We start from the raw sequence: 115,343 nt of genomic DNA on the forward strand, positions 1-115,343 counted from the left end.
TTCAGATCGACGGCGCGATTGTGCTCGCCGAAGATCATGCCTTCGTACACCGGCTCGCCGGGTCGCACGAACATCTGCCCCCGCGGCTCCAGATTGAACAGGGCATAGGCCACGGCCGCGCCCTGGCGGTCGGAAACGATGGAACCGGTGAAGCGGCCGGGAATATCGCCGCGGAAGGTATCGTAGCCGGCGAAGATGGTGTTGAGCAAGCCGGTGCCCTTGGTGTCGGTGAGAAATTCATCCCGGTAACCGATCAAGCCCCTGGCGGGGATGGTGAACTCGATGCGCACGCGCCCGCTGCCGTGGTTGATCAGGTTGGTCATCTGCCCTTTGCGCAGGGACAGCTTTTCTGTCACGGCACCCAGGAAGCCCTCATCGCAATCGACGAAGAGTCGCTCCATCGGCTCCAGGCGCACGCCGTCACGCTCTTTGTAAATCACCTCCGGGCGGCCCACGGCCAGCTCGAACCCTTCCCTGCGCATGGTCTCGATGAAGATGGCCAGCTGAAACTCACCCCGGCCCTTGACCAGAAACACCTCCCGGTTGTCGGTCTCCTCCACCTGGAGGGCCACGTTGCGCAGGGTCTCCTTGAACAACCGTTCACGCAGATGGCGCGATTGCGAGTACCGCCCTTCCCGTCCGGCGAAGGGTGACGTGTTGATGGTGAAACGCATGGCCACGGTCGGCTCGTCCACCCGGATGCGGGGCAGTGCTTTGTGACCACCGGCGGTGCCGATGGTATCGCCGATGCGCACTTCTTCGATGCCCGCCAGCACCACGATGTCGCCCGGATCGGCATCGGCCGTTTCCACCAAGGCGGTCCCCTGGTAGGTTTGCAGGCAGGCCACTTTCAGCGGACGCGCGACACCGTCGGCGCCGATGCACACCAGGTTTTCTTTGATACGCGCCCGGCCATTGGCCACGCGCCCCACCGCCAAGCGCCCCAGGTATTCCGAATAGCCCAAATCGGACACCAGCATCTGAAACGGCGCGTCCGGCCGGTGGGTGGGGGGCGGAATCTTTTCCAGAATTTGATCCAACAGCGGATCGAGGTTGTCGTTGTCATCGTCGGCATGCAAACGGGCGATGCCGTCACGGCCGATGGCGTAAAGGAAGGGGAAATCGAGCTGCACATCGTCGGCATCCAGATCGATGAACAGATCGTACACCTGATCCAACACCACCGCGGCACGGGCGTCCTTGCGGTCGATTTTGTTGATCACCACGATCACCGGCAACCCGGCCGCCAGGGTTTTCTCCAAAACGAAGCGGGTCTGGGGCAAAGGCCCTTCGGACGCGTCCACCAGCAACAAAGCGCCGTCGGCCATGGAGAGGGCCCGTTCCACCTCTCCGCCGAAATCGGCATGGCCCGGCGTGTCGATGATGTTGATCTTGACCCCCCGCCACTGCACCGAGCAGTTTTTGGCGGCGATGGTGATGCCCCGCTCCCGCTCCAGATCCATGTTGTCCATGAGCCGCTCATCGACGGCCTGGCCTTCCCGGAACACGCCGCTGCGGCGGAACATGGCATCCACCAGGGTGGTCTTGCCGTGATCCACATGGGCGATGATGGCCACATTACGGATCTTATCGTTGGCGATGGTTGCAAGCGGCATGGCGACAGGAACTCCTCGTTCCCCCGAAAGGGAATTGATGAATGAACGCAAGATGCATGTTTCAGGGAAATGGTTGTGCGGCTTTCAGAAAAAACGAAAGGGGCTGGTCACACTCCGAGCATGCTGATCCGGTTACCCGACCCCCGAACGGGGTCGAAAGCCAGATCTTGTACGCCATCCCCGCCCAAAAGTCCAATCAATTCCAACCAACACCATCAATCCAACCAACCCAAAAAGTGGATCGGGTCCTATTGGGCACGGCGTGCCGTGCCCCTACGGGTTGGTGCGTGGAAGGACGCATCCGCTCGTCCACCCCCACCCCCATACAATCGACAGAATACCTTAACTAGAAACACGCTTAACACTATCTTTTTACAGCGGCCAAAACACGGGAATCAGCAAAGTACCTCCCACCAGCACCATGAAGTTGAGAGGGATGCCCAGCTTGAGATAGTCGCTGAATTTGTAGCCGCCGGGACCGTAAACCATGAGGTTGGTCTGATAGCCGATGGGCGTGGCGAAGCAGGCGCTGGCGCCGAAGCAGACCGCAATGATGAAAGGTTTGGGATTGACCCCCAGACCCAGGGCGGTGGAGACGGCGATGGGCAGCAACAGAACGGCGGTAGCGTTGTTGCTCAAGACCTGGGTGCTGATGCTGGTCAGCAATAGGAAACCGGCCATAATCATTACCGGCGGCCAGCCTTGGAACAACCCCAGGTATAAATCGGCATAGTACTGACTGGCGCCGGTTTGTTCCATGGCGCGCCCCAGGGCGATGGTACCGGCGATGAGCATCAGCACGTTGCTTTGCAGCGCCCGGTAGGCCTCCTTCAACGGCAGGCAGCCGGTGACCAGCATCAGGAAGACGGCGGTCAAGGCGCACACCATGATATCGGCCAGGCCGGTGGCGGCGGCGGCCACCATGGCGGCAAAGATCAAGCCGGCAAGGGGGGCCTTGCGCTGAAACACGATCTCGTCATGGACATCCTCCACCACGATCCAATCACTGCGCCCACGGAATTTTTCCATACGGTCGGCGCGGCACCACACCAACAGAATATCGCCGATGCGCAGGCGGATGTCTTTGATCTTGCGCTCCGTGTAGTGCAGTCCACTGCGCTCCACCGCCACCACATGCAAATCCTCTTCCCGCTCCAGATAAGTCTCGCGCAAACGCCAGCCGAGCAAGCTGGACTGGGGGGGAATAATCAGCTCCACCACAAAGGCTTCATCCGGTTTGCGGAAATCAATCCCCTTTTCGCTCAGAGGCAGATCCACATCCTTGCCCTGCAGGATGTGCGTCAGGTCATTGGGCGAGCCTTTGACCAGCAACAGATCGTCGGGCGCAATGGCCACCGCATCCCGACAAGGATGAAAGATGTGGGAGTAACGGATCAACTCCACCACCTCGAGGCCGGGATAGCGCGTTGGCAGATCGGCACAGGGATCGAGCCCCACCAAGGCGCTGCCCCGTGGCACGATCAGTTCGGCCAGGTAACGCCGTTTGCGCTGGCCATCCAGTTCACAGGTCGGGTGATCCAGATCGGGCAGCCAACGCGGCCCGGCGACCATGATGAAAGCGAATCCGACCAGCGCCAAGGGCAGGCCGACCCATGCCAATTCGAACATGCCCAGGGCGCCGTACCCGCTGCGCGCGGACAGATCGCTGATGATGATGTTGGTGGAGGTGCCGATGAGGGTGCAGGTGCCGGCCAGAATGGAGACATAGGAGATGGGAATCAAATATTTGGAAGGGCTGACGCCCAGGCGGCACCCCATCGAGATAATCACCGGAATGAACAGCACCACCACCGGTGTGTTGTTGATAAAGGCCGAGGCCAGGCCCACGATGGCCAGCACCACCAACAACGCCAGCCAGGCCCGACCGCGGGTCAGATCCATCACCCGCCGCGCAATCAGCCCCACCACGCCGGTGCGCACCATCCCCTGGCTGAGCAGAAACATGGCCCCCACCGTGATCACGGCCGGGTTGGCAAATCCCGCAACCGCCTCCGGGGGTGTGAGAATGCCGCTGAGCATCAGCGCCACCATGATGCCGATGGCGGTCAGGTCCACAGGCAGCCGTTCGCTGATCAACAGAAAGATGGTGGCCAGCAGAATTAGCGAAACGATGACGATTTCCATGGCGCGATCCTTCGTGGCAGTGCCGCTGGTGCCTCTGAACAAGCCTGTCCCGGCGGGCCGCACCCACCGGTTTCCTATCGCCATCGTAAACGTTTGGTGCTATGTGTCAACCATGCCGATCAATGACGCCTTACAACGACTGCAACGCATCTATGACTTGCACGAGCGCTTCTGCGCCGATCAAACCTTTGCCTGCCGCCGCGGGTGCGCCCCGTGCTGCACCGCCAACGTAACCCTCACCACCCTGGAGGCCCGCGCCATTGATCGCCACTGGGCCCGAACGGGCGAAAAGCCGCCGACCGCGCGTTTGCAGCAAGCCGCGCGTCACCCCCGGTTCCGGCCGCGGCTGACCACCAATCAACTGGCTGCCATCTGCGCCGCGGGCGGCGAACCGCCCGACGAAGCGTCTGATCCGGCGGCAGGACCTTGTCCACTGCTGAACGATACGATCTGCACCATATACCCGGCCCGACCCTTCGGCTGCCGCGCCATGGTGTCGCACACCGATTGCGCCCGCCACGGAACGGCCGACATGCCGGACCGCGTCCTGGCGGCCAACACCCTGTTTTTGCAATTCATCGAAGCCTTGGACCAGAATGGCCGCACGGGCAACTTGACCGACCTGCTGCTGTGGCTTCTGTCCGGCAGCACCGCGCCGCCGACGGACCTGGCCGCCAATCGGACCATCCCCGTGCTCATGGTGCCCCCCGAACACCACACCGCGCTGCTGCCGCTGCTGGGCGACCTGCGACCGATCCTGGCGGATCTCACCGGATAGCGGCCGGCCGTAGGGGAGCCCGCCCTACCCCGGAAAACACCCGCCATGTCCTGCCAACGGCAATCGTCCGCTTTGCCTATGGCCCTTCTTCCTTGAACACCTTGGCGGCCCGCTCGAGATCTTCGGGGCAGAACACGAAAAGGCATTCCTCGTCCGGGCCGGCCACCGAACCGTACACATAGTTGATATTGATGCCCTCGTTGCCCAAACGGGTGGCCATCTTGGCCAATTCACCGGGCCGATTGCCGATCTTGACGGCAATCACCGGCTGGATATCGTACAAGTAGTCGTGCTCCGACAACAGGTCCATGGTCTTATCGGTCATCCCGTCGCTAGGCAGCAGTCGCACCAGGGCGAAATCGGCCGAATCCTTGCTCATGGAGTTGTAGCTGGCGGCCGAGGCGATGCGCTTGAGGGACTTGCCCCGGGCCTTGAACAGTTCCCGCACGTAGCTGGAAGCATCCTGAATGGTAATGGCATCGATATTGATCCCGGCCTGACCGAACAAAGCGGTCAGCTTGCCCAACTCACCGGGCGCATTCTGCATGAACAAAGATATCTCGGTTCGCACCATATCAACCCTCCCCTATTCGGTGACAAATAATGTTTACGACCCGCGGCGAGGCACACCCGCCCCTGCGGGTGGATCGCGTCTTATCGGGCACGGCGTGCCGTGCCCCACGGGTGGATCGGACCTTATTGGGCACGGCGTGCCGTGCCCCTACGGGTTGGTGCGTGGAAGGACGCATCCGCTCGTCCACCCCCATCCCCATACCATCGACAGCATTCCTTGCTTTAAACTTTAAACTTTCAACTTTAAACTATTTCACACCCCGCCGCCCAAGCATAGCAACCGCAAGATCTCCTAGAACCGGACATCACCCTTTCCGCTTATCTTTCAATATATGATTGGAAATCACCACCCGCTGTATCTCCGATGTTCCTTCGTAGATGGTGAACACCCGCGCATCGCGGTAAAAGCGTTCCACGGGGTAATCTTTGGTGAAACCGTAGCCGCCGTGGAGCTGAATCGCCTTGCCGGTGATCCGGTTGACCATCTCCGAGGCGAACAACTTGGCCGTGGCGGCCTGCAACGTGTAGGTCTCCCCCCGGTCCTTGAGCGTTGCAGCCGCCAGGGTGAGCTGCCGTGCGGCCTCGATATCCACCGCCATATCGGCCACCATCCAGCGCACCCCCTGGAACTTGCTGACGCTCTGGCCGAACTGGGAACGGTTCTTGATGTAATGCACCGCCGCATCCAAGGCCGCCTGGGCCACCCCCACGCTCTGGGCCGCAATGCCGATGCGGCCGCTGTCCAGTCCCCGCATGGCGATTTCGAACCCTTGGCCCTCGGCGCCCAGCAGGTGATCGGCCGGCACACGGCATTGCTCGAAGATCAGATCGGTGGTGTCCGAGGCCCGCAGACCCATCTTGTCCTCCTGATGGCCGACCTTGAATCCCGGCGTGTCCTTCGGCACGACGAAGGTGCTGATCCCTTTGTGGCGTGCGGCCGGCTCGGTCTTGGCGGTCACCAGGACGACGCCCGCATGGTTGCCGGAGGTGATGAACCGTTTTGTTCCGTCGATGATATAGGCATCGCCTTCCCGCACGGCGGTGGTCTGCTGGCTCACCGGGTCGGAACCGGCTTCCGGTTCGGTCATGGCAAAGGCGCCGATCATCTCTCCTTCGGCCAAGGGGGTGAGAAACCGTTTTTTCTGTTCCTCGGTGCCGAAGTGCAGCAGGCTTTCACACACGATGGAGTTTTGCACCGACATGACAACGGCCGTGGAGGCGCAGGCATAGGCAATTTCCGACAAAGCCGAAACATAGCTGACCGCATCGCTGCCGCTGCCGCCGTATTCAGGCGGCACCATCATGCCCATCAGGCCCAACTCTCCCATCTGGTTTAAAATGTCGGCGGGAAAAACCTTGGTGCGATCCCGTTCGGCGGCGCCCGCGGCCACCACCTTGCGGGCGAACTCCCGGACCATGCTTCGGATCATGAGCTGTTCTTCGGTCAATGGCATCGTCATGGACAACTCCTGGGTTTGGGATTTGGCAGGCAATCAACTGTCCGCTGCGCAAGGGAGCCGCCATAGGGGCGGCACCGGAGCCGGAAGCGACGATTGTGAAACGGCTCAGGGATTGTAGACCACCACCAGCAGTTGCGCATCGGCATCGCCGATATTGCGCATGTGGTGCTGGATACCCGAGTTGAAGTGCAGCGATTGGCCCGGTACCAGGCGATTGACATTTTCACCCACGGTCAATTCGATCTCGCCATCCAGCACGTAGACAAACTCCTCGCCTTCGTGCTGATAGCCGACGCCCTTGTGGGCTTGTCCGGCTTCGATCGCGATGCGAAAGGCCTTCAGGTGCTTGTGTTCGGCTCCCGGCGTGAGAGTGGTGTAGGCGTAGTTGCGGGTGCGCTTGGCGTAGGCATCGGCCCGTTGATCCAGGGCCTCCTGTTCGTCGCGCAGCAGTTCGCCCGAATCGATGTGCAGCGAACGGGAAATTTGCAGCAGGGTGCCCACCGGAGGCATCTCCTTGCCGCTCTCGATACTCTTTAAGTAATCGATGCTGAAACCCGTATCGTTGGCGATCTGATCGAGGGTCATTTTCTTTTTGGTGCGGACCGCCTTGATGCGTTTGCCGATGGGGGTTGGGGTCTTGGCTTTGGGACGCGGCATGTCGGCTCCTTTGGTTGTGGTTGCGGCACTGCGGCCACCCCGTGTCCGCATGCCCGCCGGCGGGCCCGGTCACTTGCCGGGCCGGCAATGCCGGGGGCCGTGGACAACGGAACAAGGCGGGGGGCGCAAAGCCCCCCGAAACGTTAATACTCGTAAAAGCCCCGGCCGGTTTTACGCCCCAGCCAACCGGCTTCCACATATTTGCGCAGCAAGGGGCAGGGGCGGTACTTGGAATCCTTGAATCCGTCATAAAGGGTCTCCATGATGGCCAGGCAGGTATCCAGCCCGATCAGGTCCGCCAGGGTAAGGGGTCCCATGGGATGGTTCATCCCCAGCTTCATCACGGTGTCGATGGCCTCCCGGGTGCCCACGCCGTGGTAGAGGGCGAAAACGGCTTCGTTGATCATGGGCATCAATATACGGTTGGCGATGAAACCCGGGTAGTCGCTGGACTCGGCAGGGGTTTTGCCAAACTTTTCCGACAATTGCCAGGTGATTTGAAAGGTCTCGTCGGAGGTGGCGATACCCCGGATCACCTCCACCAGCTTCATGATGGGCACCGGGTTCATGAAGTGCATGCCGATCACTTTTTCCGGGCGCTTGGTCTGGGCGGCGATGCGGCCGATGGGGATGGAGGAGGTGTTGGAACCGAGAATCACCTCCGGACGGCACGCCTGATCCAACATTTTGAAAATTTCAAACTTCAACGCTTCGTTTTCCGTGGCCGCCTCCACAACGAAATCGGTGCCGGCCATGTCGTTGATATCGGTGCTGGGCTTGATGCGCCCCATCACCTCGGCTTTTTGCTCCGCGGTCATTTTGCCCTTCTCGATGGAGCGGTCGAAAAACTTCTCGATGGTCTTGAAGCCGCGGTCCACGAAGGCCTCCTGGATGTCGTTCATCACCACGTTCAGCCCGCTCATGGCCGCCACCTGGGCAATGCCGCTGCCCATCTGACCGGCGCCGATCACACCGAATGTTTGGATCTCCATGCTTTGTGCTCCTTTTTCCTCATTGGTGTCCATCCGGCAGCGGCATCATGCAACTTTGGCAACGAACTGCAAGCAATCCTCGCCGGATGGGCACCGGTTGAAAATCGTTGACTGCTGCCGTCGACCGGTGTCGATGGCAACCGGCCATTATCGTTTGATCACCAGGGCCACCGCCTCGCCGCCGCCCAGACAGAGGGAGGCCACGCCGGTCTTGCTGTCGCGACGCATCATCTCGTAGAGCAGGGTGACCAGCACCCGGCAGCCGCTGGCGCCGATGGGATGCCCCAGGGCCACACTGCCGCCATTGACGTTGGTCTTGGCCGGATCGAGCTTGAGCTCCTGCATCACGGCGCACGTCGATCCGGAAAAGGCCTCGTTGATCTCGAACAGATCCACCCGGTCCAACCCGATGCCCTCCTTCTTCAGGGCCTTGGGTACCGCCCAGATGGGCGCCACGAGCACATACTTCATATCGATGCCGTAGGAGGCCTGGGCACCGATGGTGGCCAAAACAGTGCAGCCCAGGGCATCCGCCTTTTCGCGGGACATCACCACCACCGCGGCGGCGCCGTCGCTGATCACCGACGCATTGCCGGCCGTGGTGACGCCGCCCTTTTTGAAAGCCCCGCCCATCTTGGCCAACATCTCGTAACTGGTCGCCCGCGGGCACTCGTCGGTGTCGAAAATTTTGGGATCGCCCTTGCGCTGGGGGATGCTCACCGGCATGATTTCGTCCTTGAAACGACCATCGGCGATGGCGGCCAAGGCCCGCTCGTAGGATTGCAGGGCATAGCGGTCCTGGGTTTCCCGGGAGATGCCGTACTTTTCCGAGCACAGCTCATTGGAGATGCCCATGTGAAAATCGTTGACGATATCCCACAGGCCGTCATGAACCATGTGGTCCTGCAGCTGTCCCGGCCCCATGCGGTAGCCGAAGCGGGCTTTTTCCAGATAATAGGGGGCCATGCTCATGGTTTCCATACCGCCGGCCACCACCACGTCGGCATCGCCCAACTGGACCGCCTGGGCCGCCAGCATCACCGATTTCAAGGCCGAACCGCACACCTTATTGATGGTGAAGCACTCGGTCTCCCAGGGCAGCCCCGCCTTGATGGCGGCCTGCTTGGCCGGGTTCTGGCCATAACCGCAAGGCAACACCAGCCCCATGATCGCTTCGTTGACCTCACTGGTGGCGATCCCGGCCCGCTTGACCGCCTCGGCGATCACCATGCCCCCCAAATCGGTGGCGCCGATCCCTGCCAGGGTCCCGTTGAACCCCCCCAGGGGCGTCCGCACCGCACTCACAATCACCGCTTCACGCATCACTTCTTCTCCTTTTGTGGTCGAGGGTCACGGCCGAATCCCGCCATGGCCTTTACGGCCGCAATATCGCGGCGAGCCGACCTGTTCGTCCCTCTTCGTTCAATATGTGGAAAAAACATTATAGCCGTTTTACGGACCCCCGCAGCACAATGCAAGCGCCTTTTCCCACCCCCACCCCAAACAACCCAACAAACTCAATAAACGCAACAAACCCAACAAACTCAATAAACCCAACCAACTCACCCGACACGCCTCACGCTTCGATCAACCCGTTTTGGATCGCGAAACGCGACAGCTCGGCATTGTTGCGCAGGTTGAGCTTCTTCAACAAACGAAAACGGTAGGTGTCCACGGTTTTGATGCTGATGTTATAGGCTGAGGCGATTTCGCGGTTGGTGTGGCCCAATGCCAACCGACGCAGGACCTGTAATTCACGGGTGGATAGCGCGTCCAGGGCGCTGCGATGCAGCCCGCCTTTGGAAACCCGCAAGGCCAGGGATTCAGCGGCATCGTCGGTCAAAAAGCGCGCGCCGCCGAGTACCTTGCGAATCGCGCGCACCAACTGCTCCGGCGCCGACTGTTTGGTGATGTAACCCATGGCGCCGGCCTCGATGGCCCGAATCACGTACTGGTTCTCCGCGTGCATGGTCAGTACCAAAATCGGTAATCGAGGCAGTTCGGGGTGGATGCGGTGAATCACTTCCAAACCATCGATCCGAGGCATGGAAAGATCGATCACCGCCACGTCGGGCTCAAGTTCGCGAATCCGGCGAATCGCCTCGTCGCCGTCGGCCGCCTCGGCCACCACGGTCATATCACCGCTCTCTTCCACCAGGCGCCGCAACCCCGCCCGCACAATGCTGTGGTCATCAGCTAAAAGCACCCGGATCATGCTGCGTTCCCCATTGCTGCGGCCAGGGGAACCCGCAGGGCCACCACGGTGCCGCGCCCCGGCGAGGAAACCACCGACAACACACCCCCCACCAGGGCCGCCCTTTCGCGCATGCCGACCAATCCCAACATTTGGCCCTGATGCAGGCGGTCGGGATCAAACCCCCGACCGTCATCGCCCACCTTGAGCAACAAGGCGCCCTGTTTAACCGTCAACCGCACCTCGGCCCGCGTCGCATCGGCGTGCCGCGCCACGTTGGTCAAGGCCTCCTGGGCGATACGATAGGCCGCAGTGGCGGTACCACCGTCCACGGCCGGCACATCCTGATGGGTGAAAATACAGGCCATGGGCACCCGCCGTTCGAATTCCGTGGTGTACATCTCCAAGGCTTCCACCAGCCCCAAATCATCCAGCACGCCGGGCCGCAGTCGCAACGCCATGGCGCGCACCTCTTCGATGGTGGTGTCTACCAGGCGACAGATGGCCGCCGCCCGCTCCGCGGCCTTGAAGTCCTTCGCCCGCAAACGTTCCTGCAGCCATACCGCATCCATGCGAATGGCAGTGAGCAATTGCCCCAGTTCGTCGTGCAGCTCCCGCGCCAGGGCAGCGCGCTCTTTCTCCTGATTGGCCATGATCGAACCCGAAAGCTGGCGCAGCTGCTCCTGGGCGCTCTTGAGGGCGGTGATGTCGGTGGCGATGCCGCACACCCCCATCATGCGTTGTGTGCCCTCCTCGAACAGAGGAAACTTGACCGACAAGTAGATGTGGACACCGTCCGGCTGCCCGATTTGCTCCTCCACTTGCATGGAACGGCCTTCGGCCAACACCTGCGCGTCATGCATGCGCATGGGGCCTGCAATTGCTTCCGGCAGCAACGCCTCGTCGGTTTTGCCCTGCACCGTATCGCCATCGATGCCATAGACTTTTTCGAACCGCGAGTTGACCATCAGGTAGCGCCCCTGCACATCCTTCATATAGACCACGGCCGGCGTGTTTGTGAGAATGGCGCTGATTTCGCTGGTGCGCTCGCGCACCTGCCGTTCCAGCTCCTTGGAGTAGCGATCCAGGGCCTCCTTGGCCACGCGCAGAGCGGCTTCGGCCCGGTTGCGTTCGGTCATGTCCACACAGACGGCCAAAGAGCGTTGGATGTTGCCTTGGGCATCGCGATCCGCGATGGCCGAAAGGGTCACCTCCATGATGGTGCCGTCCTTTTTGACCATCCGATAGGGCACCCCCTTGATATAGCCATCCTTGAAAAACCGCGGAATACCTTCGTTGGCAGCAAAGTGTTTGGATTCGGCGGTGAAGAAATCGGTCAACGGGCGACCCAGCACTTCTTCCCGCTGGTAGCCCATGGTTTCCAACCAGAAATTGCTGACGCTCAGCAGGCGGGCATCCCGGCCGATGGAGTGAAGCATGGCCGGCGTGTGATGGTACAGGGAGCGGTAGCGCGCCTCGCTGTGGCGCAAAGCCTCCTCGGCACTGCGCCGCCGCGCGATCTCGCTGATAGCCTTGTTGTAAAGCACCAACACGGCGAGCCCCACCATGATGGAGAGCACAACGGCGGCCGGCCCGACGATACGCACCAACGGGCCGGAGATGGATTGAGCGATCAGGCGGGAACTGCGCAGATAGACGATTTCCCAACCCGGAAAACGATCAACCCCGGCGCGATGCATCAGGTAACGCACCCCTTGGGAATCCCTCACATGGGTGGCATCGGTCTGGTGCAACCCCACCCACTGCCAGGGGCCGTTGCCGAACTGCCGCTCGCGGGCGACCTGCGCCACCTGCTCGGCCGTCGGTTGCCAGGCGAATTGAAACAGCCATTGGGGGTCGCTGGAGATGAAAATGATCCCCTGTTCGTTGGTCACCAGCACGATGTCGTCCGAGGGCAGGTCCAACTCTTTCTCGATTTCATCGATGGAGGCCTTGATCACGGCCACGCCGATGGGTTGGATCGGGGGTGCCGCATGCACCGGGCTGCTGTGATAAACCCCCCGTTTGCCCGAGGTGACCCCCAGCGCCAGGTAGACTCCCTTGGCGTCTTCACGGGCCGCTTGAAAATAGGGTCGGAAGGCGAAGTTCTGACCGACGAAACTGTCCGGTTGCCGGCGGTTGCTGGAAGCGATGGTATCGCCCTGGAGATCCATTACATAACTGACATCCGCATCCTGGGTGGCCACGAACAGATCCAGTACGGCATCGGTCTGCGCCCTTGCCGCCTGGGTGCCCGTCTGCAACAGATCGCGCAATGGCCCCATTCCCGCCAAGGTGGCGACGCTCTTGCGATGCTCATGCAACAATGCAGTGAGCCGTTTATGGATCAATGTGGTCTTGGTGGCGGTTTGTTGTTTGGCCTCTTGGAAAGCGGCGCGTCGCAGGGCGCCGTAATAGAGCACGCCACCGGCCGAAACGGACAAAAAGGCCAGCAGGGAGAGGGCCAGCAGGATATGGCGCAGGTTCATCGTGCGATCCCGTAGGGGGGCGTGGTGCTCATGGCGGTCATGATGATGACGTGAAAAGCCGGTCATCCTTTTTGTCGATCCGCTGGGTTGGATGTGGCTGTTTGCCGTCGCCTATAAACGTATATTGCTTTCATTTCGGCGGGTTGTCACCAATATAGGACCGGTGCAACCGGCATTGGCGCACCCCCGCCACTAAAGACTCATTCATAACCTATATCATATTCAGGGTCAAGCCACCGTTGCAGCGCCGCGCATTGCCCTGCAAAGTGACGCATGATCGACAGTGCGGCCCTGGTGTTGTGCCGTGCGGCCTACTACAGGTCCTGCTTGAAGAACTGCTCCGGCTCGGTGACGGTGCCCGGACGGGGGGTGTATTCCACCGGTGCGGAATCCTCCTTGAAAACCTCGAAGACGGTGTTCTTGGATTCCGGTATGGGCAACAGTCCGGTATCGGCATCGATCTTGGCGAAAACCACCCCTTCGGGAACGGGGAAAATGCGCACCGGTTCGTTCTGCAAAATTTTGTCCATGAAGCCGAACCAAATGGGGCCGGCGGCGCCGGCGCCCGTCTCTCCCCGGCCCAAGGTCTGCTCCTGGTCGTACCCCACCCAGACCCCCGTGACATACCGGGGTGTGTAGCCGACGAACCAGGCATCGAACAGGTTGTTGGTGGTGCCGGTTTTACCCGCCACCGGTCGCTTGAGGGCGCGCATGCGCTGCCCGGTGCCGTACTTGACCACCCCTTCCAGCAGATTGGTCATGATGTAGGCGGTGCTTGCTTCGATCACCTTGCGCCGCTCCGGGTTCATCTCCTCCAACAAATTGCCGTGGCGGTCTTCAATTTTGGTGATGAAGGCCGGTTCCACCAGGTGCCCTTGATTGGCGAAGACGGTATAGGCACGCACCAACTCCAGCAGCGAAACACCCGAAGATCCCAGAGCGATGGAAAGGTCGCGGTTCAAGTTGGATTCGATGCCCATTTTGCGGGCGTAGTCGATGGCATAATCGATGCCGATATCCTGCAGGATTTTAATGGTCACCACATTGCGCGAATGGGCCAAGGCGTCTCTGAAGAGGGTCGGACCGTAAAACCGCTCCCCGTAATTTTTGGGTTTCCAGGTGAAGTCCTGTTCGGGATCCTGGAAAACAATGGGGGAGTCGATAATCACGCTGGCGGCCGTGTAGCCGTGATCCAGCGCGGCCGCGTAGATGATCGGCTTGAAAGCCGATCCGGGTTGCCGCCGGGACTGAATGGCCCGGTTGAACTGGCTCTCGGAAAAATCCCGTCCGCCCATCATGGCCTTGACCAGGCCGGTGTCGGCCTCGATGCACATCAAGGCGGCCTGCACCCGGGGCGTCTGGTCCAACTGCAATTGCCAGCGGCCGCTGTCCGGATCGCGATCCCCCAACGCCACCAAAATCACATCTCCCGAGGCCAAGGCCTGGGAAGGGCGCGTCAAGCGGGCGGCCGAATGGTGCACGTCGGGGTTGGGCTTGCGTGCCCAGCGCATGTCGTCCAAAAGCATGACGCCCTGCTCGCCGCCCAGGTCCACCCTTACCCGGCCCGCCCTGTCGTCCACCTCGACAACCACGCCGCGGGCGGTCCTGCCCGGCTCGAGGGGATTGGCCACCAGTGTTTCCGCCTGCACCGCCAGAAAAGCGTCGATCTCTTCCGCCGCAAGTTGCTTCAAGGGGCCACGATACCCTTCCCGCCGATCGAGATCTTTGAGGCCCTTTTCAATCTCTGCCATGGCCGCTTGTTGAAAATCGATATTGACCGCCGTGTGGACCTTCAGCCCCTGGCTGTAAAGCGCATCCATGCCGTAACGCTGCTCCAGATAGCGCCGCACATGTTCGCTGTAGACCGGCACCTGTTCCAGATAAAGGTTGCGCCGTGGATGAATATCCAGAACCGTTTCGATGGCCTCGGAAGCCTCGATCTGATCGATGTAACCTTCTTCCACCATCCGGTTGAGCACATAAATCTGACGCTGCTTGGCCCGGTCGGGATGGCGAAAGGGCGAATAGCGACTGGGGGCCTGGGGCAGACCGGCCAACATGGCGCACTCGGCCAGGTTGAGGGTATCCACCGATTTACCGAAATAGTTCTGGGCGGCTGCCTCCACGCCATAAGCGCCGTGGCCCAGATAGATCTGGTTCAGATAGAGAAACAGGATCTCATCCTTGCTGAAGCTGCGGTCGATTTGATAAGCGAGAATGGCTTCCTTGATTTTGCGTTCGTAACTGCGCTCGGGGGTCAACAGAAAACTCTTGGTCACCTGCTGTGTGATGGTGCTGCCGCCCTGGACGATGGTGCCGGCTTCCAGATTTTTATACATGGCGCGTATGATGCTGATCAGATCGATGCCTTTGTGCTTGTAGAAACGGGCATCCTCGGCGGCGATGAAAGCCTGTTGCAGGGTAAGCGGAATTTGCGCCAGGGGCAGCACAATGCGCCGCTCCCTGAAGAATTCGGCGATGACGTTGCCGTCGTCGGCATGCACCGTGGTGATGATGGGGGGATCATAATCCTGAAGGGAGCTGATCTTGGGCAGATCCCTTCCGATATACCAAAATACGCCGACGGTGCCGGCCACCGCCAGCACCATGAGCAGCAAAACACTCCACAGAGACCATTTCAGGATCCGCAGCCAAGGACCGCGCTGCTGTTTGCGGGCCCGTTTTTTCAGTATCTGGGAGGTGGTTGTCGGTTTCTTCATTGTTTTCCAATCTCGTTCGATCGTTCGATTGCCGCGGCGCCCGCTGCGGCAATCGGTATTGACCGCCACATGATAACATCCTGAACCTTTGGGGCCGAGCCTACCAAACTTGCATCATAACGGCAAGCTGAAGCCGTACGGGTGTCAAGGCAATCGCGTATAGAAATCAAATCGATAGAATTCCTTCAACTTAAAACTTAAAACTTAAAACTTAAAACTTTAAACTTAAAACTGGCCCGCTAGGGCCCTAAAACCGGCCCGCCAGGGCCCTATGGCGGCAAAAATTGATTTGACTGCATGCGCGATAATCGGTATGCGTTGGTGTTTTAACGTTGATCAAGCCCCGCAAGCGGGAAGCTTCGGGGTGAAAGGAGTTTTCGATGGCACCAACACTCGATTTCGACAAGCTGGACGGCCTGGTGCCGGCGATCGTGCAAGATCATGCCAGCGGCGACGTACTGATGGTGGGGTTCATGAACCCCGAAGCATGGCAAACCACCCTGCGCACCGGCAAGGCCACCTTCTACAGCCGGACCCGGCAGACCCTCTGGACCAAAGGGTTGACATCGGGCAACGTGCAGCTGGTCAAGGAGATCCGCATCGACTGCGACGACGACACCGTCCTGCTCAAGGTGGAACAGGTGGGCGGTGCCGCCTGCCACACCGGCCATCGCAGCTGTTTCTACAAACAAGTGAATGCGGACGGCACGCTCACGGAAGTCGGCCGGCCACTGTTCGATCCCAAGGAGGTTTACAAAAAATGACGCTACCTTTGAAGCTGGGGGTGCCCAAGGGCAGCCTGCAAAACGCCACCATCGCCCTGTTCAAACGTTCGGGATGGACCATCAATGTCAACGGCCGCAGCTATTTTCCCGAAATCAACGACGACACCATCGAGTGCGCCATCTGCCGCGCCCAGGAAATGTCCCGCTACGTGGAAAACGGTACCCTGGACGCCGGGTTGACCGGCAAAGACTGGATCGCCGAAAACAGCTCGGATATCCACGTGGTCGAGGACCTGGTCTACTCCAAGGTCAGCGCCCGCCCGGCCCGCTGGGTGCTGGCGGTGCCCTACGATTCCAACATCAAAACGCTGGAAGATCTCAACGGCAAGAAAATCGCCACCGAGCTGGTGGAATACACCCGGCGCTTTTTCACCGAGCGCAACATCGACGTGCAGGTGGAGTTCTCCTGGGGCGCCACCGAGGCCAAGGTGGTGTCGGGCCTGGCCGACGCCATCGTGGAAGTGACCGAAACCGGCAGCACCATCAAAGCCCACGGCTTGCGCATCATCTACGAGCTGATGCAGACCAACACCCAGTTGATCGCCAACCACACCGCCTGGCAGGATCCGGCCAAGCGGGAGAAAATCGAACAGATCGCATTGCTGCTGCAAGGGGCCTTGCGCGGCGAAAAGTTGGTGGGCCTCAAGATGAACGTCTCCCAACAAAACCTGCAGAAGGTGGTGGACCTGCTGCCCAGCCTCAACGCGCCGACGGTTTCGCCACTGTACCAGTCCGACTGGTTCGCCGTGGAAAGCGTGGTGGACACCAAGGTGGTCCGCGACTTGATTCCTGGACTGCTCAAGGCGGGGGCCGAAGGGATCATCGAATATCCGCTGAACAAGGTCGTTTAGCTTATGACCCAAGCAACCACCGGCAACGAGAATCCCTCCTGCCACCGACAGTGCGCCCCCGATTTCGGACCGGCGGCCACCGGGCAAGGGCACCGGGTGGCCCGCCGGGCCGAAGAGATGACCTCCTTCATCGTGATGGATGTCCTGGAGCGGGCCTGCGAGCTGGAATGCCAAGGCGTGGATGTGGTCCATCTGGAGGTGGGCGAGCCCGATTTCGATGCCCCGGCCTGTGTCACCGAAGCGGCCACCCGGGCCATGGCCGAGGGGTTCACCCACTACACCCACAGCCTGGGTATCCTGCCGTTGCGCGAAGCCATCAGCGACTATTACCGGGAAACTTACCGGGTGGCGGTGGACCCCGACCGGATCGTGGTGACCGCCGGCTGCTCGCCGGCCATCTTCATGACCTGCGCCGTTCTGCTGGAAGCCGGCGACGAGGTGATCCTGCCCGATCCTTATTACGCCTGCTACCCCAATTTCATCCAATTCGTTCAAGGTCGCTGCGTCACGGTACCGGTCATGGAGGCGGACGGTTTTCAATACACCCCGGAAGCCATTCAGTCCCGCATGACATCCCGCAGCCGGGCCATCTTCATCAATTCGCCGTCCAACCCCACCGGCACGCTGCTGTCGGCCGAGCGCATGCAAGCCATCGCCGGGCTGGGCCCCCTCATCATATCGGATGAAATTTACCACGGCCTGGTGTACGAAGGCCGGGCCCACAGCATCCTGGAGTTCACCGACCGGGCCTTCGTCATCAACGGTTTTTCAAAGCTCTTTGCCATGACCGGGCTGCGCCTGGGCTATGTGATCGCCCCCAAGCCGTTCATGCGCGGTTTGCAGAAGATCCACCAGAACTTCTTCATTTCGGCCAATGCCGCCGTACAAAAAGCCGGTATCGCCGCCTTGAGCGGCGCCCATGCGGATGTGGCCCGCATGAAGGCCACCTACGACCAGCGGCGGCGCTTCATGATCGAGCGGCTGCGGCGCATCGGTTTCACCATTTCCGTGGAACCCACCGGCGCCTTTTACATCTTCGTCAACGCACGGCATTTGTCCGACGACTCATACGCCCTGGCCTTCGACATCCTGGAAAAGGCCCACGTGGGGGTCACCCCCGGCATTGACTTCGGCCCCAACGGCGAAGGCTACCTGCGCTTCTCCTACGCCAACTCCCTGGAGAACATCCGGGAAGGCCTCGATCGGCTGGAACGCTACGTGCGTCAACACCACAGGACCTGATCGCCATGCCGCAAGCAACACCGAACGCCGCCCCTGCAACGGCCGCCCTGGAGTGGCCGCCCCTGGTGCGCGGCCGCCTGATCAAGCGCTACAAGCGTTTCCTGGCGGATGTGGAACTGGACGATGGCCGCGCCATCACTGCCCACTGCCCCAACTCGGGCAGCATGACCGGCTGCAAAACTCCCGGTCAACCGGTTTTCCTCTCGCAAAACGACAACCCCAAGCGCAAACTCAAATTCACCTGGCACATGATCGAAATGCCCACCTCCCTGGTGGGTATCAACACCCAGGTGCCCAATCGCCTAGTGACCCGGAGCATCACCGCCGGTTGCATCGACGCCCTGCAGGGCTATGAAAAGATCACGGCCGAAGTGACGGTCAACACCCATAGCCGTCTGGATTTGAAACTGACCGGCCCCGAAAAACCGGACTGCTATGTCGAAATCAAAAACTGCACCCTGGTGGAAGAAGGGGTGGCGCTCTTTCCGGACGCCCCCACCGCACGCGGCCGCAAACATCTACAGGAGCTGATACGCCTTAAGGCGGCCGGACACCGGGCCGTGATCTTCTTTCTGGTACAGCGCACCGATGCCCGCGCCTTCGCCCCCGCCGTCCATATCGACCCCGAATACGGCCGCGGTCTCTGGGAGGCCGCCGACGCCGGCGTCGAGATCCTGGTCTACGACGTCATCATCGACCCGCACACCATCACTCTGAACAAGCCGCTGCCCTACGATCCGGCTTGACGCTGCACCGCGCCCGGTCGAATTTGCGGCGCCCGATCATTGACTTTGGCGCGGGGGTCGGATAATTTTCACGACTTGGACCTGCAGTTGCGCGACCCATTGGGGTGTGCCCATGTGATGCTGGGCGCGCCCTGTACATTGACCGCCAACCCCGTGACCCGTGACCCGACATGACGGAAAGCGCTTCAGTCACCACCATCGCCGGCAAAGAGAACCTGATCCGCATTCTGGACAATCTCAAAGAGGGCATCATTGCCCACGATCTGCAGCGGCGCATCTTTTTCTTCAACGCCGAAGCCGAACGCATCACCGGGTATGGCCGCGACGAAGTCCTCAACCGCGATTGCCACGAAGTGTTCGACGGCCCCTTCTGCGGCCGGCGCTGCAGCTTCTGCGACGGCGCGCCGCCGCCGGACGACCACGCCCACTACCCACTGACCATCATCAACAAGCGCGGGGAGCCCCGCCGGGTGGAGTTCCGGGCGACCCTGATGCGCGACGCGCTGGGCCGACCGGCAGGGGTGCTGGCGGCCTTCAGCGACGTCACCCAACTGTTCGAACTGCAGCAGCGCAGCGACGACATCGACCGTTTCGCCAACATCATCGGCGGCGACCGCAAGATGCGCGCCGTCTATCAACAGATCATCGACGTGGCCCAGTACGATTTCCCCGTGCACATCCATGGCGAAACCGGCACCGGCAAGGAGTTGGTGGCCAACGCCATCCACAATGAAAGCCGCCGCGGCGGCGCGCCCTTTGTGCCCATCAATTGCGGCGCCCTGCCCGAAGGTTTGATCGAAAGCGAGCTTTTCGGCCACGTCAAAGGCGCCTTCTCCGGCGCCATCCGCGACAAGAAAGGCCGCTTCGAACTGGCCGACGGGGGCACCGTGTTTCTGGACGAAATCGCCGATCTGCCCAAACCGATGCAGGTCAAATTGTTGCGTTTTCTACAGGAGGGCACCTTTGAAAAGGTGGGCGGCGAACGCACCGCAACGGTCAATGTACGGGTGATCAGCGCCACCAACAAGGACCTGAAAAAAGAGGTGCAGCGCAACGCCTTTCGTGAAGACCTCTTCTACCGGCTCAAGGTGATCCCGGTCTTCATCCCGCCGCTGCGCGAGCGCAAGACCGACATCCCCCTGCTGGCCGAGCACTTCCTGCGTCAAACCGCCGAACACAATGGACAGAAGCCGCCCAAGATCGCCGAAAGCGCCATTGCCGTCATGTTGGACTACCCGTGGCCGGGCAATGTGCGCGAACTGCAGAATGCCGTGCAGTTCGCCTTGGTGCGCTGCAACAAAAAGTGGATCACCGCCGACGACCTGCCCCTGGAACTGCGCCGGTTGGTGCCGGCGCAATCGCTCCGCCAGGGTCGCAGCCGCAAACTCGATCCGGAGACCGTCCGCGAAGCGCTGGTCGAAACCGGCGGCAACAAGGCCGGCGCGGCGCGCAAACTGGGCGTGGGCCGCGCCACCCTCTATCGTTTTCTGTCCGAGCAGCCGGAGCTGGTGCCGCAAACCCAATAGGCCACCAAACATCGCCCGGCCGTTTGGCCTTTCCGCGCTCTCGCCACACCTTCCCGTGCACAGGCACCGCCTTGCCCCGGATTGGCCCACCCTTCGCTGCCGCCACGTTGATGCCGTCAGTAACCGGCCGCCGGATCCACCACATTGATCATCTGCCCCTCGCCGGTGAGATAAACGCCCAGATTGTGCTCGATGATCGCCATGGCCCGTTCGTTGTAGCGGGGCGTTGCGCCGCAAACATGGGGCGCCAGGATCACGTTGTCCAACATCCACAAGGGGCTGTCGGCGGGCAAGGGCTCTTGGTAATAGACATCGCTGACCATGGCATGGATCCGGCGGGTTTGCAGGGCCACGATCAGATCCGGCTCGTTGACCGTCCGGCCCCGGCCGATGTTGATGAAACAGGCCGTGGGTTTCATGCGCTCGAAGCAGCGCCGGTCGATGATTTTCTCGGTGGCCGGGGTCCAGGGCAACAGATTGATGACATAGTCGCTGCGGGCGAACAGCTCTTCCATCTGCTCGGGTCCCAGGACCGCATCCACATGGGCCACCGGTGCCGGCGTCCGTTTGATGCCGATAACGCGCATGCCCATGAAAGCCGCCTTGCGGGCGATCTCTTGGCCGATGGCCCCCAAGCCGAGGATGCCCACGGTGGCCCCGTAAATCTCGCCCTGGGGCACACTGCGATCCCACTTTTGCTGCAGTTGGTTGCGGAACATGATGTGAAACCCGCGGGCCAGGTTGACCATGGCGGCGATGGCGAACTCGGCCATGTGGATGCGGTGAATGCCCCGCCCGTTGGTCAGCAGGATGGCGCGCCGCTGAATTTCATCCAGGGCCATGTAGTCCACCCCGGCACTGATGGCCTGAATCCATTTCAATCGGGGCGCCGCGTCCAGCATGCGCCGGGTGCACAAAAAGAAGGTGAGCAGGATCTCGGCATCGGGCAGGTGGGTGAACATCTGTTCGCGATCGGTGGACTGCACGATTTCGAGCCGAGGATACTGTTGCCGCAGCCGGTCGACATGATGGGCGTCCAGATCGAAGGTGATCAGTGCTTGAGGCATGGCGGCGGCTCCTTTGGCGGAATTGAAAGGGTTTTCATCAACGGCATTGCTTGATATTTTCTGTTGCACATGCGATGGCTTTTGGCAAGCCGATGGCAAACGGGAGATGTTTTGACGATGAAACCTTACACATGCACTGAATATCGCCAAGAGATGATTCTACTGGGCTTGCAACGCCGTTTGAACGATCCGAACCTGGATCCCGAAGAAAAAAAGGCGCTCGAAGCACAGATTCGAAAAATCGAAAAAGAGATGGATATGGGGTAGGGGTGGGGTCGCGGGCTGGGGTTGCGGGGGTGTGAGTTGTGGGTGATGCGAGCCATATTCGATATGAAAATAGAGTTTTAAGTTTTAAGTTTAAAGTTTTAAGCAAGGTATGCTGTCATTGATAGGTGGGTGGTTGGGGTTTGCGATTGGTGAATTTTTTGGGGCGATGGATGGCTGCTTAGGTGGTCAGGGTGTTGAGTAGGGATAGGGGGTGTTGGATGATTTGGGTGGCGCCGGCCTCTTTCAGTTCTTGGGCCGGCCGGAAGCCCCAGCCGGCGCCGATGGGCATCATGCCCGCGCGACGGGCGGTTTGCATGTCCACGCCGCTGTCTCCCAGAAACAGGCACTCGCTCGGGTGGACCCCAAGCAACTTGGCCGCTTCCAGGGCCTGGGTCGGATCGGGTTTTTTGGGAATGCCCTCCTGTTGGCCCAGCACGGGGTGCAGGGGCCGGCCGGGAAAATAGTGGTCGATCATCATGCGGCAGAAGCGGTGGGGTTTGTTGGTGACCACGCCCATGTGCAGACCGCGCTCGGCCAGCCGGTCCAAAAGCGGCTCGATGCCGTCGTAGGGCCGCGTGGCCAGATGCCAGTTGCGGTTGTAATCTTCCAGAAAGGCCTCCAGGCAGGCGGCCACCGTTTCGGGCGCGCGCTGATCGGGCGGCAGTGCGCGGGTGATGAGCAGGGCCGATCCGTCCCCCACGAACCAGCGGTAGGCATCGGTCGGATGGGTTGGACAGCCCCGGTCCGCCAACACCCGATTGGCGGCCGCCGCCAAATCCCCCAGGGTGTCCAGCAATGTCCCGTCCAGGTCGAACAGCACCGCCTTGAAAACCATCTTGCACTCCCCTGCACACGTTTGCCCGAGAAAAGGGCGTATCACTGTTGTAACGCCCACCATCCTTAGTGCCTGGGGCGATTGGGGTCAAGGCGCAAAATGGTGCGTTGAACCACCGTCGGCAATTTCGCGGTTCGACTTCATAAACTGCGGTTTTCAACCACCGGCAACATTCATTATCGAAATCATTCGAAACTTATTGTTTGCCGCGAATGGAGAACAAGGGTGTATGGCGCGTTGAACCACCGCCGGCGGGTGGGGCGGGGGCGTCGGGTGCTGCGCGTTTTGGCGCCAAGGGGCCGTAATGGGGTGGGCTCCGGGCGGCCCGCAAACTCGCTGCGCTCAGACAGGTGCGGGCCGGACGCCCTGCGCCCACCCCATTACGGCCCCTATGCGCCTGCACGCATTGCAGCACCCGACGCCCCCGCCCCACCCGCCTCCGTGCGAGAACAGACGATGTCACTCTTGCGGTGTGGAAAAATACCCGCTCTGGTTGGCGCGCCCATCGGCTGCAGAGCATTCCGCGTGATCAGCATCACAATCGCTTGATGAAACCATGCTTAAAAATCGATAGAATTCATTAACTTAAAACTTAACACTTAAAATTTACAACTCTTAACACACAGCGGAGGCCGGATATTGCACCATTTCAGGTGCAATGCTATGGATGCGGCGGAAGCGATGGTCGAGGAAGCGGCACAAAGCCATCTTCAACCGGCTTGATGTCCGGCCGTTAGTGAACTCTAAAATCGGCGGCAATATGGGTATCCCAACAACCAGATGCACTTGGGATCGATTCTGTTGGACAGGTGAGGCGTGCCGGCTCGCGCTGTGGCTGCTTTTGATGCCGGCACTTCTGTGGGTGGTTGACAGTGCCGAAGCCGACGGAATGGTACGCCGCACGGTCACGGATCCCACGGGGCGGAACGTGGCGGTACCGGTGGCGCCACAGCGTATTGTGGCCCTGGCGCCCAGTGTCACCGAAATCATTTTCGCGTTGGGGCAGGAGCATCGACTGGTGGGCGTGACGCGGTTCAGCAACCACCCGCCGGAGGCGGCGATGCGGCCCAAGGTCGGCTCCTACATCCAACTGGACGTGGAACGCATCGCCGCTTTGGGTCCGGATCTGTGCATCGCCATCAAGGACGGCAACCCCATTGCGGCAGTGGAGCGACTGACCGCCATGGGCATACCGGTGTTCGCCGTCGATCCCGTGGACCTGGCCACCGTCATGCAGACCGTTACGGCCATCGGGGATCTGCTGGATGCCGCCGACGTTGCCGAAACCGTCGTCACCGGCATGGAGCGGCGGATCGAAGCGGTGCGGCTGCGACTGGAAGGAATTCAGGTACGCCCCCGGGTCTTTTTGCAAATCGGCGTCTCACCCATCGTATCGGTGGGCCGCGGCACCTTCATCGACATTTTGATTCAAATGGCCGGCGGCACCAACGTGGCCGCCGGCGGAGGCATGGCCTATCCCCGCTTCTCCCGCGAACAGGTGTTGCTGCTGGCGCCTGAAGTGATCGTGATCTCCTCCATGGAACGCACGGCCGTTTTCGAGCAGGTGAAGGCCGAATGGATGCAGTGGCCTTCCCTGCCGGCGGTCCAACGAAACGCGGTGCACATCGCCCCGCCCGACCTGTTCGACCGCCCCTCGCCAAGGCTGGTGGACGCCCTGGAGGTGCTGGCAGCCTTCATCCACCCCGACCGCTTCGAGGCCCGCCGATGAACGGCACGGTCCCGAAGGCGGGATTGGCCCGGCGCTTGATCGTGGTGGCCCTGGTGCTGACGGCAATCCTGATATCGGTGATGTACATCGGTCTGGCGGTCGGTTCCGCCGGGGGAGGATGGCGCGCGGTGCTGCAAATCCTGATCGGCAGTGACGAGGCCCACCTGTTGCACGATATCATTTGGCGCTTGCGCCTGCCGCGGGTGTTGCTGGCCGCGCTGCTGGGGGCCACCTTGAGCCTGGGGGGCATGGTGTTCCAGGCCCTTTTGCGCAACCCACTGGCCGAGCCCTATATCCTTGGCGTTTCCGGCGGCGCGGCCATCGGCGCCATCGTGGGCATACTGCTGGGGCTGTCCCGTTTTCCCGGCGTCTGGATGATGGCCTTCGCCGGCAGCCTGGCCACCTTGGGGGTGCTCTTTCTGATGGCCGCCGGCCGGACCATGCTGCGGGCCAACACGTTGCTGCTCTCCGGGGTGATGGTCAACGCCTTTTGCGCGGCGGTGATCATGTTCCTGGTCTCCATGGCCCAGGACAGCCGCCTGCACAACATCATCTTTTGGCTGATGGGCGATCTGGGCAACGCCACCCTCGGCAATACGGCCATCCTGGCCGCCACGGTGCTGCCCTGTTTCATCCTGATCTTCGCCCGCTCCCACGCCATGAACCTGCTGGCCCTGGGCAGCGACATGGCCCGCACCATGGGGGTCAACGTAGGGGCCACCACCGTTTTGCTGCTGGCGGTCACCTCCCTGATGGTCAGCGCCACGGTCAGTTATTGCGGCCTGGTGGGATTCGTGGGCCTGGTCATACCCCACATGTTGCGGCTGGTGTTGGGGCCCGACCACCGCGTGCTGACCGTGGCCTGCATCCTGGGCGGCGCCGCCTTCATGGTGTTGTGCGACGTGCTGGCCCGCACCCTGCCGCCCCACGGCGAAATCCCGGTGGGGGTGATCTCGGCCATGATCGGGGCGCCGCTGTTCATCTATCTGTTGCGCCGTTCCAAGGGGGTCGACCATGGCTGATGCCATCGCCCTGGAGCGTCTCGGCCATGCCTACGAAGGGCGCGCCGTGCTGCAGGACCTGAGCGTGCAAGTCCCCTGCGGCCGCTTTTTCGTCATCATCGGCCCCAACGGTTCGGGCAAAACCACCCTGCTCAAGCTGATGGCCCATCTGTTGCCCTTGCAAAAGGGCCATCTTACGGTCATGGGACGGGCGGTGGGGCGCTTCGGCGCCCGGCAACTGGCGCGCACCATCGCCTACGTGCCCCAAAGCGTCCCGGCCACCTTCGCCTTCACCGTTTTCCAGGTGGTGATGATGGGACGGGCGCCCCACCTGGGCATGCTGGGCATCGAAGGCGCCAAGGATCTGGATCTGGGGAGGCAAGCCATGCAACTGGCCGGCGTCGCCGACCTGGCGGAGCGCCGCCTGGACCAGCTCAGCGGCGGCGAACGCCAGCGGGTCTTCATCGCCCGCGCCATCTGCCAGCAACCGGCCATCATGCTGCTGGACGAACCCACCGCGGCCCTGGACCCGGCCCACCAGGTCCGGGTGATGGACCTCATGGAGCGTCTCAAGACCGAACAAGGGATCACGGTGGTGATGGTCTCCCACGATCTGAACCTGGCGGCCATGTACGCCGATTTGGTGCTGTTGCTGCACAAAGGGCATACAGCCGGGTTGGGGCCGCCCGGCAAGGTGCTCGATTATGCCATCCTGGAAGAGGTGTACGGATGCCCGCTGGTGGTGGACAAGAGCCCGCTGGGTGACTATCCGCGTGTGCATCTGGTCCCGGGCCGCTACATGCGCACGCCATGATGCCACTGAAATTTTAATTGAACCCTTTCTTGACAGACCCCTTGCCCATGACATACAGGCTATAAGTGTCCAGGTGCTTCGTTGGAAGCTGAAAAGGGAACCCCGTGCAACTCGGGGACGGGCCCGCCGCTGTGACCCTGCCCGATCCATTATCGATCGGGAACGCCGAATGCCGTGAGCGCCACTGCCGTTATGGTTGGGAAGGCCGCGTTCGGGGGAGGGAAGTCAGAAGACCTGCCCGGACACCGCAAGCCGCAGCAACGCGGAAAATCACCGGCTTGCATGATCAAGCGGATAAAAAAGGGACATCCCGGATCGATAACAATGTCGGTCCGGGTTTTTTATTTTGCCGGGCCAGAGAGGGGACGGAACATTTCCCCACAACCGATTCGCTCACTTTGAACGGAGGATCACACCATGCGAAGCACTGGAACGGTAACGGGCGCAATCGCCGCAATAGCAATGATATTTGCAGGCGGCCTGACGGCAATGGTTTGGGCACAGGATACCGCAGAGCAACCCCCGGCGGTGGTCATGGGCGAGGTGGTGGTGACCGCCAGCCGACAAGCCGAGGCGGTCACACGGGTGCCGGCCCACGTTACCGTTATCACCGCTGAAGACATTCAACGTACGACGGCTCAGAACGTGCCGGAGGTACTACGCTCCTTGGCAGGTGTACAGGCCATTGATATCAGCGGCAACCAACGAAATTACAACCTTGATATACGCGGCTTCGGGGAAAGTTCACCGCAAAACATCCTTTTACTGGTCGATGGCCGGCGCATCAATCTGCCAGACCTCTCGGGTCCTGACTGGAATCTGGTTCCATTGGAGCGTATCGAGCGCATCGAGGTGATTCGTGGCAGCCGCGGCAACCTGCTGTACGGCGACAACGCCACCGCAGGTGTCATTAACATTATTACGAAGGAGGGCGGCGCACTATCAGGCCAATTGTCGGCCGCTTACGGAAGTTACGATACCTTCCGGGGCAGCGCGTCCGCAAGTGGTGCTCAAGGTCCGCTGGCCCTTGATATCACGACAACCTATCTGGATAACACAGGCTATCGCGACAACAGCGACAGCGACACCAAGGACGTAGGCCTCAATCTGCGCATCGATCCCACTGAAAAGTTGCGCCTGCACGTCAGTTCCGGCTACCATTACGACGATGTTCGCAATCCTGGTTCGCTCCTGCAAAGCGAACTGAAAAGCGGGACACGCCGTACGGCAACGACCCACCCGCTCGATTTTGACAAAACGACGGATTATTATCTTAAAGCCGGCATGGAACTGGACATGCTTTCCGATGATACATTTAAGATCGACGCTTCTTTCAGACGTCGTGACAAACAGAGCTACGGCACTTACTCCGGAGGATATTGGTTCGCAGCCGACACCGAGACAAAGGTCGTAACAGTTTCTCCTCAGATGGTATTGCGGTCTGACTTTGATAAAGTATCGAATACCATTATTCTTGGTATCGACCACTCACAAGCCGAACAAGATTACGACAGCACAAGTGGTTTCGGAGCGATTCAGGCGACATTGGAAAAGAAAAACACCGGTTACTTCATCTATGACGAGCTCGGCATCGGTAGCAAATTACGCCTTTCGGGTGGATACCGGTATGACCGGGCCACATTTAAATACGATCCGGCCGATACACGGAAAAACATTATGGACGAAGAGGTGCTCAGCGTTGGCATCAACTATGAGTTCAAGGACAATTCCCACCTTTATGCCAGTTTCAATCGGGGCTTTCGCTATCCGGTGCTGGACGAGCAGTTCGTCTACGCCACAAGCTCCGTGAACACCTCATTGAGACCGGAAAACAATAAAAACTATGAACTGGGCGGGCGAATGGAGATAGTACGTGGATTGGTGTTCCGGCTCAGTCTGTTCCGTTTGGAAACGCAAGACACTATTTTTTACAATCCCGCCAGTTTCAACAATGAAAACATGGACGGCAAGACGATCCGTCAAGGGATCGAGACCGGCCTTTCTTGGCACGGCAAGGGGCTGGGTCTCGGTATTGGTTATACCTACAGTGATTCAGAGTTCGACGGAGGGCCTAACGATGGCAAAGAAGTGCCATTCGTGCCCCGCGACCGGGCCTCTGCTTTTATCAGTTATGAAATTTTACGGGGCTTGACACTCGGTCTCGACGGCATCTTCGTCGGCCAGAGTTACATGATCAGTGACTATTCGAATGATTTTCCCAAGGCGGAATCCTACACGATCATCAACGCCAAAGTGCAATACAAATGGCGCAGGCTCACATTTTTCGTCGATCTGAACAACCTTTTCAACGAAAAGTATTCCGCTTACAGCGGTTTGACATACATGGCCTTCGATCAGTATGAAGCCGGATTCTACCCATCCCCCGAATTCAACATCCTCGCCGGCGTGAGCGTGCGCTTCGGTGGGCTGTAGGTAGAGGTTCCCAATATGATGGCTTTCTTTTACAAGGGCGGGCCGGTGATGTATCCCCTGCTGGCCTGCTCTTTCATTGTCGTCACGGTGATCGTGGAGCGCGCCATTTTCTGGATGCGCACCGAAGTGCGGCGCAACCGGCCCCTGGTGGACGAGGTGTTGGAGCTGTGCCGCCGGGGAGACTGGGAGGCGGTGCGGCAAAAGACCGTGGGGTGCCGGGATTATGTGGTGCGCATCCTGGTCAGCGGCATTCTGCACCGCGAGTTCTCCATGCTCAAGGCCATGGAGGCAGCCGCGGCCGACGAGGTGCAGGGCATGCGCCGCTACATGGGGGCGCTGGACACCATGATCACCGTGGCGCCCTTGCTGGGAATATTCGGCACGGTGACCGGCATCATCACCTCCTTCGAGATGCTGGGCACCGCCGGCATCGCCCAACCCGAGGCGGTCACCGCCGGTGTGGCCGAGGCGCTGATCACCACCGCCTCCGGACTGGCCATTGCCATTTTGTCGGTATTTCCCTACAACTATTTCAACGGGCGGGTGGAGCGGGCCACGTTGGAGATCGAAAAATACGCCACCAGCCTGGAAATCGTCTACGAGAAGCTGATGCACGATGAAAATTAAAGCCGTTGCGCATCGCTCGCCGCGCATAGAGATGCTGCCTTTGATCGATGTGGTTTTCCTGCTGCTGGTGGTGTTCATCTATGCCATGCTGGCCATGGCGGTGCACCGCGGCTTGCCTGTGGCCCTGCCCGATTCGGCGGCTGCCGAGCCTGAAACGGAGGCGTTGATCGCCATTTCCATTACGGCCGCGGGCGACATTTTCGTCGATCGCGTCCCCGTCGCCCTTGCGGATCTGCAAGGAACCCTGGCGCGGCTTGCACAGGAAGAGAAACAGCGCGGGGTATTGCTCTTCGCCGACCGGCAGTTGCCTTACCAGGCCCTGTTCCAGGTGCTGGACCGGGTCCGCCAGGCCGGCCTGCACCGCATCAGCCTGCAGGCCGATCCCGAGCAGACGCAATGAAACGGTGGATTGTGCCGTTGGTTTGCGCCCTGGCCGGCCACCTGCTGCTCTTCACCTGCGATCCCGGCCGATCCGGCCCCACGTTGCAACCGCCCGCCCGCCGCAGCGTGACCATTTCTCTGCTGTCCCCGCCACCGGCGCCTGAACGCACTGTTGCCCCCCTGGCGGCCAAGGCGCCTCCTGCCATAAAACCAATGCATAAGATCGCGCCGCCACCGCCTCCCAAGCCGGCGCCACTGCCCGATCCGGCGCCGCCGCCCGTGCGAGCGCCGCGGCCAAAGCCCCCCACCCCGGCCGAGCCGCCGGTTGTGCCGGCCGAACCCCTGCCGACGCCGCCTCCTGACAGTTCGGATGAGGCAGAGGCGCCCACTGACCATTCGACGACAACTGAAAAAGAAACCGAAACCGCAACGGCGACAGAAGAGGTGCAACAGCCGCAGCCGGCATCGGACGCGGCCGAGGTGCAGGCCTCGGTACCGCTCTATGACCTCAACCCACCGCCCGACTATCCCGCCCTGGCGCGCCGGCGGCAATATGAAGGTACCGTGTTGCTCAATGTGCGGGTGGATATAGAGGGCAATGCCGCCGAGGTACGGATCTCCCGCAGCAGCGGCTATGCGGTACTGGACCGGAGCGCCGTGGCCGCCGTCGAAAGCTGGCGCTTCGAGCCGGCCCGGCGCCTGGGCCGCCCGGTGGAGATGTGGGTCCAGGTGCCGGTTCGGTTTGCCTTGAAGTGAATCAGAAGCTGTAAGAAATGGTGAGGCCGGCAACCCATTCGGTATCGAGGCCGTAAATGCCGTTGGCGATGTCGGCCCTGGGCAGCACATCCTTGTCCAGGGTGTTGACGTAGTGGACGGCGGCGCCCAAATTCAGGGCATCGGTCACGCTGTAGGAGAGCCCCAGCGAGAACCCGTAATCGTAGAAACCGCCGTCGGTGGCGGCGGCGCTGTAAGCCAGGGCGAAGTCCTTACCGGCAAAACCCGCCTTGGCGCCCACTTCCATTTCCAATCCCGCCATCAAAGCCATGACATAGGCCAGGCTCACCTCGGTGTAGTAGCTGTGCACCTCGTCCACATCGTAATAGAAGTTCCAGGCCGCCGACAGACCGCCGAACAGGGGCAGGCCCAGCCCGACGAACAACTCCCGCGTACCGGCGCCCCCGGCCGGGAACAGATATTCGATCAGGCCGACCCCGATCTCCAACCGCTCGATGGCGAAGGAATAGGAAAGGGTGATGTCCACCTCGGAAAAATTGTTCTTGTCCAAAGTGTCATTGTAATCATCCAGATCGAAATTGCCCCACACGTTGATGCCGAAGCCGCCCGTCGTGACGTCCAGACCGGGCTGGACCACCCAGCCGTTGTTGAAGGTAATGCCCCGCCACACATAGGCCGAATTGAGATCCAAGGTGGCCTCGGCCTCCGCCGCCCATGCCGTACCGCTTGCCAGCAAACCCATCAGAGCCATTGCCAAAATCATGCGTTTCATTGTCTGCGCTTCTCCCTTTGTACGGTGTGAATGCATCTCTGTGGGACCATCTCTGATCGCCAACCGGAAAAATTGAAGAGCCGCCGGCCGCCTCGCGTTCCATCCACCTCCTTTCCGGCGCCTTGCGGAGCAATCCATGCCGAATCCGAATGTCGGTTTTGAAAAGCAGCTTGTGTGCCAGAGGGAGAAATATAGCGAGACAATATGATATATAATGTAAAAATGGTACGTTAGGATATTTCAACAAAAAGGGGAGGGTTTATCTTTGAAAGATAATCCTACATTTATGCTATTTGAAAGCGCAATACCTACATTTTTGTTCGTTCACTCCGCAAGTCCGTCCCGGAAGGGGAATCGCAAAAAGGGGCTTGCGCACCCCCGGCGCATCTGGGATAAGCACTGCACAATGTCACTTTCGCCAAACAACGCAACCCACCCCAAACCATGGCGTATCGCACACCGCGGCGCCCGGGACGAGGCGCCCGAGAACACCCTGACCGCCTTCGAACGCGCCTTGGATTACCCCATCGACGGCATCGAACTGGACATCCAGATGAGCGCCGACCAGGTGCCGATCCTGTACCACGACGCCACCCTTTGGCGCGTGGCGCGACGGCGTCTGCGGGTGGCGGATTTGACCCGCGCGCAACTGGCCCGGCTGGATTGGGGCGCTTGGTATCATCGCAATTTCAGCGGCGAGCCCCTGCCCACACTGGTTGGTGCCCTGGAACGTCTGGCCGGTCGCACCCGGCTGATGCTGGAGATCAAGACCACGACGGCCGATCACGCCTCGGGCCACGCGACGCAGCTCACCCGCCGGGTCATCGAGGTGCTGACCGAGGCCGGCCACACCCTATACCCGGAACATCTCTTCATCCTCGCCTTCGATCTGCGGGTGCTGCAACAGGCCCACCAATTGGCGCCCCACTGGCAGTACGTCTTCAACGTGCCTCCGCGGCAGCCGGCGCTTGCAAATGCCCTGGCCGCCGCCCCGACCGAACTCCTGCACGCCATCTGCGCACCCATCGGCAAATTGACGGCGACCACGGCCCAATGGGCCCGCGAGCACCGGCTGGGGCTTTTCACCTATACCTGCAACGGTCCCCGACAGGTGCGCAAAGCCCTGCGTCTTGGCGTGGACGCCGTCATGAGCGACCGGCCGGGGTGGCTGACACGTCACTTGGGGAATCGGGAGGGAACGCTTCAGTCGGAAAGGTAGTAGACCACCGTGGAGACCACCCGCACTTTTTTGATGTGGGGGGTGTTGCTGTCGCGGTCGGAGATGGTGAACTGGCCCTGGTGGGCCTCCTTGATCTTGCCCAGGGTGCTGTCCGAATCCTGGGCGAATTTGCGGGCCACCTCCCGCGCGTTCTTGGTGGCTTCCTCGATCATGGCCGGTTTAATGTCGTTGAGGCCGGTGAAAAGATATTCGGTGCGGGTGTCGTAGTTCTGGCCGCCCACGACGATGCCTTGTCGGCCCAGGGCCACCATCTGCTGCATGGTGGCCAACACACGGTCCACCCGGGCGGTGTAGACCGTGACGACGACCGATGCGCTGTAACGAAAGGGGATCCGTTCATTGCCGCCGTAGTACTCGGCCATGCGGTCGGTGATGGCCGGCGGCCCCACGGCGATCTCATCTTCGTCGAAGCCGTTCTCCTTGAGAAAGGCCACCACCATGTCGCTTTTGGCCTGCAAATTGGCATACAGCGCATCGAGTGCGTTCTCCACCTCGGTGAACTTGATGGGCCAAATGGCGATGTCGGCGGCCACTTCCCGCTCGGACAACCCCTTCACCGTCACGGTGCGTTCGGCGCGGCGGATGGTCCATGAACTGGTGGACACCAGGTAGCCCAACAGTGCAAGCCCCAGAAAAATGGCCAGCCCACCGAAAAATCCCAAACCGCCGGATACCTGTCGTTCCATTGCCTACTCCTTTTAACCGCACTCCGGTTTTACATTTAAAACAAAAGGGGCTTCCTGTTCAGCTCCCATTTCCTGCACGCGCTCAATGATCCGCGACGTGTCCGAAAAGATGTCCCAACTCCGGAAAGATCAGTGCCTTGCAGGCCAGCTTGACCGCCTTGAGGCTGCCCGGCAGACAGAACACCAGGCAGCGGTCGATCACCCCGGCCGTGGCCCGGGACAACAGGGCGGCCGAATCCACCTGTTCGTAGCTGAGCTGGGCGAAAACGGGACCGAAGGCGGTAAGGGTCTTGCTGAAAAGGGGCGCCACCGCTTCGATGGTGACGTCTTTGGGGGTAATGCCGGTGCCGCCTGTGATGATGACGGCTTCAGGCGGCACAGCGTTCGTTATCCATTCGGTCAACGCCCGGCGGATGGCGTTCAGATCGTCGTCCACCACGCGATGATCCACCACCCGATGCCCCTCCCGATCGGCCCGCCGGGCGATCCAGCGGCCGCTCTCGTCGGTCTCCAACGTGCGGCTGCTGGAGATGCTGAGCACCGCCACGCGCAGGGATCGGGGGCCCTTGGCCCGATGTTCTTTGTGTCCCATGGCCGTCTGCGCCTCTCTATGCCGTGGTCAATACCACCCGGTCCTCGCCGTCGCTTTCGGTCAGCATCACATTGATCATCTGATCGCGCCGGGTGGGCACGCATTGGCCGGTGTAGTTGCTCTGGATCGGCAACTCCCGGTGCCCCCGGTCGATCAGCACCGCCAATTCGATGCGCGCGGGTCGCCCGAAATCCACCAGGGCATCCATGGCCGCCCGGATGGTGCGGCCGGTGAACAGCACGTCGTCCACCAGGATGATCTGTTTGCCGTCCACGGTGAAAGGAATGGAGGTGGTCTTGACCACCGGCTGGGCGTTCATCTGGGTCCAGTCGTCCCGGTATAGGGTGATGTCCATCTCCCCCACGGGCAAAAGGTCGCCGGCGAAGGTCTGGAGGTTTTCCCGCAAACGGCGCGCCAAAAACACCCCCCGGGTGTGTATGCCGATCAAGGCCACGTCGTGGGTTGATTTATGAACCTCCAGTATTTCGAAGGCCATCCGTTTGAGAATGCGGTCGATCTCGACGGCATCCAGGATGTGTCGTGTTTCGCTCATGGGGTCCGTCCGCCGTTGGAGGGTTGGGGCGACCTCGCTGCCTTGTGTTTCGCGATGCAGAGGGTCGACCGATCATCTTGTTATGCATTGCTCCACACATATAACAGTCGGTGGGACAAGGACAAGGTTTAAGTGGGTTGCGGCGTATGAGCCAAAACCGCCGAAAACACCAAGACGGATATCCAAACAGCCCAAGTTGGTGCCTACCCCTGCCAATCCAAATCCAAATCGAAATCGGTATCGGTATCGAGGTGAACCGAAGGCCAAACTGAACTGAATCGATCCCGATTTCGTTCCCGATTTTGATACCGAGGTCGATGCTGCTTTAGCCGCTTCCCATCATATTTTGATTCAGGCATAACCCCAAACACCAATGCATGCGGACCCGGCTCATAACGGATGGCGAGCTGGTGTGTTTGGTGCGTTGAACCACCCGCCTCCGTGCGAGAACAGACCATGTCACTTTAACGGTAGGAAAATAACCCTTTGTGGTCGGCGCGCCCATCGGCTGTAAGGGATCCCGCGCAATCAACAACACAAGCGACTGATGCAACCTTACCATAAAATCGATAGAATTCATCAACTTAAAACTTAACACGTAAAACTTAAAACTTTCAACACTACAAGCCGGACGCCCTGCGCCCACTCCATAGCGTATGGCCGCAGCGATTTTGAAACCGACAGCGTAGGGGCACGGCATTGACGCTCCGGCCCCTTTCCCATAGGATGACACCCATTCATCCTCGAATGGACAGGTAATGCGATGCCCCCCACTGAGACGCCAGCATCTTTTGTACCCACCACGCCGGCGGAAGTCCGGCAGCTTGGCTGGTCGGCGCTGGATGTGATCATCGTCAGCGGCGACACCTACATCGACGCGCCCCAGATCGGCGCGGCGGTGATCGCCCGGGTGCTGCTGGCGGCGGGTTTCCGGGTGGGGGTCATCGCCCAACCCGATGTGAGCGACGGCCGGGACATCACGCGGTTGGGGGAACCGGTGCTTTTTTGGGGCGTCACCGGCGGCAGCGTCGATTCCATGGTGGCCAACTTCACCGCTTCCGGGCGCAGGCGCAAAAGCGACGATTTGACCCCGGGAGGGCAAAACACCCGACGGCCCGACCGGGCGGTCCTGGCCTACAGCCACCTGATCCGGCGCCACTTCAAGCAGACGCGGCCCATCGTGCTGGGGGGCATCGAGGCCAGCCTGCGGCGCATCTCCCACTACGATGCCTGGAGCGACGGGGTGCGACGTTCCATCCTGTTCGACGCCAAGGCCGGTTTTCTGCTCTACGGCATGGCCGACGACACGGTGGTGGACCTGGCCCGTCGGCTGCAACAAGGACAATCGCCACACACCCTGCGCGGCCTCTGTTATATCGCGCGCGAGTTGCCCGATCCGGATGAAGCGCGCTGGAACGGACCCGACGTGAAACTGCCCGACCATGCGGTGGTGCGTGACGACAAACAGGCCTTTGCCCGCATGTTCGCGCAGTTCTACGAAAACACCGATCCCTGGCGCGGCCGGCGCCTGATCCAGCGGCAGGACACCCGTTTCCTGGTTCAGAATCCCCCACCGCCACCGCCGCCGCCCGAGGTGCTGGATGCCGTGCACGAATTGCCCTACACCCGGTCGGTGCACCCCTACTACGCCGCCGACGGACCGGTGGCCGCCCTGGAGACCATCCGCTTCTCCCTGACCACCCACCGGGGTTGTTTCGGTGAGTGCCGTTTTTGCGCCATCGCCGCGCACCAAGGCCGGCAGGTGATCTCCCGCAGCCCCGCCTCCATCCTGCGCGAGGCCGAGGCGTTAACGCACCACCCCGATTTCAAGGGGATCATCGCCGACGTGGGCGGCCCCACGGCCAACATGTACGCCATGCAATGCCCTGTTGTCGCCGGCCGCGGGGGATGCACGGACAAGGGATGTCTCGTTCCCCGCCCCTGCAGGACCCTGGCGCCGGACCACCGCCCCCAGATCGCCCTGCTGGACGCCCTGCGCCGGCTGCCTGGCGTGCGCAAGGTGTTCGTGGCTTCGGGCCTGCGTTACGACCTGATCCTGGCGGACCGCAAGCATGGCGAAGCTTACCTGGAGACCCTGCTGCGCCACCACGTCTCCGGGCAACTCAAGATCGCACCGGAACATTGCGACGACAGGGTGCTGCAAAGGATGGGCAAGCCGGGCCGGGATCGCCTGGAAGCCTTCATCGATCTGTTCGAGCGCGTCAACCACCGCCTTCCCAAACGGTGTTTCCTGACCTACTACTTCATGGCCGCCTACCCCGGCTGCGGCGAACCGGAGATGCGCGCCCTGGCCCGCTTCACCCGCGAAAAGCTGAAGCTGCGGCCCGAACAGGTGCAGATCTTCACACCCACACCATCCACCTATGCCACGGTGATGCATTATACAGAGACGGATCCTTTCAGCGGAGATGCGTTGTTTGTCGAAAAGAAGATAAAAGGCAAGGTGGCTCAGAAAGCCATGCTGACGGCCGCCAAATGGAAGGGGTGGGACGGGAAAAAGAAAAAACAACGTCCGGCGCGGGGCGGTAAGCCGGGCACCGGACGGTGATGGTTTTGAACCGTAACTAAATTTTGTCCTTTTTTTTCTCCTGCTTGGCCTTGCGTTTCTCCTTGAGGGACTGGGCGGGTTTCTTTTTGCCTTCCTTGCGTGTATCCTGGGCTTTGGCCATGGTTGCCCTCCTTTTGTTTCATGAGTGGATGACGGATCGAAGCCACACCTGTTCTGAACAATGCGAACGATGTCCGATCTTTTCTCCCCCTATCACCAAACCACCCGGGATGTCCAAACAAACGCGACGTCCCGCAAGGGTCCATCATGAATGGTTCCGTTTCAACTGCTGCTTCAAAATTTTGCCGGTGGGATTCCGGGGAAAGGTTTCCATGAAATCAACGATTTCGGGGATTTTGTACTTGGCGAGCTTGTCCCCCAGGTAGTCGCGCAGTTCATCGGCGGTCATGGTGCCGGGCTGTTTGAGGATGACACAGGCCCGCACGCGCTCGCCCAGGGCCGCGTCGGGGACGCCCACCACGGCCACCTCGGCGATTTTGGGGTGTTTTTCCAGGGGGATTTCGATCTCCCGCGGATAGATGTTCTCGCCGCCGCGGTTGATCATCTCCTTGAGCCGGCCGGAGATGAAGACGTAGCCCTGTTCGTTCATGTAGCCGATGTCGCCGGTGTGCAGCCAGCCGTCGCGCAGGCTTTCGGCGGTGGCTTCAGGTTTGTTCAGATAGCCGAGCATCACGGCCTCGCCCCGCACGCAGATCTCCCCTTTTTCGCCATAGGGCAGAATGTTGTTGTCGCCATCCATGATCTCCACCTCCAGCCCTGGAAAGGCGGCACCGATGGCGCCGGCCACGCGCGGCAGGTTGGTGTTGGTGGTGGAGACGCCGGTGGCTTCGGTGAGGCCGTAACCGTCGATCACCTGCACGTCGAACTTCTCCTTGAAGGCGTCCATCAAGGGGATGGGCATGGGGGCGGCGCCGGTGTAGGCCAGGCGCAACGTGAGCTTTTCGCGGTCGATGACGGCCGGGTCGGCGGCTTGGAAAATATAATCGTACATGGCCGGCACCCCCTGCACCACCGTGACGCCGAATTGCTGAATGGCGGGCCAGAAGTCGGCGGGCGAAAAGCGGCTGCGGATGCAAACGCTCATGCCGAGATAGATGGAGGGGTAGGTCCAGACACACAGTGGATTGGTGTGAAACATGGGCAGGAGGATCATCATCACGTCGCCGGGGCGGTGGACGCCCAGCACCGCCTTGCCTTTGCAGATGCTCAGCTCGTTGCGGTGGGAGATCAATATGCCCTTGGGCATGCCGGTGGTGCCCGAGGAGTAGAGCAGCATGGTGGGATCGTCGGGGGCTTGGTCCACCAGGCACTCCTCATCGGGATATTCGGCCAGGATCGCCGCCAGGGTGTATTGGGCGATGTCGGCCTGGTGAGTCACGTCGGTGACCACCTCCACCACCACCGGCTTGTGCCGGGCCTTGGCCAGGCCGGCGGCGAAGTCGGCCATGTAGTCGCTGCCCACGAACACCACCTTGGGCTTGCTGTCGTCGAGGACGTAGGCGATTTCGGGTCCTTTGAGCATGTAGTTGATGGCGCCGGCCACGGCCCCCAATTTCTGCGTGCCGAACATGGTGTAAAAAATTTCCGGCGCGTTCAACACCATGGTGGAAACGATGTCCCCCCTGTCCACCCCCTGCTTTTTGAGAAAATGGGCCACCCGGTTGGCGCGCCGGTTGACCTGGGCGTAGGTGATCACCTGATCATAATAGTACGCCAGGGGGCTGTCGGGTGTTTCCCGGGCGCGAACCACCAGCATTTCGGCGATATTGCGAAAATCGATCTGTTTGCCCTGCAACATTTCGATCTGTTCCAGGGGCACCAGCTCCCGGACGATCCGTTGGCTTTTGTCGATCATGGGCCGTCCCTCCGTCCATTGTCAGGATTGCATATGTGCTTTTGTACCGCAGATCGTTCGGACCATCAACAAGGATCTGAGATGACAGGCCGATGTACGGCCCTACCGAACATCCGACCAGTACCGGTCCACCGCCGCCAGGTCCACCCAGAGGAACGCGGGCCGATAGAGATCGGCGTTGCGATAAACGGCATCGGGATCGTCGATGGGATTGCGGTTGTAAGAAACCAGCGCACGCTGATGGTCACCGAACTGGGGATGAACAAAGGGGTTGTAAACGGCCGCCCCCGCATGGTCGCCGGGCGCCGTGTAAAGCCGCAGGGGACCTTGCCAAGGCCCCTCGGGTCGATCGGCACGGTAAACCACGAGCCGGCGGGAAAAGGGCCGGCGGCCATCCATGGTGAACAGGTAAAACCGCCCACGGGCAACCAACACGCCATATTGGGTGGAAACCCCGCCGAGGATGGGGCGTGTGGCGGCCGGCTCCGGGGACCAGCCCCGGCCGTCGTAGTATTCCCATGGCCCGTGGAGGTGCGCCGGCGGCGCCCTGGCCAGGTGGGCCTGCTGGGGCACGGCCTGGTCGTCGATGCCGAAAATATAAACCACACCGTCCCCTTGCACCAAGCTGACGCCGTATAAAATGGCGTTGTCCGAAGGCGCCGCCTGGATCGACATCCGTTCAAGGCCGGGCAGGTCCAGCCGCGCCAGGGCGTTGCCGGTCCAGCGCCACTGCCACAGCCGGTCGCCCGTGGATTGGAAGCGGTGCAGAAAGACCAGCAAATGCCCGCCGGTCGCCAGGCCGTGGGCGGGCCAATACCAAGCATCGGGAGCTTCGGCGGGAAAAGCGTCGGCGCCGCCGCCATCCGGAGCCCGGCAGCGCGTCTCCAGGGCCGAGCCGTCCTGCACCAAAAGGCAGTTGCGCACGAAAGGGGCATCCTTGCCGCGGGAACCATCGGGCGCCACGGTGCCCAAAAATGAGTCACCGAAGAGCCACACCGTGCGCCCGTCGGGCAACGGCACGGACAAGGTGCCGTCGCCGCCGGTCCACCCGCCTTCGCCCGTGTGAAAGCGGCTCTCGAAATCCGCCGCCGGCTGCACCAGCGGGTGTGCCGATGGATGTTGAACCCCATCCTGGCGCGCGCAGTGCGCCAGGAGCCCTGTCAGGGACAGGAACAGCAGCAGAACGAGGCCATGTCGGCGCATACGATGCCGCATACCGGGTCCGTTGTTGCCCAACGGCCGTTGCCGAACGGCCGCAGATTAAGGGTTGCGTCGTTCCAGATCCAACAGATGGGCCTTGACGCTCAGGCCGCCGCCGAAACCCACCAGTTGTCCGTTGCGCCCGATCACCCGGTGGCACGGCACGACGATGGGTAAAGGGTTGCGCCCGACGGCGCCGCCCACGGCCCTGGCGGCCCGTCCATTGCCGATGCGTTCCGCCACCCATTGATAGGATACGGTGGCGCCATAGGGGATTTGGCCCAGGGCGGTCCAAACGCGCAATTGAAAAGGGGTGCCGCGGGGCGCAAGGGGCAGTTGAAAGGCGCGCCGGCGACCGGCGAAATATTCGCCCAACTGTGCCCGCACTTCGGAAAAGAATTCCGGATCGCGGCGCCAGGCGGCATCCATCGACACCGGGTGGCGATTTTGGGGGAACGTGATGTGGCGCAAGCCATCGGCATCGGCCACCAGGGTCAGTCGCCCCACTTCCGGGGCATCGAAATAATCCCAATGGATCATGGCGTACCTCCTTGCGCAAAGGATTCGGGTCGCCCGATTCAAGTTTGGGTCAGCAGCAGGACGATCAATTTCTGTGGGCCGTGCATGCCTTTGAAAGGGGTGCCTTGAATGTCGGCGGTCATGCTGGGGCCGGTGATGAAGGTAATCTGGCCCGGGCGGCATTCCCCGGCGTAAATGGCGGCCATGGCCGTTTCATAATCGGGCACAATCCGCTCGGCCGGCAGCACGGCGATGTGCACCAGCGGCGCCAACGAGATCAGGCGCGCCTGGCGCGCATCGTGGACCAGCACCAGGGTGCCCGATTCGGCCACGGCGAAATCGACGCCGGTGATGCCGGCCTGGACATCATCGAAAACGGCGCGCACGTAGCGGTCGCGATCCGGGTAATCGGCGGGGGTGACCATTTCCACTCCATGGCGCCGCCCCCGGTCCGCCAACCCCAGCGGCGCCACCACCTCATCCGAGGCCACCATGGCCCGGGCGACCTGCTCCTCGGCCAGGATGCGCGCCAGGGTTTCCAACAGGGCGACAGGGTCGGCCACCGGGTACACGACGCCCGCCTGTTCCGTCAGCCGATCGATGAAAAGGGCCTGCAAGCGATCCCGATCCAGGGCCTTTTCCGGTGCCGGGGGCAACGCGGGCCGGGACGGCAACGGTCGTGGCACGGCGGCTTCCAGGCGTTGCAAGATGGCGTTGCGCGCATCGTCGCTCATGACGACACCTCCTTGCGCGGCTTTCGCGCCGCCGCCCCCTGCCGCCACCGGTCGTGGAAAGTATCCTGCGGCAAGAGCGGCAGGTCACGGCTGCTGAACCACCCTTCGGTCCGGCGGGTGATGCGGGAGATGGTGCCGTCGTGCGCGTGCCGGTTGGCCACCCGGCGCACGATGCGGGCAAACAGGCGCCAAAGACGGGGATGGCTGCCGACGAAGGCATGGCCCCAATAGGCCAACCGTTCCATGGCGGAACGGCCCCGGCCGCCCATTTGCGGATCGGCCTGCACGTCCTTGTGGCGATAATAGAGTAGGGTGGCCGGGTGGTCGATGCCGGCCGGGCAGATCACCTTGCAGCGATGGCAGAGGGTGCAGGCCCGGATCAGGTCCCCGGTGTCGGCCAATCCCCGCAACGCCGGGGTGAGCACCTGGCCCATGGGGCCGGAGTAGGCCCAGCCGTAGGGGTAGCCGCCCACCTTGCCGTACACCGGGCAGGCGTTGAGGCACGCCCCGCAGCGAATGCAGCGCAGCACCTCGCGGGTGTGGGGATCGGCCGCCATGGCGGAACGGCCGTTGTCCAGCACGATGATGTGCAGCTCCTCAGGGCCGTCGCTTTCCCCTTCCCGGCGAGGGCCGCTGTCGAAGGTGATGTAGGCGCCCGCCGCCTGTCCGGTGGCGCTGCGGCACAGCACCCGCAGCATGTGCAGAGCGTCGGCCATGGTGGGCACCACCTTCTCCAGGCTCATGACGCACACCAGGGTGCGGGGGCTCGACTTGTTGAAACGGATGTTGCCCTCGTTCTCCACATTGATCACGGTACCGGTGTCGGCCACGGCGATGTTGACCCCGGTGACGCCCATCCGCAGGTCCCGGAACTTGTCCCGCAGAAACCGGCGCGCGGCCCGTCCCAGGGTCACCGGGTCGATGGTGGGGGTGTCCAGCACGCCGCGGGCCATGAAGATGTCCCGGATCTGTTCCACCGGAATGTTGATGGCCGGCCCCACGATGTGAAAGGGCGGTTTCTCCAGCAGCTGGGCGATGAACTCGCCCAGATCGGTCTCCCAGGCGGTGATCCCCGCGGCGGCCAGGGCATCGTTGAGCCCCAGCTCCTCGGTGATCATGGACTTGCCCTTGGTCACATAGCGGGCCCCTTTGCGACGGGCCAGATCCACGATGTAGGCGTTGGCCGCATCACTGTCCGCGGCCCAGAAAACGAGGGCGCCGTTGGCCTCGGCATTGGCTTCGAAGGTCTTGAGCAGCTCCGGCAGCCGCTCGATGGCCTCGCCGCGGATGGCATGGCCGTAGGCATGGGCCGCCTCGGGATCGGCGAAACTTCGGTAGGCGGCATCGCGGCGGGCCGAAAGCCGTATGGGCAGCAGGCGCAGGAACTTTTGGGTGCGGGCGTTGTCCAGCTCCACCTGGGCGGTCTCTTTGAAACGGGCGGTGGTCAGCTCCATGCGTCCCTCGCTGGACCGTCGGGGAGACGGTCGGCCAAAAACTGAGCCAGGTGCATCGCCTGTTTGTCCGGATGGTGGCGATGCAGATAACCGCCGATGTTGAGCAGGCAGCCCGGATCGCACATCACCAGCAGATCGGCGCCGCTTTCCAGGAAAAAGGCCACTTTCTGACGAACCAGGGCGGAGGAGATGGGCGCGAAACTGTTGGCGAAGGTGCCTCCGAAACCGCAGCACACATCGGCGCCCTGCCATTCCTTCAGCGTGGCGCCCCGCACGGCCCGAATCAGCGCCTTGGGTTGCGCCGAAACACCTAAGGCGTTGAGGGTGCTGCACGATTCGTGGTAGGCCACCGTCACCTCATCCGCGGCCCCCACATCCTGCACCCCCAGAAAGTCGACCACGAACTGGCTCAGCTCATAAACCCGCGGCGCCAAGGCCAGGGCGCGGGCGCGCCAAGCGGGTTCATCGGCGAACAGCTCGGCATAGCGCTGCTTGACCATATGCACGCAGGACCCCGAAGGACTGACGATCAACGGGTCATGCTCGAACACCCGGATGAAGCGGCGCGCCAGGCGCCGGGCCTCGTCGCGGTGCCCGCCGTTGAAGGCCATCAAACCGCAGCAGGTCTGTTCCGAATGGTAGATCGGCTTGCAGCCCAAATGGGACAGCAGGGTCGCGGTACACTCGCCCACCCGCGGCAGCACCAGATCCACCAAGCAGGGTATGAAAAGCGATACGGTGGGCATATGGCCCAGGCTCCTTTGCAGGCAATTTTTTAAACCCATCATGGGTTCGGCACGCCGGCCCATCCACGACGGCCCGCCATGTACCCCGAAAACACCACCGAAGTCCCAACCTAACCCAATATCACGACAGTGGCAAGGAGCGGTTGGGATCGATCCCGGGACTTTGCCCGCGCCTTCGGGAGGCAGGGTTAATCGATGGAATTAGGGTTTCCGAAGATCCGATTTGGGGTTTCCCCTCTTTGCAGGGGCAGCGGTCTCGTCCTATAAGAACCCTAACAGGACAAAACGATATTGCAGGCAAGAGACACAAAAAATCACAACTGAGATGTCGTTAGGCTTCACTTCCCCGCAAAGCCCTTCCTCCCCGGAAGGGCTTTTTTTTAAACCCCACCCCTACTTTCGCGAGCTGCACCAAATGCGGGTGGACAACCTGAACGCCGCTTTCGACAGCGCCGATGCCAGTCCGGCGCTGGCCGACGTGCCGCGCAAGGGATTGATCCTGACCTGATACCGAACCGAAAGATTGTGAAAACGGATTTGCGGGCTGACGCACCTTGTCCGGTGCATCAGCATGCGCAACACCGGACAGTCGATCAAATACAAATGGCGGGATGCCTTTTCAGGGCGCGCCACGCGCCCCCGACATCCCGCCCATTCCTGAATTCAATACGCAGCCATCAAATCTTGCCGACACCGGCGCCGTTGCGGACCATGGAAGGAATGTCGCGGGGATTGTCCACCGAATAGGCATAGGGAAAACTGGCCACCGTGCCGCGGGTCTGGGGCGAACTGCCGCAGTTATCGAAAACATTGTTGCGTTGCACGAGATTGCCGGGGTCCGAGCTGGCATAGCCCACCAGGCAAGGATCCTTCACCCGCAGAAAATAGTTGCCTTCCACCATCACCGCGGCATCCATGGTGGAGGCGATGCCGTAATCGTTGCCCACGTAGTAGTTGTTGAACACGTGCACATGCCCGAAGCGCACCCGGGGGTGACGGGAGCCGGTGCCGTCGAACCAGTTGTGATGGTAGGTGACCTTCAGGTGGCCGCGGTCGGCGGTATGGCTGTCGCTGTGCCCCAAAAGACAGGTTTTGCCATGATTGTAGAAACGGTTCCAGGAAACGGTGATGTAGGAGGACTCCCTTTTGATATCGACCAACCCGTCGTAGCCGTTGGTGAAATCGCAATGGTCGATCCAGATGTGATGGGATCTTTCCTGGATGTTGATCGAATCGTCATCGGCATTGGTGAAACGGATGTTGCGGATGATGACATTGCTTACGCCGGACAGGTTCAATCCGCCACCGGAGATGACGGCGTTGTTGCCCAGGCCGATGATGGTTTTGTTCGATGCCACCCGATGCATCCCCGAATCGATGCGAATGGTACCGGACACTTGAATGACGTAGGCACCCGAGCGGTTGATGTAATCCCGCAAAGCGGATGCACTGGTGACCGTGACCAAGGTGCCGCCGGCGCCGCCGGTGGTGGTGTTCAGCCCATTGGCGGAAACGGCGGCGAAACCGATCGGACCGCCGGCGGGTCCCGGACCCGGTTGGGAAGGCTCATCGCAACCGCTGCCCGTGTCGGGCTCCGGGGTCGTCGAAGGCACGCAGCCATAGGACAGCATGAAGGCCATCATCACCGCAAAAAAGAGGGCCGGCCAACTCCTGAAAATACGACGTCTCATCACTTCCTCCTTGTCTATGTTTGAATTCGTCTGATTTATAATGCGTTGCATCAATTACCGCCATTCACACATGCACATCGGCTTGGATCGGATGGCGCCGTTGCCGAATGCGTGTCGGTCCGGAAACGGCCGCATGCGGTTCAGGTCCCGGTCGCAGCCGCGAAGCGATGCCACAGCCGCCGTACGGCGGAGTGGCAGTCAGCATTTGCAAATGAGAAGGAAAGCAGCGATGGGCCGCAAGATGCCGGTTCCGGTTGGGAGCCAGATTAGACGAAACCGAGGGGGGCGGCAATCGGGGAAACCCTGAATGTAAGGCCTGAAAACCCCACAAATGTATTGCTATTTCCGGTTATGCACAAAGCCTAAATAGAATCAGAAGCAGGCTTACGCCCCATCGGGATCGAAATCGGTTCGGTTGCGTTTTGCGCTGCGGCGCGCCTCGATTTCGATTACCAATGGGGCACGCCCCAACTTGGGCTTTGTGGACAACCGCCTTGCTTATCGCACAGCCCACGCCGCCATGGGCAAGGCGTGCGCTGCGGTTGCATGCCACCACTAACGGTCGCTTGGATCAGCCCGCGACCGCTTAAAGCGACCCGTTGACCAGCAACCGGCCTTTGTCGAAGGCCTCCAGGTTGGGCGCCATTTTGTCGCCGGGCATCATACGGTGCATGACCCTTTTGAAACCGCCGCGGTCCAGAGGCAGCACGCCGGTGGCCGCCAAGGCGCCCATCAGCAAAATGTTGCCAAAAATGGGATTGCCCATGGCCAGGGCGGCCTCGGTGGCATTGACGAACCAAACCTTGCGGCTGAGGGCACGGATCCACTGTTTGAGTTCTTCCGGCTCGGGATAGCGCGCTTCGCCGCTGATCACGCCGATGGCGTGGATCGGCCGCATGTTGCACAACACACACACTTCGGGATTGCCGTAGTCCTTTAGTACTCGCAACGCCTCGGTGGGTTCCAGGGATATGACCAAGTGGGCTTGCCCTCGGGGGATTTGGGGCGCCAGATGGGACTTGGCGGAGACACGCAGGTGGCTCATCACCGATCCACCGCGCTGGGAAGCGCCGAAGGTTTCGCCGATGGTGACATGCAGATCGTCGGCCAACAACATGTTGCCCAACACGCGGGAAGCCAGCACATTGCCCTGGCCGCCCACACCGGTGATGATGATGTTGTATGGATCCGCCGGCATGGCGGTCTTTCCGTGATCAAGGCTCATGCCACCGCCTCCTTTTGGATGGCCCCCACGGGGCAGATGGATGCACACACCCCGCACCCGGCACAAATAACCTCGTCGATGCGCGTCGCCTTCGCGGCCGCATCCCAGATCAGGCCCGGACACTTGAACACCCGCGTGCACAACCGATTGCATCCGCACTGCTCACCGCGGCAGCGGTCGGCATCGATGGTCATCCGGTATTGCTTCTTGCCTTTCTTTTCAGGACTCAGGGCACAGATCTGTTTGAGCACCAACACCTTGGGGCCGCCCGCCGATGCCATCAGGTCCAAAAGCGTTTGCTGCGTCAGCGCCAAATCGAAGGGATCGCACTGGGTCACCTCGGCGCCCATTGCCTCGCATATCCGTACGATATCAAGGGCTTGAACCGATTTTCCGGCGGCATCCACCGCCAATCCGGGATGGGGCTGGAACCCGGTCATGGCCGTGCCGCTGTTGTCCAGCACCACCAGCGTAATGGGGGCGCGGTGATGGACCGCATTGGCCAGTGCCGGCATGACCGCGTGAAAAAAGGTGGAATCGCCGCTGACGGCCAGCACCGGCTGGTGCATGTCGAACTTGTTGAGCATGCCGAAACCGGACGCCAGACCGGTACCCGAACCCATGGCGTGCAAGGTGCTGAGGCTGTTGAAGCCCGTGGGCAACATGGCCAGAGAGTAACAGCCGATGTCGCCGCAGACGAACCCCTGCCGATCATCCATCTGCAAGGCGGAACGAATGGACCAGAAGGAGGCGCGGTGGGGACATCCCGGGCAGAAGGTCCAATCCCTGGGCGGCGCACCGAAAAAGGCCGACTCGAGGGCTTTTTCGGCGTAGTCCGCCGGCATGGCGGCATGGGAGATGCCGAGCACCTTGGTCAGGGCTTCGATGACGCGATCCGGATTCATCTCCCCGGTCGCGGGCAAGGTGCCGTCCCGTTTGCCGTAAAAGGTTTTGATCCCGACGGCGGCGGCCCGTTCCGCGGCCACCAGCTTGACGTTCTCCTCCAAAAAGGGGATCACCTCTTCCACCACCAAGACGGTATCGCTCAACCGCAGATATTTTTCCAGCAGCATGGACGGCAGGGGCCAGGTGGTGCCCAGCTTGAGCACCCCCACGCGCTCCGCGACACCCAGCACCCGGATTGCCTCGAGGCTGTATAGAAAGCAGGCGCTGCAGGTGATCAGCAACACTTCGGGCCGCTGGGGGCCGGAATAGGTGTTGAAAGGCGCGCTTTCGAACTGTTCGGCCGCCTGCCGGATGCGTTCCTGCTGCAATCCGTGCTTGTAATCCACCGGCGAACTGAGCATGGGCCCTTCCATCAAATCGAGAATGAAGCCATCGTGTTTGAAAAAGGCCTGCGGTGCCGATGCGGGCAGCGCCCCCAGGACAACATCCCCGGAAGCGTGGGAAAGCCGGGTCACGCTGCGCACCATCACCAGGGTGCGCAACTGCTCGGAGAGCGCAAAGGCATAGGGGATCATGTCCTTGGCCTCCTGAAAGTCGGCCGGCTCCAGCAAGGGTATTTCAATCATACGGGCGAAGTGGCGCGACTCCCCTTCGTTGACGCTGGACAACGCCCCCGGATCGTCGCAAGGCACCAGCACCAAACCGCCCCGGGTCCCCGACCCGGCCAAATGGAGCAGGAAATCCGAGGCCACGTTCACCCCGTTCTGCTTCATCACGCACAAGGCGCGCAGCCCGGCGAAGGAGGCCGCGGCGGCCACCTCCAGCGCCACCTTCTCGTTGACCGACCACTCCACGTAAAGACGCCGTTGCTCGGCCACCCGGGCCAGGTTCTCAATGATTTCGGACGATGGCGTGCCCGGGTAACCGGCAGCCACGCGGATCCCCGCTTCCAACGCGCCCCGCGCGATGGCCTCGTTGCCCATGAGCAGGCGTCGGTCCCCTGCCCGGCCTTCAATCAAATGCGACATCGCTCCTCCTGCGCTGTTTTTGGATTGCCCCGGGGTGATCGGGTGCATGGTGCGCCACGCCGGCGGCCCCGATGACGGCACGGGACCCGTTCGCGCACACCGCCGCCCCTTCCTCTTGTGTATATCCAGCCACCGATGGAACACAAGGCCTAATGGCGCGCGCAACCATCCGCCCCGTTGTACCTATCCCCGGTTCAAGCCGTTTTGCCCGAATCCGTGCGCCTGAAACGGAAATGGTATTTTTCGTGAGCCCGGGGGTCCCATCCGCCGGCCGTGAAGGGATTGGAGAAAATAGGCTTTTGGTGGGGGATAATTGGGAAATGTCCCATTGCCGGTCCCTGCGGCCGCTCCTAAAATGTGGACAGCTCGGCCTTCTGAATTTGCCGGTTGACGGTTGCCACCAAACGATTGTATTGCATCCGCGCTGATTCCACCATTGACACCCAACCCACCACTTGAAAGGGTTCCCACTTCGGCATCCATTCGAACCAAAGGCAGGTGATGCACCGTGCAACCCCACTCCCCAAAAAAACCAACGCCGCTGACCGTCGCTTTGAGCGCTCCCCAACGTCCTCCTGCAACCCCCTTGTCGGTCTTTGAACTGGCCCGCGGCTGGTACCAGGACGGCAGGTCCCTGTGCATGGGCGAGATTGCAAAGGCCGCCGGCATCAGCCGAGGCACCTTGCAACGCTGGGTGGGCAGCAAGGAGAACCTGTTGAACGAAATCCTCTGGTGCTTGGCCAAGCCTCTTTTCGAACAGGCGGTACGGGAAACGCCGGGCAACGGCGTTGACCATGTTGTCGGGGTTCACCGCCACTTCATGTCCGCACTGCTGGCATCGGTCACACTGAACCAATTCATCTGCAACGAGCCCAACTACGCACTTCGACTACTGACCAACACCGACAGTCCGGTCAGCCGGCGCCTGATGCGCCTGTTTGCGGCCCACCTGGAAGAACAGGTGGCCCGCGGCCACCTTCTAACGGAGGTACCGGCCGAACAAATCGCCCGATTCATGTTGCCTGTCAATCAGGCGATCCTGATCAACGGCCATTTCAGCGGGCGCATGGCGGCTCTGGATCGAGCGCTGGCCCTCGTCCGCATTCTGCTGGCATCCAGCCACTTGCCCGAAGTGCAAACCGCCCTGGCGCAAACCGCTCCAACGGTCGAAACAATCGAATAGGGTTTTCCCTACCGAAATACAGGCGATTCCTACTTGTACACCGCTGCAGCATCCTTCTATACTGCAGCAGCAGTTCCGAACGCGAAAGCGTTTTACAGACGGCGCGAAAAATGCCACAAGCCCTTTCAACGCGGAAGGGCTTTTTGCTTGGCCGCCGACAACCGATCTGGAACACAACCCTGCAGGCCGGATATGTTCAAATACTTAGGATGGATAGCACAGAATCCCATCTTTCACACTGTCGGCGAGGTGATTTACTACGGCACCATCATCGGCGTCATCGTCGCCTTTCTGGTTTTGGCGGCACGGCGCTGGATCGCCTTGGGCTATGACCGCAAACGCGTCTTGCTGCTGGCCGGTTTGCTCGTCGTTCTGTCCTACCCCCTGGGCCACCTGGGTTCCAGAGGCGCCAGCATGTTCTACCGTCCGTTCGAGCAGTGGAGTTTCTCTTTCCTGCTGGAACAGATGCTGCACGGATCATCCCACACCTTTCACGCCAGCCTTATTTTACCGACCTTGTTCGGCGCACTTTTGTGCTACCTGCTGCGATTCAAATTTTTGGAAATCTTCGACACCCTCTACCTATACGTGCCCCTGGCCCATGCCTTCGGCCGTCTTTCCTGCCTGATCGTGGGATGTTGCTGGGGTCGCTATGTCCACCTGAACCTTTTCGGACTGCACCTGGGATTTCAAAACCCGATCCCCCTCTACGCCATCGGGGCCAACGTGGCCATTTTCCTGCTGCTGCGCCGGATTTACACACGGGTGTACGCCGACCCCTGGACACGGGAGCGGTACCGTGGCGCCTTGCTGGCCGCTTACCTTTTGCTTTATCCGCCGGTACGCATCGTTTTCGAGGTATTCCGCACCGAACGGCGGATTTTCTATGGATTAACCCATGCCCAGGTGGCCATGGGCCTTTTCCTGCTGCTCGGCCTGGTGCTATTTGTGGTGATTCGGCTGCGCCGGCGCCGTTTGTCCCAGGACGCGGCGGCAGCGGCTCCCGAACCGGCCGCCCAAGCGGCCGCCGACACCCTGCATCGCTATTTTTCCATGATCGGCCTTCTGAGCATTTTGATCCTGAGCAGTTTTTTCATCCACTATTTCACGCGAGAAATCCGTGTCTGGCCGTGGCCCATCCAACCAGTGACGTCCCTGGCCGACGCCTACAGCCGCATCTGGCATTATCTGCCCATGGTAATGATTCCCGCCGGCTGCCTGCTGTGGATGCGCCGATCCGGCATGGAGATATGGCCCTGGTTCAAATGGAACCGGTTTTCATATACCTTTTTCATCGCCTTGGCGATGAGTCTCTACCACTGCATCGATTTACTGGTCCTTCGACAAGCACCATTGCGCGGCGTCGCTTTTTGGCCCCCCGTCTTGATTTTAAGTGCCATGAACGCCGTAACCGAAGAGATCATGTACCGCTTGGCCTTGTACCGCATGCTCCGGCGCGTCGATTTCACACCATGGGTCGCCAACGTGGTGCAGGCCTTGGTTTACTCGCTGATCCATTTCATGATCGCCGGGGCCTGGCTGGGCATTTTCTCGCTCATTTACGGGCTGGTTCTGGGTGTGATCGTGCAACGCAGCAAGAGTATCACACCCGCCATTATAGTGCATTTCATCGTCGACCTGGGGGCCATCGGGTATCCGCTGCTCCGGTTCTAAGGGCTGCGGCAAGATCAATTCCTATTGCATTGATATGCCTTACTGAATAAAGGGAAACCCCATGTCGTCACTGCTGCTGAGTCTGTGGATCAAACTCTTCTTCGTTTTGACCCCGTTCTTCGCCCTGACCATGTTCCTGACCCTGACCGAAGGGTACGATGCACCCGAGCGCCGCAAGCTGGCGTTGAAGGTGGCGCTGGTGACGGCGGCGGTCTGCCTGGTGCTCTTCTTCGCCGGTCGCCAGATCTTCGCCCTGTTCGGCATCACTCTGGACGCCTTTCGCATCGGCGCAGGGGTGTTGCTGCTGCTGTCGGGCATCTCCCTGGTGCATGGCCGGGCGACAGCGGCGGCGGCCGGGGCCGCCGAAGGGGATGTGGCGGTGGTGCCCCTGGCCATCCCGATCATCGTGGGGCCGGCCACCACCGGCACCCTGCTGGTGTTGGGCGCCGAAATGGTTGGCCTGGCACAAAAGGCGGTCGGGGTCCTGGCCCTCCTGGCGGCGGTGGCCTGCATCGGCGGTGTGCTGTTGGCCGGCACTTATATCCAGCGGGCGCTGGGTATCCGCGGGATCGCTATCCTGAGCAAGTTGACCGGCCTGATCCTGTCGGCCCTGGCGGCCCAGATGATCATGATGGGCGTTCAGGGATTTCTGGGAATTTCCTAAAGCCGGATCGCCGGACGGCCGATAAGGGGACGGGTAAGCAAGACTTGTGGCGGGCGGCCGATTTTGTTTCCAGGCGGGCGCCCACGTGACGATGCAACGGAAAGGAAGGCACGCATGTCCCTCAATATATCGGTCAAACAGCAGGCCAAAAATGCCTGGGTGATCTCCTTGACAGGTTCCCTCAACACCGAGACGGCCCCGGCCTTCGGCGAGCGGTTGCAGCCCCTGCTCAACAACCCCGGCGGCACCCTGGCGCTGGACATGGCGGGGTTGGAATATATCAGCAGCGCCGGTTTGCGGGAGGTGTTCAAGGCCCAGAAAGCCCAGAAGGCGGTCAACGGCAAGCTGGTTTTCATGGGGCTCCAGCCCCAGATCCGCAAGGTGTTCGAAATTGTCAACGCCCTGCCCTCCATGCGCATCTTCAGCAGTCTCCAGGAGATGGATGACTACCTGGACAGCATGCAGAAGCAGGTGACCCACCCCGGCGATCCCAACGACTAAATCTCCGGAAGGCGGCCATGCCGCCCCTTGCCACCCATTCCTTGTTAATACTGGAATCGCGATGACACTTGGTTCGATGTGCCAACTGAAGGCCGGCCTGGAGGACCTCCCCCGCGCCATGGCCTTTGTGGAGACCGCCGGCCGGCACCACGCAATGGCGGTCGATGCGGTACGCAAGCTGCAACTGGCCGCCGAGGAGGTGATCACCGCCCTGGACCCCGGCACCGATCTGGAATTCGCCGTGGCGGCCGGGGCCGACCGCACGCGACTGACCATCACCTGCCATGGCCGGGGGATGGACCTGGCGGCCTTCAATTTGGCCTGGCGGCCCGATCCGGAAACCATGGACACCGGCCTGGGCCTGGCCCTGGCCAGCCGCTATGTGGATGCTTTCGCCCTGGAAGCCGATGCGGGCGGGCGGTTGGTGCTTCAATTCGGGGTGGACACGCCCTACGACGGCTCGGTGACCCCGCCGCCGCCCGCGGCGCCATGGCGCTTTTACCGTTTGATCCGTCCCACGCCGCAGACCATCATGGCGGCCGGCAAGCACCTCTACCACCGGGCCCTGGCGGCCAAGGGCAACCCGAGGGCCATGCATCCCGACCGTCTGGCGGCCCTGACGGCGGGCGACGCCCTGTTCGGCACCCTGGCCGAAGCGGACGACGGGCGGATTGTCGGCTGCTGCTTCTGCATTCCCCGTGATCGCCGGCTGCTGGACGGCTTCGGCCCCTTCGTGTTCACCGAACAGGAGCGCCGGCGCATGGCCCGCGACCTGGCCTGCCACACCCTGGAACGGGTGGCGCGCAAGCCCTATTCCGGCGTGCTGACCACCCGGTACGATGGAGATTGTTTTCCGGCCGAATTCTTCATCCCCGCCCGCCGACCGACCGCCGGACCGACCGGGGGGGGCGGCGCAGCAACGGGAACGACGGTGTGGCATTTTCCCCTGGCCGACGACGCCGGCGGGCCGCTGCACTATCACGTCGCGGCCGAGCCGTTCATCCGCGAAGCGGCGACCCTGCAAGATCTTCCCCGACAGATGATCCGACTCAGCGACGCCGACCTGGCAGCCGTGACGGGCGATGGGGCCAGCGTCTTTTCCACCGCCCTGGACCGCGGCGAACGCGCGGCGATGCTGCATCTGCTCATGCCGGGCACGGACCTGGCAGCCAACGCCGATGCCCACCTGGCATTCTTCGCCCAGGAGGAGATCGCCCTGTGCCGCTTTTTCCTGGACCTGGGCCGTCCCGGCGATGCGGCCCTGATCCCCGTGCTGGTGGAACGGGGCTTCGCGCCGTGCCTGCTGCTGCCCGGCGGCGGCCGGGGAGATCTGCTGGTCCTGGAACGGCTGTCGGACGCTTCCGCCTGCGGCGTTGCGCAAGGAGGCGCCTGATGAACCCCTACCCGGCCATGCTGGTGCCCCCCGCCATCCGCACCATCGATCCCTACATGCCCTCCAAGCCGGACCGCCACCTGATGGCCGCCTACGGCATCGACACCTTGTACCGGCTCAACAACAACGAGAATCCGCTAGGCCCGCCGCCCGGCGCGGCAGCGGCCATCTCCGGCCTGCGCCCCGAGCGGATGGCCATCTATCCCAGCGGCGACGCCTACGACCTGCGCGGTCACATCGCCAAATTCCTGGACGTGTCGCCGGACCAGGTGGTGTGCGGCAACGGGGCCAACGAGATCATCCAGTTCGTCATTTCTGCCTATTGCGGGCCCGGCGACAACATCGTCACCGGCGACAAGACCTTCGCCGTCTACGAATGGGTGGCCGAGTTCTCCGGGGTGGAGGCGCGCCTGACCCCCATGAAGGACCATGGCTTCGATCCCGATGCCATGCTGGCCTTCATGGACGGACGCACCAAGATCCTCTTCGTGTGCAATCCCAACAACCCCACCGGCACCTACTGGAACGGGCAGACCCTGGAGGCCTTTTTGCGGGCCGTGGACGGCCGGGCCATGGTGGTGGTGGACGAGGCCTACTGCGAATTCGTGGACCGGCCCGATTTCCCCGATGCGGCAACCCTGCTGGACCGCTACCCCAACCTGCTGGTGTTCCGCACCTTTTCCAAGGTGTACGGCCTGGCCGGCCTGCGCATCGGCTACCTGGTGGGCCACCGCGACGCGGTGTACGATGTGTGCCGCACCCGCATCGTTTACAGCATCAATGCCGCCGCCCAGGCCGCCGCCATGGCCGCTCTGGGGGACACAGACCACATCCACCGCACCCGGGAGATGGTGGCGGACGCCAAATGCTACCTCACCGGGGCATTGAAGGGATTGGGGCTGCCGGTCATCGCCGGGGAGGGCAACTACGTGATCGGCGGCCTGCCCTTCAACGATCAGCTGGCCTACCGCCGACTGATCCGCAGGGGCTACATGGTGCGAACTATGACATCGTTCCGCTTTCCCAACCATATCCGCATCACCCTGCGCCGGCGGCCGGTGATGGAAGGATTCGTCGCGGCCCTGGCAGCGGTGCTGGAAAAAATCACATAGAGGAAACAGATGGATCCGTTACAGATCGGGCAATCGCGCCCCAGGGGAGATGCGGCGGCCAAGGTGGCCGGCCGGGAGCCTTATGCGGCCGACGCCTATCCGGACAACCGGCTGTGGGCCCGGGCCGTGCGGCCCGGTGTACCCAGCGGGCGGATCGTGGGCCTGGCCTGCGATGCGGCCCTGGCGGTGCCGGGCGTGGTGAAAGTGCTGCGGGCCGGGGATGTGCCCGGCAGCAATCGCCAGGGCATCGTTCACAAGGACATGCCGGTGCTGGCCGACGACCGGGTGCGCTGCTGCGCTGACGCGGTGGCCCTGGTGCTGGCCGAAAGCCCGGCGGCGGCGGCGGCCGGCGCCGCGGCTGTCGCGGTGGAGATCGAACCCTTGCCGGGGGTGTACGATCTGGATGCCGCTCTGGCCGAAGCGGCCCACCTGGTGCACGCCGACCGGCCCGGCAACCTGCTGGCCCGGGCCACCATCCGCAAGGGCGACGGCGCGGATCCCCTGGCCCGCTGCGATGTGGTTGTGGAGGGCACTTTCACCACGCCGGTGCAGGCCCACGCCTTCCTGGAAACCGAGAGCGGCGTGGCGCGCCTGCAGCCCGACGGCACCTTGTGGATGCAGGTCTCCACCCAATCGCCCTTCCGGGACCGGTTCGAAATCGGTCACGCCCTTTCGATCCCCTACGACCGCATCCATATCGAAGCGCCTTGTTTAGGCGGCGGCTTCGGCGGCAAGGACGGCGCCACGGTGCAGTGCCTGCTGGGGCTGGCGGCCCTGCATGCCGACGGCCGGCCGGTAAAAATGGTCTGGGACCGGGAGGAGAGCTTCGTGGCCGGCTACAAGCGGCACGCCTGCCGGCTGCACTACCGCCTGGGCGCCCGCCGGGACGGCACCTTGCAGGCCCTACACGCCCGCATCTGGTACGACACCGGGGCCTACGCCCACCTGGGGGCCGAGGTGATGGAGCTGGGCATGGAGCACGCCGCCGGCCCTTACCGCATCCCCCACGCCCTGATCGAGGGTTGGTGCGTTCACACCCACAACCCCACGGCCGGGGCCATGCGCGCCTTCGGCGTCTGCCAGGTGAGCTTCGCCTTCGAATCGATGATGGACCTGCTGGCCCAGCGGTTGGGCATGGATCCCCTGGCGCTGCGCACGGCCAACGCCCTGGTGCGTGGCGACACCAACTGTGCCGGTATACACTTGGAGACCTCCACGGGCATCAAAGCCTGCCTGGCGCAGGTGGCCCGCCATCCGCTGTGGCGGGAGCGGGAGATCTGGCGACGACAGGCACCGCCCTTCAAGCGCCGGGGGGTGGGGCTGGCGGCGGTGTTCAATGCCGCCGGGTACGGCGGCGGGGTGCGCGACGCGGCCATCGCCAAGATCGAGATGGATCCGACGGGACACTTCATCGTGCACAACGCCGTCAGCGACATGGGCCAGGGCAACAGCAGCGCCTTTATGCAGATGGCGGGGCATCTGCTGGGGCAGACCGCCGATCGGCTGCGGATCCGGCAGCCCGACACGCGCACGGCCTACCCCTCCGGCTCATCTTCGGCCGGCCGCACCACCTACACCTTCGGACGCGCGCTGACCTTTGCCTGCGAAACTTTGAAAAGCCGCTTGCTCAACCGGGCCGGCCTGATGCTGTTTTTGCAGGATGACGACGACCTGGTGCTCGAACCGGACCGGGTGCGCCACATCCCCACCGATCGCAGCGTCACCCTGGCGCAGTTGGGCGCCATGATGAGCGCCGAGGAGCGGGTCTGCCTGGGGCAGTTCGTGGCCCCCACCTGCAAGCCGGTGCCGGACACGGCCACGGGCTTTTTCATCGGCTTTCCCCATGTGATCTTCAGCTACAGCGCCCACCTGGCCCGGGTGGAGATCGACACCCTCAGCGGCGTCGTCCAGGTAACGAATTACCTGGCGGTCACCGACGGCGGCCATGTGATCAATCCGGCCATGTTCCATCAGCAAATCCAGGGGGGCGTGGCCCAAGGGATCGGCTATGCCCTGTACGAGGATTTCATCACGCACCATGGGCGGGTGCGAACGGAAGATTTCACCACCTACATCATCCCCGGCGCCCTGGACCTACCGGAAATCGTCTCCGTCGCCTGCGTCGAGGAAACCGAGGCGACCGGGCCCTTCGGCATGAAGGGCATCGGCGAAGTGGCGATGAACGGCCCCCTGCCGGCCATCGCCAATGGGGTGGCGGATGCCGGCATGGGGCGGATATGCCGAGCACCGTTGACGCCGGAACGGGTGTTGGACAACGGCGTTCGGGCGCCAGCGACGGCGCAACTTCAAAAATAAAATGGTGCGGCCCCCGGGCGGGGTCGATGCAGGCGGTTCGGCGGAGGTGGATCATGAACGATGAAAAGCAACAGGATGCGGGCGTGCCCGAAGGGCCGCCCGAAAAGAGCGCAGTGATCGCTTTCACCTTGAACGGGACAGCGGTAACCGTTCATGCAACGCCGGACCGGCGGGTGATCGATCTGCTGCGGGAGGATCTGGGGCTCACGGGCAGCAAGGAGGGCTGCGGCACCGGAGAGTGCGGCGCGTGCACCATCATGGTCGATGGCAGAACCCGGCTGGCCTGCCTGATGGTGGCGGCGCAGTTGGAAGGACGGACCGTCGAAACGGTGGAATCCTTGGCCGACAGCGACACGGGCCGCCGGGTGCGGGATGCCTTTGTGACCCATGGCGCAGTGCAGTGCGGCTACTGCACGCCCGGGATGGCCATGGCCGCCCTGGCCGTGGTGCGCGAATCACCCGAGGCGGACCGGCCCGCCATCCGGGAAGCGCTTTCGGGCAATCTGTGCCGCTGCACCGGCTATGTGCAAATCATCGATGCCGTGGTCCACGTCGCGTCGGAGGAACGATGAGGCCTGTTCTGTTTCCCACAACACTGGCAGCCTTGTTCGATATTGTCGAACACCAACCCGATGCCCGCCTGATGGCCGGCGGCACCGACCTGTTGGTACGCCTGCGCCAAGGCCCTGCCGACCGGCGTCCGCTGATCTGCCTGGAGCGCATGGCGCGGCTCAACGGCATCACCACCGAAAACAACACGGTGATCATCGGCGCCGCCACTCCCTTGTCCGCCATCATTGCGGATCCCCTGGTCCAGCGCCACTGCCCGCTGCTGGCCCGGGCCGCCGCCACCGTGGGCGGCCCGGCCATTCGCAACATGGCCACCCTGGGCGGCAACATCTGCACCGCTTCGCCGGCCGGCGACACCCTGCCGCCGCTCTACCTTCTGGACGCCCGGCTCGACCTGGCCGCGGCCCACGCAACGCGGCAGGTGCCCATCGCAGCCTTCATCACCGGCCCGGGTCGCACCGATCTGCGCTCCGGAGAACTACTGACCGCCATCCGCATCCCCATGGCCGAGCGCTTCGGTCTGCAGCACTTTGAAAAGGTGGGCCGGCGCAACGCCCTGGCCATCGCCGTGGCCAGCCTGGCCGCCTTGATCCGCTTGACGCCGGGCGGCCGGGTGGCCGAAGCCCGCCTGGCCTGGGGCAGCGTGGGTCCCTGCGTGGTACGCTGCAGCGAAGCCGAAGCGCGGCTGACGGGCCGGCGTTTGACCAGCGAGACCCTGAGGGCCGCCGGCGCCGCCGCCCGCGCGGCGGTGACGCCCATCGACGACATCCGCGCCACGACCGCTTACCGCCGCGACCTGGTCGCCAACCTGCCGCTGCGCCTCGGCGCGGCGACATGAGATCGCCCGGTGATCCCCGAATCAACCGTGCACGCGGATGAATTGCATCCCGAACATCCAAGACCCACGAGGAGATAGCAGAGATCATGAGCATTGAAATCCGATTGATGCAGGCCGCCGACGCCCCGCGCGTGGTGGATCTTTACCGCGCCGTTTACGGCGACGACTATCCTGTCAAAAGCGTCTACGACCCCGCGGCGATCCTGGCCGCCCAGGAGGCCGGCGATTTTTACCGCATACTGGCCTTCGCGGACGACCAACTGGTGGGCCAGAGCGCGATATACCGTTCCGGAACACCCAACCCCGATCTCTACGAATCCGGCCAGGGGATCGTACTGCCGGCATATCGCAACCAGGGCGTCATCGAACAGCTCTTGCGCATCGGCCAGGACACCGTTTACCCGTCGATAGGCATTCATCAGCTCTGGGGCGAAGCGGTTTGCAACCATGTCTTCATGCAGAAAATGATCACCAAACTGGGTTGGGAATCCACCGGCATCGAGATCGACCTGATGCCGGCCGCCGCCTATACCAAGGAGAAAAGCAGCAACGGCCGGGTTTCCACCGTAGTGGCCTTCAAGGTGGCGGATCCCGAAATGCGCAACGTCCATCTGCCGGCCGCCTACGAAGAACTGCTTGCGTGGCTCTACCAGCCCTTGAGTCTGCCGCGGCGATTCGTCCGCGGAACGCCTTCCCTGCCGACCGACAACGCCACCGCGGTTGACGAGCAGGTATTCAGCGACGCCGCCGTGGCCCGCTTGACCTTCACCTCCCTGGGCAGCGATTTTAGCAACTGCCTGCAATCCCGGGAGCGGACCGCCGTGGCGCAAGGGTGCACCGTGCTGCAAGCCTTTCTCGACCTGGGAGATCCGGCGGTCGGCGCCGCCGCGACGACTTTGCGCGGGCAAGGCTATTTCCTGGGAGGGCTATTGCCGTGCTGGTACGGCGGAGACGGGCTGTTGCTGCAAAAAATATTGCATACCCCGAACATCGAGGGCATCCACCTCGACGGCGAGCGAAGCCACCAAATCCTGGATCGGATCCTGGCCGATCAGGCGACGGTGGGGCCCTCCGCCGCCTGAAACACTACCGGAAAACAATCTCAGAGCAAAATAAATAAGAAAGAAAATCGAAAAAAAGGGTCCCGGCCGACGGCCGGGACCCATCAGAACGGGCAAGGGGAGGATCTATCCCTGCGCCTCTTTTTCCAGCTCATCCAGTTTGGCGGGATCCGAAACGGCGATGTCCACGAGGGCCTTGGGGATGGAACTCTGCTCGCACATCGTTCGAATCTCCTTCTCCTGATCGCTGAACTCCATGATTTCGCGAATGGAGTCGATGTACTCCAGCATGGCCTCCGGCTCGATGTCTTCCAGGGCCGGCCCTTCGGCCTCCTTCTTCTTGCGCGCGGCCTCTTCTTCGGCCAGGCGCTGCTTCTCCTTCAGCTCCTCTTCCATGGCCTTGTTGACGGCCTCGATGACCCCCTTGTCCACTTTGGCCATCTCCAGGATCAAGGCTTCAGCGACGTTGTTGTCGATCAAGTGCCGCACTTTTTCTTCATCGGTCTTGTCCGCCACCTTTTCCAGCAACGCGGCCACGCGTGCCCGCTCCGCACGCTCCTTCTCGATCTGCGCGATCACCTCTTTGAGCTTCTCCTCGGTAATACCCATCGCGCTGATGATAACCGAGTGATCGATTTCTTCTTCCACCAGCAGCCGGATGCCTTCATCGCCCGGCAGGGCTTTGGCCTTGGCGATCAGCAGATCGAGCTTGGTCTTCACCAAAATGGCGACCACATCCGCGCGGCGTTCCGCGCTGTTGAGTTCAAACCAGGTGCTACCGAGGCTGTCAATGAGCTTGGTGGTGGCAACATAGGGGTCAATCACATCTTCCAAGGAAAGCGTCGATACGGCGGCGTTGAAGTCTTTGAGCAGCGGCTTTTTGACCTCACGGGCGCGATCCACGGCAAACCGCAATTTGATCAGATTGCCGCCATGACGTGAAACATTGTATCCTGCCTCGTCCAGACCCTTCGCAATCTGCTTTATCGCTGCTTCCGGATGGCTCCCCGACAGAAGCTGCGACTCGTGCTGCAGGATTTGTTCCTCCATGGACAGCCAAAGCGGCCTTTTCCCCTTTTTGTCGTTGCTCGCCATTGTTCACACTCCTTTTTAATGGGTTTCGTGAATATGCATGTCCTTGTTACTGGATGTCGGCCGTAAGCAAGCCGTTGCTGCCGTTTTGCGCGCGCACAAGCGCACCCCCCACGGTTCAGGCCGAACCCTATAAAGACCCCCGGTGTGAGTCAAGAAAAAAGCAGCGCTGTATATTTCCTCTAATTGACATACTGGCAGGTGGCTGTTACGTTTTTTAATCGGCTTCCGACATGTTTGCCTGTCCCCTTTTGTCATTGCCACCACCCCCACTGCGGCGCGGGCCTATGAATGTGATTGGTTTCATTCGCGACAACGCCTCCCTGGTCCTGGCATATACAGGCAACCATATCGCCTTGGTGCTGGTGGTGCTTGCACTGTCCTTGGGTTTGTGGATCTCGACGGGGTTGCTCATCAGCCGCCATGAACGCCTGGCCGGCGCCGTCATCGGCCTGGGCAATGTGATCTTCTGCATTCCGAGCATTTCCCTGTTCGGCCTGTTCATGAGCGTTCCCGGCCTGGGCCTGGGCCGTAGAACCGCCACCCTCGTATTGGTCCTTTATGCCATGATGCCGCTGGTCCGCAGCGTGCACGCCGGCATCCGTTCGGTGGACGGCACCGTAGTGGACGCCGGCAAAGGCATGGGCATGACCGGCCTGCAACTTCTGCTCAAAATTCAGGTGCCCATGGCCTGGCCGGCGGTTTTCGCCGGCATCCGGGTCACGGTGGTGTTGATCACGGGCATTGCCACCATGGCCACCTTCATCGGCGAGCGCAATCTGGGACGGCTGATCCACCAGGGCATCACCCGCGGCGATGCGGAGATGATCATCGCCGGGGCCCTGATCGTATCGGTGATCGCGCTGGCGCTGGACTACGCAATGGGCCGCATGGAACGTATCATTATATCGCCCGGCTTGCAGGTTCAGGGCGGAGAAAGGCCGCGGGTCGGCGCATGATTCAACTCGAACAGGTCAGCAAGACGTTCCGCGGCAGCCGGCAGCCGGCGGTGGACCGGATCACGCTGCGGGTGAAGCAGGGCGATATCTGCGTGCTGGTGGGCCCTTCGGGCTGCGGCAAAACCACCCTCCTGCGCATGATCAACCGGCTGGTGGAGCCGGACGACGGCATGATCACCGTTGACGGCCGGTCCATCGCACAGATGGATCCACCGACGCTGCGGCGCACCATCGGCTATGTGATCCAGCAGGTGGGGTTGCTGCCCCACCGCACCATTGCGCAAAACATCGCTCTGGTACCGGAACTGCTCAAGTGGCCACGGGAGAAGACAGCGCGGCGGGTTGCGGCGTTGCTTGAAATGATGGACCTGGATCCGGGCGAGGTGGGCCACAAATACCCCCATCAATTGAGCGGCGGGCAGGCGCAGCGTGTCGGTGTGGCCCGGGCCCTGGCGGCCGATCCACCCATCATGCTGATGGACGAGCCATTTGCCGCCGTGGATCCCATCGTCCGGGTGCGTTTGCAGGACCAATTGCTGCGGTTGCAGCAAACCATGCAAAAGACCATCTGCTTTGTCACCCACGACATCAATGAAGCGATCAAGCTGGGCGACCACCTGGTGGTTTTAAAAGCGGGCCGCATGGTCCAGTCCGGCACCCCCCTGGACATATTGACCCAGCCGGAGAATGATTTTGTCCTGCGCCTGCTGGGAGACGACCGGGGTGTCAAGATCCTGGACCAGACCCGCGCCGAGACCCTGATGGATCCCTTCGCCGATGCTGCGGCACAAGCCGCGGCCAACGGGCACCGGGTCCAGGCCATCGACCCGGTAAAAATCGCCCTGGAACGGATGATGCTGATGAACACCGACGAAATTACGGTTTGCGAGGGTGCCCGGCCGGTCGGCCTGCTGCGTTGGAACGCGATCAAGGCGCACGTCCACCGGATCAGCGGCGGTGCATCATGAACTTCGACACGACACTGTTTCTACAAGCCCTGCTGCACCGCGCCCCCGGGCACATTGCCGAACACCTGCAACTGGTCCTGATCCCATTGACCCTGGCCGTGTTGATTGCCATGCCCGCGGGGATACTGCTGACCCGGCCGGCCTACCGCCGCCAAGCTGAGCGGGTCATGTCGGTGTTCAACGCCGGCCAGACCATCCCGCCCCTGGCGGTGATCGCCCTTTTCTTTCCTTTCATGGGGTTGGGCTACGGGCCGGCCGTGCTGGCCTTGACCATTTACGCCCTTTTGCCCATTGCCAGGAACACCGTCGCGGCCATTGCTTCCGTTCCCGAGGAGGTGAAGGAGGCGGCGCGAGGGATGGGCATGACCCCCGGGGAAATTTTCTTCCGCGTGGAACTGCCGTTGAGCATTCCCACCATTATGACCGGCATCAAAACGGCGGCGGTACTGACGGTCAGCACCGCCGTGCTGGCGGCCCTGGTCGGCGGCAAGGGAATGGGCGCCATCATTTTCGCGGGTATCCATTTTTTTCGTTTCGAGCTGGTGCTGGCCGGCACGCTCTACATCGGCATCATGGCCATCTCGCTGGAGCGCGGGCTGGCGCTGCTGGAACGGAAACTGACGCCGCCCCATCTGAAATCCGCCCGGCGCAGGGGCACCATTTAGGCAAGCGCAAAAAACACACCTATTGAGCGCCCGGATGGCTTCGAGAAGGTGAACTGGTCTTTGCGTGCGCCCAAATAATGAAGAAAGGAATTCCCATGAAACCTTTGCACAAATGTTTGGCCGCCTGCCTGCCGCTGTTGCTGCTGCTTCTCGCCGGCTGCGGCAACGGCGAACGCGCTTCCGATGACCGTCCCGAACTCAAGATCGCCGCTGCCGCGGAGTGGACCGAGCGTTCCGACGGCCTGCGCGGTTTCCAGGAACACTACGGGTTTGCATTTCCGGAAATCGCGGTGGTGGACCTGGGCCTGGCTTACCAGGCGGTGGGCACCGGCCTGGCCCATGTCGGTGTCGGCGACGCCACCGAAGGCCGCATCGCGCGCTACGATCTGGTGATCCTCGACGATGACCAGGGCTTTTTTCCGGCCTACAATCCGGCACCGGTGGTGCGGGCGGAAATACTGGTCATCTATCCCGAACTGGCCGACATCCTCAAGCAGTTGTCATCCCGCCTGACGCTTGAAACCCTGGTGCAACTCAACAAACAGGTTTCCATCGACAAGCTCATGCCCCAACAGGTGGCGCAGGAATGGCTCATCGCACAAGACTTGATCCATGAGCAGCAGCAGGACACCGATACCGCCAGGCAGACCCCCATCGTCGTCGGCGGCAAGACCTTCACGGAAGCGCTGACCCTGGGCTACCTGACCAAGTATCTGCTGGAAGACCGCGGCTACAAGGTCGTCGATGAGATCGGGCTGGGCGAGGTGGCCGTCATCACACCGGCCCTTTTTGCCGGTCGTATCGATCTGTACTGGGAGTACACCGGCACCGGACTGATGAATGTCATGGGCCATGACCGTGTGGTCTCCGATCCGCAAACCTGCTGGGAATTGGTACGGGACTGGTACATGGAAAACCACAACGTGGTCTGGCTGGACTACGCACCCGCCAACAACACCTTTGTTCTTTTCACCTCCCGTGAGCTGCATGCAAAGCACGGTTGGCGCACCGTCTCCGATCTGGCAGCCTATGTGAACCGCGCACCGCAGTGAACGATCCAGCGCCGGTTGTGTTCGCGGAACGGCGGTGGGGCGGACTTCCGCCGGCGCGCCCGCTTGAATCTGGGGCCGGCTGCCGGCTTCAGCCCTCCATAGGTGATGGTGTTCAACTGCAACACGACGGGTGCCGGCGCGCGAACCGGCCGGCGTCGGTCACCACCGCCGTGATGGTCGGCATCATGCGGCGGCGCACATAACGGGTACGATCCAGCAGGACGACGAGCACCACGCCGGCGGCCAAACCGGCGCCACCCATCAGCACGGCTCCGGCGGTTTCGTTCCACCCCATGGGCTGCGCCAGCCAAAGACCGGCAAACGCGCCGCACAGCAGCAGCAACACCGGCATGAGATAGAAGATGAACGCCCCTTTGAGCAATTCCGATGTCCGCAAACGAATCTTCACCATATCGCCCGTGCGCGCGTTGATCGGGTTGGCCACACGGCTCTCCATCTTGGAAACCGTCAGACAGGAACGACATGCATCGCCAGCGCCGGTGTGGCACCCGCCGCAAGCACCTGTGCGATTCGTCATCACGATGGCCCAGCCGTCACTATGATGTTTCCGTACGATCCCTATTTGTTCGGCCATAATCCCTCCCTTCGGCGACGTACCCGGCAATTGGACACTGCCCCGAAAAATCGGCAGCATCAGTGGCCATCCATCGCCCTCTTCACAACGCCATGGCCGTCTTTGTCTCAAATGATCGACCTTCGGCTCTAACAAAACAACCTAAGCACTGTTGGGTTGAAGTGAAGCGATACGGCGTGGATACCAAGGATTCCGGCACCCCTTCGGCCGGCATTATGCCAGGCAAACAGGTGCGGTGGGTGCTGAAGGAGTGTCCCGCAAACGAATCCGACCTCGGGTTTCTAAGAATGCGAGCTATTTTCCATCAAAGGTGTAAAGTTTTCATGGAGTGGCACCGATAGGGAAAGAGCAGTGCCCATAATTTGCCTGGGCATAAGACATTGCATTTTATGGGGTTTTGGGGGAATTAATAGGGGGGGGGCAGGACTCGCCGGCATGGATAGCGACCCACCCGGTTAGGCTTCTACTTTTGCAAGGACATCGATTAAGGAGAGGAGGTTGTATGCATTCGAAACAGCGCGTCTACGGTTTATGGATCTGTCTGCTGTCACTGATGGTGATGTGCACGGTCAATGTGGCTGCCGCCAACAAAGTGGTGGTGGTGGTTGGGGTGGGCAACACCAGTTACCAGAACATCGGCTCCATCGAACCCATCATCCAAGGGATTCAAGATGGATTGAAGACCAAGCGCATCACCCCTGAGATCCAGTTCACGGAGCTGGTCGGCTTGGGCTCGGACGGGGCCAGGGCCGCGGTCGGCAGCGCGGCCATCGCCAGGGCCAAGGTGAGCAACCCGGATCTGATCATCACCTTGACCGATGATTGCTTGAAGTTCGTCGGTTCTCGAATCGATGATATTCCAGTGGTTTTCACCTTCATCGCCAACATGCCCGAAGCCCTGGGATTGCCCAAGAAGAACGTCACCGGCGTTCTATTCCGCAGCTACGCCCCGGACACCTTCGGCTTGGCGCGCAAGTTGATGGGTGTATCGTCGGTCACCTTTTTCACCAAGGACAGCCCGGCCATGCAAGCATCGGCCGGATTGCTGCGGGCCAATGCCGGAGCGCTCGAGCAAGGCACCGGGGTCCGCTTGGTGGATGCGCATCTGTTGGAAACTTTCCGCGACTGGGTGGATGCAACCAAGAAAACGACCACCGGCATGATATATCTGGGCGATACGAGCCGCATCGATCGCAACGGATATCCGGTCAGCGACAGGGAACTGGTCCATTGGACGGTACGCAATGCCACGGTACCGGTCATTGGGGCCGCGGAGAAGGATGTCGAAGCCGGCGCGCTGTTTGCCGTTGTTCCGTCGGGCAGGGCCATGGGCCTGCTGACGGCCAACACCGCTCTGAAAGTGTTGGGCGGCGCATCGCCCGCCGACCTTTCGTACACCACCAACACCCAGGGGGAGCTGGTGGTCAACATCTCGACCGCCCGCCGCTACAACCTGGTCCTGCCGGAAGCGCTCTTGGCCTCCGCCCGGATATACGAATAACGCACACAAGCGATGGGCCCGAGGCCGCCCGCCCGGTGGGCGGCCTCCCACCCGCTTTCCAGGCCGCCTTGAGCAGGTTTGCAGCCAAAGGTCCATGGTTTTTGTGCACCCTGCAGTGGTCTTCACGGAACGATACGTCCAGCACCGGTGCAGGCTGTTTTCGATGCCCCAATTATCTCTGATGGGTTTTGCGATTGTAAAGGCCCGGTTTTCGAGGCTGGAAATGAAACAGGACGGTGTTTTCGTGAAGCGCGTCAAAGCCCACGATTCCCCCCGGTAACCCTTGGAAATACGATCAATAATAGCTCCCGCACCTACCCACGCAGCCGGATAAATGCCAAATCGCACATGTTTGTGGAAACTCGAGGAGAGCCGGTACGCTTTAGCCGGATGCACCGCTTTTAAACGCGTGTGCGCTTCCCATACCAAGACTACATGCGATGGCTCTGGGAATGTCACAGCTATAGTTTGCGCAAATCCCTGCAACCTGATACTTTAATGTGCTATAAATTGTTCGTATGTCTTTTATAACCATCGCCACTGCCTCGGGATTCGACCCAGGGGGCCGCGCTGCATTCTGATCGATGCCGACCCTTAAAACAGCCGTTTCAAACCATTACCAGGCAACACATCCTCTACAGCCGCCGAGCCAATCACTGGCCGGACGCAAAAAGGAAAGGAGTTGTGATCATGACGGATAAAAATAACAAACCCACCACCAACGATGCAGGCAACCCTGTTTCCAGCGACGAGTTTTCCCTTTCTGTAGGCGCCGACGGTCCCATTCTACTCCAGGACCACTACCTCCTCGAGCAGATGGCCAACTTCAACCGGGAGATGATTCCGGACCGCCAGCCCCATGCCAAGGGCTCGGGGGCCTTCGGCCACTTCGAGGTGACCAAGGATGTCAGCGCCTACACCAAGGCGGTCCTATTCCAGCCGGGGACGAAGACGGACGTGCTGGCCCGTTTCTCCACCGTGGCCGGCGAGAGCGGCAGCCCCGACACCTGGCGGGACGTGCGCGGGTTTGCGCTCAAGTTCTACACCCCCGAAGGCAACTACGACATGGTGGGCAACAACACGCCGGTGTTCTTCGTGCGCGATCCCATGAAGTTCCAGCATTTCATCCATTCGCAGAAGCGCCGCGCGGACAACGGGCTGCGGGACAACGACATGCAGTGGGACTTCTGGACCCTGTCGCCGGAAACCGCCCACCAGGTGACCATCCTGATGAGCGATCGCGGCGTGCCCCGCAGCTATCGGCACATGAACGGCTACACCAGCCACACCTACATGTGGGTCAACGCCAAAGGCGAGCGCTTCTGGGTGAAGTACCATTTCAAGACCGACCAGGGCATCGAGTTTCTCACCCAGGAGGAGGCCGACCGGATTGCCGGCGCGGATGCCGACTACCATCGGCGAGACCTTTTCGATGCGATCAAGCGTGGCGACCACCCCAGCTGGACCCTCAAGGTGCAGATCATGCCCTTCGCCGAAGCCGCCACCTACCGTTTCAACCCCTTCGATCTGACCAAGGTGTGGCCCCACAACGACTATCCGCTGCACGAAGTCGGCCGTTTGACCCTGACCCGCAACCCCAGCGATTTCCACACGGAGATCGAACAGGCGGCCTTCGAGCCCAACAGCTTCGTCCCGGGGATCGGACCGAGCCCGGACAAAATGTTGCTGGCCCGCCTGTTCTCCTACGCCGACGCCCACCGGGCCCGCCTTGGCGTCAACTACAAACAGATCCCGGTCAACCGGCCGGTCAGCCCGGTGCACAGCTACAGCAAGGGCGGCACGATGCGGGTCGAAAACGTCCGCGATCCGGTGTACGCACCCAACTCCAAGGGCGGCCCCAAGGCCGACCCTGAGCGCTATCCCGAACAGGCTGTCTGGCAAGCCGACGGTGACTTTGTCCGTGCGGCCTATACGCTGCGCAAAGACGATGACGATTGGGGGCAGCCCGGCACCCTGGTACGCAAGGTGATGGATGACGCGCAGCGGGATCGCCTGGTGGCCAACGTGGTGGGCAATCTCAAAGGCGGCGTGTCCGAACCGGTGCTGGCGCGCGCCTTGGAATATTGGCGCAACATCGACAAAGAGGTCGGCGATCGTATTGCCAAGGGCGTGAAAGAGGGCTGATCGCAGCACGCTTGCAGCACATCCCAGAGAATCAATACCATGAACCGCAACCGTGACGGCGGCGGCCTCGTGCCGCCGCCGTCACGGTGCTTCACCCCATGCCCCAGCCGCAATCCCTTTCCATGGTCATCGCGAAGAAGCCGATAAGGGTGCAATGCCGGCTTGCATGGCACCCGACAATCGGCACTCGATATGGGCAAAAGAATGCGCGCACACTGTTTGCAACACGTCCCTTTTGAAGGGCCCGGCTGTATTGCACCTTGGCTTGAATCCAACGGGTACCGGCGGACCCATACCCGCTTTTTCGAAGCCATGGATGTGCCGAAGGCCGAGGAGATCGATCTGCTCGTCATCATGGGCGGCCCGATGAGTGTGAACGATGAAGACCAATTCCCCTGGCTTGCTTTGGAAAAACATTTTGTTCGCGCGGTGATCGCCGCCGAAAAACCTGTCCTGGGCATATGCCTGGGCGCTCAGGTCATCGCAAACGCCATGGGCGCCAAAGTCTATCCCAATCGTGAAAAAGAGATCGGCTGGTTTCCCGTCCAGGGGGTCCATCCGACGGCAGGCGACCGCTTTGCTTTCCCACCCTCCCAGACGGTGTTTCATTGGCACGGAGAGACATTTGATTTGCCGCCGGGCGCGATACGGCTCGCAACCAGCCAAGGTTGCGAGAACCAGGCCTTTCAGCTCGGCAAGCGGGTCCTTGGATTGCAGTTTCATCTTGAGACAACGCCGGCCCTGGTGACGGAACTGGTTGCCCATTGTGGCGACGAATTGGTGCCATCGAAATATGTACAGACCGCCGAAGCGCTGCTATCATCGGCAGGCCCGGATCGTTACACCGCCATGAACGGCCTGATGGGCCGTATCCTTGCTTATCTGGTGCGAAGCGATGGGTAAGCGGCGCTATCATCCATGGCTCGATAGGCAATGCGGCCGGATCAACGATGCCCTCCGGCGCCATTGTTGCGGCGGCACCACGGTTTGCGCTATAGTCCCGCCCCGTGAACCTGAATTCGTGACCATGCCTATCCAACACATTGTCGATCCGGTCCATCGCCTTGCCGAGGGCGGCGCCCCTTGTCCGCCGCCCGGGCCGTGGTCAAGGGCCCGTGGAAGAACCCCATGAATATTCTGCTGTTGATCGTCCCCATCTTGATGTTGTTGATGTTTTCCCTCGGGCTGGACCTGCGGCCCGCGGATTTTGCACGGGTCGTGCGAGGACCGCGGGCGGCGCTGATCGGGTTGACGGCCCAGATGTTCGGTTTGCCCCTGGTGGCCTTCCTGGTGGCCGCGCTGCTGGGCTTGCCGCCTGTTTTAGCCGTGGGGCTGGTGCTGTTGGCGGCCTGTCCCGGCGGTGCCAGCAGCAATGCCTTCACCATGCTGGCACGGGGGGATGTGGCGCTGTCGGTCAGTCTGACCGCCGTCACCAGCGTGATGACCGTGTTGACCATCCCGATGGTGGTGAACCTGGCCATGGGACACTGGATGACCACCGATGCGGGGTTACGCCTGCCCCTGGGACCGGTGCTCGGCCAGAACGCAGTCACCATCTTGCTGCCCATCGGCGCGGGGATGCTGCTGCGGACCCGGCGCGCGAAGTTGGCCGACCGGTGGGGCGACCTGCTGCGCAAAGCCGCCCTGCCGCTACTGCTGGTGATGATCGCCATCTTCATGGTGCAGCAAAGAGCGGTGCTGCTGGCCGGCGTGACCACGGTGGCCCTGGCCACGCTCCTGCTCATCGCCGCCACCATGGCGCTGGGCGCCTTTCTGGGGTGGGCGGGACGCCTGCGGGAGACGGCCCGGCGGGCCATTCTAATCGAAGTGGGGATGCAGAACGCGGCCCAGGCGATGGCCGTCGCCGCCAGTCCGTTTCTGCTGGCCGACGGAGCTTACGCGATCCCCGCGGTGGTTTATGCGGTCACCATGAATGGCGTACTGCTGGGCTACCTGGCATGGTTGCGCCACCGGGCACCCAAGCTCGGCATGCTGTACGGGTGCCGCGGATGAACTTCGACCTTGGACAAATCCGTCCCGGCTCAGCGGCGGCCTGGTGGCTGGCCATCCGCCCGCTGACCTTGCCGGCCTCCATGGCCCCGGTGCTTCTTGGCTGGGCGCTGGCGGCCTACCAGTCAACGGCTCCCGTCGATCTCGCTTTCGCCTGCCTTGCCGTGGCCGGGTTGCTGCAGATCGCCGCCAACTTGGCCAACGATTACGGCGACGCCCGCAGCGGGGTGGACGGCACCGACCGCCTGGGGCCCATCCGCGTGACCCAAAGCGGCCTGCTTTCCCGGCGCCAGGTACTTGCGGGGTTGATGTTGTGCATGGCGCTGGCCGCGGCCGCCGGCATGTACGCCGTGGCACAGACCGGCTGGTGGCTGTTGCTGCTCGGCGCGGTCTGCATGGTGGCGGCCCTGGCCTACACCGCCGGTCCCTGGCCCCTTTCCCGCATCGGCATGGGCGAGGTGGCGGCACTGGTGTTTTTCGGGCCGGTGGCCTGCACGGGAACTTACGCGACGCTGACAGGCACAACCACGCCCGCGGCCTGGTGCGCCGGGTTCGTGCCGGGGTTGCACGCCGCAGCGATCATGGCGGTCAACAACCTGCGCGACATCACCGGCGACCGCCGCGCCGGCAAACAGACCCTGGCCGTATGCCTGGGCGAAGACCGTGCGCGCCGGCTGGCCATGGGACTGTTGCTCCTGGGCAACCTGACGGTCACGCCCCTGGCCTTGACCACCGTCCATCGGGCGCTGTGGGCGAGCCTGGCACTGGCCCCCCTGAGCCTGCCCCTGCTGCGGGCCATGCACTTTACGCCCCGGTCGGCCGAGCTCAACAAAGTCCTGGCGCGCACGGGGCGCTGGGCGCTGCTGACCTGTCTGGTCATCGCCGCCCTTCTGCACCAACCGTTCTATCCAAGCAGTGGTTAAAGCGGAATCGGGATCGTAGTGACTGAAATGGTTCTTGGCATGTTGAAGTGACAACTAGTCAACAATGAAACAGCGTCCCCTCGATTCTCGATGCCGCCTAATTCATGCGCATTCCGCCGCAGACATTGATGGCCTGGCAGGTGATGTTGGCCGCCAGATCCGAGCACAGGAAAAGGGCCGTGTGGCCGATGTCTTCACCGCTTTGAAAACGGCGCAGGGGAATGGATTTGCGCACGTTTTCCTGTAACAGAGCTTCGTCCTTGCCGGAGTATCGGGCCATTTGCTGGATCAGTCTACCGCCCTGCTTTTCGCCCAAGCGGGTGATGACGACCCCCGGACAGATGCCGTTGACATTGATGTTGTGACGCGCGGCCGCCAGTCCGATGCTCTGGGTCAGGCCCATGAGCCCGAATTTCGAGGCTGAGTAGTGGGAGAAGAAGTCGCTGCCCATTCGCGAGGAGGCCGACAGGACGTTCACGATTTTGCCTTGGCGGCGCGGGATCATCTGTTTGAGGACCGCCTGGCAGCAGTTGTTCACACCGACCAGGTTGACTTCCAATATTTTGCGGAACTCGTCGTCGGTGGTTTCCATGTAGGGCTTGCTCACCATGATGCCGGCACTGTTGATCAGATGATCGATTTTGCCGTCCTTTTCCACGATGCGTTCCACGAGCGCGGCAATCCGATCCTTGCGGGTGACATCCAGTTCAACCGCTTCCACGGCAAAGCCCTCGCTTAGCAACGGAGCGGCTGTGGCCTGCGCGTCCTCCCATTCCAGGTCGGCGGCGTACACCTTGGCGCCCGCCTGTGCGAACACATTGGCGATGCCGCCGCCGATGCCGCCGCCGGCGCCGGTCACCAGAGTCACTCGGTCTGTCATTTCCAGGGTGATCATCCCAACCTTCTCCTTTTTTGCTTGATGGGAGCATTGATTGCACAACCGGTCAGTGCCTTGCCCCTAAATCTGCCAGGCGGCATCGGCCCCTTCGGTGGTGGCTTCGATGATGCGGCGCGGTTCCCGGGCGTCGCCGATCACGAAATGGCGGATGCCTTTGCGCACCAGGATCTCCTTGAGGGCCTGGCGCGGCGTGACCCCTACCGCCACGATCACCTGGCCCACCGGCGCCAGCCGTTGTTCTTCCCCGCCGGTGGAGACGATCACGGCCCCTTCTTCGATCCGCTCCACCGTGGTGCCGAACATCAAGCGGGCGCCGGCGGCAGCCAGGCGGCGGTGCAGCATGGTGCCGTGGGCGGAAATCGGCCGTACCGGCGGTTTGGCTTGCATTTCCACGAGGGTCACATTGCGGATTCCCTGCTGGCAGAGAAAATCGGCGGTCTCCATGCCCATCAGGCCGCCGCCGATGACGACCGCATCATCCCGGGGCGCCACCTCTCCGTTGAGGATCTGCCAGGCGTCACAAACCACCGACATGGTGATGCCCTGCGCCGGGCAATCGGCCTTGTCCGCGCCGCTGGCCAGGATGACCACCTCGGGATCGCCCTGATTGATCATCGCCTCGGTCACTTCCGTAGCGGTGTGCACTTCCACCCCCCTTTTGGCGGCACGAGCCGCCAGGGTGCGGACCCACTTGCCGTAAGCCGATTTGTGGGGTGCGTTTTCCGCGTAGCGGATCTGCCCCCCGATCTGCGCCTCCTTTTCGAAAAGGGTGACCTTGTGGCCCAGGCGGGCGGCTTCATCGGCGGCGGTCAGGCCGGCCGGTCCGCCGCCGATCACCCAGACCCTGCGGGGCGTTTGCGCCGTTTGGGTGGGATAGATCAACTCCTGTCCCGTTTCCACGTTGATGGCGCAGCGGACCGGCTTGCCCTCCAATGCTTCACGCTCGATGCAGCCCTGGTTGCAGGCCAGACATTCGAAGGTCTCTTCCGGGCGGCCCTCGCGAGCGTTAATCAAAAAGTCGGGGTCCGCCAGGTGTTGGCGGCCGACGGCCACGAGATCGGCATCGCCGCGGGCGATCACCTCATCCATGAGGAAGGGATCGGTGTAACGGCCGACGGTGATGACCGGCACGCCGGCCACCGCCTTGATCTTGCGGGCCAGGTGGGCCTTGAATCCCGGTTCGTACTCGATGGGCGCGCTGGGATTGGGCGTGTCGATGTACTTGTCGGCGCGGCCGTGGGTGCCGAAGGAGACATGCAACAGGTCGGCGCCGGCCGCCACCAGATCAGGGATGATGGTCAGCATGTCCTCGATGGTGTAGCCACCCTGCAGGCCCTCCTCGCCGGAAATGCGCAGCGAGATGGGAAAGTCTTCGCCCACCTGCCGCCGCACCTCCGCCAGACATTCGCGCATGAAGCGGGAGCGGGCATGGAAATCCCCGCCGTAGGCATCGGTGCGCTGATTGGAAAAGGCGGAGAGAAACTGCATGAGAAGATACCCGTGGGCCCCGTGCAGCTCCACGGCATCGAACCCCGCCGCCTTGGCCCGACGGGCGCCATCGCCGAAGGCGCGGATGGTTTGTTGGATCTCCTCGATCGTCATTTCGCGCGGGGTGGCGATGAAGCCGAACATAAAACTGCCCAAGGCCGAAGGAGCCACCGCCGTCTTCTTGCGCGTCTGATACAGGCTTTCGCGGCCGCAGTGGTGCAGCTGCATGGCGATTTTGCCGCCGGCCGCATGAACGATGTCCGCCATTTGGCGCAGGCCGGGAATGAACTTGTCGTCCCAGATGGCCAGGCAGGAGGGGGTCACCGCGCCCAGCGGATCGATCTCGGTGATCTCGGTGATGTAAAGCCCGGCGCCACTGCGGGCGCGGCGCCGCAGATAGGCCAGATTGGCCTCGCTGACCGTGCCGTCGTTGTTGCCCAGGCCGGTGCCCATGGGCGGCATCACGACCCGATTGGCGATTTCCAATGATTTGATCCGGATCGGCGTCAGCAAATGTTCGAGTGTTTTCATGTTTTCATCTCCGACTAGGCAAGGTTGTTCAAGGCTGAATTTGCGTGTGGACAATTACAACGTACGTTGTTATACAAAAAACGTGGCATGTCAACAAACTTGCACATTGCGATGGACCAACGGCGTGTCTGAGATTCCGGTGCTGTCCGATTCCCAAAGGATGGGGTCCCCATGAGAAAAAAAATAGCGGGGAACGGCGATTGCGCGGCGGCCGAAAAAAGCGGCGTGTATCAAAAGCGACGCACGCAGATCATCGAGAAGGCCGCAAAGCTGTTCGCGCAAAAGGGGTATGCGCAAACCTCCATGCGGGAAATCTCCAAGGCCACCGGCATCGACTTGAGCAACCTTTATTATTTCATCGAGAGCAAGGAAGAGATTCTTTTCCGGGTCTTTGAAATGATTCACCGACCGGAAAGCAGTGTGTTCGAAAACCCTGCGATCATGGGGCTGGAGGACCCGGCGCAACAGCTCAGGGCCGTGATCCGCGAGATGATGCGCTTTTCCTTCCGCTACAAAGAGGAAGTGCTGCTGCTTTACAGAGAATCCAAGCAGTTGCCCAAAATGTTGCGCAAGGAGATTCTGATCCGCGAAAACGGCTTCATCCGCGAGATCGAAGCGATCTTGAGGAAGGGGGTTGAAAAGAAGATCTTCGTCATGGAAGACCCCGCCTTCACGGCCGACATGATCGCCTACGAACTCTCCTTTTTTCCATTGCGCAGCTGGAACTTGAAGCACATTTCCAAAGAAGCGCTCATTCAAAGGGTGGAAGCCCACATCATGGGCGCCATCACCGTTTGACCCTTTCCTTCGCAGGGCAGCGCCGGGCGTCGTTCAATCCATGGTGAACATTACCTTGATGGCGTCCGGATCCTGGAGCTGGGTACGGAACGCTTCGGCGGCCTGGTCCAGGGTGAAGCGATGGGTGATCAGGGGTTTTGCGCTCACCTTGCGGCTCCTGAGCAACTCGATGGCAGCCGGAAAGTTCCCGCCCAGACACCCGATCAGGGAAATGTTCTTGGCAATCACCGCCATGGGGTCCCAGGTCAGCGGCTGTTCGAAAATACCCACCAGCATGATTTTGCCGCCGCCGCGGGCCATGGTCACCGCCTGATCGAAAGTGGCCTGCACTCCGGCGCACTCCACCACCGTATTGACACCCATTTCACCGGTGGCGTCCATCACCGCCGCGGCGGCATCCTGGACGGCGGCATCGATCACTTCGTCGGCGCCGCATTCCGTGGCGGCCCGCAACCGTGCATCCCGCCTGCCGCCGGCCAGGATTCGGGCCACACCAAAACTTTTCAGCACCTGAACAGCATACAGGCCGATCACCCCGAGTCCCAGAACGGCGACGCTTTCATCCGGCTTGGGCTGGGCCCGGTTGACCGAAAAATAGGAGATCGATAGGGGTTCCACCGAAGCCGCCTCTTCATAGGTCAACTCATCGGGCAGGGGAAAAACCGTCCGCCCGATGGCAGCGAAGGGGATGTGCACGTACTCGGCCATGGCGCCGGGAAACTGATAACCCAGCAGCGCCATGTTCGAGCAGCGGTGGCCTTTGCCCCGTGCGCACCAGAAACATTTGCCGCAGGGTTTGAACCCCACGGCGGTCACGCGCATGCCCGGCGTGATCCCCTTGACTTGCGCACCCACCGCCACCACATCCCCGCTGAACTCATGTCCGAAAATGGTGCCCTGTTCGTCGCGCTTGTACACATGCAGATCGGACCCGCAAATGCCGCAGGCCTTGACCTTGATGATCACCCCGTGGGGTTCGAGCACCGGGTCCGGCACGGTTTCCGTCCGAATCTCTTTCGCTCCGCGCATCACGGCGGCTTTCATGGCATGGGCCTCCTTAGAATCGGTTGAGGTAGAGATCGTCGAACAGGTCCGATTTCAAAGCGCTGTCGGCGATGGCAACCCCGTGTTTACAACGAACGTTGTTATATATGTGCGGTTCGTTGTCAATAGGGTTTTGCGATTACTTACAAAACCCAAGGTTGGGGGCTTTCTCCATTGGAAATCGAAATCGAAATCGCGTGGAACCAAGGCGAAAAACGGAACTGATTCGATTTCGATCCCGAAACTGCTTGCGTCCGCTGCCAATCCCACTTGGGCTTTGTGCAAATCCGCATATGGTTCCCAAAATGTGACATCCGGCGGCTGCCCAGGAACACAGCCCAACCGGCACTACTTGTCCATGCCGCGCTGCATGCCCCGCAAGTAAGATATCTCCCCGATGTGCTCGGCGGCATGGGCGATCATGAAAGAGAAAAGCGCCCCCACAGGCATCTCGCCGAAATTCGGAAAGGTGACCTTCTCATTGAAGGCCTCGACCGGCATGCTGCGCAATTTTTCCTTGGTCTTGGCCCGCACGGCGTCGGCATAGCTCAGGATGTCGGCCAGTGCCGGCATGGGAAAAGCGTTGACCTGGTCGGCGGTATAGTGGGATCCTTCCTCATCTTCCGCGAGGCCGAGTTTCTCGTACCACTTTTCTGAATGCCAGATCAGGGCCTTCTGCTGGAGCATCCGCTGCATCAAGGCGTCCTCGGTGCGCGCCATGTGAAACAAGATCAACCCGATGGGGTTGCAGCCCGAAGCCGGCCGCCAGGCCAGCTCCGCCTGGGTCAGCCCCTCGAGCACGCGATCCTGCGCCCTCTTCAAGCCGGACAGCTCGATACCGATGTAACGCTGCAGTTCCATTATTCCTCCTTGGTTCAAGGCGTCGCAATTCATATCGTTCGATTCGCTTCGTTGTGCAGCGAATTCGGATTTTAGCTGCTATTCCCGCTGCCTTCAATCCTTTTCCCGCATGGCCGCGCAGAAAACACCATCAATTGCGGCGTCGGTGTTGCCCTGCGAAATCAGGCAGATTTCTTACCCTGAACCATTTTGATCTTGCGATGGTCTCCTTGTGTGTGGCAGGATTCCAAGGTTTTCATCCATATGGATTTTGCCGCCAGGCAGATCTGCAACAGCAATTCAATAGGAGGCTTAATGTATCGGTTCCAAGGCAAACAATGGGTGGCGATGACCGGAATGGTTGTCTGCCTGCTGATCTTCACGGCAGCTTCCGCCGCAGCCTGCACCGGCATTCAATTGCGGGCCGGGGACGGAACGGTTGTTCGGGGTCGAACCATGGAGTGGGGCAGCTTCGATATGCAAACCCGGGTGGCGGTAATTCCCAGGGGAACAACGTTTTCCTCGCCTACACCCGACGGCGGGCAAGGTCTTGCCTGGAAGGCGAAGTATGGTTTTGCCGGTATGGAAGTACTGGGCAAGGCGGTTTCCGATGGGATGAACGAGAAGGGTCTGTCCGGGGGCATGTTCTACCACCATGGATTTGCGGAATATGCCGAATACGACGCCGGCCGGACAGCAAAATATTTATCTCCGAATGATGTGCTGAATTACATCCTTTCCAGTTTTGCCACATTGGAAGAGGTAAGGGAGGGATTGTCGCAGGTCACGGTGGTACCGGTTGTCGACTCTGATTTTGGCATTCCCGCGCCCATTCATATGATGCTCAGCGCGCCCGGCGGAAATAGCATGGTCGTGGAATTCAAAAACGGAAAACCGGTCTTTTTCGACAATCCAGTGGGTGTGATAACCAACAATCCGACCTTTGACTGGCATTTGACCAACCTGCGCAACTACGGTTTTTTATCGCCGAAACCCTTCCCGAACACACAATGGGGTGATCTGAAAATCAGCCCGCTGGCCGGGGGCTCAGGGTTTATCGGTTTGCCGGGCGATTTCACGGCGCCTTCAAGATTTGTAAGGGCGGCGGTGTTCACCCAATTTGCCCGTGACACAAACAACGGCCCAGCTACCGTGCTGGAATCTTTCCGCATCCTCGACAACTTCAATGTGCCGCCCGCACAGTCCGAGGGTTCGGATCAATCGACGGCCGCAAGCCTTCCATCGGCCACGCAGTGGACGGTTGTGATGGATACCGGCAACCTGACCATGTATTACCATACGATGTTCAACCGAAGAGTGCGCAAGATCGATTTGAAAAAGATCGATTTCACAAAAGGGACCAAGCGCGGCATACCGGTGGACAAAAACCGGGCCCAGGACATCGAGGACCTGACGCGAGAACTTCACTGATCCACTGCACTGCACATTTCCGCGAGCGCGGCTTTTGTTCAATACCCGTGTGGAAGCAAGAGACGATGAAAGCAGACATGGACGTCGACCATGAAAATCGCTTATGCGGTTATGGAATTGCTTATAAACCAAAAATGAACCCGGCTTTGCCATAGGCCCCTGAAACAGCGAGGACGCCAAGCCAAGATGCATTCGGAAGCAGTGGACACCATCATCGTCGGCGGCGGCCTCAGCGGGATATATGCGGCCGCGCTGCTGGCTGAGAAGACAAAATCGTTGGTGGTGCTCGAAGCCCGGCCCCGTGCCGGGGGCAGAATTTCGAGTCCCGAGCACCATGGCTTTTTCACCGATCTGGGACCATCCTGGTACTGGCCCATGATCAACCCGCGGGTTTGCGCACTGATACAGGCCCTGGGCCTTAAAGGATATCCGCAATTTGAAAACGGCCGGGGCCGACTGCAGGCCAAAAACGGCCAAGTGGAAACCATTGCCGGGTATCCGATGAATCCGCCCGGATGGCGCTTAAGCGGCGGCATGGCCTCCCTGGTTGAGGGCCTTTGCAGCCGGATTCCCCAAGATGTCATCCGGTTGGACCATCCGGTCTGCGAAATCGAACGCCTGGACGATGGCGTTCGCGTCACCGTGGGGCATCATGACCAGGCGCCCCGATGCCGCCTGACGGCCGCCCGTGTAATTCTTGCCATGCCGCCCCGGCTCGCGGCACGCACCGTTTGGTTCACACCCGATCTGCCCTACGATCTTACCCAGGCGATGTTGAAAGCCAGTACCTGGATGGCGGGCCATGCCAAATTTTTTGCCTTGTACGATGCGGCGGATTGGCGGAAAATGGGCCTATCCGGCCAAGGGTTCAGCAGGAGCGGCCCTCTGGCGGAAATCCATGACGCATCCAGCGATACCGGCAGGCCGTACGGGTTGACCGGCTTTGTCGGCATCCCGGCATTGCGGCGCACAAACAGAGAGGCCATCATCCAGGCCGGCCTGGCCCAACTGGCCCTGCTTTACGGTCCCTCGGCCGCACAGCCGGCCAAGGTGTTTTACCAGGATTGGGCGCAGGAGGCATTCACCGCAACCGAGTATGACCTGCGATCTGCCCACAACCATCCCGAGTTCCATCCACCCTCCGGAAACACCAGCATATGGGGCGGCCGGTTGCATTTTGCCGGCACGGAAACGGCGGATGATTTCGGCGGTTATCTTGAGGGCGCACTGTCCAGTGCCGAACGGGCGGCTACGGCAGCGATCCAATCACAATAGATATTGGAGGAGGCGAACCTATATTTGGTGTGGGCGCAAACTTCACGATCATGAATTCAAACGCTTTTCCCTCAAACACCAGAACGGGCTGCTCGATCACAACAACCCATGGAAAACATAGGCGACCGAGGCAGTGCAAGGGACCTCTCCGGCTGGAACAGGCCTTGAGCACCGTCACCCTCACCATTGACAACATCCCGCCAACTTGGCATAATGGCCGCAAAAATCGAGACTCAATTGCAAAGATGTATCCTTGAAAAAATCGACCACCAAACCGACGCCCCTCGCCATCGCCCTTGCCAAGGATAAGCAACCGCGAGCCACACCCATTGATGTGTTCAAACTTGCGCGAAAACTTTATCTGCAAGGCAAACATATCAGCATCGGCGAATTGGCCAAAAAATTGAACGTCAGTCGGGGTACCGTCTATCGCTGGGTCGGGAGCAAAGATCTGCTACTCGACGAAATCTTCTGTTCATTGATCAAGCCGACTTTCGAACAGGCCATTGCAGCCACGCCGGGGCATGGCGTCGGCCACGTGGTGGGTGTGCACCGCCACTTCATGACCACCCTTCTCTCCTTTCCGGCACTGCAGAAATTCATTCAAAACGAAACCAATTACGCCTTTCGCATCCTGACCAACACAAACAGCGCCGTGAGCAAGCTGATCGTGTCCCTGACCGCTGATCATTTGCGTCAACAGGAAGCACAAGGCCATCTGCACCTTTCCGCCCCCCCCGAAGAGTTGGCCGAATTTTTCATCCTGGCCAACCAGGGCCTCATTTACTCCAACACCATCAGCGGCGGATCGCCGGCCATCGAGAAGGCCTGCGCGCTGATCCGCATGCTGCTATCCGGCCGGTCGCCCTCCGCGCCTGACCCCCAAACCGAATAAGCAAAACGCATCAGAACCGCCGCCCGCCCCCTCCTACGCGTCCACCGAACCCCCTTCAGCCTTACCTGTTGTTGTGTTCCATCCGACCCATATTCGATATTATCGAACAATAGACCCCGTCCGAATTAGGTTTTGCGAGGATCAAATTTAGGGATTCCCCGATTGTCAACAGCCGGTAGACTGTGTACGAATGGTGCTAAAGGCGATTCGGGTCGATATCGAACACTTTTCCAGTCCGGCTTACAGTGGATCAATTTTCCATTTGCATCGATCGGCCACCCACACGGGTCAAAGCCGGCGGCCTCGAAGACAAGCTGCTCAATCTTCAATGCAAAGGGGGTGATAGCGGAACGCCGTGGTATTGGACCACAATGGTTTATCGACCATTGGAACCGCCGATCCAACAACCTTTTTAACAACCAATCCTTGTATGGAGGAATTCGATGAAAACTTTCAGGAATCTAACGGTAGTGCTGCTGGCCATCTGCACACTTTTCCTTTTCACCGCCTGTGAGCCCTCCGGCGTACAGACCTATGACATCCGCAGCGGCAGCGGCATCAGCTCCGCGCGGGTCTTCTATCCGGGCAACATCGACCAGTTGAACAATGTGGGCGCCACCACCCTGTCCAGCGGCATGGGCGGCTCCAAAGAGGGCATGTACTGGTTGGCCGAACCCCTGGCCGAAGCCGGTATGGTGGTCATCGCCGTCAGCGCCAGCAACAACCAGACCGTGGGCGGTTATGAACGGGCGCATCGCGGCGGCCTGGATCTGCTGCAAAGCGAAAACGCCAACAGCCGCAGCCCCATCTACGGCAAGCTGGGTCAACGCGGCATCATCGGATACTCCAAGGGCGGCGGTGCGGTGATCAATGTGGCATCGGCATTGGGCAACCAGGTCGGCACCTGCGTGGCCCTGGCCCCCTGGTCCCCCAGCCCCACCCGCAATCACAGTGCGGCCACCATGATCCTGACCGGTACCACCGACGCCATTGCCCCGGCCTACATGGGTTCGGGCGCCTACCGCGGTCTGCCGGCGGGCGTGCCCAAATTGTACGCCTCCATGCGCGGTGAAGGCCATTTCTATTGGAACATGCGTTCGCGCCTGGGCAGTGAGACCGACTTCATCCGCGCCTGGCTGCAATACTACCTGGAAGACAACGATGGTGCCTACAATGTCTTCAGCCAGGGGCCGGGCAGCGGTATGACGGACTACCAGTTCGATCCGGGTGACGGCAGTGGCGGCAACGGCGGCTCCGGTTGCGATTAGTCCAACGACCATCTGTTTGCAAACACCCAGCGTGTGGCTCCATGCTGCCGTAGCGGCGCCAATTCATCCGTTCAAGGTTACGCTTCGCATCACAACGGCCACCTCCGGCCACCGTTGGTTCGAACCGTGGCGGGGCACCCCTTCTTGACCAAGGGCGCCCCGCCCACCTTTTCCAACCCCGCCCGCCGACGGATCCCTTCCACCTCGCCTGCGTCCCGGACAACTAAAATAGGCTTTTCGCAGCCTTGATTAAGGTATTCCCCAATTGCGATAAAAGCAGTCGCCGTCTATATCCTTATCAGGCTGTCAAATTTATGATCCATCTTCATTTTCTGTTTGTGCCGAGGTGTTCCATGATTCGCACACGTCGGCAATAAACACCGGCCTCTGCGCAAAGGTGACCTGTGCACCGTTGCCCACCGGCCGCACAACCTGCAAGCCAAGGAGGTGAAATCCAACCATTCTACTGTGTCGATCATGGGTTTATGGTCTTTGTACGGTAGTGAATCGAATGACAACGTTAAATGCAAAAACAGGGAGAAAATGATGAAAGCTTATAGAAAAATACTGGTCCTCTTGCTGGCACTTGGCTGCCTCTTCATGTTCACCGCCTGTGAGCCCTCCGGCTCCGGCGTGCAGACCTATGACATCCGCAGCGGCAGTGGCATCAGTTCCGCGCGGGTGTTCTATCCGGGCAACATCGCCCAGTTGAGCAATGTGGGCGCCACCACCCTGTCCAGCGGCATGGGCGGCTCCAAAGAGGGCATGTACTGGCTGGCCGAACCCCTGGCCGAAGCCGGCATGGTGGTCATTGCCGTCAGCGCCAGCGACAACATGACCGTGGGCGGCTATGAACGGTCTCACCGTGGCGGTCTGGACCTGCTGCAAAGCGAAAACAGCAGCAGCCGAAGCCCCATCTACGGGAAAATCGGCAAGCGCGGCATCATCGGTTACTCCAAGGGCGGCGGCGCTGTGATCAACGTGGCCTCCGCGCTGGGCAACCAGGTCGGCACCTGTGTCGCACTGGCGCCCTGGTCCCCCAGCCCCACCCGCAATCACAGTGCCGCTACCATGATCCTGACCGGCACCGCGGACACCATTGCGCCTGCCTCCATGGGTTCGGGCGCCTACCGCAGCCTGCCGGCAGGCGTGCCCAAATTGTACGCCTCCATGCGCGGCGAGAGCCATTTCTATTGGAACAGCAGGCGCACCCTGGGCAGCGAAACCGACTTCATCCGTGCCTGGCTGCAATTCTACCTGGAAGACAACGATGGTGCCTACAACGTCTTCAGCCAGGGGCCGGGCAGCGGCATGACCGACTACCAGTTCGATCCGGGTACGGGCGGTGACAACGGCGACAACGGTGACAACAGCGGCTGCGATTAATCAAAGCACCTGAGGTGAACTGGGACCCCCGTGGCATTTGTTGCACTAAAACAATAAAGCAACATACACCGCGGTTGCGCGGCCACACAAAAAGAAGCCCTTCCCAATCGGAAGGGCTTCTTTTTGTTGTTGGCAACCCAACGGGTGTGTACCAGCGGAATGATCCCGATGCTATTGAAGCGCAAACCCTAAAGATCGGAGGCGCCCCTCGATCCGGGCCAACAATGTGGCATTGCCTGTGGCCCGTGCATGGGCCAATGCCTGACCGGCGGCCTGTTGGGCTTCTGTCGAACGGTTGGCTGCGGCATATACAAAGGCCAATGTGGTCAATTTGCCCGGATCCCGATGACCGGTCAGGGCGGATGCCCGACGGGCGTGGCCCAAAGCGACCAGGGGGTCCCGCAGGCGATTGTCGGCAGCTTCGGCCAACAATTGCGCCAAAAGCTCGTGGGCGTCGGCCATATCGGGCGCCAGGCGGACCGCCTGATGCAGATGGTCGACGGCCTCGGCCAAGCGCTCCAGGCGCTGTAGAATGCGACCCACATGGTAGTGGGATTCGGCGATATCGGGCTGTACCCGCAGGGTTTCGCGAAAATAGTGAAGCGCTTCGTCCAGCCGCTCCTGCGCCGACAGTGCGAAGGCCATGTTGCCCATGGCCAATAGAAACCGCGGCCGCAAGCGGATGGCGCTCTCGAAATGGTCCTCGGCCGCCGCCAACGCACCCGTTTCCATCAGCAGAAAGCCAAGATCGTTGTGGATTTGGGCATCGTCCGGATCCGACGCCAAGGCCTGACGATAGTGGTCAATGGCAGCAGCCAATTGTCCCTGCTCGCCCAACAGCCATGCCAGATAGGCATGGGCCGGTGCGGGATGGGTCATTCGAGGCAATTTTTCTTCGATGGCGGCGATCTGCACATGCTGCAGGCGTCGGACCATCGCGGGATCGCCGATCAAATCGAAATCCATCGGGTTGGCGGCGCAATAGTCGGCCAACAGCGCTTCGTAACGCATACGCTGGTCCGGGTCGGCTCGGTCCAAATCCACCATTCCCGGAAACGGGGCGTGAACGGACAAGGCGTAGGCGGCAAAATCGATTTGGGTATCCACGGACTGAACGAGCTGCCGCACCGCTTGCAGGGTCTCGGGGCTGAGCCATGCGCGATGGGCCAGTTGACGCAACAGGGCCTGCTGGGTGGCCTGGCCGTGGTGCATCAGTTTGGGTGCAACGTACTCGAGCAAGGGGCGGTCGTCGGTATTGACCGGCCCCTCCCCGAACAACCGACCGAGATCTTCGGCCACCAGCAACCGTTTGAACAATTCCGGTTCGGCCAAGGCGATCTGATCCGATTGCCGGGCATGCCGGTGGCTCTCCCGGGCCCGGTCCCATGCCAACCCATTCTCGCCTTTGATGCCGACAAACAAGAAGTCTTTGGACAATCCGCCCGGTTCGCAGGATACCAGCACACTGTTGGGAAACACCTGGGCAAAGGTGCGGCCGATCAGGGCGAAGGTGGGCCAGTCCATCTGGTAACAGTGAAACCACTGCACGTAGAGGCCCCCTTCGGTCAACCGGCGCCTTGCCAGCTCGAAAAAATCGCGGGTGAACAGGGCGGCCATGCCGGCCATCCAGGGGTTGGAAGGTTCGGAGATGATTACATCATAGCGGGTGCGGGTCAAAGCCAGGTGGGCCATGGCGTCCTGAACGATGGCCCGGGTGCGGGGGTCTTCCAGGACATTGTTGTTCCACTGGGCAAACAAACGGCTGGCTTCGAAGACTCGGTCGTTGATGTCGACCACATCCAGTTGCGTCACAGGATAGTGGAGCACTTCGCCGGCGGTCACCCCGCTGGCCAGGCCCAGCACCATCACCTTCTCCGGTGATCGGGCGAACAGCATGGGAAAATGGGCCAGCAGGGTTTGGGTCTTCATGTCGCCCCGCGACGAGGCATCCATTTTGCCGCTGTTGGCCATGGACCGTTCGACTTCGCCGAAGGGGCCGGGATACTCCAACACCGTAGTGAATCCGCCGATGCCGTCCCCGTAATAGATCAACTCTCCCTTTTCGGTGGCGCCCAGTCGGCGGGCGCCGTCAAACAGGGCCCGCAGCCAGCCGGTGTCTTCGATGGTTTCCACCACACCCGGGGTTTCGTCCAAGCGGTGGTATTTGCCGGTGGCCAGCAGGTGGCGATTCCAGTCGGGATAGGCGATGCACAGCACCGTGCCGGCCGCCAGGGCCGCGGCCAGCGCCGCCCAGCGGGTCAGGGGCTTGCGCTGCCGGTGGAACAAAAGCGCCCCCACCGTCAAAGAGGAAAGCAGTTGCAGGCCGATCACCAGACGCAGGCCGTTCTCCTTGCCCACCAGGGGAATCAGCAGAAAGCCGGCGGCAAAACTGCCCAGCACGCAGCCGATGGTGTTGATGGTGTAAGCCACGCCGATCGAGCGCCCCACGCGATCCAGGGAGCGGGTGTAAATTTTGGCCACCAGGGGGAAAGTGGCGCCCAGAAAGAAAGTGGGCAATACCATGAAACCGAACAGCACCAGGGCCTTGAACAGGGAAAGCAGGGCGAACTGGTCGCCGAAAAGATGGATCAGTTTGGCGAAAAAGAGCTGGCTGTCGCCGAGCAGTTGACTGATGCCCAAAGCACAAAGGGCGGCCACGATCTGGCTGCCCACCAGCAACGCCGCGGCATCGCGACTGCGATCGGCCAGGCGTCCGAAGACCAGATTGCCCAGGGCCAACCCCACGATGAAGGTCACCAGCACAATGGTGAAAGAGTAAGTGGTGGGACCTACGATCAGGCCCAGCAACTTGGTCCACAGCACCTCGTAGGCCATGGCGCAAAACCCCGAAACCATGAAAAGGATCAAGGCCCCGCGCAGGACGACCGGCGGATAGGCGGCGGGCGCGGCGGTGGTTTGGGGTGCCGGCCTTGCAGGCGGTGACCGATCCGGCCGCGCCGTTTTGGGCCGCGCCGCGTCCGCCGAAGCCGGCGCCAGTGCCAGACAGGCCAAGCCGATGGCGCAGTTGAGGGCGATGGCGCTCAGCATGGTGCCCCACACCCCCAAGACATTGAGCATCCAGAAGCCGCACAACAACGCCCCCAGGGCCGCTCCAAGGGTGTTGATCCCGTACAGCCTTCCGGCGTGGGCCCCCAGAGTGTTCAAACGATCCACATAGAAATGGCACAGCACAGGTAAAGTGGCGCCCATGCAGATGGTGGGCAAGCCCAGGATCAAGGCGGCCCCGACGAACAGGAAAAAATTGTACCAGAGGGTATGGGCGGCATACAGGTGGTGGTATAGCAAGCCGTACATCCCCTTGGAAAGCATCAGCAGCAAGGGTACCAACAGCGCGTAAAGACCGACGGTCAACTCCAGCAAACCGTAGGCCCGCACCAACTGCAAGCCTTGAAAGCGGTCGCTGTGGCGGGCGGCGATGTAGCTGCCCACACCGAGCCCCCCCATGAAAACCGTCAAAATGGCAGCGACGGCAAAGGGCGCACCGCCGATCACCCGTGAAAGCAGGCGCATCCAGACAATCTGGTAAACCAGGCCGGTGAGTCCGGATAAAAAGAAGCAGAGCAGGATGAACCCTGCCAAACGGTGGGTCGGATGGCGTGGGACGGTTGTTGGTTTCATCATCTACCCGCAACAAGGCACCGCCCGAGGCGGAAACCCTGTCGATTGGGGGCAGGGGGGCGAACCCACCCTGCCGGGTGTGTTGCGCCATCAGATTGGGATGTGCGCCGATCTGTTTTGCCGCGAGCGGAAGCCTGTTTCCACACAGCGCGGCTTGGCCGGTCGGAACGCCCGTCGGCAAGGCGGCCCTGCATCCACCGCAAGGCCGCCCGCCGGCGAACGACGGGTGATTAGTTCAGATCCTTGAAGCCTTTGCCCTCTTTAACCAATTGCTCGAGCAGCGCGGCGGGCTTGAAGTCATCCCCGTACTTGGCTTGGAAATCTTTCATGACCGCCAGGATCTTGTCCAGGCCGACCAGGTCCGCATAAAACATGGGGCCGCCGCGATAGAGCGGCCAGCCGTAGCCGTTGATCCAGATCACATCCAGATCGCTGGGCCGGACGGCGATCTTCTCCTCCAGGATCTTGGCCCCTTCATTGATAATGGGGTAAACGCAGCGTTGCAGAATCTCTTCATCGGAAATATCCCGGCGATCGAAGCCCTTCTTTTGGGAAAAGTCGATGATCAGCTGGTCCACTTCCGGCGCGGGCAGCGGTTTGCGCCCCCCTTGTTCGTAATTGTAGAATCCCTTGCCGGCCTTGAGGCCGAAGCGGCCCTGCTCACACAGCAACTCGCGAATGGTGGAGCCGGTGGAGTTCTCCTTGCTCCATCCCAGATCGTTGCCGATCAGGTCGTACAGCTGAAAGGGCCCCATGGGGAAACCGAATTCGTACACCACCTTGTCCACCTGGGACGGCAGGGCCCCTTCCAGGATCAGCTTCTCGCTCTCGCGACGGCGCTGGGCGAACATGCGGTTGCCGGCGAACCCGTAGCAAACCCCCACCACCACGGCGATTTTCTTGATCTTCTTGGCCAGGGCCAAGGCCGTGGCCAGGACGATCTTGGAGGTCTTCTCCGCGCGCACCACCTCCAGCAACCGCATCACGTTGGCCGGGCTGAAAAAGTGAAGTCCGAGCACCGATTCGGGCCGCTTGGTCTGGGCGGCGATCTCGTTGACATCCAGATATGAGGTGTTGGTGGCCAAAATGGCATCCTTTTTACAGATGCCGTCCAACTTGGCGAAGATCTCCTTCTTCAGGTCCATGTTTTCATAGACCGCCTCGATCACCAGGTCCACGTCGGCCAGGTCCTCCATGGCCAGGGTGCCGGTGATCAGCCCCATGCGCTTTTCCACCTCCTCGGCGGTCATCTTGCCTTTGGAAGCAGTGATTTCATAGTTTTTGCGAATGGTGGCCAGACCGCGGTCCAGAAACTCCTGCTTGGACTCCATCAGGGTCACGGGAATGCCGACGTTGACGAAGTTCATGGTAATGCCGCCGCCCATGGTGCCGGCACCGATGATGCCCACTCTCTTGATGTCCAGCTGGGGCGTTTCCGCGGGGATGTCGGGGATCTTGGCCACTTGACGCTCGGCGAAGAAATAGTAGCGCTGGGCGGCGGACTGGGAGCCGCTCATCAATTCGGTGAACAGCTGGCGCTCATAGGCCAAGCCCTCGGCAAACGGCTTGTGCACCGCCGCTTCCACCGCCTTGACGCACGCCTCGGGCGCTTCGAAGCCCCGCTTGGTCTTGGCGATCACCTTGCGGTATTCGCTGAAAATTTCCGGCTTGCCGCGGGCTGCTTCCACCTTCTCGTTCATGGCGCTGACTTGGCGCAAAGGGCGATTTTCCGCAAGCACCTTGCGGGCGAAGGCCACGGCCCCTTCGGCCAGATCCCCCTCCACAATCTCGTCGATCAATCCCTCTTTAAGAGCCTTGGCGGTACCGACAGGATTGCCCGTGGCGATCATGGGCAACGCCTTTTCCGGACCGATCAGCCGCGGCAGCCGCTGGGTACCGCCGGCGCCCGGTAGCAGGCCGAGCTTGACTTCGGGCAACCCGAACTGGGCCGTAGGCACAGCTACCCGGAAGTGGGAACTCAGGGCGGTTTCCAGACCGCCGCCGAAGGCCGTCCCGTGAATGGCGGCCACCACCGGCTTGGTGCATTCGTCGAAGACGGTCAACACGTCAGGCAAATGGGGCGCCTTGGGCGGCTTGCCGAATTCGCGAATATCCGCGCCGGCACAAAACGTACGTCCCTTGCAAATCACCACGATGGCCTTGATTTCAGCGTCACCCATGGCCATGGCGATGCCGTCGGCCATACCTTTGCGCACCGGATATCCCAGGGCGTTCACCGGCGGGTTGTCGATCCAAAGCAGACCGATCTCTCCCTGTTTTTCCAATGACACAGCTTCCGTGATGGCTACCATTGATCCTCCTCCTTTTTCGACATATAGTGTTCGGCAATGAAAAATGAAATAAGAGACCCTGCGGGCAACGGAACAACCGCGGGATTTTCCAACACAAGGAACAGTTCGCGCCTTTGTATAATCACACCTTGGCGCGGATGTCCATCCATGAATTGAGGAAACAGCGCCATGTCGACCGCTCCTTTCGCCCCTTTCGACCTGTGCATCATCGGCGCCGGACCCGGTGGGTTCGCCGGCGCCATGCGGGCCGTGGACGCCGGGCGGCGGGTCTGCCTGATCGAAGCGGATGAAATCGGCGGGACCGGCGTCAAGTGGGGTGCCCTGGCCTCTAAAACCATGTGGGAGCTGGCAAAGGATTACGCCGTGGCGGCCAAGCGGGATCGCGGCTACCGCTGCCGCGACTTGCAAGTGTCCTATTCGGCTGTACGCGCAACGGTAATGACGGCCATCGAAGAGAAGCAGCAACAAATGCGCCGGCAGCTGGCCGTCTTCGCCGAAGGCCGGCGCACGGCACCGGGCAGCATCGCCTACCTGCAGGGGCGGGGCCGCCTGGCGGGGGACGACCGGGTCGCTATAGCGCTCAACGACGGCACCGAACGGGAGATCCGGGCCGACAACATCCTCATCGTCACCGGATCCAAACCGCGCCGCTTCGCCCACATCCCCGTGGACCAGCAACGGATCTTCGATTCGGACGGCATACTGGACCTCCAGCGTTTCCCACCGCGGCTGATGATCATCGGCGCGGGGGTGACCGGATGCGAGTACGCCACCATCTTCTCCAATTTCGGCCAAACCAAGGTGTTTCTGGTGGACCACCAGGAGATGATCCTGCCTTACGAGGACACCGATGTGAGCGCCTTTGTCAGCCGCAACCTGGAACACAGCGGTGTCACCATCCTTCACTCGGCCCGTCTGCGGGACATCGACCAAAACAGCGACCACCTGGAAGTGGCCCTCGATTTCGCCGACGGCAATGAAACGGTGGTGGCGGTGGACGCGGTCCTGATCTCCATCGGCCGCGACCCCAACACCCGGGGCCTCGGTCTGGCGTCGGCAGGGATCGTTCCCGATGCGGCCGGCTTCCTCGATTGCGACGCCGACTGCCGTGTGCGGGGACGCATCTACGCCGCCGGCGACGTCACCCACCGCCCCGCACTGGTCAACATGGCGGTGATGGAGAGTCGGCACGCGGTCAAGCACATGTTTCGCCTGCCCACCCGACCCTTGAGCTTTCCCAACATGTCCACCGTGATGTTCTTCAATCCCGCCGTGGCGGCCGTCGGACTGAACGAAAAGGGGTGCCGGCAGCGGGGACTGACCTATCGTGTGGCCACCTACACCAATGCGCTGCTGCCCCGCGCCATCGCCATGCGCGCCACCCGCGGCTTCGTCAAAATCATCGTCAGCGACGACGATCAGCAGAAAATCCTGGGAATGCGGGCCGCCGGCCCCCAGGTCTCCAGCACCATCATGACCATCGCCCTGCTCATCGACCAGGACATGGATGTGCGGGAGGTGGTGGGCTCCATGTTTCCCCATCCCACCATGTCCGAAGTGATCCAGGAGTGCCTGCGGCTGCTCATGGGCAAATCGATCTACAAACCCGAAGCCTTCCCCGACCACCTCACCATCCGCCGCTGGCACCCCACCCCCTGAACCCAACGACCCAACAACCCAACAAACTCAACCAACTAACGTATCTGGCCGTGCAATGTCGTCGTCGCCGGCACCGGCAGGTCGTGCCGGCCGATACGGTCCAACAACAACCGCAAGGTTGCGGTGGAAGCCAGGTTGCCGGCGGCCAGGGCGACCGCGCCGATCAAGTTGCCTGCCAGACCCGCCCGCAGCGCCATGGCAGCGGTCAACACCACCGTCGCCAGGTAGGCCGCCTGTCCCGCGATGACGGTCAACGGCTTGCGGCGCAGGGCAGCCAAGCCCTCGCCCTGGGCACGCATGGCCACTGTCAAGGGAAAGAGCACCAGTGACCAGGCGGCCGTTTGCACCAAGGGCAGATCGGCGAGGGCCAGGTTTTGCAGGCCCACATAGTACAATTCTGCAATCCCCGGCACAATGAAGAGCAACGGCAAGCATCCCAACATCCCGCCGGCGGCCATGGCGAACCACAAAATGCCACGGTCGCGGCTTGCGGGGGATTGAAAAGCCAACACCACCTCCTGAATACGGGTGGTGCCGAAGGCCACCGGCGTGGCCAGCCCCAAGGCCAGGTAGTAGGCCGGCAGCATCCGCTCCGGATCGGCCGCCCGGGCGATAAAGGCGCCCAGCACCATGGCGGACAAGGCCAGCAGATAACCGCTCACCGACAACGGCAGGGTGAACCACAGCAGCTCGCGACGGGTCGGCGGCGGGCCCTCCCCCTCCGGCAGACGCCCTATAAAGGGTCGGGCCAACACGGCCGAGGCCCCCACCTCCAGAGCCACCGGAAGGGTCAGGCAAACAATGGCCCACAAGGGACCCACGGCCCCCAGAAAAACAAACAGAGGCGCCATCAGGGCGGTGATCAGAATGCGCATGATGGTGGCCATGCTGGCGCGACCGGCCGCCATGCCGTTGTACATGCTGACTTGGTAAGGAATGCGCGCGAAAAACAACCACTGCAACGGTAAACTCGCCAGCAGGGTGATATGAGCGGGGTGGGCGATGGTGGGCGGCAGACCGATCAAGCCCTCGAACAGCAGCCGTGCCGCGGGCGGCAGGCACAGCAAGGCCTGGACGGCCACCGCGACCAGGGCCAGGCGATGCACCACGGACCGGAAACGGACAAAGGCTTCGCGCCGCTTGCCGAACACCATGCCGGTGGCGATCAGCCCGAAGCCGAGGGTGCCCAGCAGAAACATCACCATGTTGGACTGTGCCAGGCCCGCCAAGTTCAGCGGCCCTCCTTGCCCGCGCGAGGCCACCATGGCCACCAGCGGATAGGTCAACCCCTGGGAGGCGGACTGCAACGCCAACGGCGCGAAAAACCGTGCCAAGGTCGCAAAACCCGCCCTGTCGGCAACCGATGTCGTCATCCCGTTCATCCGTTCCGGCATCGCAACCGTTGCCCGTTAAAAGTTTCGATCCGGTTTAACATTTTGTAATTTCAGCCTTACGGGTACCGCCGGATGTGTATAATGGTTGCAAAATCCACCGGAGTGAGCAACATTAATACACCGCTACCATAAAGCAACCGGGCTTGCCGCCCGATGGCCACCCGGTACGGACGCCACCGGTAGCAAGGCCGGCGATCACCGGCGGCGCCACCGAGATTACCGATACCCAGTGCCCGGCCGAGGAAACGCGCAACGAACCGTTCATGAAGAAACGCACCCCACCCCACAACACCCGCCACGCCCCCCCCGCGGTCACAAACCCCGGCGACCTGGATCTGCCGTTGTCCAGAGACTTGCTGGTGGGGTTGTATGTCCTGCAACGGGGCCGATTCGTCGAAGCGGATGAGTCGTTGTGCCGCATTCTGGGCTACGCCGATCCCGCCGATCTGCTGGGCCGGCGCTTGTGGGACATGGTCCCGCCCGATGCCCACCGCCGGGTCACGCTTCGCCGGCAGGCGCCCGCGCCGGCGGATGACCGCGAAGCCGGATTTCCCATCCAGCGGTCCGACGGCACCGCGATCCGGGTGCGCATGCAGGGGGTCCGGGCCATGTACCGGGAGCGCCCTGCCAACGTGGGCTACCTGATCGACCTGAGCGCCATCGAATACGTGGCCGATGCGCTGGACAAATATCGCACCATCATCAACGCGGTTGAGGACTCTGTTGCCGAAGTGGACCTGGATGGCACCATCCGTTTTTCCAACCTGTCGGGCTTTCGCATCTGGGGCGTGGACATCAACGAAACCATCGGCCAGGACTACCGCGCCTACACCGATCCGCAGACCGCGCAATCGATTTACGAAGCCTACAACAAGGTGTTTCGCACCGGCGAGCCGGGCAAAAACATCATCTATGAAATCATCCGCAAGGATGGTCAACGCCGGATGGTGGAAGACTCCGTTTCACCGATCCGCGGCCCCGATGGCACGATCACCGGCTTTCGAACCGTCAGCCGGGATATCACCGACCGCATGGTGGCGGAAACCCGGCTGGCCGAACACCGCACCCGCCTGGAGGCGATCTTCCGCAGCGTCAAGGATGCCATCATCACCGTGGACCCCGAGTTGCGGGTGATCGAAGCCAACGCCTCGGCCGAAACCATTTGCGGCCTGGACACCCGGCGCATCGTGGGCCGCGTTTTCCCCCAATGCCTGCGCGACTGTGCCCGCTCGTGCTGCGACGTGCTGCAGCAAACCCTGCAGAAGAAGAACACCATCCGTGAATACCGGGTCGAGTGCGGGCTGGCGCAACGGCACCATCAGTTGGTCAGCGTGAGCAGCTCGCCTCTGTTGAGCCCCGAAGGCCGCTTCATGGGCGCCGTACTGGTCATCCGGGACATCACCCTGCTGCGCGACATGGAGCGGGAGCTGCGCGAAAAACACCAGTACCAGAACATCATCGGAAAGAGCAAACGCATGCAGGAGATCTTCAACCTGCTTGAAGAGTTGGCCGACCTGGAAACCACCGTCCTGCTCACCGGCGAAAGCGGCACCGGCAAGGAGCTCATCGCCAAGGCGCTGCACTACAGCGGCCAGCGCGCCTTCAAACCCTTCCTGGCGGTCAACTGCTCCGCCCTGGCCGAAAGCCTGTTGGAAAGCGAGCTGTTCGGACACGTCAAAGGCGCCTTCACCGGCGCCGTCAGCAGCCGCCAGGGCCGTTTCCAGGCCGCCAACGGCGGTACCCTCCTGCTGGACGAAGTGGGCGACATTTCCCCGCTGATCCAGCTCAAACTGTTGCGGGTACTGCAGGAGAAGGAGTTCGAACGGGTCGGCGAAGCCTCGCCGCAGAAGGTCGACGTGCGGGTGATCGCCTGCACCAACAAAGACCTGCGCGAGAAGATCCGCAACGGCGAGTTCCGCGAGGATCTTTACTACCGCCTCAAGGTGGTGGAGATTGCGCTGCCGCCCCTGCGCGAAAGGCTCGACGACGTGCCTTTGCTCACCGAACACTTCCGCCAGATGTTCAACAAGCGTTTCCGCAAGAACATCGAAGGGGTGAGCGACGAAGTGCTGGCCGAATTCATGAATTACCACTGGCCCGGCAACGTCCGGGAGCTGGAACACGTAATCGAACGCGCCTTCGTGCTCTGCCACGGCACCCTGATCGGCCCGGAACACCTGCCGCCGGAGATCCGCGGCCATAAAACCGCCGCCGTAACACTTCCCGCCGCCGGTCCCCCTAAAAAGAAGAAACAGGCACAAGAAATCATCGCTGCCCTGAACCAAACCTTCTGGAACAAATCCAAGGCCGCCGCACGGTTGGGCATCAGCCGCCAGACCCTCTATCGCAAGATGAAATCCCTCGACATTTTGCAATCCCATGCCGACCGAACATTGCCCGACCGTTGAACCAGCCCATCGGCAACGCATCTCTGACGCTTGGACAACATCTCACCCCGTAGACACAACAGCGTGGAAGAGGCAAACAGACCTGACACCTGTGATGTCTGTTAAGGTATTTCCTACCCCAAAATCAGGGTTTCCCTAATTGCGCCCCCTCTGAAGAGGTGCTAGCATCCCACCGACTCATTCTTTCCATCGGGCTTCGATAAAACACGCATATGCTGACTATCGCTACTCCGTATGGGGTAACGTCCGGGGATTTGGGTGCGTGTCGCGATCATACCTCCAATTACCAACAGCACTCGATACGGCCGAATGGATCGACACGCTCATCTGCGATGCCGATTCGCTTGTTCACGGGTTCACGGGTTGCATCACAACGACGTTCTCGCAGGAGGAAGGAAGGGACTGAATGTTTAGGAAAACGAACCGCAAAAAATCATCTTCGGGTTGGGCTGTCACATGGCTGGTTTTGCTATCCATCTTGCTATTGAGTATGGGCTGCGGTTCCAGCTCCGATGATCCGGAACCCGCCTCCGATCCGGTAAGGGAAACCGCACAGGGATCTGTGCGCGGAATGGACGAAGGCACCATGCTCGCCTTCCGCGGCATCCCCTACGCACAGCCACCGGTGGCGGATCTGCGTTTCGCGCCCACCGAACCGTGGACCGACGTGCGCGCCGACACCCTCGAGTGCAAAAGCTTCGGCAGCGTCTGCCCCCAAATGGCCGGTGGTTTACTTGTCGGCGCGGAGGATTGCCTCACGCTGAACATCTTCACGCCGAAGGATGCCGGCGCCAATACCGCGGACTACCCCGTGATGGTGTGGATCCACGGAGGCGCCTATATTCAAGGTTCCGGATCGTCCGACGCCTACGATCTGCCCGACCTGGTGGAAATGGGGGTCATCGTGGTCACTTTCAACTACCGTCTGGGTGCTCTGGGCTTCCTGCCCCACCCGGCTTTGACGGCCGAACAGGGCCAATCGGGCAACTACGGCCTGATGGACCAGCAGGAGGCCCTGCGCTGGGTCCAGTCCAACATCGCCCAGTTCGGCGGCGATGTGAACAACATCACTATCTTCGGCGAGTCGGCCGGCGGCCACAGTGTCATGACCCACTTGGCGGCGCCCGAATCCGGCAACCTTTTCCACAAGGCGATCGTACAAAGCGGCTCCTACAGCCCCTTCCAGTTGCCCCTGGATACGGGCTACATATATTACGGCGCACCGTTTGCGGCCACTGCGGATTGCACCGGCAGCAGTGCCGAAATCGCTGCCTGTTTTCGTGATTTGTCCGTCGATGGGGTGATCGCCGCGCAGGGCGATGCCTGGTATGTGCCGGTGACCGGCGGCGACTTCCTGCCTGCATCCATATACGTGAGCTTGGCGACCGGTGCCTTTCACACCGACAAACCGGTGCTCATCGGCGGCAATCGCAACGAAGGCACCCTGTTCACCGCCCTTGATTTCGTCGGCGCGCCACCCGAATATTATGACGACTACGGCGCCTACTTACCCGCTGTGGCCGGCCTGTTGGGTCAGTCCGGCATCACCGACGAGAGCGACATAATGAAAATCGCCAACGATTACCTCGCTGTGGCGGAGGCTGAGCTCGGGCAGCTTCCCAACGGGGACCCCCACCCGAACCGTTTCCGCCTGGCCCACAGCAAAGTGTGGACCGACCACTTCTTCGCCTGCCGCAACATGATGCAGTGGGAGCAGTTGGCCGACCATACGCCGACCTATGCCTACTGGTTCACCGATACCAACGCACCTATTCCGCCATCCTATGCCCCGCTTTCGGCCTTCGAGGAGGACATGGGCATGATCACCTTCGGCGCCTCCCATGCCTTTGAAATCCAATATGTGTTCGGCCGAGTGCAGGAACAGGCGGTGGTCTCCGGCGAGCAGATTGCCCTGTCCCTCGAAATGATCGAATTCTGGACCAATTTCGCCAAAACCGGCGCGCCTTCCAACGCGCCGGGGGTCTGGGATGCTTACGCCGGCACCGTCGGTCCGGTCATACGGCTCGACACCCCGGGCGCCGCAGCGGTGGACGTGAGTGTGTTCAACAACGCACACCGTTGCGCTTACTGGGCGGATCCCGTAAACGCAACGCCTTAGATCCGTCGCGATTTGCAGTCGGCCAAGCAGTTGGCGTTCAGGAGAATTGGCGCTGGCTGCTTGGCCTTCAAACAGTAACGATTGTATAACCTTGGAATTGTCGAAGATTGAATCCCACCGGAACACAATGTAACACAAAGCCCCAATTTTTACACACTGTAACGTTACAATGTGTAACTTTTCCGGTTGGCGGACTTGTTCGTCAATTTCAAACACCGTCCCAACAGATGGATATTTATGGTACTGCAAGCCGTTCGGTCCCACAAATAGAACCGGCACGACTTTTGTAATACATCAGAAACACTTGAGCACAACCTTCAAAATTGGCGAGTCGCATCATCCGTTCCACAATTCCACAATCGGTAAACATAAACCGTTGGGAGTTCGTCTTGGGTGATTGAAGGTTCGAACCTGCCGCCCTCGACGCCCGCTGCACTTTCGGGACCGAAAGGTGCCGGCGCAAGGGCAAACGGTTGCCTCTATGGCCGATGCCTACACTGATCGCCTCGGCCATAGAGGGGGTACCGTTTCACAACCACCATTTATTCGTTTCATGACGTTCAGAAAAGGGAGGAACAAAATGAAAAACCGTGTATTGATGTCCGTGCTTTGCCTCGTTTTCGCGATCAGCTTGTTGCCCGTGGTCGCTTCGGCGGAAAAAGAGCTGAAACTGGCCTCGTGGGGACCGACCCAGCATTATGTCGCAACGGCCCGCGCGGAGTGGATCAATGAGGTCAATGAAAAGCTGGCCGGCCGCTACAAAATCGTCGACTACCCCGGCGGACAGCTTTTCGGTCCGCGCGAAATGCATACCGCCGTCGCCCGCGGTTCGGTGGATCTCGGCGTCGTGCTGCAACCGGCCATGCTGGCCATGGTACCGATTCTGCAGGGTGTCTACCTGCCTTTTGCCTTTGACAACCTGGACGAAGTCGCCGAAGCCTACTCCGGCGAATCGCTGGAAATCCTCGAGCGCGCCATGGAAGCCAAGCGGCTGAAACTGGTCTACATGAGCTACACCGACGGCGTGCAGATGTACAGCGCCAAGGGCAACATCGAGAAAGTAGAAGACCTCAAGGGGTTGCGGGTGCTTTCCCAGAGCCCGATTTTTTCTGAAATCATGGCCAAATTGGGTGCCGCCCCGGATACCTCCGTGCCCCAAACCGAGCAATACATGGCCTTGCAACGCGGCATCTCCGACGCCATCGCCAACTCCGTCGTTGGTGGCTATTTCCAGAAAAACCATGAAGTCGCCCCTTACGTCACCCTGATGGACATGAGCTTTTCGACCATCCCGGTGCTCATGAACCTCAACACCTGGAACAGCCTGCCGGCAGATGTGCAGGAAGTGCTGACGTCCATCGGACACGAAAAAGGCCTAAAGACCCTGGCCATGGCCAAGGGATGGCAAGCCAACTTCGAGAACAAATTGAAGGAAGAAGGCGCCACGGTGACCGAAATGTCCGACGAGGAGATGGAAAAAATCCGCGTGGTAGCCCGCGAAGTGTGGGAAAAGTGGGCCAAGGACAACGGCCCGGAAGCCCAGCGCCTGCTGGAAATCAGCTTGAAGCGTTAGGGAGCGCCGCAACGCCGATCCCCTGTTTCACGCTCTGATGCAACTGTACACACCATCGCGGGCCGGGGCCCTTGACCGGCCCGCGATCATGCAATCCGTTTCCCGCGACGACAGGAAGGCTCATGGAACCCCAACCCCCCAAAAAATTTTTTCTGTTTCGTTTCATCGACTTCACCAGCGATGTCGGCGGTGTTGCTTCGGCCATCTGCCTGCTGGCGGCCACCTTCATCATCACCTATGAAGTGTTCGTGCGCTATCTCTTTTCCGCCCCCACCACATGGGTTGCGGAAATCAGCATCTACCTCTGCATGGCGCTGGGATTGCTGGGCGCCGCCTACGCACTGAAGAACAACAGCCATTTCTCCATCACCATCGTCGTCGACCGACTGACCGCCAAGAACCGACGCCGCCTGAAAATCTTTACCAACCTGATGGGGATCGCCTACTCGATCATTTTCATCGTCAAGGGGGCGGAAATGGCCAAGTTCGCATGGGATATCAAGGATGCCAGCACGGGTGTCCTGCAATTTCCCCTGTGGATTCCATGGAGCCTCGTTCCCATAGGCGGGCTTTTGTTGACCCTGCAGTTCATCAACAAACTGGCCGAGGAATTCGCCCATCGAGAAGGGTAGCTATGCCGCGCCATCGTTTCCGTATCAGGCTTCACCTGCATCCGTATTGAAAAGGGTAGTGTCCTATGATGACCTTGTATGTGATCGGTTTTATCGTCGCCTTCCTGTTGGTGCTCGCCAGCGGTTTCCCTGTCGGCTTCGGCCTCGGGTTTCTCGGCCTGGGACTGATGGTCTTCTACACCGGCTTTGACCAAGCCCTCACCATGGGCATCGAGAGGGCCTACACGGCGCTGGACTCCAGTGTCCTGGTGGCCGTTCCCCTGTTCATTTTCACCGCCCAACTGATCGCCGAAACCGGCATGGGCAAGCGGCTGTTCGATGCGGCCAGGACTTTTCTCGGCCGCTTCCGGTCCGGGCTCGGAACCGCCACCATCGCTAGCAGCGGCATCTTTGCCGCCATGACCGGCTCCAGCTTCGTCTCGGCCTCGACCATGGGTTTGATCGCCATTCCCGAGCTGCGCAAAGCCAAATTTTCCGACACGCTCATTTCCTCGGCCATCACGGCCGGCGGATCCCTGGGCATGGTGATTCCGCCCAGCATCGTCATGATCGTCTATGGTTACTTGACCGACGAGTCCATCGGCAAGCTCTTCATGGCGGGCATGATCCCCGGCGTTCTGTTGATCGTTCTCTATTCCGCCGCCTTGGCGCTCTGCTTCCGCCTCGAACGCCGGGGCCGGCCGGCACCCCCGGTAACCTTGCCCGGACAGGACGGCGAAGAACAGGCACCGGCAGCGGCCGCAAACGGCGGCGCTGTCAACTCGCCTTTCGGGCAGCTCAAAGAGGCCGCCGAGTTCGTGCCCATGACCAAATTCAAGGCTTTCAAAGAAGCTTTCTGGGGGCTCTTGGCGCCCATCATCATTCTGGGCGGCATCTACCTCGGCGTCTTCACGGCGCCCGAAGCGGCCGGCATTGCGGCCATTTACTGCATGCTGATCGGCTTTTTCATCTATCGCACCCTGACCATCCGTAAATTCTGGAACGCCTTGATGTCTTCGGCCATGATATCGGCCATGGTGGCCGTCATCATCATCGGCGGCGCCATCATCGGCATGGTGGTGGTGTACGGCCGCATCCCGCAGCAAATTCTAGCCTTGATCGTCGCCAAAGACCTTTCGCCTTTACTGCTCCTGCTGCTGATCAACCTCTTTTTGTTCTTTCTGGGCATGTTCCTCGAGGTGCTGGCCCTGGTCTACCTGGCGATTCCCCTGCTTTATCCCGTGGTGCTGCACATGGGCTGGGACAACATCTGGTTTGCGGTGATCCTGCTGATCAACGCCAATCTGGCACTGATCACGCCTCCCATGGGCGGGGTCCTCTACATCGTCTCCCAGATCGGCGCCATACCGATCAACAAGGTTATCAAGGGCGCGCTGCTGCCGGTGATCATCATGGTGGTGCTGCTGATCGTCATCATCTTTGTCCCGTCCATTGCCACATGGTTGCCCGGCATGATGTAGCGGGCACCCACCGACATCCGATTTCGAGCAAGGTTTTGAATGACCGATTCAACTGGGGAGCGAACGATGGCGCACAAAATTGAAAAAATTCTTTTTACGACCGATCTTTCCAAAAGCTCGGTGAAGGTGTTCGAGCAAACAGTTGTCCTGGCGGCCTCTCTGGGTGCCGCCATCACCATTTTGCATGTTATTGACGACGGGTCCGGTTCTTCCGGTTCCCAAAGCCGCATGGTCCATCTGGTGGATCGGGATGTATATGAAAAGATCCGGCGGGAGAGCCAGGACATGGTCAAAAACCTGCTGATCGGTAAGCAGCGCACCATTCCTGTGATTCAAGACGCATTGAAGCGCCTGTGCGAGAAAACCACCGACAAGCTCGGCGAGGACCATGAGGTGACCATCGACGCCATTGAAGTGACCTACGGCAATGTCGCCGATGCGATCATCGAATTGTCCGAAGCCACCCAATGCGACCTGGTGGTCATGGGATACAACAAAAAGGGATCGCTGTTCAAGGCGCTGTTGGGCAGCCCGGAAAAAAGCGTCATGAAACAGAGTAAAAAACCGATTCTGCTGATCCCCCTGGAGACCTGAAAGCGCCGGCAGGAGAAGTCTTGCAGTGGACGTCAGCAACCCGTTAGGGAAAACATGAACACATCGCTTTGCCGCATAAGACCCGACAACTACCTACAAGAAGTAGCCCTGGCGGACAAACCGGTGCTTATGCTGTGCATGCCGTTCAACGAGGCGTTCCCATCCCAGCTGAAGGTCGTGGAAGCAGTGGCCGACCAGATGAAGGCGGTGGTCAAAGTGGGATTACTTGACGAGGCTTTCATCGACACTTTCAAGAAGAACCTGCAGATATCGGGAACGCCGACCTTTCTAATCATGGTCAAAGGCAAGGAGCGGAGCCGGATGATCGGATTGGCGGACCATCAAATGCTCAGCGACTTCATCGCTGGCACCACCGTCGCCTGACCGGCCGGATCCGCCCGTCCCCTTGCGGTATGCGCGGGTCGGCGGCGGGCAGGGAGTGCACAGCACCTCTGCCCGCCGCCGATCCGGTCCACCCGGAAAACATCAGCGCACGACACGATCAAAGGGGCAACCCCATGACCCCGGGGGGAGCGAACGGCACACACCTGGCACACCTATGGATCGCACCACATGTGTGCCTTGACACACATCGCACATCTTCCGAACGTCTTCACAAATAATTTTTCTTCATAATTTCTGACTGTTGCGACATAGCCGCAAACCGACACCCCAGGCACGCATCTTGAATTGCATCTGCTTTCGGACACCCCGACTTCAATACAACCCTCAATGGCGGCACCCCGAAAGGAGATCTGTGATGAGCAACACCGATGTAATCATTTTCGACATCATGGCCTGCAATGTGTATTGGGATTTTGAAAACTCCCCCCTGCCCAAGGAGCAGCATAAATTCCTGGTGGCCCTTTATCCCACCCCGGGGGTGGTCACCCCTGATCTGATCGAAAGCATCACCGCCTGCGGCCCCGGCGGCTATAAGGTGGCCTTCACCAACCGGATGTTCACCAACGAGAATCGCGACGGCTGGATTTACGATCCCAAAATCCCCAACTATTGGTATATGGTCAATCTGCCCACCGGCTTCATGCAGGAGGGGAAATACACCATCGAAATCAAATGCAAAGATGGTAAAACGGTGAAAAAATCGCGCCTCCAGCAAAACGGCCCCTCCGATGCCATGGTGGCCTCCTACCTCAAGGTCAAGGACGAGATGTATCGCTCCTTCGCGCCGTCGAAAACCAACCCCTTGGTTGCCGACGCAGCCCTGCAGAACATCGAGTGCCGCTGGAAGACATTGAAAGACCTGGACAACCATGATGCCTTCTACGTCTATCGCCTTGCCGAAGGGGCCTCCTCCCGCGAATTCAATACCCAGGAGTTGGTCTGGTTCGACAACATTTATCTGCAACGCCTGCGCAACGACGATCCGCAGGCCGGCCGCAACCGGAACGCGGTGCTGGTCGAGACCGAACTGAAACCGGCCACCAGTTACGCCTATTTCGTGGAGATCACCGATGCCAACGTCGGCGGCGACGCCAACATTTGCATTTTCCAGCCCCACCAGGTTTTCGTCACGCCCTGACGCCGATTATCCGCAACCGTTGACAAGCACCACATTCACTCCACAGGAGGTTCGCCATGAAAAAAACGATCTTCATCACCTTGATTGCAACCCTGGCCCTGTTTCTGTCTGGGTGCGCCGCCGGCGCACCCAAGGGGTCCGCCGTGGACATGACCGGCACCTGGCGGTTCGACGTGGTCTCCCCCGGCGGTTCCGGTTCGCCCACCTTCGAATTGCAGCAGGAGGGCGCCGCCCTGACAGGCAACTACAACGGTGCCTTCGGTCAAGCCCCATTGACCGGCGTGGTGAAGGACAAGGCGTTTGAGATTCGATTCATCAGTATGGGTACCGAAATCGTTTACACGGGCCACGTGGACGGTGACAGCGTGGCAGGGGAAGTCGACTTCGGCGGCCAGGGCGAAGGCACCTTCAAGGGCCGCAAACAGTAAAGCGAAAAGAGGTTCCAATGATACGGTATGGGCAAAGCACCCTCTTTATGGCGCTGATCATTGCGCTGTGCGCATGGCACGGTCCGACCGCGGCCGATGAGATTCGGATCGGCTTTTCGGGGCCCCTTAGCGGCGTGGCGGCGGAATACGGCCAGGACGTGGTCAACGGCATCGAACTGGCCGTCAAAGAGATCAACGCCGGCGGCGGCATCACGGTGGCCGGCAAACGCTACACCGTTCTTCTGGAACGGCTCGACGACCGGGCCGACCCCACCCAGGCGGTGAACAACGCCCGCCGCTTCAAGTCCAATGGCGCCATCGCCGTGTTCAATGCGGTCTTCGGCACCAGTGCGGCCATGATGCGCATCAACGAAGAACCGGGGCACGAATTTCTGGTGCTGGCTTTCACCAGCACCCCCCGCATCACCGACATGGGCAACAAGCTGACGGTGGTGGTGCCCGGCCCCTTCAGCTCCATGGCCCACATCAGCGCCGATTGGGCTTTTGAACGGGGCTGGAAAAAGTGTGCCATGGCGGTGACCGTGGGCCCCTACGGCGACGAGTGGCGCAAGGTGTTTCGCGAGATATGGGAAAACCGGGGCGGCACCATCACCTCCGATCGGCCCGCCAACTACTACACGGAGACCGATTATTCGGCGGTGCTGGCTGCCACTCTGGCCACCAAACCCGATGTCATGCTGATCGGCGGCCCCTCGAGCACCACCGCCTTGATGATCGAACAGGCGCGCGGCATGGGTTTTCGCGGCGGGTTCATCATGATCGACCAGGCCAAGCTGGACTATGTCCGGGAGGTGCTCCAGGGCACCCGCGTCATGGGCAATCTGATCGGCGCGGCGGGCGCCGCCATACCGCCGCGCGAGGGCCAGGATTTCGCCCAAAGGTATCGCAAGGCCTACGGCCGTGCGGCGACGGCCGAAAGCGCTTTCAACTTCACGTTCATGCATGCCTTGGCCCGGGCCATTGAAGCCGCCGGCACGGTGAACGACGTGCATCGGATCCGCGAGGCCTTCCCACAGGCCTTTCCCATGTATGCCACCGAGTTTCCCATGGAGGCCTATGGTCTGACGGAAGAAGGGCGCGCCCTGGTGACGACGGCCACCCAAACCATCACCGAAGGCGAGTTGGATCCACCCGAACTCTATTTCTGGTGGCCCAAGACCCGGGAGGCATTCGAAGCCGTTGAAAAATCGTCGCGCATCGACCGCAGCATTCCCCGCCGCTGGCTGACAACCGATTGATCCCCGCAGGGGCACGGCCTGCCGTGCCCCTGCGGGCTATGTCGAGGATTTCAAGAGAGCGAGAACGCGGCGTTGGACCGCAAGGCGCCGCTTCCGAATGGGCAGCCAACGATGGGATGGGTGCCCACGACCGTTCAAGTGCCCAGGTAGGCTTTGCGCACCACGGAGTTGTGCATCAACGTGCTGCTGGGACCTTCAATTACCAGGGCGCCGTTTTCCAGAACATATCCGTACCGGGTGATCATCAGGGCGATGCGGGCGTTCTGCTCGGAAAGGAAGATGGTCATCCCCATCCGGTTCAGGCTCTGGATGGCATCGGCGATGCCTTCGACCACCAGCGGCGCCAAACCGATGGAGGGCTCGTCCAGCAGCAGCAATTGCGGCCGGGACATCAGCGCGCGGCCCATGGCCAGCATTTGCTGCTCGCCCCCGCTGAAAGTGCCGGCCAATTGACGGGCCCGTTCCCCCAAAACCGGAAACAGCGCATACACTTGCTCCAGTGCATCGGCCACCTTTTTGCGGTCTTTGACGGTGTGGGCGCCCAGCATCAAGTTCTTGTGCACGGTGAGTCCGGGAAACAGTTGGCGCCCTTCGGGGCACAAAGCCAAGCCGCGGCGCACGATACGATCGGCCGGTAGATGGCTGATGGTCCGACCCTTGAAGGTGATGGTGCCCGTGGTGGGCGCCACCAGTCCGGCGATGGTTCTGAAGAGGGTCGATTTACCGGCCCCGTTGCCCCCCAACAACGCCACGCAGCTGCCGGCGGCGATCTCCAGAGAGACATCGTGGATCACATGGTGCGTGCCGATAGTGGTGCTCACATGTTCCAGCTTAAGCATCGCGCTTCTTTCCCAAATAGGCTTCGATCACGCTTTCATCGGCGGCGACCTGCGCCGGCCTGCCCTCGGCGATTTTTCGGCCATGATTCAAGACGATAATCCGGTCGGCCAGGTCCATGATCATGCGCATTTTGTGTTCGATCAGGCAGATGGCGATCCCGGTGGCGTGGATGGTGCGAATCAATCGGGTGATGGCATCCGTGTCCTCTTGAATCAAGCCGCCCGTCGGCTCATCCAACAGCATCAAGGCGGGCTCACTGATCAGCGCCATGCCGATGGCCAGGCGGCGCTGCTCCACTTGGGACAAGGTGCCGACCGTGTGGGTGGCCTTGGCGGTCAAGCCGATGGATTCCAGAACCGCCAAAACCTTGCGTTGCAAGCGGTCTTGATCGTCGCGCCAGCGTGCGTTGCGCCACAGGGTGTCCCAGTAACCGCTGCGGGTCCTTTTCTGGTAGCCCAAGGCCAGGTTGTGCACCACCTGCAACTCTTCGAACAGGGCGGTGTGCTGAAAGGTACGGGCCAATCCTTTGCGGGATATCCGGTGGGGCGGCAACCCTGATAAGGGTTCGCCCTGGAAGAAAACGGTGCCCGCGGTGGGCCGCAGCAAACCACTGATCAGGCTGAACAGCACCGATTTGCCTGCGCCGTTGGGGCCGATGACGGCCAGCATTTCGCCGCTGCGCACCTGAAAGCTGACATCGTTGACGGCTTGCATCCCGCCGAAGCATTTGACCAGGGACGCCCCTTCGAGCAGCACCTTGTGGGCCATTCTAATTCTTCTCCAGTTTCTGTCGGATGCGGGCGATGCCGCCCATCAAGCCCATGGGAAAATAGATCGTCACGATGATCAACAGAAAACCGTAAATCATCATCTGGTAGTCTTGGAGAAACTGAATCCACTCCGCCAGCACGGGGATGGTGAAAGCGCCGATGACCGGCCCGGCCAAGGTGGCCACGCCCCCCAGAAGTACAAAGAGCAAAAAGTCGAAGGTGATTTTGAGCGATGCCACGCTCGGGGTGATACTGCCGATCAGGCTGGCGTACAAACCGCCGGCCAGGGCGACGAAGAAGTCGGCAATGGCGAAAGCGGTCATTTTGGTGCGGAAACTGTTGATCCCCAACGATTCGGCCAACACCTCGTTGCTGCGGATGGACATGAAAGCCAGCCCCTTGAGCGACTTGACCAATCGGTGCATGGTCAACAAGGTCAACAGCAGCATGGACAGCACCAGGTAGTACTGCGCCGACAACGTGCTGAAGCCGATGGCGCCCAGGAAGGGAACGGGGATCACATCGGGCGGCGGGATGCCCATGATACCGTTGTGGCCGCCGGTCACCGCGAGCCAATTACCGGCCACCAGGTGAATGATCTCGCCCAGACAGAGGGTGACGATGGCAAAGTAGGCGCCGCGGGTGCGCAAAGCCAGCGCCCCCACCAGCAAGCCCACCACGGCGGCCAGCAACGCGGCCAGGGGCAGCGCCACCCAGAACGACCACTGCAGGCTGGTCGTCATGACGGCCACGCCGTAGGCCCCGATGGCGAAAAAACCGCCATGGGCCAAGGAGGCCTGCCCCGTGCAGCCCAGAATCAGATTGAGGGCCAGGGCGCCGATGGCAAACAGGCAACTCATGTTGAGCACCTGCATGAAATAACGGTTTTCGACATACAAAGGGAGGATCAAAGCCGACACCAGTATCGCTGCGTACCACCCGTTGCGCTTGAACCACTGCATCATCTGTCTTGGATCTCCTTGCCGAACAGGCCCGTCGGTTTAATGGCCAGGATCAACACCAAAGCGCCGAAACCGTATACATCCTTGTAGGCCGCGGACAGGTAACCACCGCCCAGGGCCTCGATCAAGCCCAGCAGATAGCCTCCCAGAATGGCGCCGGGAATACTGCCCAAGCCACCGAGGATGACAATCACAAACGCCTTCATGCCCACCATCGTCCCCATGCCGGGCGCGATCAGAAAGATGGGCGCCACCAGGCAGGCCGCCACCGCGGCCAAGGCGGTGGCGATGGCAAAGGTCATGGTGGCCACCCGATCGGCATTGATGCCCACCAGGCGCGCCCCTTCACTGTTCTGGGCCACCGCCTCGATGGTGCCGCCCCACTTGGTCTTCTTGATGAAAAGCTGCAGCAAGACAATCAGTACGATGGCCGCCGCAATGACCAACAACCGCTGCGGGGTCATCATCACGCCGTAAACGTCCAGAAACCCGGGATAGGGGTTGGGAATGCGGTAAGCCCGGGGACCCCATAGCAAGGTCACCACATTTTCCAGAATCATCAGGGCGCCAAGGGCGGCGATGAAGGCGTTGAGATGGGGTCCGTTGCGCAACGGGCGGAAGACCAGCAACTCCAGCAACCCACCGGCCACCGCCAGCAATAACGCAGCCGCCGCCAAGGCCGGCCAGTAGGCGAAACCCGCCACGGTCATCAGAAAAAAGCAGACATAGGCACCCAGCATGTACATGTGCCCGTGGGCGAAGTTGGGGACCTGCAAAATCCCGAAGACCAGGGTCAAGCCCAACGCTACAAGCGCATAGGTGCTGCCCAGCATGACACCGTTGAAGATCTGCTGCAGAAACAGTTCCATCGCCACTCCATGACAATCTCTGTTGAAAACCGGCCGACAAACTCAACGCCGCGGCGCACAAACAGGAAAGGCTATACAAAGCAGCAAAATGTGTGCCTTCCGGCCACATCGGTACGCGCGGTCGGGCAACGACAGCAGGAGGGACAGCAGGACAATAAAATGAACGCGGTTACCAACAAAACCCAAGTCTGGATTTTCCGATTGGCAATCGAAATCGGGATCGGGATCGGGATCGCTATCGAAGCGCGCCGAGGCGCAAACACTCAACTGAATCGATTTCGATCCCGATGGGGCTTTGGCCCGCTTCTCATCTTGCCTGGGCTTTGTGCATGACCGCAAAAAAAGGAGGGTCACTACAATCGCCTGTGGCGATCGTGAGGGGCGTGCCTAAAAAAGAGGCACGAAGTGCGCCGTGACACATTATTGTTGCGGCTCACAAGTGTGTCACGGCACACTATCCGTGTTGCAGGTCGTTTCTTTCCCGCTCCAGGTCAAAGGCTTCGATTTTGCGATAAATGGTGCGCCGGCCGATGCCCAGCATCCGAGCGGCCTTGGCCTTGTTCCAATCGGTGCGGCGCAGCACCTCCAGGATCTGGCGGGCGGCCGGGCCGGACTTTGGCACACCTTTCAGCGACCGAAGCGCCTTGCCGTCGGCATGCGCACGTATGTCCGCGGGCAAATGTTGCAGTGTGACGGCGCCGCTGTGGCACAGCACAAAGGCATGTTCCATGGCGTGCTCCAACTCGCGCACGTTGCCCGGCCACGGGTAGGCCATGAACAATCCCAGCACTTCACCGGAGATCCCTTCGATGCGCTTTTCGAATCGCTGATTGAACAGGCAACGGAAATGCTCCACCAGCAGCGGCAAATCCTCCAGTCGTTCGCGCAGGGGGGGCAAGGTCACCTCCACCACCTTGAGCCGGTAATACAGATCCTGTCGAAATTCACCCCGCGCCACCTTCTCCTTGAGGTTGCGGTTGGTACTGGCGATCACCCGCACATCCACCTTGCGAGACGCGGTGTCGCCCACCCGTTCGACCTCCTTTTCCTGGAGCACGCGCAGCAGCTTGAGCTGAATCATGGGCGAAATGTCGCCGATCTCATCCAGGAGCAGGGTGCCGCCGTCGGCGGCCTGAAAACGGCCCTGCTTGTCCTTGATGGCGCCGGTGAAAGCCCCCCGCACATGGCCGAAGAGTTCACTCTCCAGAAGATTTTCGGCGAGGGCCGAACAGTTGACCGTTACAAAGGGTTTGAAAGAGCGGTTGCCGCTGTAATGCAGCGCCCGGGCCACCAACTCCTTGCCGGTGCCGCTTTCGCCGCTGACCAGCACGGTGGTGTCCACACTAGCCAGATCCTCCAGCAGGCGATAGATATCCTGCATGGTTTTGTTGCGGCCGATCAAGTTTTGAAACCGGTGACGCGTGCGCAGCTCCCGTTCGAGCCCCCTGAGCCGGGTGATGTCCCGAATCACCAGCACGGCGCCGGCAAAAACCCCCTTGGGGTCCGACAAGGGGGAAGTGGAGACACTGACCACCTGGTGCAATCGCAGGGAGTGATCGCACTCGATGACGAACTCCTTGACAGGCTTTTGCTGCGCCAATGTCTGCTGCAGCACCTCCCGGCATGCACCGCTGCAACGGGGGCGGCAACGGATGAAGGTGTCACCGACGATCTCATCGACGGCCAAACCACAAATGGTCTCGGTGGATTTGTTGGCCGCGATCACCTGCAGGTCCGGGTTGACGGTGATGATGGCGTCCTTGACGCTGCCGAAGATGGCCTCCAGGCGTGACCGATGCTCTATCACCTTCTCCTCGGCCCGCTTGCGATCGGTGATTTCCCGGCTGACGGTACGAAAGCCGGTGATGGCTCCCGCGGCGTCGCGCATGGGTGTCACCGACTTTTCAATGGTGCGCCGCTCGCCATCCTTGTCCGTCACATCGAAAACGGCGTTCTTCAACGGCCTGCCCGTTTTGTACATGGAACGGAAGATCTTGTAGAACCGCTTGGCCGTTTCCGCGTCCACATAGGCCTGGTAGTGGCGGCCCATCAGCTCTTCCCGCGGCAGGCGCCACATCTTCAACGCCGCGTCGTTGACGAAGGTGATGTTCCCCTCCAGGTCCATCTCGCTGAGCTGCACATCCACATCGTTGAGAATCGTCTCGTAGCGTTGCAGCGAGGCCTCCAAATCGACGATACGCTCGCGCAGGCGCGCCGTCTCTTCCCGTTCCGCGGCACAGCCGGCGGATGGGGCCGGGCCGCCGAAAGGCATACGGCCAGCGACGCCGATTGCACCGCCTCTGGCCGGTCGCCGAATGACTCTTTTTCGCATGCGTCCTTCTCCCGCGCTAAATCAAGGCAGGCAGATAGATTTCAACCCGTGTGCCGCTGCCCGGTTGCGACGACACCGCTATCCTGCCCCCGTGGTTACTGACCACTCCATATGCAGCGGCCATGCCAAGGCCGCGGCCATAAAGCTTGGTGGTATAGAACGGCTCGAAGACGCGGTCCAGGGTTTCCCCGTCCATACCCGTGCCGCTGTCCTCCACCGTCACCACCACATAGGGCCCGTCCGCCAGGCCTTCCCGTCCTTCGACCCGCGTGTTCTCCGTGGCAATGACCAGCCGGCCGCCGCTGTCCATCGCTTCCACGGCATTGGTCAACACCGCCTCGAACACCATGTTGATCTGGGTGGTGTCGCCTTGGATGTCATGGAGGGTCGGCGCCAACGCGATCTGCAACCGGATCTCCTTGTCGCCGGGCACCAGCGCCTTTTCGTTCAAAATTGTCTGGAGCAGCTGATTGGCCGAAAAAGACCGCGGCCGATACTTGCCGCCGCGGGCATAGGCCAGCAACTGATCCGTCAATCGGCCCATGCGCTCGGCCGATTCCCACACCGCCTCCCAATGCCGCTGTTCGTCCAAGGGTCGCGGCGCCTTGATCTCCAACAGCTCCAGGTTGCCCTTGATCACGGCCAAGGCATTGTTGAACCGATGGGCGATGCCGCCGGCCAGGGTGGCAATGGCCTGGATCTCCCGGCCGCGCTGCAGCTGCCGTACCATCCGCATTTTTTCCTCCTCGAGGGCCACCCGGTCCGTAATGTCGAAAACCGAGGTGTACACCTTTTCCCAGGAAGCTTCAAAACCGGCCGGCACGGTGCTGCTGACCAGCAGGTGCAAGGACCGCCCTTTCAACGTACGGCCCGCCACTTCGGTGTGGTGATGCCCCGCGGCAGAAAGGGCCGCCATGCGTTCCGCCAGAAACCGGCCGCCGTCGCGCGGCAGTACGGCGCCCCGGCGGGACACCATGGTGGCGGCGTCCGGCGCCTCGAACAGCCGCACCGTGGCCTGGTTCACGCCGGTAAGCACGGTCTTGGCGTAATACGGCAGGAGCATCTCGGCATGGGTCTCGAAATAGCGCTTCAGATCCGCGCGATCCGCTGACGGCAGGCGATCCAGGTGGCGCTTCAGTTCGGACCAATCCTCCTCCCACAAAGAGACCGCCGCCTCCTCGAACAACGCCCGGTAACGCATCTCACTTCGGGCCAACGCTTTTTCGGAAAGCGCGCGCCGCTCGATCTCCTGTTGCAACTCCCGGTTGGCTTGCCTTTGATGCTGTTCCGCCGCGCGGGCCTCCTCCCGGGCGGCCACCAATTTGCGCTGGACCTGCACCCGGTAGCGTTCGGCGATCAGGGCCATGGCCAATACGGTCAACAAGGCGAACACCGCGTTAGACCGCATCATATACCGGGACCAGGCATCCCACTCAGGCAACGCCACCCCCAGCAGCAAGGCCACCATGACCCAGGAAAAGAGCAGGGCCCCCAACAGACCGATGCGCTCGCCGAAAAAGAGCATCACCCCGAAAGGGTAGATGAAGATCCAGGGGAAGAAGATGTAGAAAGTGTGGCTATGGTATACACCCATGGCGAAACTGGCCGCCAAAAGGCCGAAAGCGATGCCGCCGGAGACCCGCTTCAAGCGCACCAGGTGCGCAATGGATTGCATGCGCCAACCCAAGAACAACCCGATGACGGCGTTGACCGCCAGCAGTGCGAAGATCAAGGATTGCAGCGCATTGCCCAACCGGCCATGGAAGATGCTGAAAAAGAGGAAGAGCGGCGTCGACATCAGCACGATCCAACGATTGAGCCCCCTGTGATAGGCGATCTCCGTCGCGCGCACCAGGTCAGGGGTTTGCCGGGCCTCCGGCGAACCCTTGTCCGTCCCTTCCACGGACTTGCCCTTTTTCAAAGCTTGACCCTTTCATCCCATTGGTTTAATAAGGCAATAATTCACGCTTTCACTGCGTGCCTTCACCAACATGGATGCCACATGAAAATCCGCCGAAACTTGCGCACATCCGCCGAACCGGCCTGTCCGGGTCGCGCCTGGCCCATCTTGTTCGCGTTACTGCTATGGCTGTCGTTCGGGCAGATGCTCAACGTGCATGCGGCTGCCTTCAACGGCGCCGGCGGATGGTCCTCGATGAACGCCCAGCGGCATATCACGAAGGGCAGCGTTTTGTCGATGCCGGGGCCGGCCCAGGCCGCGACGCCCGCCCCGGCCGACCGGCAAGCCGCGCAAAACAACCGCCATGTCCTGTCGACCGGCGGTCGATATGTGCAACCTCTGTTGCTTTTGGCCGCGGTGGTACTGTTCATTATCCTTGTATCGGCAGTTATCCGCCACCGCTTTAGCGCGCGGCGACGAAAACGCGACGGGCGGGCGGCCGATGCCCGCGCCGCTGCGGCCGCCCAACAACCGGAAGCCCACCTCAAGGATCTGGGCGACGCCCTGGCCCGCCAGACGGGCACGGCCCAGATCACCAAAACCAAGACCACCATCGGGCGGGATCCGCGCAACGATATCGTCATCAAGAAGCCGACCATCTCGGGCCTGCACGCCACCATTGAATACCGCCACCTGGCCTTTTATCTGGAAGATCAGCGCAGCACCAACGGCACCCGGCTCAACAACCAAAAACTGCAGCCCAACATGTCGGTTCGGCTGAAAAGCGGTGACCGCATCCAGCTGGCGGGGTATGCCTTCATGTTCGTCATCCCCGCCCAAATCCCCTTCGGCGACACGGTCATGCTGGGCATGACCCCCCTGGAAGGGCCGGAACCCGGCTCCACCATCGTCTTGGATCTGGATGGCGGTGACGGCCAGCAGGGGTTGATCGGCTGCCTCCAGAACCACCTGCTCCAACTCTACGCCCTGGGCCCAAAATACCGGGAGTTCGCCGGCAGCCACTTTTCTTTCGAAATGCAATCGGCCATTGCCGAAAAGGCCCACGACTGCCTGACCCGCACCATGGCCGACGGTCGTCAACACCACGAATCGTTGATCGCCCACCGGGCCCTCTATGTCGTCAGCAGCCTTCCGGTGACCATCGGCCGTGCACCCGAATGGTACGGCGCGCAATACGGCGGCTTCACTCGCCTGGTCATGCAGTGGCTGCGCAGCGAGCCATTCCAGAATAATCAATGCGATTTGCTCTGTGCTGTCACCTTCGGGCAGGACCCCGCCACCTGGGTTAGCCTGACCATCGTACCCACCGGCCAGAGACCCGATCCGGTGGAGATCATGTCGGTGGACTTTCTCAATGCCTCTGAAAAAGCCACCCTGGCGCTCGATTTCGACCGCCATGGACGCGTGGTTTGACTTTTTCTAAAGCCGTGGGGGGCAACAACCGATAAACGCATATTATGGCGGAAACCGGAAAAGTTCAAGGTCGGAAGCTGCTGGCGCTTTTCGAATACCTGATTGAAAAGCAGGTCATCATTTCCATGCACATCGAGGGCACCGACTTCGAACGCCTCACCTGCGTCACCGGCCTCAAAGCGTCGCCCACCGGCGGGCGTCTGCTGTGCATCGATCGCCCCGCTGGATTCGTCGACCAAGCAGCCAAAGTCGGTGATGTCGTCTTGAAATTCAATTTCAACGGCCCGGACCGTCTGGAGTACATCTTCACGACCCGCGGCGTGCGTCATCAAGGCCGTGAATTGGAAACCCCCCTTCCCGAGGTGGTCGAGCGCATCCAGCGGCGCAAGGATTTCCGCATGGAAACCCCGCCGGGGGTCCGCTTGCTGGTCAAACAGGACAAGCTGCATGCCATCCTGGACTTGATCAACGTCAGCCTCGGCGGCGCCTTCACCGTTCTGCGCAAACACAACCTGAAAAACCTGCAAGGCTCCCTTTTCAAGGAAGGACAACCTATCGTCAATGCCGGCATCCTTGTCCCGGCCGGCAAGGATTACGACGAGCAGGTCATCATCATCCAAAAGGCCGAAGTACGGCGCATCGAGCATGACAAACCCAACAACCGCTATCGCTACGCCTTTCAGTTCACCGCCCTCGATAGCAGGGAGCGGCACAAGCTGACCCAAGCCATCTACCATTTTCAGCGACAGTTTCTGAAACGGCGCTGAGGCGGGTGTGCACCGTGGTAGAGGCGTAACGGTTCAAAGCCCCTGAGCGGAAAAGAGGATCACTTTCTCGCCCATCAACTGCACTGTGATCTGTTTCTTGCCCGATTGCCAGACACAACTGCGGGCGCCCAGCACGGCATCGCAATCGTCGGCCTTGCCCAGGATGGCCACCACTTCGTCATAGTTCATGCCCACCCGCAACCGGGCGTAATTCTCGTCGTTGACCTTGCTGCATCCCGTTATCGAAACAACACACATGACAATCCAGAACCAATATCGCATAGCCCATTCCCTTCCTATGGTTGTCTTTGGGTTGACCGCGGCCCTCTGCCTTGCAAGGACGGCACCTTTTCCGGTGCGGGTATCCCGGTGTGAGACCCGCATCCGGCACCCATTGCCGCTCCTGTTGCAGGCGCCGCACCTGTAAAAAAACCAAATGCGGCGCCCCTTCAATGCCTGTTTTGTCGGGGTGAAATCAACCCCATTCTGTGGTAGGATAGGCGGCCAAGGGCGCGCGCCCGACCGCCAACCCCTGGAGGTTTCTCATGAAATTGTTCGAACCGCTGACCATCAACGGCATGCCCCTGGCCAACCGCATCATCATGCCGCCCATGCAGTTGCGTTTGGGGCTGGGCAATCGCCGGGCCAGGGCCTTTTACCTGGAACGGGCCGCCGGCGGTGTCGGTGCCATCGTCATGAGCGCCACTTCCGTGGACCTGTTCAGCACCGATGCGGCCTGGGGGCGGCCCGGCGGCGTGGAACAGTTCATCGAGCGCATGCAGGTGCTCAACAACGAGATTCGCGCCGCCGGTGCCCGGGTGGGCATCCAACTGTGGCACGGCAACCAGTGGCCGGCCGGCAGCGGGGCCCCTTTTGCGGGCACCGAGCAGGTGGCGCCGTCGGCCACCGCCGAACGGCG

98 protein-coding genes and 1 riboswitch (2 of these 99 running past the window's edge) are annotated in these 115,343 nt (G+C 61.1%); of the genes, 56 read left to right on the top strand and 42 right to left on the bottom strand.

What is annotated here, in order from left to right:
- Positions 1 to 1,616, bottom strand: partial view of a translational GTPase TypA gene (gene typA, locus MRX98_RS00985; protein ID WP_246902240.1) — the 5' portion only. 217 nt of this gene lie to the left of the window's left edge; the window shows 1,616 of its 1,833 coding nt (coding positions 1-1,616); its start codon is at positions 1,614 to 1,616; the stop codon falls past the left edge of the window.
- Positions 1,617 to 1,988: 372 nt separating this feature from the next.
- Positions 1,989 to 3,761 (bottom strand): SLC13 family permease, encoded by a 1,773-nt coding sequence (locus MRX98_RS00990; RefSeq protein WP_246902241.1) that lies wholly within the window; start codon positions 3,759 to 3,761, stop codon positions 1,989 to 1,991.
- Between the two features lie 112 nt (positions 3,762 to 3,873).
- Here MRX98_RS00990 and MRX98_RS00995 point away from each other — a divergent pair, with 112 nt between their 5' ends.
- Positions 3,874 to 4,539, top strand: a complete 666-nt coding sequence (locus tag MRX98_RS00995) for a YkgJ family cysteine cluster protein (protein ID WP_246902242.1) — start codon at positions 3,874 to 3,876, stop codon at positions 4,537 to 4,539.
- 76 nt (positions 4,540 to 4,615) lie between these two features.
- Here MRX98_RS00995 and MRX98_RS01000 read toward each other — a convergent pair whose 3' ends face one another.
- The 8 genes from MRX98_RS01000 to MRX98_RS01035 form a co-directional block, all read right to left on the bottom strand.
- Complete coding sequence (locus tag MRX98_RS01000) at positions 4,616 to 5,113, bottom strand: ACT domain-containing protein (RefSeq protein ID WP_246902243.1); 498 nt, start codon at positions 5,111 to 5,113, stop codon at positions 4,616 to 4,618.
- Positions 5,114 to 5,417: 304 nt separating this feature from the next.
- Positions 5,418 to 6,572 carry an acyl-CoA dehydrogenase gene (locus MRX98_RS01005; RefSeq protein WP_246902244.1) on the bottom strand — a complete coding sequence of 385 codons (1,155 nt, stop codon included), beginning with the start codon at positions 6,570 to 6,572 and terminating at the stop codon, positions 5,418 to 5,420.
- Positions 6,573 to 6,677: 105 nt separating this feature from the next.
- Entirely contained in the window at positions 6,678 to 7,229 is a 552-nt protein-coding gene (locus MRX98_RS01010; RefSeq protein ID WP_246902245.1) for a helix-turn-helix domain-containing protein, read from the bottom strand.
- Between the two features lie 143 nt (positions 7,230 to 7,372).
- Entirely contained in the window at positions 7,373 to 8,221 is an 849-nt protein-coding gene (locus MRX98_RS01015; RefSeq protein ID WP_246902246.1) for a 3-hydroxybutyryl-CoA dehydrogenase, read from the bottom strand.
- A 147-nt stretch (positions 8,222 to 8,368) separates the two neighbouring features.
- Complete coding sequence (locus tag MRX98_RS01020) at positions 8,369 to 9,544, bottom strand: acetyl-CoA C-acetyltransferase (protein WP_246902248.1); 1,176 nt, start codon at positions 9,542 to 9,544, stop codon at positions 8,369 to 8,371.
- A 253-nt stretch (positions 9,545 to 9,797) separates the two neighbouring features.
- Positions 9,798 to 10,436, bottom strand: a complete 639-nt coding sequence (locus MRX98_RS01025; protein WP_246902250.1) for a response regulator — start codon at positions 10,434 to 10,436, stop codon at positions 9,798 to 9,800.
- Positions 10,433 to 12,904 carry a sensor histidine kinase gene (locus MRX98_RS01030; protein ID WP_246902252.1) on the bottom strand — a complete coding sequence of 824 codons (2,472 nt, stop codon included), beginning with the start codon at positions 12,902 to 12,904 and terminating at the stop codon, positions 10,433 to 10,435. Before MRX98_RS01030 ends, MRX98_RS01025 begins: the two co-directional genes overlap by 4 nt.
- Before the next feature lie 314 nt (positions 12,905 to 13,218).
- Positions 13,219 to 15,624, bottom strand: a complete 2,406-nt coding sequence (locus tag MRX98_RS01035) for a penicillin-binding protein 1A (protein ID WP_246902253.1) — start codon at positions 15,622 to 15,624, stop codon at positions 13,219 to 13,221.
- Positions 15,625 to 16,004: 380 nt separating this feature from the next.
- Here MRX98_RS01035 and hisI point away from each other — a divergent pair, with 380 nt between their 5' ends.
- The 5 genes from hisI (at position 16,005) to MRX98_RS01060 (ending at position 20,774) form a co-directional block, all read left to right on the top strand.
- On the top strand, positions 16,005 to 16,388 hold the full coding sequence (hisI, locus tag MRX98_RS01040; RefSeq protein WP_246902254.1) for a phosphoribosyl-AMP cyclohydrolase: 384 nt from the start codon (positions 16,005 to 16,007) through the stop codon (positions 16,386 to 16,388).
- On the top strand, positions 16,385 to 17,260 hold the full coding sequence (gene hisG / locus MRX98_RS01045; protein WP_246902255.1) for an ATP phosphoribosyltransferase: 876 nt from the start codon (positions 16,385 to 16,387) through the stop codon (positions 17,258 to 17,260). Before hisI ends, hisG begins: the two co-directional genes overlap by 4 nt.
- 3 nt (positions 17,261 to 17,263) lie before the next feature.
- Positions 17,264 to 18,502 carry a pyridoxal phosphate-dependent aminotransferase gene (locus MRX98_RS01050; protein ID WP_343217716.1) on the top strand — a complete coding sequence of 413 codons (1,239 nt, stop codon included), beginning with the start codon at positions 17,264 to 17,266 and terminating at the stop codon, positions 18,500 to 18,502.
- A gap of 5 nt (positions 18,503 to 18,507) precedes the next feature.
- Positions 18,508 to 19,248 carry a DNA/RNA nuclease SfsA gene (sfsA, locus tag MRX98_RS01055; protein ID WP_246902256.1) on the top strand — a complete coding sequence of 247 codons (741 nt, stop codon included), beginning with the start codon at positions 18,508 to 18,510 and terminating at the stop codon, positions 19,246 to 19,248.
- A gap of 170 nt (positions 19,249 to 19,418) precedes the next feature.
- Positions 19,419 to 20,774: a sigma-54 interaction domain-containing protein gene (locus MRX98_RS01060; RefSeq protein ID WP_246902257.1), complete on the top strand. Its 1,356-nt coding sequence runs from the start codon at positions 19,419 to 19,421 to the stop codon at positions 20,772 to 20,774.
- Positions 20,775 to 20,890: 116 nt separating this feature from the next.
- On the opposite strand, the gene MRX98_RS01065 is transcribed toward MRX98_RS01060, so the two are convergent.
- On the bottom strand, positions 20,891 to 21,841 hold the full coding sequence (locus tag MRX98_RS01065) for a D-2-hydroxyacid dehydrogenase (protein ID WP_246902258.1): 951 nt from the start codon (positions 21,839 to 21,841) through the stop codon (positions 20,891 to 20,893).
- A 117-nt stretch (positions 21,842 to 21,958) separates the two neighbouring features.
- Between MRX98_RS01065 and MRX98_RS01070 the strand changes: the two genes are divergently transcribed.
- On the top strand, positions 21,959 to 22,108 hold the full coding sequence (locus MRX98_RS01070) for a hypothetical protein (protein WP_246902260.1): 150 nt from the start codon (positions 21,959 to 21,961) through the stop codon (positions 22,106 to 22,108).
- Positions 22,109 to 22,286: 178 nt separating this feature from the next.
- On the opposite strand, the gene MRX98_RS01075 is transcribed toward MRX98_RS01070, so the two are convergent.
- Positions 22,287 to 22,943: an HAD family hydrolase gene (locus MRX98_RS01075; protein ID WP_246902261.1), complete on the bottom strand. Its 657-nt coding sequence runs from the start codon at positions 22,941 to 22,943 to the stop codon at positions 22,287 to 22,289.
- 844 nt (positions 22,944 to 23,787) lie between these two features.
- Between MRX98_RS01075 and MRX98_RS01080 the strand changes: the two genes are divergently transcribed.
- The 7 genes from MRX98_RS01080 to MRX98_RS01110 all read left to right on the top strand — a co-directional run bounded on the left by MRX98_RS01080 (position 23,788) and on the right by MRX98_RS01110 (position 30,684).
- Positions 23,788 to 24,672 carry an ABC transporter substrate-binding protein gene (locus tag MRX98_RS01080; RefSeq protein ID WP_246902262.1) on the top strand — a complete coding sequence of 295 codons (885 nt, stop codon included), beginning with the start codon at positions 23,788 to 23,790 and terminating at the stop codon, positions 24,670 to 24,672.
- Positions 24,669 to 25,694, top strand: a complete 1,026-nt coding sequence (locus MRX98_RS01085; protein ID WP_246902263.1) for a FecCD family ABC transporter permease — start codon at positions 24,669 to 24,671, stop codon at positions 25,692 to 25,694. The genes MRX98_RS01080 and MRX98_RS01085 overlap by 4 nt, the downstream gene beginning before the upstream one ends.
- Positions 25,687 to 26,487, top strand: a complete 801-nt coding sequence (locus tag MRX98_RS01090) for an ABC transporter ATP-binding protein (RefSeq protein WP_246902264.1) — start codon at positions 25,687 to 25,689, stop codon at positions 26,485 to 26,487. Before MRX98_RS01085 ends, MRX98_RS01090 begins: the two co-directional genes overlap by 8 nt.
- Positions 26,488 to 26,541: 54 nt before the next feature.
- Positions 26,542 to 26,743, top strand: a riboswitch (cobalamin riboswitch).
- A 161-nt stretch (positions 26,744 to 26,904) separates the two neighbouring features.
- Complete coding sequence (locus tag MRX98_RS01095) at positions 26,905 to 28,920, top strand: TonB-dependent receptor (RefSeq protein WP_246902265.1); 2,016 nt, start codon at positions 26,905 to 26,907, stop codon at positions 28,918 to 28,920.
- Between the two features lie 15 nt (positions 28,921 to 28,935).
- Positions 28,936 to 29,547, top strand: a complete 612-nt coding sequence (locus MRX98_RS01100) for a MotA/TolQ/ExbB proton channel family protein (protein ID WP_246902266.1) — start codon at positions 28,936 to 28,938, stop codon at positions 29,545 to 29,547.
- Complete coding sequence (locus MRX98_RS01105; protein ID WP_246902268.1) at positions 29,537 to 29,947, top strand: ExbD/TolR family protein; 411 nt, start codon at positions 29,537 to 29,539, stop codon at positions 29,945 to 29,947. Before MRX98_RS01100 ends, MRX98_RS01105 begins: the two co-directional genes overlap by 11 nt.
- Entirely contained in the window at positions 29,944 to 30,684 is a 741-nt protein-coding gene (locus MRX98_RS01110; RefSeq protein WP_246902270.1) for an energy transducer TonB, read from the top strand. Before MRX98_RS01105 ends, MRX98_RS01110 begins: the two co-directional genes overlap by 4 nt.
- 1 nt (position 30,685) lies before the next feature.
- On the opposite strand, the gene MRX98_RS01115 is transcribed toward MRX98_RS01110, so the two are convergent.
- On the bottom strand, positions 30,686 to 31,435 hold the full coding sequence (locus MRX98_RS01115; protein WP_246902272.1) for a TorF family putative porin: 750 nt from the start codon (positions 31,433 to 31,435) through the stop codon (positions 30,686 to 30,688).
- Between the two features lie 406 nt (positions 31,436 to 31,841).
- Between MRX98_RS01115 and MRX98_RS01120 the strand changes: the two genes are divergently transcribed.
- A complete protein-coding gene (locus tag MRX98_RS01120; protein WP_246902274.1) occupies positions 31,842 to 32,654 on the top strand; it encodes a glycerophosphodiester phosphodiesterase in 813 nt (270 codons plus the stop codon).
- On the opposite strand, the gene MRX98_RS01125 is transcribed toward MRX98_RS01120, so the two are convergent.
- The 3 genes from MRX98_RS01125 to pyrR all read right to left on the bottom strand — a co-directional run bounded on the left by MRX98_RS01125 (position 32,639) and on the right by pyrR (position 34,506).
- Positions 32,639 to 33,361 carry an SIMPL domain-containing protein gene (locus MRX98_RS01125; RefSeq protein WP_246902276.1) on the bottom strand — a complete coding sequence of 241 codons (723 nt, stop codon included), beginning with the start codon at positions 33,359 to 33,361 and terminating at the stop codon, positions 32,639 to 32,641. The two genes, MRX98_RS01120 and MRX98_RS01125, sit on opposite strands and share 16 nt — an antisense overlap.
- 82 nt (positions 33,362 to 33,443) lie before the next feature.
- Complete coding sequence (locus MRX98_RS01130) at positions 33,444 to 33,953, bottom strand: MogA/MoaB family molybdenum cofactor biosynthesis protein (RefSeq protein ID WP_246902278.1); 510 nt, start codon at positions 33,951 to 33,953, stop codon at positions 33,444 to 33,446.
- Positions 33,954 to 33,969: 16 nt separating this feature from the next.
- Positions 33,970 to 34,506 (bottom strand): bifunctional pyr operon transcriptional regulator/uracil phosphoribosyltransferase PyrR, encoded by a 537-nt coding sequence (pyrR, locus tag MRX98_RS01135; protein WP_246902280.1) that lies wholly within the window; start codon positions 34,504 to 34,506, stop codon positions 33,970 to 33,972.
- A gap of 763 nt (positions 34,507 to 35,269) precedes the next feature.
- Here pyrR and MRX98_RS01140 point away from each other — a divergent pair.
- Positions 35,270 to 37,075: a YgiQ family radical SAM protein gene (locus MRX98_RS01140; protein ID WP_246902282.1), complete on the top strand. Its 1,806-nt coding sequence runs from the start codon at positions 35,270 to 35,272 to the stop codon at positions 37,073 to 37,075.
- Positions 37,076 to 37,340: 265 nt separating this feature from the next.
- Here the strand turns inward: MRX98_RS01140 and MRX98_RS01145 are convergent, their stop codons facing one another.
- The 6 genes from MRX98_RS01145 to MRX98_RS01170 all read right to left on the bottom strand — a co-directional run bounded on the left by MRX98_RS01145 (position 37,341) and on the right by MRX98_RS01170 (position 43,604).
- Positions 37,341 to 38,951 (bottom strand): class I adenylate-forming enzyme family protein, encoded by a 1,611-nt coding sequence (locus tag MRX98_RS01145; RefSeq protein WP_246902284.1) that lies wholly within the window; start codon positions 38,949 to 38,951, stop codon positions 37,341 to 37,343.
- Between the two features lie 102 nt (positions 38,952 to 39,053).
- Entirely contained in the window at positions 39,054 to 40,154 is a 1,101-nt protein-coding gene (locus MRX98_RS01150) for a DUF4185 domain-containing protein (protein WP_246902286.1), read from the bottom strand.
- A gap of 57 nt (positions 40,155 to 40,211) precedes the next feature.
- Positions 40,212 to 40,691 carry a methylated-DNA--[protein]-cysteine S-methyltransferase gene (locus tag MRX98_RS01155; RefSeq protein ID WP_246902287.1) on the bottom strand — a complete coding sequence of 160 codons (480 nt, stop codon included), beginning with the start codon at positions 40,689 to 40,691 and terminating at the stop codon, positions 40,212 to 40,214.
- Positions 40,692 to 40,729: 38 nt separating this feature from the next.
- Positions 40,730 to 41,404: a LutC/YkgG family protein gene (locus MRX98_RS01160; RefSeq protein ID WP_246902289.1), complete on the bottom strand. Its 675-nt coding sequence runs from the start codon at positions 41,402 to 41,404 to the stop codon at positions 40,730 to 40,732.
- Entirely contained in the window at positions 41,401 to 42,858 is a 1,458-nt protein-coding gene (locus MRX98_RS01165; protein WP_246902291.1) for a lactate utilization protein B, read from the bottom strand. Before MRX98_RS01165 ends, MRX98_RS01160 begins: the two co-directional genes overlap by 4 nt.
- On the bottom strand, positions 42,849 to 43,604 hold the full coding sequence (locus MRX98_RS01170; RefSeq protein ID WP_246902293.1) for a (Fe-S)-binding protein: 756 nt from the start codon (positions 43,602 to 43,604) through the stop codon (positions 42,849 to 42,851). The genes MRX98_RS01165 and MRX98_RS01170 overlap by 10 nt, the downstream gene beginning before the upstream one ends.
- Before the next feature lie 325 nt (positions 43,605 to 43,929).
- On the opposite strand from MRX98_RS01170, the gene MRX98_RS01175 reads away from it, so the two are divergent.
- Entirely contained in the window at positions 43,930 to 44,112 is a 183-nt protein-coding gene (locus tag MRX98_RS01175) for a hypothetical protein (RefSeq protein WP_246902295.1), read from the top strand.
- Positions 44,113 to 44,281: 169 nt separating this feature from the next.
- On the opposite strand, the gene MRX98_RS01180 is transcribed toward MRX98_RS01175, so the two are convergent.
- The 3 genes from MRX98_RS01180 to MRX98_RS01190 form a co-directional block, all read right to left on the bottom strand.
- Positions 44,282 to 45,295, bottom strand: coding sequence for a pectate lyase family protein (locus tag MRX98_RS01180; protein ID WP_246902296.1), 1,014 nt, complete (start codon positions 45,293 to 45,295; stop codon positions 44,282 to 44,284).
- A gap of 586 nt (positions 45,296 to 45,881) precedes the next feature.
- A complete protein-coding gene (locus MRX98_RS01185; protein ID WP_246902297.1) occupies positions 45,882 to 46,520 on the bottom strand; it encodes an indolepyruvate oxidoreductase subunit beta in 639 nt (212 codons plus the stop codon).
- Positions 46,517 to 48,454 carry a thiamine pyrophosphate-dependent enzyme gene (locus MRX98_RS01190; RefSeq protein ID WP_246902299.1) on the bottom strand — a complete coding sequence of 646 codons (1,938 nt, stop codon included), beginning with the start codon at positions 48,452 to 48,454 and terminating at the stop codon, positions 46,517 to 46,519. Before MRX98_RS01190 ends, MRX98_RS01185 begins: the two co-directional genes overlap by 4 nt.
- 508 nt (positions 48,455 to 48,962) lie before the next feature.
- Here MRX98_RS01190 and MRX98_RS01195 point away from each other — a divergent pair.
- The 10 genes from MRX98_RS01195 (at position 48,963) to MRX98_RS01240 (ending at position 59,787) form a co-directional block, all read left to right on the top strand.
- On the top strand, positions 48,963 to 49,637 hold the full coding sequence (locus MRX98_RS01195) for a TetR/AcrR family transcriptional regulator (protein ID WP_246902301.1): 675 nt from the start codon (positions 48,963 to 48,965) through the stop codon (positions 49,635 to 49,637).
- A gap of 192 nt (positions 49,638 to 49,829) precedes the next feature.
- The gene (locus MRX98_RS01200; protein ID WP_246902303.1) at positions 49,830 to 51,311 is read left to right on the top strand and encodes a prolipoprotein diacylglyceryl transferase family protein; all 1,482 of its coding nucleotides are present in this window, start codon (positions 49,830 to 49,832) and stop codon (positions 51,309 to 51,311) included.
- Between the two features lie 61 nt (positions 51,312 to 51,372).
- Complete coding sequence (locus MRX98_RS01205) at positions 51,373 to 51,975, top strand: MarC family protein (protein ID WP_246902305.1); 603 nt, start codon at positions 51,373 to 51,375, stop codon at positions 51,973 to 51,975.
- 114 nt (positions 51,976 to 52,089) lie between these two features.
- The gene (locus MRX98_RS01210) at positions 52,090 to 52,476 is read left to right on the top strand and encodes an STAS domain-containing protein (protein ID WP_246902307.1); all 387 of its coding nucleotides are present in this window, start codon (positions 52,090 to 52,092) and stop codon (positions 52,474 to 52,476) included.
- 61 nt (positions 52,477 to 52,537) lie between these two features.
- A complete protein-coding gene (locus MRX98_RS01215) occupies positions 52,538 to 53,869 on the top strand; it encodes an ATP-binding protein (protein WP_246902309.1) in 1,332 nt (443 codons plus the stop codon).
- A complete protein-coding gene (hisC, locus tag MRX98_RS01220) occupies positions 53,869 to 54,981 on the top strand; it encodes a histidinol-phosphate transaminase (RefSeq protein ID WP_246902310.1) in 1,113 nt (370 codons plus the stop codon). The genes MRX98_RS01215 and hisC overlap by 1 nt, the downstream gene beginning before the upstream one ends.
- Before the next feature lie 9 nt (positions 54,982 to 54,990).
- Positions 54,991 to 57,297, top strand: a complete 2,307-nt coding sequence (locus tag MRX98_RS01225; protein WP_246902311.1) for a xanthine dehydrogenase family protein molybdopterin-binding subunit — start codon at positions 54,991 to 54,993, stop codon at positions 57,295 to 57,297.
- A gap of 53 nt (positions 57,298 to 57,350) precedes the next feature.
- A complete protein-coding gene (locus MRX98_RS01230; RefSeq protein ID WP_246902312.1) occupies positions 57,351 to 57,869 on the top strand; it encodes a (2Fe-2S)-binding protein in 519 nt (172 codons plus the stop codon).
- On the top strand, positions 57,866 to 58,705 hold the full coding sequence (locus MRX98_RS01235; protein WP_246902313.1) for an FAD binding domain-containing protein: 840 nt from the start codon (positions 57,866 to 57,868) through the stop codon (positions 58,703 to 58,705). The genes MRX98_RS01230 and MRX98_RS01235 overlap by 4 nt, the downstream gene beginning before the upstream one ends.
- Before the next feature lie 86 nt (positions 58,706 to 58,791).
- Positions 58,792 to 59,787 (top strand): GNAT family N-acetyltransferase, encoded by a 996-nt coding sequence (locus tag MRX98_RS01240; RefSeq protein WP_246902314.1) that lies wholly within the window; start codon positions 58,792 to 58,794, stop codon positions 59,785 to 59,787.
- A 105-nt stretch (positions 59,788 to 59,892) separates the two neighbouring features.
- On the opposite strand, the gene MRX98_RS01245 is transcribed toward MRX98_RS01240, so the two are convergent.
- Positions 59,893 to 60,861 carry a hypothetical protein gene (locus MRX98_RS01245; RefSeq protein WP_246902315.1) on the bottom strand — a complete coding sequence of 323 codons (969 nt, stop codon included), beginning with the start codon at positions 60,859 to 60,861 and terminating at the stop codon, positions 59,893 to 59,895.
- Positions 60,862 to 61,145: 284 nt separating this feature from the next.
- Between MRX98_RS01245 and MRX98_RS01250 the strand changes: the two genes are divergently transcribed.
- The 4 genes from MRX98_RS01250 (at position 61,146) to MRX98_RS01265 (ending at position 64,502) form a co-directional block, all read left to right on the top strand.
- A complete protein-coding gene (locus tag MRX98_RS01250) occupies positions 61,146 to 61,817 on the top strand; it encodes an ABC transporter permease (RefSeq protein ID WP_246902317.1) in 672 nt (223 codons plus the stop codon).
- Entirely contained in the window at positions 61,814 to 62,785 is a 972-nt protein-coding gene (locus MRX98_RS01255; protein ID WP_246902319.1) for an ABC transporter ATP-binding protein, read from the top strand. Before MRX98_RS01250 ends, MRX98_RS01255 begins: the two co-directional genes overlap by 4 nt.
- Positions 62,782 to 63,450 (top strand): ABC transporter permease, encoded by a 669-nt coding sequence (locus MRX98_RS01260; RefSeq protein ID WP_246902322.1) that lies wholly within the window; start codon positions 62,782 to 62,784, stop codon positions 63,448 to 63,450. The genes MRX98_RS01255 and MRX98_RS01260 overlap by 4 nt, the downstream gene beginning before the upstream one ends.
- Positions 63,451 to 63,545: 95 nt before the next feature.
- Positions 63,546 to 64,502, top strand: coding sequence for a glycine betaine ABC transporter substrate-binding protein (locus MRX98_RS01265; protein WP_246902323.1), 957 nt, complete (start codon positions 63,546 to 63,548; stop codon positions 64,500 to 64,502).
- A 112-nt stretch (positions 64,503 to 64,614) separates the two neighbouring features.
- On the opposite strand, the gene MRX98_RS01270 is transcribed toward MRX98_RS01265, so the two are convergent.
- Complete coding sequence (locus tag MRX98_RS01270; RefSeq protein WP_343217718.1) at positions 64,615 to 65,157, bottom strand: SoxR reducing system RseC family protein; 543 nt, start codon at positions 65,155 to 65,157, stop codon at positions 64,615 to 64,617.
- A gap of 442 nt (positions 65,158 to 65,599) precedes the next feature.
- Between MRX98_RS01270 and MRX98_RS01275 the strand changes: the two genes are divergently transcribed.
- The 5 genes from MRX98_RS01275 (at position 65,600) to menA (ending at position 71,676) form a co-directional block, all read left to right on the top strand.
- Positions 65,600 to 66,598, top strand: coding sequence for an ABC transporter substrate-binding protein (locus MRX98_RS01275; protein WP_246902326.1), 999 nt, complete (start codon positions 65,600 to 65,602; stop codon positions 66,596 to 66,598).
- A gap of 690 nt (positions 66,599 to 67,288) precedes the next feature.
- The gene (locus MRX98_RS01280) at positions 67,289 to 68,743 is read left to right on the top strand and encodes a catalase (RefSeq protein ID WP_246902328.1); all 1,455 of its coding nucleotides are present in this window, start codon (positions 67,289 to 67,291) and stop codon (positions 68,741 to 68,743) included.
- 204 nt (positions 68,744 to 68,947) lie between these two features.
- Positions 68,948 to 69,646: a type 1 glutamine amidotransferase gene (locus MRX98_RS01285; protein ID WP_343217719.1), complete on the top strand. Its 699-nt coding sequence runs from the start codon at positions 68,948 to 68,950 to the stop codon at positions 69,644 to 69,646.
- A 225-nt stretch (positions 69,647 to 69,871) separates the two neighbouring features.
- Positions 69,872 to 70,756 carry a bile acid:sodium symporter family protein gene (locus MRX98_RS01290; RefSeq protein WP_246902331.1) on the top strand — a complete coding sequence of 295 codons (885 nt, stop codon included), beginning with the start codon at positions 69,872 to 69,874 and terminating at the stop codon, positions 70,754 to 70,756.
- Positions 70,753 to 71,676: a 1,4-dihydroxy-2-naphthoate octaprenyltransferase gene (gene menA / locus MRX98_RS01295; protein ID WP_246902332.1), complete on the top strand. Its 924-nt coding sequence runs from the start codon at positions 70,753 to 70,755 to the stop codon at positions 71,674 to 71,676. The genes MRX98_RS01290 and menA overlap by 4 nt, the downstream gene beginning before the upstream one ends.
- A gap of 97 nt (positions 71,677 to 71,773) precedes the next feature.
- On the opposite strand, the gene MRX98_RS01300 is transcribed toward menA, so the two are convergent.
- Together MRX98_RS01300 and MRX98_RS01305 are read right to left on the bottom strand one after the other, a co-directional pair.
- Positions 71,774 to 72,571, bottom strand: a complete 798-nt coding sequence (locus MRX98_RS01300) for an SDR family NAD(P)-dependent oxidoreductase (protein WP_246902333.1) — start codon at positions 72,569 to 72,571, stop codon at positions 71,774 to 71,776.
- Positions 72,572 to 72,634: 63 nt separating this feature from the next.
- Positions 72,635 to 74,593 (bottom strand): oxidoreductase, encoded by a 1,959-nt coding sequence (locus MRX98_RS01305; RefSeq protein WP_246902334.1) that lies wholly within the window; start codon positions 74,591 to 74,593, stop codon positions 72,635 to 72,637.
- Between the two features lie 171 nt (positions 74,594 to 74,764).
- Here MRX98_RS01305 and MRX98_RS01310 point away from each other — a divergent pair, with 171 nt between their 5' ends.
- The gene (locus MRX98_RS01310) at positions 74,765 to 75,391 is read left to right on the top strand and encodes a TetR/AcrR family transcriptional regulator (RefSeq protein WP_246902335.1); all 627 of its coding nucleotides are present in this window, start codon (positions 74,765 to 74,767) and stop codon (positions 75,389 to 75,391) included.
- 33 nt (positions 75,392 to 75,424) lie between these two features.
- On the opposite strand, the gene MRX98_RS01315 is transcribed toward MRX98_RS01310, so the two are convergent.
- Both MRX98_RS01315 and MRX98_RS01320 read right to left on the bottom strand, forming a co-directional pair.
- Positions 75,425 to 76,435 (bottom strand): zinc-dependent alcohol dehydrogenase, encoded by a 1,011-nt coding sequence (locus tag MRX98_RS01315; protein WP_246902336.1) that lies wholly within the window; start codon positions 76,433 to 76,435, stop codon positions 75,425 to 75,427.
- Positions 76,436 to 76,783: 348 nt separating this feature from the next.
- A complete protein-coding gene (locus MRX98_RS01320) occupies positions 76,784 to 77,296 on the bottom strand; it encodes a DinB family protein (RefSeq protein WP_246902337.1) in 513 nt (170 codons plus the stop codon).
- Positions 77,297 to 77,539: 243 nt separating this feature from the next.
- Between MRX98_RS01320 and MRX98_RS01325 the strand changes: the two genes are divergently transcribed.
- The 5 genes from MRX98_RS01325 to MRX98_RS01345 all read left to right on the top strand — a co-directional run bounded on the left by MRX98_RS01325 (position 77,540) and on the right by MRX98_RS01345 (position 83,530).
- The gene (locus MRX98_RS01325) at positions 77,540 to 78,706 is read left to right on the top strand and encodes a linear amide C-N hydrolase (protein ID WP_246902339.1); all 1,167 of its coding nucleotides are present in this window, start codon (positions 77,540 to 77,542) and stop codon (positions 78,704 to 78,706) included.
- A gap of 186 nt (positions 78,707 to 78,892) precedes the next feature.
- A complete protein-coding gene (locus MRX98_RS01330; protein WP_246902341.1) occupies positions 78,893 to 79,981 on the top strand; it encodes a flavin monoamine oxidase family protein in 1,089 nt (362 codons plus the stop codon).
- Between the two features lie 253 nt (positions 79,982 to 80,234).
- The gene (locus MRX98_RS01335; RefSeq protein ID WP_246902342.1) at positions 80,235 to 80,876 is read left to right on the top strand and encodes a QsdR family transcriptional regulator; all 642 of its coding nucleotides are present in this window, start codon (positions 80,235 to 80,237) and stop codon (positions 80,874 to 80,876) included.
- A gap of 443 nt (positions 80,877 to 81,319) precedes the next feature.
- Entirely contained in the window at positions 81,320 to 82,144 is an 825-nt protein-coding gene (locus MRX98_RS01340; protein WP_246902344.1) for a poly(ethylene terephthalate) hydrolase family protein, read from the top strand.
- A 546-nt stretch (positions 82,145 to 82,690) separates the two neighbouring features.
- A complete protein-coding gene (locus MRX98_RS01345) occupies positions 82,691 to 83,530 on the top strand; it encodes a poly(ethylene terephthalate) hydrolase family protein (RefSeq protein WP_246902346.1) in 840 nt (279 codons plus the stop codon).
- A gap of 171 nt (positions 83,531 to 83,701) precedes the next feature.
- Here the strand turns inward: MRX98_RS01345 and MRX98_RS01350 are convergent, their stop codons facing one another.
- The 3 genes from MRX98_RS01350 to MRX98_RS01360 form a co-directional block, all read right to left on the bottom strand.
- Positions 83,702 to 87,172 (bottom strand): fused MFS/spermidine synthase, encoded by a 3,471-nt coding sequence (locus tag MRX98_RS01350; protein ID WP_246902348.1) that lies wholly within the window; start codon positions 87,170 to 87,172, stop codon positions 83,702 to 83,704.
- A gap of 227 nt (positions 87,173 to 87,399) precedes the next feature.
- On the bottom strand, positions 87,400 to 89,481 hold the full coding sequence (locus MRX98_RS01355; protein ID WP_246902350.1) for a 3-hydroxyacyl-CoA dehydrogenase NAD-binding domain-containing protein: 2,082 nt from the start codon (positions 89,479 to 89,481) through the stop codon (positions 87,400 to 87,402).
- The gene (locus tag MRX98_RS01360; RefSeq protein ID WP_246902352.1) at positions 89,475 to 89,651 is read right to left on the bottom strand and encodes a hypothetical protein; all 177 of its coding nucleotides are present in this window, start codon (positions 89,649 to 89,651) and stop codon (positions 89,475 to 89,477) included. Before MRX98_RS01360 ends, MRX98_RS01355 begins: the two co-directional genes overlap by 7 nt.
- Between MRX98_RS01360 and MRX98_RS01365 the strand changes: the two genes are divergently transcribed.
- Positions 89,650 to 91,140: a dihydrolipoyl dehydrogenase family protein gene (locus MRX98_RS01365; RefSeq protein ID WP_246902354.1), complete on the top strand. Its 1,491-nt coding sequence runs from the start codon at positions 89,650 to 89,652 to the stop codon at positions 91,138 to 91,140. The genes MRX98_RS01360 and MRX98_RS01365 overlap by 2 nt on opposite strands.
- A gap of 35 nt (positions 91,141 to 91,175) precedes the next feature.
- Here the strand turns inward: MRX98_RS01365 and MRX98_RS01370 are convergent, their stop codons facing one another.
- Complete coding sequence (locus MRX98_RS01370) at positions 91,176 to 92,513, bottom strand: hypothetical protein (RefSeq protein ID WP_246902356.1); 1,338 nt, start codon at positions 92,511 to 92,513, stop codon at positions 91,176 to 91,178.
- 164 nt (positions 92,514 to 92,677) lie between these two features.
- Here MRX98_RS01370 and MRX98_RS01375 point away from each other — a divergent pair, with 164 nt between their 5' ends.
- From MRX98_RS01375 to MRX98_RS01420, 10 genes are all read left to right on the top strand, one after another.
- The gene (locus MRX98_RS01375) at positions 92,678 to 94,942 is read left to right on the top strand and encodes a sigma 54-interacting transcriptional regulator (RefSeq protein ID WP_246902358.1); all 2,265 of its coding nucleotides are present in this window, start codon (positions 92,678 to 92,680) and stop codon (positions 94,940 to 94,942) included.
- A gap of 490 nt (positions 94,943 to 95,432) precedes the next feature.
- Entirely contained in the window at positions 95,433 to 97,061 is a 1,629-nt protein-coding gene (locus MRX98_RS01380) for a carboxylesterase/lipase family protein (RefSeq protein ID WP_281432151.1), read from the top strand.
- Positions 97,062 to 97,641: 580 nt separating this feature from the next.
- Positions 97,642 to 98,634, top strand: a complete 993-nt coding sequence (locus MRX98_RS01385) for a TRAP transporter substrate-binding protein (protein ID WP_246902362.1) — start codon at positions 97,642 to 97,644, stop codon at positions 98,632 to 98,634.
- Between the two features lie 122 nt (positions 98,635 to 98,756).
- The gene (locus MRX98_RS01390; RefSeq protein WP_246902363.1) at positions 98,757 to 99,266 is read left to right on the top strand and encodes a TRAP transporter small permease subunit; all 510 of its coding nucleotides are present in this window, start codon (positions 98,757 to 98,759) and stop codon (positions 99,264 to 99,266) included.
- 65 nt (positions 99,267 to 99,331) lie between these two features.
- Positions 99,332 to 100,726: a TRAP transporter large permease gene (locus MRX98_RS01395; RefSeq protein ID WP_246902365.1), complete on the top strand. Its 1,395-nt coding sequence runs from the start codon at positions 99,332 to 99,334 to the stop codon at positions 100,724 to 100,726.
- A gap of 66 nt (positions 100,727 to 100,792) precedes the next feature.
- Complete coding sequence (locus MRX98_RS01400; RefSeq protein WP_246902366.1) at positions 100,793 to 101,320, top strand: universal stress protein; 528 nt, start codon at positions 100,793 to 100,795, stop codon at positions 101,318 to 101,320.
- Between the two features lie 54 nt (positions 101,321 to 101,374).
- Positions 101,375 to 101,704, top strand: coding sequence for a YbbN family protein (locus MRX98_RS01405; protein WP_246902367.1), 330 nt, complete (start codon positions 101,375 to 101,377; stop codon positions 101,702 to 101,704).
- 376 nt (positions 101,705 to 102,080) lie between these two features.
- Positions 102,081 to 102,863 carry a hypothetical protein gene (locus MRX98_RS01410; protein ID WP_246902368.1) on the top strand — a complete coding sequence of 261 codons (783 nt, stop codon included), beginning with the start codon at positions 102,081 to 102,083 and terminating at the stop codon, positions 102,861 to 102,863.
- A 56-nt stretch (positions 102,864 to 102,919) separates the two neighbouring features.
- A complete protein-coding gene (locus MRX98_RS01415; protein ID WP_246902369.1) occupies positions 102,920 to 103,291 on the top strand; it encodes a hypothetical protein in 372 nt (123 codons plus the stop codon).
- A 17-nt stretch (positions 103,292 to 103,308) separates the two neighbouring features.
- The gene (locus tag MRX98_RS01420) at positions 103,309 to 104,550 is read left to right on the top strand and encodes an ABC transporter substrate-binding protein (protein ID WP_246902370.1); all 1,242 of its coding nucleotides are present in this window, start codon (positions 103,309 to 103,311) and stop codon (positions 104,548 to 104,550) included.
- Between the two features lie 134 nt (positions 104,551 to 104,684).
- Here the strand turns inward: MRX98_RS01420 and MRX98_RS01425 are convergent, their stop codons facing one another.
- From MRX98_RS01425 to MRX98_RS01450, 6 genes are all read right to left on the bottom strand, one after another.
- A complete protein-coding gene (locus MRX98_RS01425; protein WP_246902371.1) occupies positions 104,685 to 105,389 on the bottom strand; it encodes an ABC transporter ATP-binding protein in 705 nt (234 codons plus the stop codon).
- Complete coding sequence (locus tag MRX98_RS01430; RefSeq protein WP_246902372.1) at positions 105,382 to 106,158, bottom strand: ABC transporter ATP-binding protein; 777 nt, start codon at positions 106,156 to 106,158, stop codon at positions 105,382 to 105,384. The genes MRX98_RS01425 and MRX98_RS01430 overlap by 8 nt, the downstream gene beginning before the upstream one ends.
- Position 106,159: 1 nt before the next feature.
- Complete coding sequence (locus MRX98_RS01435) at positions 106,160 to 107,125, bottom strand: branched-chain amino acid ABC transporter permease (protein WP_246902374.1); 966 nt, start codon at positions 107,123 to 107,125, stop codon at positions 106,160 to 106,162.
- Positions 107,122 to 107,991, bottom strand: a complete 870-nt coding sequence (locus MRX98_RS01440; RefSeq protein ID WP_246902376.1) for a branched-chain amino acid ABC transporter permease — start codon at positions 107,989 to 107,991, stop codon at positions 107,122 to 107,124. The genes MRX98_RS01435 and MRX98_RS01440 overlap by 4 nt, the downstream gene beginning before the upstream one ends.
- A 454-nt stretch (positions 107,992 to 108,445) precedes the next feature.
- Positions 108,446 to 110,323 carry a sigma 54-interacting transcriptional regulator gene (locus tag MRX98_RS01445; RefSeq protein WP_246902378.1) on the bottom strand — a complete coding sequence of 626 codons (1,878 nt, stop codon included), beginning with the start codon at positions 110,321 to 110,323 and terminating at the stop codon, positions 108,446 to 108,448.
- Between the two features lie 16 nt (positions 110,324 to 110,339).
- Positions 110,340 to 112,244 (bottom strand): two-component system sensor histidine kinase NtrB, encoded by a 1,905-nt coding sequence (locus tag MRX98_RS01450; protein WP_246902380.1) that lies wholly within the window; start codon positions 112,242 to 112,244, stop codon positions 110,340 to 110,342.
- Positions 112,245 to 112,325: 81 nt separating this feature from the next.
- On the opposite strand from MRX98_RS01450, the gene MRX98_RS01455 reads away from it, so the two are divergent.
- The gene (locus MRX98_RS01455) at positions 112,326 to 113,657 is read left to right on the top strand and encodes an FHA domain-containing protein (RefSeq protein WP_246902382.1); all 1,332 of its coding nucleotides are present in this window, start codon (positions 112,326 to 112,328) and stop codon (positions 113,655 to 113,657) included.
- A 44-nt stretch (positions 113,658 to 113,701) separates the two neighbouring features.
- Positions 113,702 to 114,424, top strand: a complete 723-nt coding sequence (locus MRX98_RS01460; protein WP_246902384.1) for a PilZ domain-containing protein — start codon at positions 113,702 to 113,704, stop codon at positions 114,422 to 114,424.
- Between the two features lie 33 nt (positions 114,425 to 114,457).
- Here the strand turns inward: MRX98_RS01460 and MRX98_RS01465 are convergent, their stop codons facing one another.
- On the bottom strand, positions 114,458 to 114,706 hold the full coding sequence (locus tag MRX98_RS01465; protein ID WP_246902386.1) for a DUF3862 domain-containing protein: 249 nt from the start codon (positions 114,704 to 114,706) through the stop codon (positions 114,458 to 114,460).
- Between the two features lie 263 nt (positions 114,707 to 114,969).
- Between MRX98_RS01465 and MRX98_RS01470 the strand changes: the two genes are divergently transcribed.
- Positions 114,970 to 115,343, top strand: the 5' portion of a protein-coding gene (locus MRX98_RS01470) for an NADH:flavin oxidoreductase (RefSeq protein ID WP_246902388.1). It continues 733 nt past the right edge of the window; the window shows 374 of its 1,107 coding nt (coding positions 1-374); it begins with the start codon at positions 114,970 to 114,972; its stop codon lies off the right edge, out of view.

It is taken from the genome of Desulfatitalea alkaliphila (assembly GCF_022968795.1).
Classification (GTDB): domain Bacteria; phylum Desulfobacterota; class Desulfobacteria; order Desulfobacterales; family Desulfosarcinaceae; genus Desulfatitalea; species Desulfatitalea alkaliphila.

Excerpts from the sequence above, each read along its gene's own strand:
- MRX98_RS00990 (WP_246902241.1), bottom strand. The coding sequence starts at position 3,761 with ATGGAAATCGTCATCGTTTCGCTAATTCTGCTGGCCACCATCTTTCTG.
- MRX98_RS00995 (WP_246902242.1), top strand. The coding sequence starts at position 3,874 with ATGCCGATCAATGACGCCTTACAACGACTGCAACGCATCTATGACTTG.
- MRX98_RS01000 (WP_246902243.1), bottom strand. The coding sequence starts at position 5,113 with ATGGTGCGAACCGAGATATCTTTGTTCATGCAGAATGCGCCCGGTGAG.
- MRX98_RS01005 (WP_246902244.1), bottom strand. The coding sequence starts at position 6,572 with ATGACGATGCCATTGACCGAAGAACAGCTCATGATCCGAAGCATGGTC.
- MRX98_RS01010 (WP_246902245.1), bottom strand. The coding sequence starts at position 7,229 with ATGCCGCGTCCCAAAGCCAAGACCCCAACCCCCATCGGCAAACGCATC.
- MRX98_RS01015 (WP_246902246.1), bottom strand. The coding sequence starts at position 8,221 with ATGGAGATCCAAACATTCGGTGTGATCGGCGCCGGTCAGATGGGCAGC.
- MRX98_RS01020 (WP_246902248.1), bottom strand. The coding sequence starts at position 9,544 with ATGCGTGAAGCGGTGATTGTGAGTGCGGTGCGGACGCCCCTGGGGGGG.
- MRX98_RS01025 (WP_246902250.1), bottom strand. The coding sequence starts at position 10,436 with ATGATCCGGGTGCTTTTAGCTGATGACCACAGCATTGTGCGGGCGGGG.
- MRX98_RS01030 (WP_246902252.1), bottom strand. The coding sequence starts at position 12,904 with ATGAACCTGCGCCATATCCTGCTGGCCCTCTCCCTGCTGGCCTTTTTG.
- MRX98_RS01035 (WP_246902253.1), bottom strand. The coding sequence starts at position 15,624 with ATGAAGAAACCGACAACCACCTCCCAGATACTGAAAAAACGGGCCCGC.
- hisI (WP_246902254.1), top strand. The coding sequence starts at position 16,005 with ATGGCACCAACACTCGATTTCGACAAGCTGGACGGCCTGGTGCCGGCG.
- hisG (WP_246902255.1), top strand. The coding sequence starts at position 16,385 with ATGACGCTACCTTTGAAGCTGGGGGTGCCCAAGGGCAGCCTGCAAAAC.
- MRX98_RS01050 (WP_343217716.1), top strand. The coding sequence starts at position 17,264 with ATGACCCAAGCAACCACCGGCAACGAGAATCCCTCCTGCCACCGACAG.
- sfsA (WP_246902256.1), top strand. The coding sequence starts at position 18,508 with ATGCCGCAAGCAACACCGAACGCCGCCCCTGCAACGGCCGCCCTGGAG.
- MRX98_RS01060 (WP_246902257.1), top strand. The coding sequence starts at position 19,419 with ATGACGGAAAGCGCTTCAGTCACCACCATCGCCGGCAAAGAGAACCTG.
- MRX98_RS01065 (WP_246902258.1), bottom strand. The coding sequence starts at position 21,841 with ATGCCTCAAGCACTGATCACCTTCGATCTGGACGCCCATCATGTCGAC.
- MRX98_RS01070 (WP_246902260.1), top strand. The coding sequence starts at position 21,959 with ATGAAACCTTACACATGCACTGAATATCGCCAAGAGATGATTCTACTG.
- MRX98_RS01075 (WP_246902261.1), bottom strand. The coding sequence starts at position 22,943 with ATGGTTTTCAAGGCGGTGCTGTTCGACCTGGACGGGACATTGCTGGAC.
- MRX98_RS01080 (WP_246902262.1), top strand. The coding sequence starts at position 23,788 with ATGCCGGCACTTCTGTGGGTGGTTGACAGTGCCGAAGCCGACGGAATG.
- MRX98_RS01085 (WP_246902263.1), top strand. The coding sequence starts at position 24,669 with ATGAACGGCACGGTCCCGAAGGCGGGATTGGCCCGGCGCTTGATCGTG.
- MRX98_RS01090 (WP_246902264.1), top strand. The coding sequence starts at position 25,687 with ATGGCTGATGCCATCGCCCTGGAGCGTCTCGGCCATGCCTACGAAGGG.
- MRX98_RS01095 (WP_246902265.1), top strand. The coding sequence starts at position 26,905 with ATGCGAAGCACTGGAACGGTAACGGGCGCAATCGCCGCAATAGCAATG.
- MRX98_RS01100 (WP_246902266.1), top strand. The coding sequence starts at position 28,936 with ATGATGGCTTTCTTTTACAAGGGCGGGCCGGTGATGTATCCCCTGCTG.
- MRX98_RS01105 (WP_246902268.1), top strand. The coding sequence starts at position 29,537 with ATGAAAATTAAAGCCGTTGCGCATCGCTCGCCGCGCATAGAGATGCTG.
- MRX98_RS01110 (WP_246902270.1), top strand. The coding sequence starts at position 29,944 with ATGAAACGGTGGATTGTGCCGTTGGTTTGCGCCCTGGCCGGCCACCTG.
- MRX98_RS01115 (WP_246902272.1), bottom strand. The coding sequence starts at position 31,435 with ATGAAACGCATGATTTTGGCAATGGCTCTGATGGGTTTGCTGGCAAGC.
- MRX98_RS01120 (WP_246902274.1), top strand. The coding sequence starts at position 31,842 with ATGTCACTTTCGCCAAACAACGCAACCCACCCCAAACCATGGCGTATC.
- MRX98_RS01125 (WP_246902276.1), bottom strand. The coding sequence starts at position 33,361 with ATGGAACGACAGGTATCCGGCGGTTTGGGATTTTTCGGTGGGCTGGCC.
- MRX98_RS01130 (WP_246902278.1), bottom strand. The coding sequence starts at position 33,953 with ATGGGACACAAAGAACATCGGGCCAAGGGCCCCCGATCCCTGCGCGTG.
- pyrR (WP_246902280.1), bottom strand. The coding sequence starts at position 34,506 with ATGAGCGAAACACGACACATCCTGGATGCCGTCGAGATCGACCGCATT.
- MRX98_RS01140 (WP_246902282.1), top strand. The coding sequence starts at position 35,270 with ATGCCCCCCACTGAGACGCCAGCATCTTTTGTACCCACCACGCCGGCG.
- MRX98_RS01145 (WP_246902284.1), bottom strand. The coding sequence starts at position 38,951 with ATGATCGACAAAAGCCAACGGATCGTCCGGGAGCTGGTGCCCCTGGAA.
- MRX98_RS01150 (WP_246902286.1), bottom strand. The coding sequence starts at position 40,154 with ATGCGCCGACATGGCCTCGTTCTGCTGCTGTTCCTGTCCCTGACAGGG.
- MRX98_RS01155 (WP_246902287.1), bottom strand. The coding sequence starts at position 40,691 with ATGATCCATTGGGATTATTTCGATGCCCCGGAAGTGGGGCGACTGACC.
- MRX98_RS01160 (WP_246902289.1), bottom strand. The coding sequence starts at position 41,404 with ATGAGCGACGATGCGCGCAACGCCATCTTGCAACGCCTGGAAGCCGCC.
- MRX98_RS01165 (WP_246902291.1), bottom strand. The coding sequence starts at position 42,858 with ATGGAGCTGACCACCGCCCGTTTCAAAGAGACCGCCCAGGTGGAGCTG.
- MRX98_RS01170 (WP_246902293.1), bottom strand. The coding sequence starts at position 43,604 with ATGCCCACCGTATCGCTTTTCATACCCTGCTTGGTGGATCTGGTGCTG.
- MRX98_RS01175 (WP_246902295.1), top strand. The coding sequence starts at position 43,930 with ATGTCGTTAGGCTTCACTTCCCCGCAAAGCCCTTCCTCCCCGGAAGGG.
- MRX98_RS01180 (WP_246902296.1), bottom strand. The coding sequence starts at position 45,295 with ATGAGACGTCGTATTTTCAGGAGTTGGCCGGCCCTCTTTTTTGCGGTG.
- MRX98_RS01185 (WP_246902297.1), bottom strand. The coding sequence starts at position 46,520 with ATGAGCCTTGATCACGGAAAGACCGCCATGCCGGCGGATCCATACAAC.
- MRX98_RS01190 (WP_246902299.1), bottom strand. The coding sequence starts at position 48,454 with ATGTCGCATTTGATTGAAGGCCGGGCAGGGGACCGACGCCTGCTCATG.
- MRX98_RS01200 (WP_246902303.1), top strand. The coding sequence starts at position 49,830 with ATGTTCAAATACTTAGGATGGATAGCACAGAATCCCATCTTTCACACT.
- MRX98_RS01205 (WP_246902305.1), top strand. The coding sequence starts at position 51,373 with ATGTCGTCACTGCTGCTGAGTCTGTGGATCAAACTCTTCTTCGTTTTG.
- MRX98_RS01210 (WP_246902307.1), top strand. The coding sequence starts at position 52,090 with ATGTCCCTCAATATATCGGTCAAACAGCAGGCCAAAAATGCCTGGGTG.
- MRX98_RS01215 (WP_246902309.1), top strand. The coding sequence starts at position 52,538 with ATGACACTTGGTTCGATGTGCCAACTGAAGGCCGGCCTGGAGGACCTC.
- hisC (WP_246902310.1), top strand. The coding sequence starts at position 53,869 with ATGAACCCCTACCCGGCCATGCTGGTGCCCCCCGCCATCCGCACCATC.
- MRX98_RS01225 (WP_246902311.1), top strand. The coding sequence starts at position 54,991 with ATGGATCCGTTACAGATCGGGCAATCGCGCCCCAGGGGAGATGCGGCG.
- MRX98_RS01230 (WP_246902312.1), top strand. The coding sequence starts at position 57,351 with ATGAACGATGAAAAGCAACAGGATGCGGGCGTGCCCGAAGGGCCGCCC.
- MRX98_RS01235 (WP_246902313.1), top strand. The coding sequence starts at position 57,866 with ATGAGGCCTGTTCTGTTTCCCACAACACTGGCAGCCTTGTTCGATATT.
- MRX98_RS01240 (WP_246902314.1), top strand. The coding sequence starts at position 58,792 with ATGAGCATTGAAATCCGATTGATGCAGGCCGCCGACGCCCCGCGCGTG.
- MRX98_RS01245 (WP_246902315.1), bottom strand. The coding sequence starts at position 60,861 with ATGGCGAGCAACGACAAAAAGGGGAAAAGGCCGCTTTGGCTGTCCATG.
- MRX98_RS01250 (WP_246902317.1), top strand. The coding sequence starts at position 61,146 with ATGAATGTGATTGGTTTCATTCGCGACAACGCCTCCCTGGTCCTGGCA.
- MRX98_RS01255 (WP_246902319.1), top strand. The coding sequence starts at position 61,814 with ATGATTCAACTCGAACAGGTCAGCAAGACGTTCCGCGGCAGCCGGCAG.
- MRX98_RS01260 (WP_246902322.1), top strand. The coding sequence starts at position 62,782 with ATGAACTTCGACACGACACTGTTTCTACAAGCCCTGCTGCACCGCGCC.
- MRX98_RS01265 (WP_246902323.1), top strand. The coding sequence starts at position 63,546 with ATGAAACCTTTGCACAAATGTTTGGCCGCCTGCCTGCCGCTGTTGCTG.
- MRX98_RS01270 (WP_343217718.1), bottom strand. The coding sequence starts at position 65,157 with ATGCTGCCGATTTTTCGGGGCAGTGTCCAATTGCCGGGTACGTCGCCG.
- MRX98_RS01275 (WP_246902326.1), top strand. The coding sequence starts at position 65,600 with ATGCATTCGAAACAGCGCGTCTACGGTTTATGGATCTGTCTGCTGTCA.
- MRX98_RS01280 (WP_246902328.1), top strand. The coding sequence starts at position 67,289 with ATGACGGATAAAAATAACAAACCCACCACCAACGATGCAGGCAACCCT.
- MRX98_RS01285 (WP_343217719.1), top strand. The coding sequence starts at position 68,948 with ATGCGCGCACACTGTTTGCAACACGTCCCTTTTGAAGGGCCCGGCTGT.
- MRX98_RS01290 (WP_246902331.1), top strand. The coding sequence starts at position 69,872 with ATGAATATTCTGCTGTTGATCGTCCCCATCTTGATGTTGTTGATGTTT.
- menA (WP_246902332.1), top strand. The coding sequence starts at position 70,753 with ATGAACTTCGACCTTGGACAAATCCGTCCCGGCTCAGCGGCGGCCTGG.
- MRX98_RS01300 (WP_246902333.1), bottom strand. The coding sequence starts at position 72,571 with ATGATCACCCTGGAAATGACAGACCGAGTGACTCTGGTGACCGGCGCC.
- MRX98_RS01305 (WP_246902334.1), bottom strand. The coding sequence starts at position 74,593 with ATGAAAACACTCGAACATTTGCTGACGCCGATCCGGATCAAATCATTG.
- MRX98_RS01310 (WP_246902335.1), top strand. The coding sequence starts at position 74,765 with ATGAGAAAAAAAATAGCGGGGAACGGCGATTGCGCGGCGGCCGAAAAA.
- MRX98_RS01315 (WP_246902336.1), bottom strand. The coding sequence starts at position 76,435 with ATGAAAGCCGCCGTGATGCGCGGAGCGAAAGAGATTCGGACGGAAACC.
- MRX98_RS01320 (WP_246902337.1), bottom strand. The coding sequence starts at position 77,296 with ATGGAACTGCAGCGTTACATCGGTATCGAGCTGTCCGGCTTGAAGAGG.
- MRX98_RS01325 (WP_246902339.1), top strand. The coding sequence starts at position 77,540 with ATGGATTTTGCCGCCAGGCAGATCTGCAACAGCAATTCAATAGGAGGC.
- MRX98_RS01330 (WP_246902341.1), top strand. The coding sequence starts at position 78,893 with ATGCATTCGGAAGCAGTGGACACCATCATCGTCGGCGGCGGCCTCAGC.
- MRX98_RS01340 (WP_246902344.1), top strand. The coding sequence starts at position 81,320 with ATGAAAACTTTCAGGAATCTAACGGTAGTGCTGCTGGCCATCTGCACA.
- MRX98_RS01345 (WP_246902346.1), top strand. The coding sequence starts at position 82,691 with ATGAAAGCTTATAGAAAAATACTGGTCCTCTTGCTGGCACTTGGCTGC.
- MRX98_RS01350 (WP_246902348.1), bottom strand. The coding sequence starts at position 87,172 with ATGATGAAACCAACAACCGTCCCACGCCATCCGACCCACCGTTTGGCA.
- MRX98_RS01355 (WP_246902350.1), bottom strand. The coding sequence starts at position 89,481 with ATGGTAGCCATCACGGAAGCTGTGTCATTGGAAAAACAGGGAGAGATC.
- MRX98_RS01365 (WP_246902354.1), top strand. The coding sequence starts at position 89,650 with ATGTCGACCGCTCCTTTCGCCCCTTTCGACCTGTGCATCATCGGCGCC.
- MRX98_RS01360 (WP_246902352.1), bottom strand. The coding sequence starts at position 89,651 with ATGGCGCTGTTTCCTCAATTCATGGATGGACATCCGCGCCAAGGTGTG.
- MRX98_RS01370 (WP_246902356.1), bottom strand. The coding sequence starts at position 92,513 with ATGACGACATCGGTTGCCGACAGGGCGGGTTTTGCGACCTTGGCACGG.
- MRX98_RS01380 (WP_281432151.1), top strand. The coding sequence starts at position 95,433 with ATGGGCTGCGGTTCCAGCTCCGATGATCCGGAACCCGCCTCCGATCCG.
- MRX98_RS01385 (WP_246902362.1), top strand. The coding sequence starts at position 97,642 with ATGAAAAACCGTGTATTGATGTCCGTGCTTTGCCTCGTTTTCGCGATC.
- MRX98_RS01390 (WP_246902363.1), top strand. The coding sequence starts at position 98,757 with ATGGAACCCCAACCCCCCAAAAAATTTTTTCTGTTTCGTTTCATCGAC.
- MRX98_RS01395 (WP_246902365.1), top strand. The coding sequence starts at position 99,332 with ATGATGACCTTGTATGTGATCGGTTTTATCGTCGCCTTCCTGTTGGTG.
- MRX98_RS01400 (WP_246902366.1), top strand. The coding sequence starts at position 100,793 with ATGGCGCACAAAATTGAAAAAATTCTTTTTACGACCGATCTTTCCAAA.
- MRX98_RS01405 (WP_246902367.1), top strand. The coding sequence starts at position 101,375 with ATGAACACATCGCTTTGCCGCATAAGACCCGACAACTACCTACAAGAA.
- MRX98_RS01410 (WP_246902368.1), top strand. The coding sequence starts at position 102,081 with ATGAGCAACACCGATGTAATCATTTTCGACATCATGGCCTGCAATGTG.
- MRX98_RS01415 (WP_246902369.1), top strand. The coding sequence starts at position 102,920 with ATGAAAAAAACGATCTTCATCACCTTGATTGCAACCCTGGCCCTGTTT.
- MRX98_RS01420 (WP_246902370.1), top strand. The coding sequence starts at position 103,309 with ATGATACGGTATGGGCAAAGCACCCTCTTTATGGCGCTGATCATTGCG.
- MRX98_RS01425 (WP_246902371.1), bottom strand. The coding sequence starts at position 105,389 with ATGCTTAAGCTGGAACATGTGAGCACCACTATCGGCACGCACCATGTG.
- MRX98_RS01430 (WP_246902372.1), bottom strand. The coding sequence starts at position 106,158 with ATGGCCCACAAGGTGCTGCTCGAAGGGGCGTCCCTGGTCAAATGCTTC.
- MRX98_RS01435 (WP_246902374.1), bottom strand. The coding sequence starts at position 107,125 with ATGATGCAGTGGTTCAAGCGCAACGGGTGGTACGCAGCGATACTGGTG.
- MRX98_RS01440 (WP_246902376.1), bottom strand. The coding sequence starts at position 107,991 with ATGGAACTGTTTCTGCAGCAGATCTTCAACGGTGTCATGCTGGGCAGC.
- MRX98_RS01445 (WP_246902378.1), bottom strand. The coding sequence starts at position 110,323 with ATGCGAAAAAGAGTCATTCGGCGACCGGCCAGAGGCGGTGCAATCGGC.
- MRX98_RS01455 (WP_246902382.1), top strand. The coding sequence starts at position 112,326 with ATGAAAATCCGCCGAAACTTGCGCACATCCGCCGAACCGGCCTGTCCG.
- MRX98_RS01460 (WP_246902384.1), top strand. The coding sequence starts at position 113,702 with ATGGCGGAAACCGGAAAAGTTCAAGGTCGGAAGCTGCTGGCGCTTTTC.
- MRX98_RS01465 (WP_246902386.1), bottom strand. The coding sequence starts at position 114,706 with ATGCGATATTGGTTCTGGATTGTCATGTGTGTTGTTTCGATAACGGGA.